The sequence below is a fragment of the Acetobacterium sp. genome, from assembly GCF_041752335.1.
GTDB lineage: Bacteria > Bacillota > Clostridia > Eubacteriales > Eubacteriaceae > Acetobacterium.
On sequence record NZ_JBGSHG010000126.1, the window covers coordinates 1 to 115,343 of the forward strand.

The window sequence follows — 115,343 nt, forward strand, 5'->3', positions numbered from 1 at the left end:
GATTTGTTTATACCCGTTATTAGCTATTTTAGTTGCTATTCTCGGGGAGTTGATCAATAAAGTTTGTTGTGAGATTAGAACGAGCATATTTATTCGTGTTATTGTATAGATTTACAGGTGCCTTCGTTTTTCGGAGGTTTCCCACTCTCTTAACTTTTCAGCTTAACTTATGAGCTGGTCTTATTGAAAAAGAAGATCAGGAAGTGGCACCATTATTTCAAATAACGCTTTAGTTCTTGATAGAAGTTTTCACGTGTTCCGGCCATGATTATGACAACGATATCACCATTTTCTAATTGAGATATGCGGTAGGCGAGTTCATAGTTTGTCCGGTTGTGATACAGATCAAGGCAACAGAGTCCTTTTAAGTCACCGGTTTTGGCTTCTCCAATATCAGGATTCTCGCGGATGCTCATAATCGCTTTTTTGAAAGCATTTTTGAGCGGCTTTTTTTAAAGAATCTTTCTGCGATGGGTGTGTAGATCACTGGAAGCATTTTTAAGACTCCAGTTCATCAGTTCCAAAGATTGCATCAGTTGGATCAACATAGTTAACTGAGCTTGCTTTTGCAAGGGCGTCGGCTTCTTCGATCATTTTTTCTATCGCCGGTCGAATCTGATGTGTTATTTTTTTAAATTCAGAAAGTAATTTTTCACCAGCATAGCCTTGATCAATTAAATCGGCAAGTATTTCTTCCGAGAAGGCTAGTTCATCTTTTTTAACAGGAGTAAGGATAAGCATGCCATTAGAGTAAATGCAATCAAGTTCCTTTGTTAATCCAAGAGCTTCATAGTATTTGGCTGGAATGGTAATTTGCCGCTTAGAAGAAATGTGGATTCGTTTTTTTTCGAATAATGGATTGTTTTGTTTTATTCGGGAGTTTAACATAAATTTAGGTTCCTTTCTTAAAAAGTGCAAAAGCTTGGTTTCCTTACTTTGATTATACGCTCGTTTGATTAAATCGTCAATAGAAAAAGATGTGAGCCTAGTTAAGTTAACGGTGCCACTCTCTTGGTATTGGTACCTGATACCTGACACCAACTTATAAACTTTATTACAGAAGTTCAGGGTAGTGTAATTCGCCATACATAAGTGCAGAGATGACGTTTTCTAATAACTCCTGCCTACACCCATTTTTAATTGCAGCTTTGTAATCTTTTTTAAACCTTGATGTGATTACAAGCTCATATTTTTTCAACGGTTTAACTCCTTAAAAAGCTCTTCGGTACTCGTGAAGTGTTTCGTCTTTGGATCATTTAATAATTCTTCTGCTTCTTGAATTGCAGAAATCGTATCCTGATTGGATACTTCAAGTCTAATTTCAAAAGGAATTCGATGCTCTCTGATCGATTGTCTTAAAAAGAGATTCACTGCCGTTGTCATATCCAATCCAAATTCTGCAAACAACTTTTTTGCCTCGTGTTTAATTTCACTATCCATTCGGATGTTCATACTTGTCTTAGGCATGATTAGCCCTCCTTATTTCATTTTATCATTGCACGTCAATCATATCACTTAATGTGCCTATTAGCAACACAAAGGTAAAGGTAAATCTTCTGGTAGCGGTGCCACTGGGGTAGCGGGGGTAGCGGTGCCACTCTCTTAACTTGTCAATAGTAGTAATCAGGTAGCGGTCGGGTGGTCTTTAACATACATAGGTAGCGGTACTAGTAGTAACGGTGCTACTCTCTGCGCATTTTTGAAGGTTCGGATCGGGTTGAAAACAAGGAGAAAAGTACCACCCCAATCAAAACGGTCACCGCTAAAAAAATGACTAAAAAAACATTGGATGAACTACTAAAAGAAATTACCCAGGATGATGAAATCTATGATGCAATAAAATCAGGATCAAGAAAAAGAGCATTAAGCAGTTATAAAAAAGAGTTCATTCAACTGGCATTAAAAGAAAACTATACCATGCGGGCAATCGGAGAAAGCATCTCTGTGAGCGAAGTTGCCATCTAAAGAAGTAGTGGTGCCTGCCACTAATTTATGAACTTATGATAGAAGCGGCACCACACTCTGAGGGCAAGACAGGTTAGCAGATGTGTAAGGCTATATTAGATTCCGTTTAAAAATGAATATTTAAAAAAATAATAGACAAACTTGGGGGCCTGGCTATTAAACATTTCCCGGGTCACCTTGCTGTCAAAAAGCTGCTCTGGTTGGTAGCTGGAGTTGTCTGAATAACTGACGTAAATGGGTTTATCTTTAAATGTATGTTGAAAAGCCAGCAGCCCTCTTCTGGATTGGGGCGGGGAAAAAACAACCAGCATCGATTGCACCTGATGGTCGCTAACATAGGCTTCCTGACAGGTTGCGTTTTCAATGGTGGACGTGGCCTGATCGTCAATGGTATAGGTCGTATCAGCAAGGCCGGCGGCGGCCATGGCTTCATGAATCATTTTGTTATTTTGATTGTATCCGGAAAAGATAATAAAATTGCTATAACCTTCTTTAAATAATCGGATGCCTTCAGCGATGCGCAGCGCGTCTTCTTCGCCGCTGGTCACGACGATCACATCGGCGGGCTGGATGTTTTTCTCAACCACCAGATACCGGGCAAACCCTTGGACGACTCGGTCGGTGTCGGCAAAAAGGTAAATGCCCAGACAAACGGCGCTAAAAAAAATCAGCAGCTGAGTAAAGTAAAGCCCTTTAACGATTATCTTCAAAATAATTTTAACCTTGGTCATCTGGCGTTCCTTTCGGGGGTTTCTTTTTTTTGTGCGGGATTGAATATTAAATTAGTGAGAAACCGCGGCCCAGGATGGCTGACCAGTTGCTCTTCTGAAACAAAAAACGCACAACGGTAACCCGATGTGTTTCTTCTGATAAAATGTAAAAAGCAAGGTAACCGTTTACCATGACAAAATGGATTCCCCAGGAAGCTAAAACCGGATCATCCACCAGCTTAAATTTATTAGGAAAGTCAGCAAGGGCGTTAATCAGTGCTTCAGCTTCGTCTAGCAGGTCATCGGCAGCTTTGGGATTTTTGAGAACGAATTCGATATGGTCTGAGGCTCTTAAAAGATCTCGTTCAGCGGCAGCTGTGATGTATACTTCATAGATCATTTGTTGCGTTTGCCCCGGATGGAAGAGATTGCCTCAGAGAAGGGCCGGGTATTGCTATTTGCAATATCATCCATTCCGTCTTTTATTAGTCCATATAATTCAAAGCGGCTGTTCATTTCCTCATAGGCTTCAATGCTCATTACGGCAAGATCGCCTTTTCCGTTTTTGGTAATGAAAACGGGTTCCGAATAATTATGACAGAATTTTGAGATTTCATTGTAATTGTTTCGTAGTTCAGCACTGGATTTGATTATGGGCATGATAAACACCTCCTTATATAACAAAATTATACACGTATTTTGTTATATGGTCAAGTAAGTCCTCGAATAGCGGTGCCACTCTCTTATTCAACTAACTTATTGAGAGGTGGAGTGTAAAAGTGACAGTGGATATTTCAGCGAACTGGTCTTTAAATACTCTGTTTTTAAGTAAGGTCACCAACTTTTGCTTTGTTGAGATTGACTTTTCATTAAACGTACGCTATAATGTACGCAAACAAGAGGAAGTAAGTGAGCGGAGGTGGTAAAGATGATAAATATTAATGCTACGAATTTACGAAAGAGTTTGTTTGAGTATTTAAATTCAGCCGTTGAGTATAATGATGTAATCAATGTCAATACTAAAAAAGGAAATGCTGTAATTATTAGTGAAGCTGATTATAACAGTATGCAAGAAACACTCTATTTGATGGGTATTCCGGGCATGAAAGAACGTTTAGATGAGGGTCTTAGTCTGTCTGCAGAAGATTATGAGGATTTTGAGTGGTGAGTAAGTATCGAATAGTATTATTAAAGACAGCACAGAAAGATAAGGTTAAGGTTAAAGAGAAACCAGCTTTAAAGAATAATGTAGATCGTTTGATTACCCTACTAAAAGAAAACCCTTATCAAAATCCACCATCATATGAGAAGTTAAGCGGACAGTATAAAGATTTTTATTCGCGACGAATTAATCAACAACACCGTTTAGTTTACAAGGTTGATGAAGATCAGATGGTTGTGATTATTTTAAGTATGTGGTCACATTACGAATTTTAGGTAGCGGTGCCACTTTGATCACAAGAATCAATTTCAACAAAATAAAACGAGGAATAGTCATTTTATTTTAGTGATCTTAACGAAATTGCCACAGATTTATTGCCATGCTGGTATGCTCGTGAATATAAGCCAAAGCCGAGCGACTCTTTAATTCATCCAACGCTTTATCCGCCTGTACCAGACCATAGCCGTATGCTGGCCCGGTTTCACTAAAACTCAGTGCGGTTTCTTTTAATAATGACTCAAGCTCATCCGCCGTTAATGAAGGATCCTGGGCCAGTAAATTCGCACAAATACCGGATACAATTGCCGCTGAAAAAGATGTGCCATCCTCCCAACCATAACTGTCGCCAGGGCGCAGCACCATCAAGCTTTCGCCCGGTGCATAAAAATCGACCGCATCATTAAACTGCGAAAAAGCCGCAATCTCGCCGTTTAAACCCATCGAACCGACCGAGATAACGCCTGAATAAGAGGCTGGATAATAATAAGGATCAACCCCGGCGACCTCTTCGCCATGATTTCCTGCCGCCGCAATAATTATCTTGCCCTTGCTGATTGCATAAGTAATGGCCTCTGCATGACTTGCATTATACTCATACGAACCAATACTTAAATTGATAATCTGAACCTCTTGCCGGTTTGCAGCATCAATAATCGCAGCATAGATTGCGTTGTTATCAAGGGTCGCATCGCCAATCCGATAGGGGGCAATCTTGACATTTGCCAGACCGGCCGATCCGGCAATCCCGATTCCATTATTGGCCACGGCCGCGATACTACTACTCACCATCGTGCCATGTCCTTGCGTATCAATCATATCGGAAGTATTTCTTAGAAAATCATATCCATCCGTGATCCGGCCCTCTAAATCAGTCAGATTGACATCTAAACCGGTATCCAAAACCGCCACCACGATTTCATTCTCGGCATCAATGGCATTCCAGGTATCATCAATCCCGATCTTGGCATACTGCCAGGAAGTACCTAAATAAGGATCATTAGGATAATTTTCGTTATTGGCGGCAGACACTAAACCAGTTGGTAGATAACTCATAATAAAAACTACACCGACCAATACACTTCTTAATTTCCTGATACTTTTCATTTTCTTGTTCTCCTTCCAAATTAAAAAAGCAACGTTTTGCCGCGTTGCTTTTAAAGTCTTGTAAAAGAGACTGTTTTGCAACTGGCTGCCATATAAAACTACTTAGGCCCTTTAGTTTTGCGTCCTCACTTTTCAATGAGTTTGCCAAATATTAAGTTTTTCTATCAAAATAAAAAATGTGCAACGTATAGGAACGTTGCACATAGTTATCTCACTGTATGTATGCAACTGGCTGGCTTTCCATTTGGTTAAGCCCCTATAGCTTTGCGTCATTATCTTTCGATAATTTTGCCGAAACCTTATTCAATTATTGCCACAAGGATTATTAATATATTAATATATTAATAATTAATATATTACAATGTGATTATTTTCCAAATTATAATCGATCTATTGTAGACAGTCAAGCAAGTAGGTAACCATTAAGCAAAAATTAATTTTTTTCGTCAGTGGTGCCACTCTCTTTACCTTGCTGCAATGATAGAATTGTTATTTAATGATAGCAGAATAATTAATCAAAGATGAGGAAAGATTGATCACATTTTTTGTTTTTAATTTCAAATCGTGTATAATAAGAATTAGAATGACTGGTGCTTAGAAAAAAAGTTTTAGTCAGTCAGTGCCCGCCAAAAAAGGAGTGAATTTTTTATCACTATGAAATTTTATTTTGAAAAAATAGTCAATCTGATTGCCGAAGCGGATGATCGGGAGAAAATTAAAGTAAACGAAACGATTTTGATGTTGTCGATGCTGGGACCAATGCTGCTGATGGCAGCAGTGATCAGTGGGATCATTGGTACTTACTGGCAGGAGCGCCTGATTATGGTGGTGATCGCCACCAGCAGCCTGTTTTTCTGCGGCCTTTTTATGATGATACTGATTCGCCTGGAACAGGATACCCGGCTGAAAACGCACTTTATGAGTATCGCCCTGCTGCTGGGTTTATTGGTGACCTTTGTGGCTTATTATGAACGGATTACCATCATTTTCTGGATGATTATCCTGATCATGATCATCATGTCCAACACGATGATCCAACGAACCTTGTTTTACTACATGATCGTTGGCGGAGTGGTTTTCTTTCCGGTCAGTTTGTTGTATTATCCAATCGCATCGATTCAAATTGATGATGCCTTTAACCTGACCCTCGTGGCGGTGCTTTTGTGCATTATTGTGGCCAGTGTTGTGACCAACCGGATCTATCAACAGATCCTGGTGAAAAAATCAGCCATTTATGCTGACACCGTCAGTCAGAAGGAAGACATCAACCAACTCTATGAGGACGTCTTTGCCCATCATCAGCAGCTCAAAGCGCAAAATGACTTGTTGCTTTTCTATAATACCGAATTTGAAGCCAACCAGGAACGGTTGGAATTTTTGGCGTATACCGATACTCTCACCGGAATGCCCAATCGGAAGATGATCCTGGAGCAGATTGACCTGATGATTGATCTGAATAAGGAGAACCCGCATCACTTTGCCCTGGTCTTCATCGATCTCGATAATTTCAAAAAAATCAACGATTCGATGGGGCATGGGGCCGGGGATTTGCTGCTGCAACAGCTCACCACCCGGTTAAGAAATGCCATGGACGATAAGGATCTGCTGGGCCGTTTAGGTGGCGATGAACTGGCGATTCTGATTCGCCGCCAGATTTCTAACGAAAAGATCTTTGTGGATACCCAAAAACTTCAGAACCTGCTGGGAAATCCCTTCCGGCTGGATGACAAATCGGTGATTATTACGGCCAGTTTTGGCATTGCTATTTGGCCGGTGGATGCCAGCACCAGCAGCGATCTGCTAAAAGCTGCCGATACGGCGATGTACAAGGCCAAGGCGACGGGAAAAAACTGCATTCAGTTCTACCGCAAAGAAATGAGGAGCGAAGTGCTCTATAAGATGGAACTGGAAAACCAGATGATTGAAGCCTTTGAAAAAGAAATGTTTTTTGTCGAATATCAGCCCATTGTCGATGTGGCGGATCAAAAAAAAGCGAGCTTTGAAGCGCTTCTACGCTGGGAAGCGCCGGGCCGGGGGCTGGTTTCACCCGCCGAGTTTATTCCCATGGCCGAAGAAATCGGTTTCATTGGTGAGCTGGGGGAATGGGTGTTGCGACAGGCCTGCGCAAAAATCAAGGAAGTCCGGGAACGGTATGACATCGACATCCACATTGCGGTTAATATTTCGGCTGTGCAAATGAAGCGCCCGGATTTTCTGGCCGGCGTTAAGGCCGTGTTCCGGGAAACCGGCACACCACCGGAAAGACTGACCTTTGAGATTACGGAGTCGGTGTTTATCGGCAATATGGAACAGGCGATTGACACTATTCGTGACTTGAAGAAATTTGGCGTGATGATCTCCCTGGACGATTTTGGAACCGGTTACTCCTCGCTGAGCTATCTGCTGCAGTTGCCCATTGACGTACTTAAAATTGATCGCTCCTTTATCGCGTTGCTTCAAAAGGAAGATAAAAACAATCGGATTGTCGGCAGTATCATCGAGATGGTTCATGGTCTTGGCATTCAGGTGGTGGCCGAAGGGGTGGAGGAAATTCTCCAGCTTGATTTTCTCAAAGATAAACATTGCGACTGGATTCAGGGCTACCTGATGAGTCGGCCGCTGGGCGATGCGGCTTTGGCTGAATATTTATTGCAGCACGAGGATGAAAAATAGCAGAAAAATCGGCAGCTGGTGGATAGGAAAATTGCCCAGCAGGGTCAAGACACGCTTTATTATCGATGTGTCAACCCGTGTCCCCTAAAAGCCATCACTGTGTTTCTGCAGACAAAAGTGAAAAAGCAATACCGCGGCATCACAAGCTGGCCGCAGTGATTAAAGTAGTGAACTGCGTTATCAGGTGTTCGTCAGAACCCGGATCGAAAGGAAACCATGGAAAACGGATTTATTTATCAAACCCTATTGGGTAAAATTGTGATAACGGAAAATGGACACGCCATCACTGCCGTGATGTTTGGCGAGTCATTGCCGGGGGAAGTCAATGACAGCGAGACCCCCTTGCTTAAACAGGCCAGCAGTCAGCTGCAGGAGTATTTTGCCGGAAAACGAAAAAAATTTGACCTGCCGCTTCAGCCTAAAGGCACCGACTTTCAGCAGAAGGTCTGGAAAGCGCTCCAGGATATTCCCTACGGAGCGGTCGTAAGCTACCAGGACATTGCCCGGGCGATTGGCAATGCCAAAGCCTGCCGGGCCGTGGGTGGGGCCAATAACCGGAATCCCATTGCTATTGTTATTCCCTGTCACCGGGTGATTGGTAGCGATGGCAGCCTGGTGGGTTATGGCGGGGGACTTGAAATAAAAAGACAGCTGCTGGAATTGGAGCAGCAATAAGCTTGAAGATAAAAAGACAACGATGGGGTTGTTTTTTTTTGATTTATTGCAGCTTAACTTATTAGCTGGTCTTATTGGAAAAAAGATCAGAAAGTAGCACCAAAGATTACATCGGTGCCACTCTTTAACACACCATGAAAAGGTAGCCCGGCCTGGTAAACGTCGGCATAGGTGCCATCTTCAATGCCCTTCAGATCGACGGGATTGATCACCAGGTTTTCCCCGGCCTCCAGGCCGTTGGTGATGTAAAAAATCCCTCCGGCACCGACTAGTACCAGGACACCGAGAATAAGGAGCTGTCGGGGCCTGCCGCCAGGGTATCAGGTCATTAATAAAATAAAACCAGAATAATATATTTTATTTTGACAGAACAAAATAAAATAACAAAAAGTGCGTATAGTGCGTATAATTTGTTAGGAATCGATGCCTACTACCAGGTTATAAACATATGGGTGCTACTTTCTTTTTACCGCAGTTACTATTGTTATAAAAACAGATATAATAATTTAAAAAGTAGAAAGCAGGTAATTCTTTATGTGTACAAGCCTTACTGTGATGACCACAAACCAGATTAATACGTTGGCCAGAACCATGGATTTTGCTTTTTCATTAGATCCCGAGCTGATCTTTGTGCCAAGGAAGTTTCCATTAGTGTCGGAGGTGGATCAAACGACCAGGCCGGTTTAATATGCGATGATGGGAATCGGCCGGAATCTGGGTACCTATCTTTTTGCCGATGGCCTGAATGAAGCAGGACTGGCCTGTGCCAGTTTATATTTTCCGGGTTATGCGGCGTATAGCGATGGGATCGTTCCCGATCGCATTAATCTGGCTCCCCACGAAATGGTCGGCTGGCTGTTGACTAACTTCTCAACCCTTGAAGAAGTGAAGGCGGCGATCCCACAATTAAATATTGTCAGTACACCGCTTAAGATGATGAACGTGATTACGCCGCTACACTGGATTATTACCGATAAAACCGGGAAGACCCTGGTGATTGAACCGATGAAAGACGGCATGGTTATTTATGATAACCCCCTGGGGGTGATGACCAACAGTCCGGACTTCAATTGGCATTTAACCAATCAGAGAGATTGACAACCAAACCCGTATCCAAAACTGCTACCACGATTTCATGCTCAGAATCAATAGCATCCCAGGTATTATCAATCCCGACCTTGGCATACTGCCAGGAAGTGCCTAAATATGGATCATTCGGATAATGTTCGGGATTGGCGGCAGACACCAAACCGGTCGAAAGATAACTTAGCATAAAAACGGCACTGGGTAATACACTTATTAATTTCTTGACAGTTTTCATTTTCGATCTTTCCCTTCAAATAAAAAGAGCAACGCTTCGCCAGTTTCAACATGGTTTTTTAAAAAGAATATATTGAAAATGGTTGTCATATAAAATTTTCTTAGGCCCTTTCCTTTTGCGGCCTCACTTTTCAGTGAGTTTGCCAAATATTAAGTTTTCCGGCTAAAATAAAAATGTGCAACGCTTCAGTACGTTGCACATAGTAATTACTACGGTATTTATGCAACTAGGCTGGCTTTCCGTTTGGTTAGGCCCCTATAGCTTTGCGATGATAACTTTCGTTTAGCAGCGCTACGATCTTAACTTGCGTGACTGGAATCATTGAAAAAGGAAAACAGGAAGTGGCACCTTTATTTCAAATATCAAAATGACAATGATGTAGGTCGATTATTATGTGCGAAGTTTGAGCGTTTAACTCATTATAAGGGGCGTTGAAATAATCAATCTTATCACAGACAAAAGAATTATAAGCTTCAAAAAAGGGCATCCATTATGGATAGTCCTTTTTCTTTGTGCGCTGCTGAAAATCAGGTCAACACGGATGGTGCTGTGTTCAAAATTAATAGTAAACAATCAGGGACGATTCTTCTTGTGATAAACGAATAAACATTCAAGGATAAAAAACCGTCTCTTTGTGCGTCTTCCTGTGCGCCTTCTCCTATGCGCTATAGTGCGGTTTTGGTTCCCATTGTGCGTGTCCCATTGCAAGCTACCATTAGGCGTTGGAGTAAAATAATTACGCATGAGCATAATTATTGAACAAAAAGTACTGATGAAAGATATTTTATGAAAAATTTAAAAGTTTGACATTTGCTAAATAATCGGTTAATTGTAGATAAAATCAATTTCAAAAAAATGATAAAAAACATGGCACACAAGTTGCCACACGTTGATTTATTAATTTTTTCATGATAAAATCCTATAGATTTGAAGAAACGAATAAAAAATACGAGTTTAAGTAAAAAAAATGCATTAAATGCGTATTACAATTGAATTTTAAGCAATGAAAAAAATCTTATAAGGAATGAATTAAATTAAGTAAAAAAAGAAAAGATGATTGTTATGGTTAATGAAATCTTTAAAGGCAATAGTTGATTAGAAAGATTTAAAATATATAGTTGACTAAATTTCAATTCAAAAGAATAGATATTTTTTACAAGGCAACTGCAATGAAAAAAATTCCGAAAAACTACATTGATATTATTATGGAATCTATGATTGACACAGTTGTATTTTCGTTTTTGTGGATTTTTTAGCAGAAATATGAAGCTGGTAGAATCTTCTACGATCTGGCTAAGTATGCCAAATTGATCGGTTTTTGGATGGCAGGACCGCTGTTGAGGAAGCGTGAACGGTTGGAGGTAGTTTTGAAAGGAGACTGAAAATTATAGTATTTTTTAAAGTTGGAAAATAATATAACCAAGGAGGAAGAAAATGGAAAAAAGGAAGTTTTCACAGAAAATTTTAATATTCTTGTCAATGGTCAGTATGATTTGGGGATTTGGTCCGTTTGCGATTGTAAATGCCGAACCCATTTATCAGGTCTCGATGAATAATGCAGTAGCAGCAGTCGGAACGACAGTAACGATGGATGTGTCCATCGATCCGGGATCAGATTTTAGTGCAGCACAGCTTGTTTTTAATTTTGATCCGGCTAAACTGCGTTATGTGGCACCGGTAAAAGCAAGTGACACTAAAGGTCAGGATTTGAAAGCTTTTGAACTGGATAATGGGGCAGGTTCATTGGTGACCAATACCAATGATGCCTTGGCGGGACAGGTGACCATCGGCTATATAAATATGGCTCCGTACACCGCCGGAGGAAATATTTTTAAATTGTCATTTGAGGTATTGCCTGGTGCCGTTGGAACGCCGCCAATTGATATTGGTATCGTTGTCAAAGAAATGGTTAATGATGTGGGCATTCCCATTGAGACAACCGTAAAGTCAGGCGCTGTTTCGATTGAGGTTCCATTAACCGGGATCGCTTTGAATAAGACAACCGGGACAATTGTTAAAGGCGGAACCGAGCAGCTTGCAGTCAGTTACGACCCAGCCAATACGACGGATGATAAAACCATTACCTGGAGTTCTTCAAATGGACAAGTCGCAACAGTCAATGATACCGGACTGGTCACAGCAATTGGCGGCGGTGCCTGTGATATAACCGCTACGGTCGGAAACTTTACCGCAATCTATTCAGCGACGGTTACGGTACCACTCACAAACATTGCATTGAATAAAATATCGGCATCGATGGTTAAAGGTGCAAGCGATCAATTAAGTGTGACCTATAATCCGGTGGATACAACCGATGCTAAAACCGTGACCTGGATGTCCTCCAATACAAATGTGGCCACGGTGGATACCAATGGCCTGATAAATGCGATTGGCGGGGGAACCGCGACCATCCGGGCAACTGTTGGATCTAAAATTGCAGAGTGCGCGGTAACAGTCAAGATCCCCCTGACACAGATCAGTTTAAATAAAACAGCGTCGGTTTTAAAAATCAATGGGACGGATAATTTAGCGGTCACTTATAACCCGGTAGATACTACCGATGATAAAACCGTGACCTGGACCACATCGGACAGTTCTGTCGCAACGGTTAACAATAACGGTATAGTAACAGCTGTGAAAGCTGGAACAGCGACAATCGCAGCGAAGGTTGGAAGTTTAACTTCAACCTGCAGCATTAAAATTGGTCCACTGGCACCGGCCAACTTCAGAAATACAGAGCGGACCAATAACAGTGCCACCCTGGCCTGGGATGTGGCCCAGGGGGCAGAATCTTACAATGTTTACAAAGACGGCATGATTGTCAACACAGCACCGATTACGGAGCCACAGTGCAAGGTGGAAGGCTTAACTCCAAAAACCCAGTATGCATTTATCGTTCGATCAGTTGGCAACGGCCAGGAATCTGAAAGTAGTTCACCTGTTAGCGTTAAGACAATGGGAAATCCGGTAAATCTGTCAGTTGGAACGGCTACCGGAGCAGCAGGAAAAAATGTCATTTTGAAAGTTGATATTTCCGGAAATTCGACCATTAGTGCCAGTCAGCTGATCGCAGGGTTTGACAGTCAAAAATTGGAATACGTGACTGCCCGTGCCGGCAGCATCGCAGAGGAAGGCACGATCGTTTCAAACCTGGTGGGTAATGAAGTGACCATCGGTTATATGAACCTGACACCGCTAGTGGAACAAGGCACATTTATCGAACTCGAGTTTAAAATTAAAGAGGGTGTAGAGGATCAAAATCTGCCCATAACTCTGAGTTCCAAGGAATTAGTCGATGAAAATGGCTTTGATTTAATCCCGATGATTACAAACGGAGAAATTCAAGTTAAGAACATAAAATTGGGGGATGTCAATGGTGATGGTGAAATCAGAGCGTTTGATGCGTTAACGGCGTTACAGATCGCAACCCAAAAAATAATACCAACAGCTAACCAGAAATATGCTGCCGATATCGATGGCAACGGTTCCGTCACCGCTTTTGAGGCGCTTCGGATTCTTCAGGTGGCAACCGGTAAGATTGCTGGTTTTTAATCAGCGCTTTTCCATCTGAAAAACGATGGGCTTGAAATAAATACACGATTTATCCGAAAGAGAAGTAATTTGATAAAATGGAGGAGTTTAAATTGAGAAAGAAGACACTGCCACAAAGAGCAACAGCGTTGCTATTGGTTATTTGCCTGATCCTGAGCTACGGATCATTTGGGGTTGTTAATGCAGCAGCACCACCAATCCCTGTTTCTATGAATTCGGCGACGATAAATGTCGGGGAGACAACTACATTGGATGTCTCGATCGGGGCCGATTCAAACGTTGCGGCATTGCAGCTGGTTTTTAAGTTTGATCCGACAAAGGTTAAGTACAAAGCACCGGCAAAACCTGGTGATACGAAAGGGGCAGAATTAAAAGCATTTGAATTAGATAATGATGCCGGTAGTCTAGTAGTAAATGAAAATGCTGCTGCTGCGGGTCAGATTACAATTGGCTATATGAATTTAACGCCGCTAACCTTTGAAGGGAGTCTATTCAGACTCTCATTTGAGGGTCTGCAAGGGGTTACCAATACTCCGGTTGATATAACCGTCAAGGAGATTACTACCGACGACGGTAGTGATATCAATACTGAAGTAACGAAAAATGGTGCCATTACCGTAAATACCCCAAGTACACCGCTTACCGGCATCACTTTAAGCAAGGATGCAACGACGATTTCAGTCGGTAAGAGTGAACAATTAAGCGTTACCTATGATCCTGCGACGACCACCGATGATAAAACCGTGACCTGGCAATCATTGAACCCAAATATTGCCACCGTTGATAATCAAGGGAACGTCACGGCAATTGCACCGGGAACAGCAACCATTACCGCAACGGTCGGTAGTTTTACAAAAACCTGTGTTGTGACCGTGCCGAAAGAATTAACAGGGATCTCAATCAATGAAACGCTGTCTCTTAAAAAAGGCGAAACAAAAACCCTGGACGTGACATATCAACCGGCGGATGCAATAGATAAAGGCGATCTAATTTGGTCTTCCTCTGATTATGATACGGCAACCGTGGAACCTTCTACCGGGGAAATCATCGCACTAAAGGCCGGGACAGCGACCATAACGGCAACGGTAACAGTTGGTGAAAAAGAATATACTGATACTTGTTTAGTCACGGTAACCGTGCCATTAACTGGCATCAGTCTTGATGTCACGGCAAGTGACCTGACTATCGGAGGTACGAGCACCCAGCAATTAACAGTGATTTACGATCCAGTGGACACAACCGATGCAAAGGACGTGTCCTGGACGACCTCAAATGACAAGGTTGCCACCGTCAGCAAAACCGGTCTGGTAACGGCAGTGGGAGCTGGAAATGCAACCATTACTGCGACGGTCGGAAATAAAACAGCAACCTATGTGGCAACGGTTAAAGTTCCATTGAAGGGAATATCTCTTAATAAAACGACAAGTGCATTAAATAAAAATGCCAGTGAAATACTGACAGTCAGCTATGATCCGGCAGGAACAACCGATGTTAAAACCGTAACCTGGACCAGTTCAGATACCAGCGTTGCAACGGTCGATCAAGACGGCAAGGTAACCGGGATAAAAGCTGGAACAGCCACGATTACGGCCACCGTGGGAGAAAAAAATGCGACCTGTGCGTACACAATTTCGGAGATTCACATTAGTGAAATTACATTAGGAAAAACTGCAACTGAAATTAAAAGTGGAAAAACCGAAACCTTAGCGGCCACCATTCTGCCAGTCGATACTACCGATGATAAAACCATTAGCTGGTCATCGTCAAATCAAGAGGTGGCAACCGTTGCTGGTGGGGTGGTAACCGCGAAAAATTCGGGAACAGCCACCATTACAGCCACAGTCGGCGGTAAAACGGCAACCTGTGTGGTGACCGTGCCGAAAGAATTGACAGGAATCCTGATCAAAACGCAAACAACTCTGGAAAAAGGGGCCAATGAAAGCCTGGTAGTGACCTACCAGCCAGCAGATGCAGACAATAAGGGGGCACTAAGCTGGACTTCTTCAGATAGTTCAGTAGCTGCGGTGGATGCCAATGGAAAAGTTACGGCGTTAAAAACCGGTCAAGCCACCATTACGGCAACGACAAAAGGAGACAGCTTTGAGTTTAAATCTACCTGCGACGTAAACGTAATAAGTAGCTTAACAAAAATTGAGTTAGATAAAGAAGCCGGTGAATTGATCATTGGCGTCAAAAAAACAGAACAACTAAAGGTAAGTTATACACCAAGTGATACAACGGATTCAAAAGTCGTAACCTGGACCAGTTCAGATGACAAAGTAGCAACTGTTAATAGTTCGGGGCTCGTAACAGCAGTTGGCCCGGGCACCGCGACGATTACGGCAACCGTGGGAAATCTTAAAGATACTTATGCAGTCACTGTCAAGCAGCCGTTGACGGGCATTGGTCTGAACAAAAAAGCCGGTGAATTAACAGTTGGGGTAACGGATACGCAGCAATTAGAAGTTACATATACTCCTGAAAACACCACCGATGTAAAAGATGTAATCTGGGCAAGCTCTGATGACAAAGTAGCAACTGTCAGCGATACCGGGCTTGTCACGGCTAAAGGTGCAGGAACAGCCACGATTACAGCAAAAGTAGGTAAGTTTACAGCAACATATCTAGTGACTGTTAAGGTTCCACTCGTAAATATATCTTTAAATACTAATAAAACTGGCATTAAAAGAGGTGAAACAGAAAGTCTGACAGTGATTTACAATCCAACAGATACAACGGATGTTAGAACAGTAACCTGGGAATCCTCTAAAAAAGATGTAGCAACCGTTGTTGATGGAGTGGTTACCGGAGTTAATGTGGGAGAAGCCACCATTACGGCAACGGTGGGTGGTAAAACGGCAACCTGTGAAGTTGAAATATTACCAAACCCGCTTAAAGCAATTAGTATTATGAAAGAGATGACTTTAATTCAAGGTGATACCAGTCATCCAGTAAAAGTAACATATGATCCGATAGCGACCACTGATGTCAAAACTGTTACCTGGACAAGTTCAGACACAGAAATCGCAACGGTCGATCATGACGGAAAAGTGAAAGCAGAAAAAGAAGGAACCGCGACAATAACCGCCAAATCAGTAGTTGAGGGCATAGAAGCGGTTAGTTGTACAGTAACGGTTAAACCATCCGGTAAGACAGTATCCCTGACCAGTCAGCTTTTGGACGCAGACGGAAAACCAATGCCTTACACGAAGGTTGGGATTCATTCAGATTATATTGAAACAACTACTGATGCAAATGGTTACTTCACGTTTAGTAACGTGCCATTAGGTGAACATAAGTTGATTGTGAAAAATGGTGAGGATGAAATTGAACGTCTAATTAATATTGTCAACGGAAATGATGATATAGTCGATGAGGAAAACGGGCAAATTTTAGTCCAAGAAGGGGTCAGCGCAGTTACGATTACCATAAGTTTATCAAATGACACAGTTAAGATAGAAAAAATTGTTGAAGGAAATCAAACCCCTCGTCCATCAACACCATCGAGACCACTTGTCTCAATCGAAGTTTCAAAAAGCAATCTCACTTTAAACGAGGGCAGTAAAGATAACTTAACCGTATCCTACAATCCGGTTGACACAACAAGCAGTAAAGCCGTGACCTGGACAAGCTCGGATGACAGCATTGCAAAAGTAAATGCAACAACCGGTGAAGTGACGGCGGTCAAGGCAGGCAAAGCAACCATCACAGCCAAAGTCGGTGATAAGACAGCAAGCTGTGAGGTAACTGTTAAATCAGCTCAGGATGATCCGGTAGTATTAAAGATGCCCAATTGTAGTTATCAAACCCACGTCCAGAATGTCGGCTGGCAGGGATGGAAATCAGTTGGAGAAAGTAGTGGTACCAGCGGACAAAGTTTGCGTTTAGAAGGTATCCAGGTAAAAGTTGACAGTGAAGATTATGACATTGGTGTTGAATACCAGACCCACGTGCAAAATATTGGCTGGCAGGGCTTTAAAAGCAATGGCGAAACCAGTGGGACATATGGTCAATCGTTGCGGCTGGAAGGGATTCAATTAAAACTAACCGGCGCAGATGCAGATAAGTTTGATATTTACTATCAAGTTCATGCACAAAACTTTGGTTGGCTTGATTGGGCAAAAAATGGTGAAAGTGCAGGGACTGAAGGTTTCGGCTTGCGATTAGAAGCCATAAAAATTCAGATCGTTCCCAAAGGGGACTCCGCACCAGGCTTAACAGACCATGCTTTTGAAAAAAATCAGTAAAAGATGACAGAAAGATAATCATTTAAAATGCTATTGAAATGGTGAGAATGGACAAAGAGGCAGGAATTTTCCTGCCTCTTCAATAAAAAAATAAGAAGTGTTGTATTTAACTGGACTATTAATTGCGAATACTGTTTTACACGAAAAACAGTATTCGCAATTAATAAAAAAATAATGGGGGTAATAATGAAAAAATTAAAAAATATCTTGGCCATCGGCTGCCTATCGGTTTTATTTGGGTTTTTTTTAGGCGTTAGCTCAGTTAGTGCAGCTGAAATTAGTGTTAATGAGATTTCAGGTAACGCCGGGGAGTCCGCAGTGGCTAGCATAGCAGTGACCCCTGATTCTGGATTTGGAGCGGGTCAATTTGTAGCCAGTTTTGATCCGACAAAACTGGAGTATAACGGTTATAGTATCGGAAATGCCCTTGCGGATCATGAAAAATCCAGCGGGGGATTATTAGATGTAAACAGCAATAATGCCGGGGAGGGAAAAATTGTATTTGTTTATATTTCGACTGAAGATGTTCAAGAAGGCGGCGCTCTATTAAACTTGAATTTTAAGGTCAAGGAAGCAGGGGCAACACAAGTAAATGTTGAAGTACCGGAGTTTGTCAATAATCTGGGCTCGCCGATTGGTGTAACCGTAGCTCAAGTGGCGGCAATCACTGGTGAAAATGGTATCTCCCAACAGGGAGAAGATACAGGTTCAGCTAGCACAGATAATTCAGAAAGTAACAATATGACCGGAACACCTGCGAGTGAAATCAAGAAGGGCGAAACAGTAGCGTTGCTTCATTATGATGAGTTTAAAGTATTGGATGCAACTCAGCCGATTACCTGGATCACTTCAGATTCAAAAATTGCAGAAGTGGATGCCACCGGAACCATAAAGGCCACCGGCAATGGCAAGGTGACGGTTACTGCGACTCAGGGCGATAAAACTATTTCCTACGAAATGGATATTGTTGGGGAGTCGGAAAAATCAGCAGCGGAAAATACAAATACAATAATAACTGCGATCCTAATAATCATCATCTTTCTGGTAATTATTGGATTGGGGGTCTTGGCATTTTTGAAAATCAGGAAAAACAAAAAAAGTATTTCCAATTGAATTGAAACATAAAAAATAAAGCGCTATCGATATGATAAGTTTTACGACAATTAAAAAAGATAACATTTGTGAGAAGTTATGCTCATCATTCTAACGTTGCATAATAAATAAATTTCTTAGCTTAAACCTCTGCAAAACTAATTGGATTAATCATAAAGAAACTTATGTAATTTTGAAGATGAGGAGAAAATAATATGATGATAGTTAGAATAAGTAAAATAACCACATTTTTAATTCGTTTGATGATGGTGGTTATTTTTTTGTGCTTTAGTACTCCGATACATGTTGAAGAATAAGTCGCGTTTCTTGTTTATCGCTGGTTTAATGGCTAAGTGAAGGTCGATGGCTGGGAATTCTCCAGTATGCGACTGGCAAGATTACGATATTCTAAGAAAAATGGTATTGGATAATTTGAATTAAGTACTACAAAAACAATTAAAATGGAGGAAAGAAATTATGAAAAAGATAATAAAAAGTTTAATGGTTTTGGCGTTATTGTTTGTAATGGTGTTGCCGACGATCTTATTTGCTGAAGAAAAAATCGATGGAGTAACTCCGTTAAATGAGGCAATCAATGCAAATGATACAAATAATCTAATTGAGGGTGAAATTAACTTCCCGGATCCCAATTTATTCAAGGCACTGCTGGAAAATGAGGTCGATCAAAATGGTGACGGTGTCATCACACAGGAAGAAATGAAAATCAGGACCTGGTTAGATTTAGTTAACCAGAACATCACAAATCTTGAGGGTCTGAATTATGCCACTGAATTAAGTAGTCTCAATTTATACGGGAACACTGAGATCACCAATATTGAGTCAATTAAAGGATTAACGAATTTAAAAACATTGGATCTGGGAAACACCGGTGTTTCAGATGCCGATAGAATGAGTTTTCTCCGTTTATCAGACCAGAACTGTAGTCTCGGATTTACGACATTTCAAGAACTTAAACCAACTGGTTTAAGTGATGCATATACCATTAGTTCGTCGGATGAATCGATTGTAGTGGCTTCTATTGATAATTCGAATTGGTGGGATACAAAAATTAAACTGGAGTCGAAAAAAATAGGGGTCGCCCAGGTAAGTATAAGCATTGGTAGCGAAACCAAAGCATTTACAGTAACGGTGAATCCTCCACCGGCAGGAACCATCCAGTTTCAGGATGAAAATTTATATCATGTCTTGATAAACAATGGGGTTGACACCAATTTTGATGGCATGATTAACCAGGAGGAAATGAAAGTTATAACTTTTCTGGATTTGCAAAACCAGCAGATCACCAATCTGTCTGGACTGGAATATGCAACTGGATTAACACATCTGGTACTTGGTAATAATCCAGAGCTTAGCAATGTTGATTCCATTAAAGGTTTGTCAAATTTAAATTATTTATTTTTACATAACACTAGTGTTTCAGATGCCGATAAAATGAGTTTTATCAGTTTATCGGATCAAAATCTGACGATCGGCATGAGTGCTTCTCAATATATCGAACCGGAGGGTATCAGTGATGCGTTTACCATTGTGTCATCGGATGAATCTGTTGTCGGAACAGTGATTGATAATACCAATTTTCAAGGGCAAATAAAACTGGAAGGAAAGAAAGTTGGATCGGCTCAGATTAGTTTAGCGCTTGGTGCCGTAACAAAAGAATTTACAGTAACAGTAAATCCCCAACCAGAAGGAACCATCAATTTTGAAGATCCTAATTTATCAAGTGCTTTGTTATATAGGGGCATCGATCGAAATGGTGACGGCGCCATCACACAGCAAGAAATCAAGGGATTTGGCGGAATATCGTTAAACAATTGTGATATTACAAGTCTAACTGGATTGGAATATGCCACAGAACTGACTCAGTTGGATCTGAGTGGAAATCCCAGTCTTGTCAATGTGGAACCGATCAAGGGTTTAACAAAGTTGGAAGAACTTAATTTAAGAAATACCGGCGTTTCGGATGCCGATAAAATGAGTTTTGTCCGTTTATCTGATCAAAACTGCGCACTGGGGTTTAAGACGTTTCAGGTTGTTAAACCAAGGGGTTTAACTGATAGTTATTCAGTCAGTTCATCGGACGAATCGATCGTGGTTGCTTCCATTGATAACTTTAATAATGAAACAAAAATTAATCTTGATTCTAAAAATATCGGCACAGCCCAAATCAGTGTCAATATTGGGTCAGAATCCAAATCTTTTACAGTGACGGTGGGTACCCCGCCGGAAGGGACGATTCAGTTTGAGGATGTTAATTTATTAAGTGCTCTGATCAATCAAGGGGTTGATCAAAATAATGATGGCGCTATCACTCAGGATGAAATGAAAGATCAATCCTGGCTAAATTTAGGCGGTTGGAATCTTACCAGTCTATCGGGTCTGGAATATGCCACGGCGTTAGATTATCTTTATCTATATGATAATACTAATCTGAGTAATATTGAAGCGATTAAAGGTCTGACGAATTTACAAACCTTGGATTTAAGTAATACCAGTGTTTCGGATGTTGATCGAATGAGTTTTGTGCGTTTATCAAATCAAAATTGCGTTTTAGGATGTACGATATTCCAAATTATTAACCCACAGGGGTTAAGTAATACATTTACCGTTAACTCATCGGACGAGACGGTTGTGACAGCCTCCATTGATCAATCAGATTGGTGGCAGACGAAAATCAAATTGGAGGGTAAAAAGACCGGAACAGCAGAAATCAATGTCAAAATTGGAAACGAATCCAAATCATTTATCGTAACGGTAAATGCCTCACCGGCAGGAACCATAAATTTTGAAGATCCTAATTTATTAAATGCATTGTTAAATAGGGGAGTCGATGAGAATAATGACGGGGTAATAACCGAGGAAGAAATACATCGTTTTTCTGGTATTTCGTTAAGCTATCAGAATATCACAAATCTATCAGGGTTAGAATATGCCACCGAGTTGGATTGGCTCGATTTGAGTGGCAATCCCGACCTTGTCAACGTTGATCCAATCAAAGGCTTAACGAAGTTAACAACATTAAATTTAGAAGACACTGGTGTTTCGGATACTGATAAAATGAGTTTTGTCCATTTATCCGATCAAAACTGTGTTTTAGGATTTGCGACATTTCAGGTCATTAAACCAACAGGTTTAAGTGATAGCTATACCGTCAGTTCGTCAGATGCATCAATAGCTTCGGCATCCATTGATCATTCAAATAGCTGGGAAACTAGGATTAAAATGGAAGCCAAAAAAATAGGGTCAGCCCAAATCACCGTCAATATTGGCACCGTGACCAAAACCTTTACGGTGACGGTTAATAATCCGCCGGCAGGAACCATTCAGTTTGCGGATGTTAATTTATTAAATGCTCTGATCAATCAAGGGGTTGACGAAAACAGTGATGGTGCCATTACCCAGGTAGAATTAAAGAAAAGAAGCTGGTTTAGTTTAGCTGACCAGAATATTACCAACCTTTCCGGATTAGAATACGCCACCGTGATAAATGGAATCGAATTAAATGGCAATACCGAACTCAGTAACATTGATCCGATCAAAGGTTTTACACAATTGTATCACGTCGATTTGCGGGGTACAAAGGTTTCCGATGCAGACCGAATGAGTTTTATGCGTTTATCCGATCAGACTTGCGCCGAAGGTTTTAGCACGTTTCAAGTCATCAAACCCTATGGATTAAGCGATGATTACGTGGTCAGCTCGTCGGATGAAGCAGTTGCAAGTTCAACCATTGATAATTCAACCGGTGAAGGCAAGATTAAACTGACCGCTAAAAAAACGGGGACAGCTGTAATAACGGTATTGATTGGAACAGAAGAAAAATCTTTCACAGTAACGGTGAACGCCCAGCCGGAAGGAACCATCCAGTTTCCGGATGCAAATCTCTATAATGGCCTGATTAATCGCGGTTTCGATCAAAATAGCGATGGCGCCATCACTCAGGAAGAAATGAAAAATCAAAGCTGGCTGGATTTAAATAACCAGAATATTACCAACCTGGCGGGCCTTGAATATGCCACATCATTAAATGATATCGATCTAAGTGGGAATACTATCCTCAATAATATCGATCCCCTGAAAGGACTAACACAATTATATAGACTAGATTTGATGGGAACAAAAGTTTCAGATGCAGATCGGATCAGTTTTCTTCGATTATCTGATCGTAACGGTATTAGCGGGATGGATTATATTCAGTATCTCTACCCATACGGTTTAACTGACAGCTACACTGTTACTTCATCGGATGAAACCATCGTGGCTGCAACGATTAATAACGGGACTTCATCAAACCAGTCATATATAAAACTGGAGACTAAAAAACCAGGAACCGTTCAGATTAATGTTGGTATTGGTTCCGAAATAAAGTCGTTTACGATGACGGTCAATGCTCAGCCGGAAGGAACCATATCGTTTAATGATGCGAATTTATTCAATGCTTTGTTAAACAGCGGCGTTGATATCAATAATGATGGTGCCATTACCCAAGAAGAAATGAAAACCCAGGAATACCTCTATTTGTATTACTATCAAATTACTGATCTGACAGGTTTAGAATACGCCACCGAATTAAGAGAGCTTGTTCTTTGTGGGAACTCAGGTCTCAAAAACATTGATCCAATCAAAGGGCTAACACAATTGGAGTACTTGGATTTAAGGGAAACAATGGTTTCAAATGCAGATAAAATGAGTTTCGTTAGATTGGAAGATCAAAGCTGTGTTCTTGGATCAAACCCGTACATGGTTATTAAGCCGCAATATCTGAGTGATGATTATACGATCAGCTCATCGGATGACGACATTGTCTCGGCATCCATTGATTATTCGAATGGTAGTGGTCAAATAAAGCTTGTGCCGCAAAAGATCGGAACGGCAAAAATTACAGTGGGGTTGGGTCTGGAAAAGAAAGAATTCACGGTAACTGTGAAGGCAGCCCCAGAAGGAACAATTCAATTCGAAGATGTTAATTTGTTCAATGCATTAATCAGCAATGGGGTTGATGAAAATAGCGACGGTGCGATTACTCAAAATGAGATGAAAAACGTCAATTATTTATATTTCAATTTTAATGGCAATCAGAATGGAAGTATTACAACTCTTGAGGGGATGGAGTTTGCAACAGAGTTAGAATCACTTGTGATTAATTACCACTATCAACTCAGTGACATTACGCCATTATTGGGTCTGTCAAAGCTTGAATATGTATCGTTGAATGGTACCGCTGTAACGGATGCGGATAAAGCGAAGCTGTTAAAGTTAGCAGATATTACCGGTTTTGAAGGGTACGGTTCAATCACCACCATTTATCCAAGAGGCTTAGCTTCTGACTATACCATCACTTCCTCAAATTCGGATATCGTGGAGGCTTCAATCATACCTTCATTAGAACCGCAGATGAGACTTATTTATAAAAAACAAGGAACAGCGACCATCACTGTTACGATGACAGAAGGTGGTAGTCAATCTTTCCAGGTCACAGTTGGTGCATTGCCTGGTGATGCGGTCAGATTTGAAGATCCCAATCTTTCAGCGGCGTTGATCAGAGAGGGTGTTGATGCCAATAATGATGGTGTGATTACTGGTCAGGAATTGACTGTCGTGGAAGAATTGAATCTTGACTATTGTGGCATTGTCAATTTAAGCGGATTGGAAGGTGCGACCGCATTAAAATACCTTTCATTATCGGACAATCCAGAATTGGTTGATATAGAACCAGTCCGTTTGCTAGCTAATCAGTTAACTCATCTCTATTTGTATAATACCGGGGTTTCACCAGAAAAGCGGATGTCGTTACTCCGCCTGGATGATCTTACCTTGAATCAAGCAGAACGGATTACCTGGAAAGCTCAACCCATTGGAGTGCTGGAAGTGCCGCAAACTGCTATTACTTTAGCCAATCCTGATATTGCAGAAACTTATGATTATTATTATGAAGATATCTACATTACCGGAAAAAATGCTGGAACAACACTGGCAACAGTGAATTACGAGGGTGCGACAAGGACGTTTAGTTTGACAGTAATGCCGACAATGACTGAACGGATACTCGGTGATGTGGATGGGAACGGAAAAGTTACGGCTTTTGATGCCCTTATGGCATTACAAATTGCCACCGGTAAAAAAGATGGAACAGCAGAGGAGATAAAGGCTGGTGATGTTGGCAATTCTGGAAAAGTTGAAGCCTTTGATGCGTTACGGATTTTACAGTTTGCTACAGGAAAAATTACAAAGTTCTAATCAGGTTATTGATGGAAATGTAATTAATCATAATTTGGTTATAATAAAAATAGAAATAGAAACAGTAATAGTGAAAAATTTTCTAGTCAAATGTTTTATTGGGAGGAGTAACGAGCATGAAAAAAGTTTTAGTGAAATTAATGGTATTGGTGTTGGTGTTGGGAATGGTGTTGCCGACAAATTTGTATGCCGAAGAAAATAATGATGCGGATGCAAACGGGCTGGCTGCGGCTGTTGCTGAGCAACCCTTTTCCGCACAAACACAGCAGGGGCCGATAGTAAATAATCTGGCCGTAGCAGTCAATGAAGAAATAAACACCAGTGAAGCTGTTGAAGGGGAAATAAACTTTCCTGATGCAAATTTGTTTAATGCACTGATCAATCAGGGGATTGATCAGAACGGCGATGGCGTCATTACCCAGGATGAAATAAAAAGTTTGACATGGCTGTATTTAGATTATAAGAACATCACCAACCTCACTGGCCTGGAATATGCCACGGAACTGTATGATCTTAACTTGTGTGACAATCCGGACCTTGTCAATATTGATCCGATCAAAGGTTTAATGAAGTTGGAGTTGCTTTATTTATACAATACCGGCGTTTCCGATGCCGATAAACTGAGTTTGGTTCGGTTATCTGACCAAAGTTGTGCTGTAGGGTTTACCAGCTTTAAAGTTATAACCCCCCGAGGTTTAAGTAATGCTTTCACTGTTAGTTCATCGGATGAAACGATTGCCATTGCTTCGATTGATAATTTGTATGATCCAAGCATCAAAGTGATGGCTAAAAAAACTGGCACTGCCCAGATCAATCTTAGTTTAGGAACCGCAACCAGATCTTTTGCGGTAACCGTCAATGCTCCGCCAGATGGTGCCATTGTGTTTCCTGATGAAAACCTATTAAAAGCTCTGATCAATCAGGGCGTTGATCAGAATGGGGATGGTGTGATTACTCAGGAAGAAATGAAGAATCCAACATACTTGTTTCTTGGCAGTCAGGATATCACTGATCTGACAGGGCTCGAATATGCCAGTAATCTCACCTCTCTTGAATTATGTTGGAATCAAAGCCTCAGCAACATTGAACCGCTTAGATGTTTGACGGGATTGAAAACCCTGAACTTAAGTGGGACCAGCGTTTCTGATGCCGATAAAATCAGTTTTATCCATTTTAAAAATAAAAGCTGCGCTATCGGTGCGACAACTTTCCATGTCATCGAACCGATCGGTTTAAGCGATGTTTATACTGTCAGTTCATCGGATGAAGCAGTAGTGGTGGCGTCGATTGATATAACTGAGCCATGGGCACCGAAGATAAAAGTGGAAGGGAAAAAAGCCGGTATTGCCGAGATTAACTTTAGCATTGGAACTGAGACCAAGTCTTTTATGGTAACCGTCAATGCCCCTCCGGATGGCGTCATTACATTTCCTGATGAAAATCTTTATAAAGCGTTGATTAATCGCAGTGTGGACAAGAATGGTGATGGCGTGATTACCCAGGAAGAAATGAGAAATCAGCCATACTTGTTTCTTGGTTATGAGAATATCACTAACCTGACAGGTCTGGAATATGCCACGGAGCTGACTAACCTTTATCTGGATGGAAATGCAACGCTTAGCAATATTGAGCCGCTAAGAAACCTGACCAAACTGGAAACTTTAAATTTAGCGAATACAGCGGTATCTGATGGTGATCGCATGAGTTTTATTCACTTGGCGAATCAGACCTGTGCGATCGGGTTTACGGCTTATAAAGTGATTAAACCAATTGGTGTAAGCAATGCCTATAGCGTCAGCTCATCTGACGAAACGGTAGTCGTTGCGTCGATTGACACATCAGATCAATGGGAACCGAAGATTAAGCTGGAGGCAAAAAAAGCCGGTACTGCCCAGATTAGCTTTAGGCTCGGCACTGTAACCAAATCTTTTACGGTAACGGTCAATGCTCCGCCGGAGGGAATTATTTCGTTTCCCGATGCAAATTTATTTAAAGCACTGATCAATCTGGGAGTAGATAAAAATGGTGACGGAGCCATTACCCAGGAAGAAATGCAGCAGCGAGGAAAGCAAGGGGGATTATATTTAGGCAACCAAAATATTACCAACTTGTCAGGCCTGGAATATGGCACGGAGCTGTCTTACCTAAATCTGGATGGAAATGCAAATCTCAGCAATATTGAACCGATTAAATCTTTAAATAAGCTAGGAACCCTAGGTTTAAATGGTACCAGTGTGTCCGATGCCGATAAGTTAAGTTTTGTTCGTATGGCCGATCAAACCTGTGCGGTCGGGTTTACGGCGTTTCAGTTTATCAAACCAGGGGGGTTAAGCGAGGCCTATAGCGTCAGCTCATCGGATGAAACGGTGGTCGTTGCATCGATTGATCTATCAAAGGTGTGGGAACCGAAGATTAAGTTAGTGGGTAAAAAAGCCGGCAACGCCCAAGTCAGTTTCGGAATTGGAAATGAAACCAAAACATTCACGGTAACGGTGAACCCCGCACCGGAAGAGGCGATTCAGTTTAAAGATGATAACCTGGTCAGTGCCTTGTTTAGCCAGGGCGTTGATCAAAACAAGGATGGTGCCATCACCCAACAGGAAATGAAGGGGTGTAACGGATTGTCCTTAGGGTATCAGAATATCACGGATCTCACCGGCTTGGAATATGGAACCGAGCTGAATTGGCTTTATTTGGATGGAAACAATAATCTCAGTAACATTGAACCACTTAAAGGCTTAACCAAACTGTATACATTGAATTTAAATGAAACAGCTGTATCCGATGCCGATATAATGAGTTTTGTTAACTTATCGGATCAGAATTGTGTGATCGGATTTACGACCTTTCAGATCATCGAACCCAAGGGGCTAAGCGAGGAATTTTATGTCAGCTCATCGGATGATACCGTCGTGTCAGCAACGATTATAAATTTACAGGATGGGGGAGCAAGTATCAAACTGGAAGGTAAAAAAGCCGGTACCGCCCAAATCAGTCTTCATCTTGGTTCGGAAACCAAAATATTTACAGTGACAGTGAACGCCCCGCCGGCGGGTGCGATTCAGTTTAAAGATGATCGCCTGGTTGGAGCGTTGATCAGTCAAGGTGTTGATCAAAATGGTGATGGTTCCATTACTCAGGAGGAAATGAAACGATACGGGGGGATGTCTCTAGGTTATTGGGACATTACCGATCTCTCGGGTCTGGAATATGCTACCAATCTAAAGTACCTCTATCTGTATGGGAATACAAGACTGAGTAATATTGAACCCTTAAAGAGCCTGAGCGAATTGGAAACATTGGAGCTAAGGGATACGGTGGTATCCGATGCTGATAAAATGAGTTTTGTCCGGTTAGAGGATCAAAACTGTGCCGTCGGCTTTAGCGCGTTTAAGGTGATTAAGCCAATGGGATTAAGCGAAGAATTTACCGTTACTTCATCGGATCAATCGGTAGTGATTGCGACCATTGATAATTCACAATGGAGTGAACCAAGCATCAAACTGGCAGGGAAAAAAGCCGGTACGGCTCAAATCACACTCAGTTTGGGTCAAAGCGCCAAATCTTTCACCGTCAGGGTGAATGCTCCACCAGCAGATGGAATCACATTTGAAGACCCCAATCTTTCGGCAGCTTTATTCCGTGTTGGTGTTGATGCTAATAAAGATGGCGTTATTTCAGCAGCTGAACTGGCAGCAGTAGAGGAATTGGACCTAGAGAACTATAACATTACCAGTATAAAAGGCCTGGAAGGGGGTACGTCCCTGAAAGTTTTAGACCTTAGCTACAACACGGCATTATCGGATATTGAACCGATCAGAAGTCTGGCGAAACAATTAACGGAGTTTGATTTGTGGAATACGGCTGTTTCCGCCACAGATCGGATGTCATTGCTGCAGGTTGAAGACCTCACAGTGAATCAGGGAGAACCGATTACATGGACGGCTAAACCGCTTGGCGTCTTGGACATGCCGGCAACCACGATGACTCTAGCCAATCCGGAATTGGCAACAGTTACCCATGATGGCCAGAATATCATCATCTCAGGAAAAACATCCGGGACAACGGTAGCAACTATCAATTATTGTGGCGTCACAAAGACCTTTAATTTGACCATTTCTTCCGTTCCAACAGAACGCCTACTTGGCGATGTCGATGGAAACGGAAGCGTTTCGGCCTTTGATGCCCTGATGGCCCTGCAGATTGCGACCGGCAAAAAAGCTGGAACGGCAGCAGAAATCAAGGCTGCCGATGTTGGGAAGTCTGGTAGCGTTGAAGCCTTTGATGCATTGCGAATTTTGCAATTTGCTACCGGGAAAATATCGACATTTTAACGCGAATGGATACTGATGTGAACTGATGAAAATTCCGGCAGTTTAATTTCGGTTTGGACTGCCGTGGAATTGACCAAAGCAGGTGATCGGATCAAGTGTTTCAAAGAATGGAGAAGAATATGAAAAAGGGTTTTAAACAGGGTTTGAGTGGATTGTTAATGTTGCTGCTGATAACCGGATTGGTACCGGTTGGAGTCATGGCAGAACAGACGAGTGAGAGCAATGTTGCGCCGGTCAAGCAGGAAGTCGCGGTTCCAGATAATAATGGCGCCGTGGCAGTATCCGGTGCGAATGAGAATGATGTTTCGGAAAACCAGCCGATATTGGCGACTCGGGACGAAGTGTCCGATGCAGCGACAAACGGAGATATCAAGGAAACGATCGCTCCACAGGAGCTTCAGACCAGTGCGACCGATCCCAATTATACCTATTACGATACTACCGGCGGGGTATATATTTACAGATATACCGGAACCGGCGGAGATGTGACAATTCCGGCGACGTTAGGCGGAAAAAAGGTCGTGGGAATTGCTGGGTATAGTTTTCAAGTTTTAACCATAACCAGTGTCGTTATTCCTGAAGGGGTGACATACATTGATGCCCACGGTTTTGATGACTGTTCAAGTCTTAAAACCATCACCATTCCCGAAAGCATGAAAACCATCGGGGACTATGCGTTTGAAAATTGCGAGTCATTAACGGCCATAAAAATCCCCAAAGATCTGATCAATCTGGGAAATCATGTTTTTGAAGGCTGCTTAAGTCTGGTCAGAATCGAAGTTGCAGCTGAGAATTTAAAATTTTCAAGCATTGAAGGCTTGTTGTATAACAAGGGAGGGGATAAACTGCTTGCCTGTCCTGGAGGGGTTGCTACGGTCACTACGCCATCTAGTGTCACTACAATTGCGCCCTATGCCTTTGCCGCCTGTACCAATCTGGCCAACGTGGTCCTTAATGATGGAGTGATCACCATTGATGATTATGCATTTAGCGACTGCACCAATTTGATGAAAATTAACATCCCGGAAGGGGTCACAAGAATTGGAACTTACGCCTTTAATAACTGCAATAACCTGATGGTAATTATCACCCCTAAAAGTGCCACAAATATCGGCACTTATGCCTTTGCCGGTTGCGATAATCTGATTAATCTGACGTTTGGAGAAGGGATCACCAGAATTCCCGAATATGCTTTTCAAAACTGCAGCAGTTTGTCAACGGTGAAGCTGCCGGAAAGCCTAACCGGGATTGGTGGATACGCTTTTCAAGATTGCACAAATTTGTCGGCCATTGCTATTCCAAACAATGTCCTGAATATCGGCTCGATGGCTTTTGCCAATTGTGGTTTGGTAACCATTACGATTCCACAAAATGTCGTCACAATCGGAAGTTCGGCCTTTTCTGGCTGTACTAGCCTGACAACGGTAAACCTGGTCGAGGGCTTAACGACAATTGATAATAGCGCATTTTATAACTGTAATAATCTCCGGTCGATCAGTATTCCCAAGACCGTCATCCGGATTGGCGGCAATGCCTTTTACGGTTGTGCCAGTATTGCGACAATGAGCATTCCTGATGGGGTTGCGGTTATTGATGACAATGCCTTTGGAAATTGTGCCAGTTTAACCGGGATCAGTATCCCCCAAAGTGTCCAGAGCATTGGAAGTGGTGTCTTTGACGGTTGCCTCAGTCTTAAGAGCATTACGGTTTCTGCCGACAATCCGATGTATTCCAGTGTCAACGGCATGCTTTTTAACAGCAACGGTGCAAACCTGGTCCGGTGTCCTGAAGGGGCCACCAGTTTTGTTATTCCGGCGGGGGTGACGAGCATTGGCGATGCTGCCTTTTATCAGTGTGCAAACCTGGCCAGCATCAATATTCCGGAAGGGGTCACCAGTATTGGTTATTTGGCGTTCGGCGACTGTACGCATCTGGTTAAGGTGATTATACCGGAAACGGTAACAGCGATGGGCTCCTATGTATTCAGATATTCGGGAAACCTTACTATTTATGGAGCGGCAGGTTCCTATGCACAAACGTATGCTAACAATTATGGATACCTGTTTGTGAGTTCCGGCTATTTTAAGGTCAGCAGTTTTACCGCGGATAAAACCTCCGGACAATATGTCGATACCGATATTAATCTGATTGCCGTCGGAGTTGGCGGAACAGCGCCCTATCAATATAAATTCTATTATCGACTGGGCACTGAGGAAAAGGTAATCCGGGACTATTTAGCCGCTGAAACGGCGATATTCAAACCGGCAGCACCCGGCACCTATACCCTTTTTGTTGACATCAAAGATAAGAATGGCAACATTGTCTCCCGGAATATTTCAGATTACGCCATCTTTTCAAATCCTTATGTAAGCAGCTTTACCACCGATAAAGCGTCAGGGCAGGGTACCAATACCGACATTAAGCTGACCGCAATCGGAGCTGGGGGAGTAGCCCCTTATCAGTATAAATTCTATTACCGGTTAGGAACGACAAATAATTTTATCAGCGATTTTACAGTAGGTAACACGGCGATATTTAAACCTCAGGCGGTGGGCACCTATACCCTCTATGTCGAAATGAAGGATGCCAATGAAAAAGCGGTGACCAGCAGTATTGGCAATTATGTCATTGTCAAGCCGGTAGCGCCGGTCAATTTGAAAACCTCTGAGATTAGCAATAATTCGGCAACGCTCGCTTGGGATGCCGTTGTGGGGGCCTCGTCCTATAATGTTTATAAAAATGGCGTGAAGGTCAATGCCGATCCGATTACCGGAACCAGCTTTAAGGTGGAAGGCCTGACGGCTAAAAGCGAGTATACCTTTACCGTTAAATCTCTTGTCAACGCCATTGAATCCGAAGCCAGTACCGGGACTAAAATAAAAACCATGGGAGAAGTGGTTAATTTAAGCGTTGGAACGGTGACTGGTGCACCAGGAAAAAATGTCATTGTAAAAGTGGATGTTTCCAATAATTCGACAATTAGTGCGGCCCGCTTTATTGTCGGTTTTGACAATGCAAAATTAGAATATTTAGGGACAAACGCTGGAACGATGGCTCAGGGTGGAACCATCGTTACTAATTTGGCTGGTAATCAGGTGACCATTGGTTATATCAATCAAAAAATGCTCACAGAAGCAGGTGCTTTTCTTGAACTTGAATTTAAAATAAAAGAGGGTATGGCGGATCAGAGTTTACCAATTACTCTGACTTCATTAGAATTAACCGACTTGACGGGGTTTGAACTGATACCAGTCGTCAGCAATGGCGCAATTAAAATTTCAGGGATTATCATGGGTGATATTAATGGTGATGGGATGATCAGTGCCTATGATGCCCTAATGGCTTTGCAAATAGCGACGGGAAAGATCGTGCCAACGGCGACTCAAAAAACGGCGGCTGACATTGATGGAAACGGGATGGCTTCAGCCTTTGAAAGCCTTCGAATACTCCAATTTGCCACCGGGAAAACAACAGTATTATAGCAAATATTCGACAAATGATTCATGACAGAAATAAAGGAGTAAAAAATGCAGAGAAAAAAATTCCCGAAAATATTTATAACGGGACTGTTGGTTGTTTGTATATTTATGGCGTTTTCGCCGACAGGTTTAGTTAATGCCCAGGACGCACCGGTAAAAATATCGGTGAATCATGGTGTCACTGGGATTGATGAAAATACAACACTTGATGTATCGATGGACCCCGGGTCAAATGTTAGTGCATTGCAGTTTGTGTTCAGTTTTGATCCGACAAAAATCAAATATGTGCAGCCGGAGAAAGACAATTTAGCAAAAGGTGATGACCTGAAAACTTTTGAAATTGAGAATGGGGCGGGATCGATCGTCATCAATGCTAACGATGCAGCAGCCGGAAAGGTGACCATTGGTTATATCAATGCCTCGTCACCGCTTACTTTTGGCGGAAGTTTATTCGAACTGACATTTGAAGGGGTGGATGACACCATCGGAACGCCAGTAAAGGTTGAAGTGAAAGAATTTGTATCAGGAACTGGTGAGGCGGTTTCCACGGCGATCACAAATGGTTCTATCACGGTGACAAAACCAATGGACGAGCAAGAAATCCGTTTAAATAAAACCGGAATGGTTATTTCTGTAGGAGAAAACCAGGAATTGAAAGTAATTTTTAGTAATGCTAATGAGGATCTGGATAATCCCGTGAACTGGGAATCTTCCGACAGTAATGTGGCGTCAGTAAAAGATGGAATCGTGACCGGGAACAAGGCAGGCACGACTATGATTACGGCGAAGGTTGGCGATAAGACGGCAACCTGCAAGGTTACCGTTCAAACGAACGAGGTTCCCAAAGAAAATCCTGCCTGCACCTATCGAACGCATGTGCAGAATGAGGGCTGGCAAGAATGGAAGACAGATGGCGATCCGAGCGGTACCAGCGGAAAGTCTCTACGCTTAGAGGGAATCGAAATTAAAGCTGACAGCCAGGACTATGATCTGGGGATTGAATACCAGACCCATGTTGAAAATATTGGGTGGCAGGGATTCAAAAGCAACGGTATCATGAGTGGAACCTCAGGGCAATCTTTGCGACTGGAAGCCATTCAGCTAAAGCTTACGGGAAATGATGCGGACAAATTTGATATATATTATCAAGTTCATGCACAAAACTTTGGATGGCTGGATTGGGCCAAAAATGGTAAAAGTGCTGGAACAGCAGGTTTTGGTTATCGCTTGGAAGCGATCAAGATATTAATGGTTCCCACAGGGGACCCGGCACCCGGGGCAACTGATCATGCGTTTGAAGAAAAATAAAAGAAATTTAGTATCAGAAAAAGGTAGTGTCGCAGATGACACTACCTTTTTCCAAAAGGGAGCTGAAATGAAAAATAAAATGATCAAAACCGCTTTGCTGTTAGCCTTAGGGTTCGTGCTGATTTTGCTGTTTTCGGGCAGTATCTCAGCACAAGAAAATGATAACATCCCAGTTCTGCGTGAAGCCATCCCAAATCCGGAATTCGTCCAATATATGGTCGAGCATGAGCAGGAGAAGATGTATACTTTGAGTGAAGAAAACCACAATCAGGGATATATTCCGCCACCATTAAAACGTTACGAAGGATCAGAAATGACGGCAATGATCCAGACCATGGATCTGCCGGCAACTTTTGACCTGCGTACCACTGATCGTGTGACACCGATACGAAATCAAAGTCCTTATGGAACCTGTTGGTCTTTTGCGAGCATGGCTTCGTTAGAGTCTCATATTAATAATGGTGATACAATCGATCTTTCTGAAAATAATTTAATCTGGAATCATGGGTTTAATTGGGGTCCTTATGATGGCGGGAATGAAGCGATGGCTACCGCCTATTTTGCCCGATGGAGCGGGCCGGTTAACGAGAGTGACGATCCTTATGGGTCGGTACAAAAAATTGACCTAAGTCCTGCTTACCATGTCCAGGATGTCGAAAATATTTCAAAGAATCCCTCTGAAATCAAAGAGGCGCTGATGGCAGGCGGGGCCCTGATGACTGGTATGTATGCAGGTTCTTTTGATAGTGCGACGTATTATAATAGTGACTTGGCGACCCTTTTTTATGATGGGAATGAAGGCATCAATCACAACGTAGCGATTGTCGGTTGGGATGACAACTTTGACCGCAATCAATTTAATAAAGTGCCGCCGGGTAATGGAGCCTGGATTATTCGCAACAGTTGGGGAACGAATTGGGGCGATGGCGGATATTTTTATATGTCTTATTATGATACCTATGCCGGAAGCGAAGTGACGGCTTTTCACAGCGCGGAATCAACCAGTAACTACAGCCGAGTTTATCAGTATGATCCCTTTGGCAGTACCAGTGCCATGGGTTATGATAACAATGGTAATGCTGCCTGGGGCGCAAACATTTTTCGGGCCGTTGCCAGTGAAAATCTGACTGCAATCAGCACCTATGCGTTAAGCCCGGGGACGACGCTTGAGATTAGTATCTATACAAATGTAAACACCACTGAACCAACAAGTGGAACATTGCAGTCAACCAAAACTGTTTTAATGTCACGAGACGGTTATCATACAATCGCACTGGATCGTCCGGTTCAGATTGAAGAAGGACAGTTGTATTCGGTCGTGATTAAATATTTAACGCCAAACAATGACAGGCCGATACCGATCGAAAAACCTATTACCAACTATTGCACTGCGGCCAATGCCAATCCAAATGAAAGTTTTATCAGTTTTAATGGGGTCAATTATTGGTATGATATTTCGACCGAGAGGGATTCGAATCTCTGTATCAAAGCCTTTACTGAAGGGATTCAACCGGCGAGGCTGGAAAACATTGTCATCACAAATCCAGCTTCGAAACTGATATATAATACGGGTGAAGCTTTAGATATCAGTGGCTTGCAAGTGAGCGGAACCTATAGTGATGGCAGTACAAAAGTCGAAACCATAACAACAGAAAACATCACCGGTTTTAGCAGTGAATCACCAGCATCAAACCAGGTGCTCAGTGTGACGGTTAATGGTAAGACGGTGACCTATACCGTACAGATAATCGCCAGCGTTGTGCTGGGTGATGTTGATGTGAATGGCTTGGTACAAGCATATGATGCACTGCTGGCATTAAGGATTGCAACAGGCAATAAAACTGGAACGCCAGCAGAAATCCAGGCGGCAGATGTCGGGAAATCCGGAACTGTGGAGGCGTTTGATGCGCTGCGGATATTGCAGTATGCCACCGGAAAGATCAAGGAGTTTTAAAAAAACTGGTCAGAGTTGGTACAAAGCAAGGGTTACTATTCGTATTGCCGATACCACAAGGTCGGTTATTACGTAAATTATTCGAAGATGTGGACGGTGTCGACAAAAAGTAGTGGAAAAAATATCAAAATAGTTAAAATAGAAAGGTGCGAATTAATATGGAAATCGCTAAGCAAACGAGAGCGGGGAAGTTCATCAAAAGAAATAGAAACTGATTGGAAGAATTATGTAGATAAATTCAGTGAGATTTCAAGTAGAATCGGGTTTGTATTGGCAGTGGGGGCGTTTTTCACCTGTATTCTGGTTGGTCATGTGCTGGAAACAAAGAGCATCACCGACGAGGTCAAACGCTCTTCGCCTTTTAAACGGGAGAAACTATTTATCATCATGATCAAATACCTTGCCCCGCTTTGTATTATTGGGATTCAGATCAGTTCGATTTTAGAGGCGCTGGGCGTGATTAAATATTGATCATTGCAGATGGGATGCCGGACACACCAGCTGTCTGATTTTATCCGGGCGGGCTTGGCATCACTCAGCAGGCCAGATAGGGGTGTTTTTCCGCTTTGTTTTATCGGAAGGAGTGAATGAAAATGTTAGTAGCAGGTAGTTCAGGGAACGGATTTATTTATCAAACCCCATTGGGTAAAATGGTGATTACGGAAAATGGACACGCCATCACCGCCGTGATGTTTGGCGAGTCATTGCCGGAGAAAGTCAATGCCCGGGAGACCCCCTTGCTCACACAGGCCAACGATCAGCTGCAGGAGTATTTTATCGGCCAGCGAAAAAGCTTTGATTTGCCGCTGGCACCCCAAGGTACCGCCTTTCAGCAACTGGTCTGGAAAGCTTTACAGGATATTCCTTATGGTGCGGTTGTCAGCTATCAGGACATGGCCCGGGCGATTGGCAATGCCAAAGCCTGTCGGGCCGTGGGTGGGGCCAATAACCGGAATCCCATTGCTATTGTTATTCCCTGTCACCGGGTGATTGGTAGCGGTGGCAGCCTGGTGGGTTATGGCGGGGGACTTGAAATAAAAAGACAGCTGCTGGAATTGGAGCAGCAATAAGCTAAAAAAAAACAACGATCGGGTTGTTTTTTTTGTGGTTTGAATTGTTTCTGTCGCCAATAAAAATTTAATTCAAAAAAATATTAGTGAAAAAAAATAATAAAACGGTTAAAATGATAGCAGTGTGAATAAATTTAAGAATCAATTGTAAAACGAAGAAAGGGAAAACTTGTGAAAAAAATCATCACTCTGTATTTAAAGCCTTTTTACGGCCGGATGGCTTTTGGGGTTTTCTTTAAATTTACCGGTTCGATCATGGATTTGATTATTCCCTCAATACTGGCCACGATTATTGATCAGGTGATCCCGTTAAATGAACGGCTGCCAATTTTTTATTGGGGCGGTGTGATGGTGGTCTGTGCCATCATCGGGATGGTCTTTAACATTATTGCCAATCGGATGGCAGCCAGGGTGGCCAGTGATGCCACCGAGGTGATCCGCCATGATCTTTTTGCCAGGGTGATGTATTTTTCCAATCACCAGATGGATACCCTGACCAAACCGTCAGTAATTTCCAGGTTAACATCCGATACCTACATCATTCATCAGATGATCATCCGGATCCAAAGGCTGGGGGTGCGGGCGCCGATTATGCTGGTTGGCGGAATCATTATTACGATGACCCTCGACCCGGTGCTGGCAATGGTACTGATTGGGATTATGCCCATTATGGTGGTGCTGATTACCCTGGTTTCGAGAAAAAGCATGCCGCTTTTTGCCGGTCTGCAACAGACTTTTGACAGTTTCGTCCGGCTCGTCAGAGAGGATATCAACGGGATCCGGGTCATTAAGTCCCTATCTAAAACAGACTATGAGAAAAAACGGTTTGAGGTGATTAATACCGATGTCGTAAACCGCGAGAAAAAAGCCCGGATGACGGTGGCGGTGATTTCGCCGGCCATGAATATCTGTCTGAATCTGGGTTTGGTCGGGGTAGTGGTGGTTGGCGCCTATGGTGTCAATAACGGTACCTCAGAAGTGGGAATCATCCTCGCCTTTATGACGTATTTCACCATTATTCTGCATGCCGTTTTAGCCATTTCCAGAATGTTTGAGATGTGGCCAAAGGCGACGGCTTCGGCCGATCGGATCGTCCAGGCACTCGAAAGTGTCGATGCATTGGCAGTTCTGGAAGTGGACGAACTAACTGAAGCTGCTAAAAAGGGCGCCTTTGTAGAATTTCAGAATGTCACCTTTTCGTATAATAAAGAAGAACCCAATCTGACCAATATTTCTTTAGCACTGGCAAAAGGGGAAACTTTGGGAATCATCGGTGAAACCGGCGCCGGGAAAACGACCCTGCTAAACTTGCTGATGCGGCTTTATGATGTCGACGAGGGGAGCATCACCATTGATGGCCATGATGTCCGGTCGATGGATCCCCGGGAATTGCATAAGAAGTTCGGGGTGGTCTTTCAGAATGATATGATTTTTGAAGCCACCATTGAGGAAAACATCGATCTGGGCAGAAATTTGTCTAAAGAGGCCATTACCGCGGCCATTGACGGTGCCGGGGCCACAGAATTTGTGGATGAAAAATCCGCTAAATCCGAAGAACAGCTGACCATCAAAGGGGCCAACCTCAGCGGTGGTCAAAAACAGCGGATCCTGATTGCCCGGGCGCTGGCTTCCCGGCCGGAAATACTGGTGTTAGATGATTCATCCAGCGCCCTGGATTATCAAACCGATGCCGCCTTCCGCAAGGCCATCAAAGAAAAATTTGACGACACCACCATTATTATCGTGGCTCAGCGGGTCAGTTCAATCCGCCATGCCGATGTCATTCTGGTGCTTGAAAATGGTGCGGTCATCGGCCTGGGCAAGCATCAGCAGCTGATCAGGAGCTGTGACGTTTATCGGGAAATCAGCTATTCCCAGATGGGGGTATCCTGAGATGAGACGATCACAAAAATTTGAGAAACCGCAAAACCGCAAAGGTACCCTGATCCAGTTGGGTGGCTACCTGATGCGTTACAAGTGGCGGTTGTTTGCCGCCATTGCCTTAACCATCGGGAGCAACCTGCTGGCGCTGGTGGGGCCATTGCTTTCCGGCTACGCCATTGATGCCATCGAATTGGGAATCGGCAAGGTCAATTTCAGTCAGGTGTTTTATTATGCCTTCTGGATGGTGGTCTTTTATATCGGCTCAGCCGGACTGACCTATATCCTGGAAGTACTGATGATCCGGGTCAGCCGTCAAGTTACCTATGCGATGCGCAAGGATGTCTTCAATAAGCTGCTGGATTTGCCCGTCGGTTATTTTGATGTACACCAGACCGGCGATGTCATCAGCCGGATTACCTATGACATTGATACCGTCAACAGTTCGATTTCCAGTGACCTGATTCAGGTAGCTTCAGCGGTCATCACCGTCCTGGGATCGTTTTTTATGATGTTGGCGATCTCGCCCAAACTGGTGATTATTTTTGCTTTTACGGTACCGGCGTCGATCTTTATGTCACGCTATCTGGTTAAAAAGACCCGCCCTCTTTTTAGTCGGCGATCCCAAAAATTAGGAGAGCTCAATGGTTTTGTGGAAGAAATGGTGTCGGGCCAAAAGACCTTAAAAATCTATGACCAGGAAGAGCATACGATTGAGAAATTCAATGTTAGGAATAAAGAAGCCGTGGAGGCCTATTATAATGCCGAATACTATGGCAGTATGATTTTTCCCACCATTAATTTTATTAATAACCTGTCTTTGGCCTGCATCAGTGTCTTTGGGGCGCTATTATATCTGGCCGGAGCGATGTCGATTGGGCAGATTTCGTCCTTTGTGCTGTACTCCCGCAAGTTTTCCGGGCCGATTAATGAAATGGCCAATATCATGAACGATCTGCAATCGTCGCTGGCAGCCGCTGAGCGGGTATTCGCCCTACTAAATGAATTGTCTGAGGCCAAGGATACAAAAAAAATGACGGAGCTGACCAATGTAAATGGCGATATCGTTCTTAAAAACGTTCGCTTTAGCTATGATGCCAATCAGGTGATAATCAAAAACTTAAGTCTAAAGGCTGAGGCGGGTAAGCTGATTGCCATCGTCGGCCCGACTGGTGCCGGAAAAACCACCATCATCAATCTGCTGATGCGCTTTTATGATACCGACGCCGGGAATATCTATGTGGATGGCAATGAGGTCCAGGAGCTGACCCGGGACAGCTTGAGAAAATCATTCGCCATGGTGCTTCAGGATACCTGGATTTTTCATGGCAGTGTTTATGAGAACCTGACCTACGGCAGAGAAAATGTTACCAGGGAAGAGGTGGTGCAGGCAGCTAAAGCAGCGCGAATTCATTCATTTATTGAGCATCTTCCTCATGGCTATGAAACTGTCTTAAAAGGCGAGGACACGAATATTTCCAAGGGGCAGAAGCAGCTCTTAACGATCGCCCGGGCAATGCTGTTAGATGCCAAAATGTTGATCCTCGATGAGGCCACCTCCAACGTCGATACCCGCACCGAGAAAAAGATCCAGGCGGCCATGCGCCAGCTGATGAAAGATAAAACCTGTTTTGTCATCGCTCATCGGCTATCAACGATCCAGAATGCTGATCTGATTCTAGTGGTGGAGCAGGGAAATGTGGTAGAACAAGGAACCCATCAGGAACTGATGGAGAAGGGCGGCAGTTATTGGCAGATGTATCAGGCTCAGTTTGAATAAGGTGCTTGACAGTGAGCGGAGGGCCATTCTTGGTTAATGATACCGTAGCTGATGCTAACTTTTATGGGAAAAATATACCAAACAATTGCTAAAAGAATCATTGAGTGACCTGGTTTAACAGTAAATAATTGCGAATGTGCAGTGAATAAAATATTGAATAGCTTAGAAAGGTATAAAAAATGGAAGAAATATTAAAATTAAGAGAAGCATCGTATTGGGAAACGGTTTGGGACAAGGCCATGCTTTACGGCAAAAACCCCGGCAGTGAAGGACCAGCCCATAGTGTTGAGCTGTGGGAAAAACGGGCGGAAAAGTTTAAAACCAACGTTAAAGGTGAGCGGGGGAAAAAAAGAACCGGTGATGTGATTAAATGGTTTGAAAATCAGGGGCTGTCCCTGGAAGGGATGACCATTCTCGACATTGGTGCCGGGCCTGGTGCTTTTTCTTTTGCCTTCGCCGAAAAAAAAGCACAGGTAACCGCCCTGGAACCAACCCTGGGGATGTCGTCGACGATACGAGAACGCATTGAAACGGAAGCGATTAGCGGTCTGGAAGTTGTTCAAATGCCCTGGGAAGCGGTGGACGTGGAGCAGATGGGCTGGCAGGGTGCCTTTGATCTGGTCTTCATTTCCATGTGTCCCGGGGTTCATAATGCCGAGCTGTTTAAGAAAGCGATGTCCTGTGCTAAAAAGTATGTTTATTTCAGTGGCTGGGCCGGAAGACGGGACAGCGATGCCTTCAATGAACTCTGGAATGAACTTTATGACGAGGAAATGCCCATCTGGCGCAGCGATATTATCTATAATCTTAACTGGCTTTATGCCCAGGAGTATAGTCTTGCTTTTGAAGTGCAGCAGGATGTGCATCCGGAAGAGTCATCGATCGAGGATGCCGTGGAAGAGCTGATCTCCCGCTTGAATTTCCACGGGAAGGATACCACCGGATTACAAGAAAAGGTAGTCGCCTTTGTCAGTGAACGGGCTGAAGCAGGGGTTTTCACAACAAATGCCGTATCACGGCGGGGAAAAATTCTAGTCAAGCTATAACGTTTGATCGACCAGCGGACACCGAAGCGGAAATGTTTATTTTCAATTCGGTGTCTTTTTGGTTGCGCGGTTCATTAGCTTAAAGGGATTCAAAATAATGATTGACAGATGTTTGATATATCTTATAATTATAGTATAAATAACATATGTCATTAATGCAAGGAGGTGCCAAAATGCCAGGAAGAGATCGAACCGGCCCCCATGGACGGGGTTCTGGTAGCGGAAAAGGATTGGGACGTTGCTCAGGAATAAATGCTTATGGATTCGGAAAAGGTTGTGGCTGTGGAAGAAGCAATAAAAAAACGGTAAAGAAAATAGCGACGAGTCAAACGGATGAAGCGGTGACAGCCTCAGATCGTGTCGAAGCAACGGAAACAAATCAATAAAAGGTTTGGAGTGGTAACATGAAAATTATAACATTGGTTGAAAACAAATCGATTTCAGAAGCATTTAAAAATGAACATGGATTGAGTTTATACATTGAAACAGAAACCCATAAATTGCTGTTTGATGTGGGCGCCAGCAGTTTATTTGCCGAAAATGCCAATAAACTGGGGGTTGATCTTTCCCAGGTGGATGCCCTGGTCATCAGTCACGGTCATTATGATCATGGTGGCGGGTTAAAAAAATTTCTGGAGATCAATGACCAGGCTGTGATTTATATCAATGGTAAAGCCTTTGAAAATCATTTTTCTAAACGCGCCAATGGTGAGGCTTATATTGGTTTGGATCAGGAATTGTATGCCAACCCGCGTTTTGTCTTTTTGGAGGATGATTTTGTGATTGATGATGAATTATGTATCTTTGCAAATGTTCAGGGAGAACGCTGTCGCTCCACGGCCAACGCTGACCTGCTGATGGAAAAAGATGGGCAGCGGATGGTCGATGATTTTTGTCATGAACAGAACCTGATCATCCGCGAAAAAAACCAGCTGGTGCTGGTGGCGGGCTGTGCCCATCGGGGGATTGTCAATATTCTCGATCATATGGCGTTAAATTATGATCTGCTGCCCACCGTTGTCATTGGCGGGTTTCATCTTTACAACCGCTCCCGAAAAAAACCGGAAGCAACAGCATTGATCGAAGAAATTGGCAACGAACTCAAAAAGACTGCGGCCATCTATTATACCGGTCATTGTACCGGCGATGAGCCTTATCAAATGCTCAAAACCATGCTGGGAGATCAGGTTAACTACCTGGCCACCGGCAGTCAGGTTAATATTTAAAAATAAAAAAAAGGAGAAAATGATGTACAAAGTAAGAGGAAATATGAAGTCGTGTTTGAATCCAGTCGCTAAGGTGCTGGTATCCTGTCGGGGATTAAATGGCGAAAACAATGCCCTGGCGGTGGGCTACTGCGGAAATTGCAGTTATGATCCACCAATGGTCATGGTAGGGATTGTTCCCTCCCGGTATTCCTATCATCTGATTAAAGAATCCGGCTGTTTTGTGGTGAATCTGGTGGATCAAGCCTATGAAGAAACCTTTAAATATCTGGGCAGCCACAGTAAACGGGACGAGGATAAGCTGGCCGTGATGAAGGTTAATCTGGAAGAAGCTAAATTCGTCAATGCCCCGATTCTTTCCGATTGCCCGGTTAATATTGAATGCACCATTGTGGATTCTATCGTCACCGGTTCTCATGAAATGTTTGTCGGAAAAATTGAATATGTCCACGCCGATTCAAAAATGGTCAGCGATGACGGCTGCATTGATTTTTCACAAATAAAGTTTTTATAAACCGATCAGTGCAGATGCAAGTATAGAATTTTGTGATGGGCCCCATTCATCAAGTTAAAATACTTGATGAATGGGGCCATCGTGTTATAATAACACCATAAGATAAAAACACAGTTCTGGTTGGTAGTCCAGACGCAGGATCATCCTGTCAGTAACCTGCCTCCTAAGGTTGTCCGTTCTTTGTCACTATTTCTAGGAGGAATTGAATATGGACAAAGTAACAGTTAAATTAACGGTTTTTTTTGACGACCCCTTTTGGGTTGGCGTCTTTGAAAGCTTGGATGGCAACATGCTGAAAGTGGCCAAGGTAACCTTCGGCTCGGAACCCAAGGATGGGGAAATCTACGATTTTCTGCTTAAAAATTATAACCGACTCCAATTCAGCCAGCCGATTACGGATGAAAAAGCGCCGGAAAAGCGGATTAACCCCAAGCGGATGCAACGGGATATCCATCGACAGGTGGCCGCGAAAAGCATTGGCACCAAGGCTCAACAGGCCTTAAAGGAAGAACAGGAAAACAAAAAGATAACCCGGAAAGCGTTTAACCGGGAGAAAACGGAAGCAGAAAAACAGCAGCAATTTGAACTACGGCAGGAAAAGAAAAAGCAGAAACATCGCGGGCATTAAGATGCGTAGTGTTTAAAAAAGTAGTGAGGTTAAATCAAAGGCTGATGACTTAGATTCAGTGGTTGAATGTTCGAAAAATTGAGTAGCAGAGAAAAGAGTAGCAGTGAAGTCGGCTGCTCTTTGATTTTTTTGTGTGGTTTTGCGGGTAAGTCGTTTACTCAGCCTAAACATGATTCTTTAATTGAACCTTTTTAATCACTTCAAAAAGACTCCCTGACGCTAACTGATAAATATAGGATGGAAGTGATACCCTTATTTCACGCGATGAGTTTTATTAATAGAACAATTTTCTTTATTTTCAAAGGATAACGTGATAAAATTAAAAAATGAGGTTTGTTTTTTTAATGCGGATTAAGTGAATAATAATTTTAAAAATGGAGTGATATTCTTTAATTATAAAGACAATCCTGCCGAAAGTAAAAAGAGGTGAGATCTGTGGGTGTGTTTACTGAATTGGCGAAGTATCCGGTGTTTACAATCGTTGATGTAAAGAGACTTGTCGGTAATGAGAAGACGGCCTATTCGCAAATTGAACGTTTTATGAAAAAGGGTCTGGTCAAAAAGATACGGAAAAATATCTATTCTGTGGTCAATCCAACAACAGATCAACTGGTAGCAACGCGTTACCAAATCGCTTGCGCGATAACTGATACGGCTTATATCTCACATCATAGTGCTTTTGAATATTATGGGCTGGCAAATCAGGTATTTTATGAAGTTTATGTTTCTTCAGAAAAGAAGTTTAATCACTTTCAATATGATCGGATGACATACAAATATGTTGCTTCACGAACAAAAGAAGGTGTAGTAGCAGCTAAGAACACTATCGGTGTTAGAATCACCGACTTAGAAAGAACCGTCATCGACAGTATTCGTGACTACAACAAGATAGGTGGCTTTGAGGAAATTTTTAATTGCCTTGAAGGAATCTATTATTTAGATGAAACGAAGTTGAAACGTTACCTTGATATCTACGATACACAGGGTCTTTATCAACGGGTAGGTTATCTCCTCGAACATTATCGGGATGAGATGCAGCTTTCAAAGGAATTTATCGAGTATTGTAAAGATAAAATCGGAAAAAGCAGAAGGTACCTGATACTTGAAGCTAAGTCGGAAAGTTCTTACAACAGTGAGTGGGAACTGATGGTACCGGAAGGGTTATTTGAAATAAGCGATGAGGGAGATGAAATACTTGCCTAATTACGACATCATATATTTAGGGAAGAAAGCTGAAGAACTGGGATTTGTAAGAGATACCTTAGAAAAGGTAACAAGGCTTGCGGATATTTTGGAGTATTTGAATAAAAACCCAGTTCTTAAAGATAGTCTTGCTTTGAAAGGTGGGACGGCAATTAACCTTACGATTTTTAACTTGCCGCGACTTTCTGTAGATATTGACATGGATTATTTGATCACGAACAGCAGGGAAGAAATGCTTGAAAGACGGGAAATTATTAATCGTACAATTGATCGCTACATGTTGTCCCAGGGCTATGCAATGAATCCCAAGACGAAGAATCCGCATAGCCTAGATTCTTGGGTCTATGACTACATGGGAGCCAGCGGGAATAGAGATAACATTAAAATTGAAATCAATTATTCATTACGTGCCCATATACTTGAAGTAGAAGAAAGATCAATCATTACAGAACATTTTTCCGGCGCGTATAAAGTGAGAACGTTGGCACCACTTGAGATTTATGGAAGCAAGTTTAATGCACTACTGAATAGAGCAGCAGCCAGGGATTTATATGATATAAAAAATATGATTCGTCATAGTATTTTTGATCATTCGGAAAAAGAGATACTGAAAAAATGCATTATCTTTTATGCAGCCATATCAGCAAAGGAAATTAACAAGATCTTTGATACGAAAGGGATTGATTCGATTACAAAAAGAAAAATCAAAACAGATCTCTTACCAGTTATTAAAACCAAAGATGATTTTGACTTGGAGACAGCTAAGAAAATTGTTAAAGCGTATATTTCTGATTTGATGATCCTGACAAAGGAAGAGAAGGAATTTCTAGATAGATTTGAAAGTGGGGAATATATGCCAGAGCTACTCTTTGAAGATGAGAAGATTCTAGGGCGGGTCAAAAACCACCCAATGGCTATTTGGAAAACTAGATAGGCAATATGTTTTAGTTGGCTTCGTTTTCAAGAGGTTTCCCTGAAACTAATTTATAAAATTATTGAAAAGTATGTTAAACGGGTTGCTGTCCACAGAAAAAGAAGAAATATCGGGGGCATTAAAAATTTAATAAAATCGGCAATTTTGTGACCAGGTTACGGTTTGAAAAGCAGAAATGGCTATAATAAAGGTATAACACAATAACGATTAAGGAGATTAAAGATATGAGCGCAGTAACAATCACCAAAGATAATTTTCAACAGGAAGTAATCAATTCAGATAAACCGGTATTATTGGATTTTTGGGCATCCTGGTGTGGCCCTTGTAAAATGGTTTCACCGATCATTGACGAAATCGCCGATGAGGTTTTCACCATCAAGGTTGGCAAAATTAACGTCGACGAACAACAGCAACTGGCCGCAGAATTTAAAGTCATGAGCATCCCAACCCTAGCCGTTATCAAGGGCGGAGTGGTGGTAAAAAAAGCCGTGGGAGCAAAATCAAAGGCAGATATTTTAGAGATGTTAGCTGAATAACTAATAAAAAAAGAGCAATAGTATAAGCTGTTGCTCTTTTAAATTTTTTGGATGAGATTTGATGTTACACAGTTGATTCGTCTAAATAATTTCCTTCAATTGAACCTTATCAATCACTTCAATTTTTCCCCGGGACAGGTTGACGTAACCTTCGTTTTCAAAATATTTCAGCATCCGGGAGACCACTTCCCGGGCCGAACCGATATATTTGGCAATTTGCTCGTGGGTCATCACAATGGTATTGGAACCGGTGCGGGCAACCTCATCCAGCAGGAAGACGGTCAGGCGTTTATCAAAACTCATAAAGAGAATCTGTTGCATCGCCCACATGACGTCAGAAAACCGATCAATGGCAGCCTTATATGAAAAATTTTCAGCATAAACATTTTCGCTGGCGATCTGTTGAAAGATTGAAGAATTGATCAGAACGATCTCGCAGTCTTTTTCAGCGTCAATATGGACATCAAAGGTAATGTTTTGTAAAATACAGGAAGCGGATAAGATACAGATATCTTCAGGGCCCAGGCGGTAAAGGGTAATATCCCTTCCATCTTCCGACAAAATATAGGTGCGCAATTCACCGCTTTTTATCAAGAGTACCCCCACACAGTCATTATCGCCCCGATGGATGTTTTCCCCACGGTGGTATTTCACCGGATTGGCATTTTCTAAGAGCATCGACTGTTGACGCGGATTTAAATGATCCCAAAAGGTCAGGATTGATTGGATAAATTGAATCTCGTGTTCGTTTAGCATATTAATACCTCGCTTAATCGGTTATTTTTTAGTATACCATAAATGGAGATTGATTTTACTTTAATCATTGGGGTATAAAATGATACAGATAGGTAAAAAACAAGGAGAGTTCTATGAATAAAGAGATAAGAAAAGATCTGGAACTAAGGCGGTTGGAAGCCAAAGATTTAACGCAGTTTAATGACATTCTCAGGTATGCCTTTCAGGTGACGGATGAACAGCTGTTAAAAGTGGGTTGGAAACATGATGAAATCAAGCGGTCGAAGTTTCCGATTCTCGAAAAAGCGGAGGTTATCGGCTGGTTTGAGGACGATCGATTGGCGGCACAGATCGCCGTTTATCCGCTGCAAGTCAATATCAGCGGCAGTATTTATGAGATGGGGTATATTACCGGGGTGGCCACCTATCCCGAATACATGGGGCTGGGCCTGATGTCCGGGTTGATGAAAAAAAGCCTGGAAACGATGTACGGACGTAATCAGTGCATTTCCTTTTTATTCCCCTATTCACACCCGCTCTATCGTCATAAGGGCTGGGAGGTGGTTTCGGATAAGATGACCTTTCATATCCGGGATAATCAGCTGCCCCGGGATATTGATGTGCCGGGACGGGTGAAACGGGTCAAGGAAAACAGTCCCGATCTCATCGCCCTTCACGAGGCCTTTGCCAGACAAACCCATGGTTGTCTGGTACGCAATGAACTGGTCTGGGAGGAATACTGGCGCTGGGATGTGGAAGATGTGACGGTGGCTGTTTATTATGGGGTAGATGACCGGCCGCGGGGCTATCTGGTTTATCTGATCGAAAACGATGTATTTCATGTCAAAGAGATGGTGTATCTCAACCAGGAAGCCAGAAAAGGGCTCTGGGGCTATATTGCTGCCCATGAATCGATGATCAATGAGGTAGTCGGCAATAATTATAATAACCATACGGTATCGTTTTTATTCGGTGACAGTGATATGAAAGAAACCATCCGTCCCTATATTATGGCCCGAATTGTGGATTTTGAAGGATTTTTCAAGCAATATCACTTTTCCAACACCGAAATTAATGAATCGGTGACCTTTGACATTATCGACACCGTGCTGGAGTGGAATAATCGCAGCTTCACCGTCAAGTTCAGGCCCGGTGAGCCCCCGGTTTTAGTTGATGAACCCTCGGAAAACAGGGTCAAACTGGAAATTGGCATTTTGACCTGCATGCTGCTGGGCTATAAGCGGCCCACCTATCTCCAGCAGATTGAACGGCTGGAGGCCAGCAAAAAAACGGTTGCCCTTCTGGAGAGTATCATCGCCAATGAGAAGATTTACTTCTCGGATTATATTTAAATAAAAAAAAACGGTTGATAATCAATCGTTTTTTCTTTTGGTTTAAAATGAAGAACTGATCATAAAACCGAGAATGGCTCCGTAAATGGCAGTTCGATGGGGTTTAGCGGTAATCGGGCAGCTGCCGTTGGGGCAGCCCACCAGTTTGTAATAGAGGAGGCCCAAAGCGCCACCCACAAGGGTTCCGATAATTAGTTTAAGATACATAGTTGGCTCCTAATTTTTTATTGAATCAATGCCGGCAAGCAGGGTGGCTTCATCAATGGCACCACGATAGCCGTTGACAATTTTACCGTCGGGGTTAATAAACAGGGTGGTGGGAAGGGAAGAGATGCCATAGGTAATGCTGGCCTCCAGTTCGGTATCAAAATAAACGGGGAAGGCAAAGCCCTGATCGGTGACGTATTGAAGTCCCTTTGCCTTTGTTTCCCGCTGCCCGTCAGTCTGATTGACCATCAGAAAGACCACTTCATCTTTTTGATTTTGATAGACGGTATTGAAATGGGGCATTTCGCTTTTGCAGGGCGGGCACCAGGAGGCCCAGAAGTTGAGAACCACCGGTTTTCCGGCAAAATCAGACAGTTTTACCGGATTCCCATCCTGATCGAAGACCGTGAAATCCGGGGCTGTCTGGAGCGCATCGGTCTGAGTTGTGTCGTTACTGTTTGATGACGGATTTTGAGGAGTATAGGTTTGGGACAAAGCCGAATATCCCCAATAAGCCAGGGCCAGAAAGGCGGCAAAAATACTGATGCCGATAATTGTTTTAGTTTGTTTCGTCATAACATGCTCCTTAAAAAGTTAAAAGTGACAGAAAATATCCCAGTAGCCCGGTAGCCATCAGCAGGCCGATGACAACCAGCAGTCCGCCGGAAATCCGATTGATGATCTGATAATGCCGTTTAATAAAATCAAAGGTGGATTTCATCCGATCAATCAAAATGGCCGAGACCACAAAAGGAATACCGAGGCCGAGGGAAAATGATAAGAGCATCAGAATGCCCTTTAATGTATCACCGCTGGAGGCGGCCATCATCAGCGCTGAGCCCAGAAAGGCGCCCACACAGGGGGTCCAGCCGATGGAAAAGACGATCCCAAAAAGCATCGCGGCAAAGAAACCGGTCCGGGAATGATCCAGGTTCATCTGGCGGTTGGTATTCAGAAACGGGATGTTCAGCACATCCATAAAATTTAAGCCAAAAATGATGATAATGATGCCGCCGACCACATTGACAATGGAGCTATACTCAATCAAAACACTGCCGATTTTTCCGGCAAAAGCGCCCAGCAAAACGAAAACCACCGTAAAACCGAGAACAAAGCCTAAAGCATTAATGATGGCAGCATACTTATTATCCTGATGGGTTTGACCGGCAAAATAGGAGATGTAAATTGGCAGCATCGGCAAGAGACAAGGGGATATAAAGGTGATAATCCCTTCCAGAAATGCGATCAGATAATCCATATGGCCTCCTTTATAAAATTAACGAATTAATCAGTTAAAGTTTTTTTATTGTATCAAAAGCTTCTTTTTTAATCTGTGATCAAATCACATAATATATATTATGACAATTGAATCTTAAGAATAAAAGAAAGTTTAGATTAAAAAGGGCGAATTATTTATTCAGAACATTGATTTTGTAAATAGATAATGGAGTTGCATCGGAAATTTTGAAAAAAAACGGGGACATTTTTTCTTTAATTAACCTGGTGAAACTTTGCGGGTAAAAATTCGTTAAGATTCAGTTTTAAGACGCGACTGAGATTGTTAATTGTTAATTATTATACTATCTCAGAAAAAAGCCAAAAAAATTAACATGAAAAAAATGGGTTCGATTTCTAGCATTAAGTAAACGTTTTAATATATTTTCGTAAAGTGCGAAGAAATGGCGAATTATTACTCTGGAATACCGGTGATAAGTGGTGGAAGACAACCTCGGATAAATTCCATATTTCCTCTTGTAATTCAATTTTTTAAATGTATAATTAAGTTCGATTTGAGGCCCCGAAAAATGCAAAATAAGAACGTCTTATTTAATAAGAAGAAAGTTGACAAAAAAGGCAGATATATTAACCGGAACAAGAATATGATATTTAAATAAATTGCCATTTAAAAGAAATAAATACAATGAACTGGCGGGGATACATAATAAATCGAGTAGAATGTTGGAGAGAAACGAAATGCGCAGAGAAGAGACCGGAATTGTCATCCAAACCAGCGAAAAAAAGGGAAAAGTTAAGGCCAGCCGTCATGGCGATTGCGAAAACTGCGGGGTCTGTCCAGGCGATAACGCCATGGTTGTAGATGTTCAAAACCCCATTGGCGCCAAAGTTGGCCAACGGGTGGCTTTTGAAATACAGGAAGCGAACATGCTGATGGCAGCTTTTGTGGTTTACATCCTACCGCTGCTGGCGCTTATGGTGGGAGCCATCAGCGGCGGAATCCTTGCTAATAAGTTGGGACAAAATGTCTTGGCCTGTCAAATTGGCGGTGGAATATTGTTCTTTGCCATCGCAGTGGTCTATATGAAACACTACGATCGGGCGGTGAAGAAAAATGATCAGCTGCTACCGGTGATCACAAAAATCCTGAATTAGTCGAGCTGGGCCAAATAAATCAAAATAGCTTAATTGAAATAGATCAAGTAAATTAACAAAGGAAAAAAGAGGTATACAAATGATTAAATCATTCCGCGGCGGGGTTCATCCCAAAGACAGCAAATCCTATACTTCGGGAAAACCGATCGAAACGGCCCCGTTGCCGGAGGTTGCGGTGATTCCCATGAGACAGCATATTGGTGCAGCCAGTATACCGATCGTGAAAAAGGGAGATCTGGTCAAAAAAGGTCAGGTGATTGGCGAAGCGGATGGCTTTGTCTCCAGCAATGTCCATGCTTCCATATCCGGACAGGTTATCGATGTGGGTAGTCATCCCCATCCCATCTTTGGTAAATGTGAGGCGGTTGTCATTAGCAGTGATGGCAAAGATGAATGGCTGGAAGGGCTCCCGCTGACGCGTAATTGGGAAGAACTGGATTCTGCTCAATTACTGAAAATAATCAGTGATGCCGGGATCGTCGGGATGGGGGGAGCCACGTTTCCAACCCATGTTAAATCAACCGTACAAAAGGACAAGCATGTCGATCTCTTAGTTATGAATGCCGCCGAATGTGAACCCTATTTAACCGCCGATCATCGGATGATGCTAGAAGAAGGTTCCCGGATTGTTACCGGGGTAAGAATAGCCATGAAAGTTTTGGGTGTAGAAAAGTGTCTGATAGGAATTGAGGATAATAAAAAAGATTCGATTGGAAAGATGACTGCCGCTTTTGCCGGTTTGCCGGTGGAAGTCGTCGAATTGCCTACAAAATATCCCCAGGGGGCTGAAAAAATGCTGATTAATGCCGTTTCAGGAAGAATTATTCCTTCCGGCGGACTGCCCATGGATGTGGGCGTGGTGGTTCAGAATGTCGGTACCGTGGCGGCCATCTGTGATGCCGTAACCCAGGGAATTCCGCTGATCGAGAGGGTAACGACGGTCAGCGGCGGCAGTATCAAATCGCCGAAAAATATCAGGGTACGAATCGGCACACCTTTTCGCGAGGCCATTGAGTTCTGTGACGGATTTTCAACCCGTCCGGAAAAAATAATCATGGGTGGTCCGATGATGGGGATGGCCGAACCGAGTATTGATATTCCCATTATTAAGGGCGTGTCCGGCATTCTGGCGATTGCCAAAGGGGAAGCCAATACGGGCAAAGAGGCATCATGCATTCGCTGCGGCCGCTGTGTAAATGCCTGTCCGATGGGTTTAAATCCCAGTATGCTCAGCATTTTAAGTGAGCGGGGGCTTTATGAAGAGGCCCGGGAAGATTATGGGCTTTTTGACTGCGCTGAATGTGGCAGCTGTGTTTTTGCCTGTCCGGCTAAACGCAATATTGTCCAATATGTTAAATTTAGCAAAGCCCAGAATGCGGCTGCAAAATTGAAAGAGAATCGAGGTTAAGCATCATGGTTGATACAACAACGAATGACAAAATATTTAATGTATCGATGTCACCCCATATTCGTGATAACGAATCCATTTCGAAAATAATGTGGACGGTGATGATCGCCCTGACGCCGGCCGCCCTATTTGGTGCCTTTAATTTTGGCTACCGGGTTCTGATTGTGATTTTAATTGGGATGGGTTCGGCGGTTCTATTTGAATACCTGACTCAGAAAATCAGAAAAAAAACCATCACCATTGGTGACGGAAGTGCTTGTTTAACCGGATTGCTGCTGGCCATGTGTCTGCCACCGACGATTCCTTATTATATGCCGGCTGTGGGTTCATTTATTGCTATTGTCATCGCCAAACACGCCATGGGCGGCTTGGGCTTTAATATCTTTAATCCGGCCCATATCGGGCGGGCGGCATTAATGATTTCCTGGCCAGTGGCGATGACAACGTGGAGTAAAATGACCACCGGGGTGGATGTGGTGTCAACGGCGACGCCCCTTAATATTTTAAAGCAGCAGGGCTATCAAAAGCTGATCGAGACCTTTGGTTCCGCCCCGGATATGTATCAGGCCTTATTCCTGGGCACCAGAAACGGGAGCATCGGCGAAACATCGACGGTATTGCTGCTGCTGGGCGGGTGTTTTTTAATCTATAAAAAATACATTAACTGGCAGGTACCAGTGGTAATGGTTGGCACGGTGGGGATTTTGACCTGGGTCTTTGGCCCGGCCGGACTCTTTACCGGGGATCCGCTTTTTCACATGATGGCCGGGGGATTGATCATCGGCGCCTTTTTTATGGCCACCGATATGGTCACCATCCCGATTACCATTAAAGGTCAGGTCATTTTTGCGCTGGGTGCGGGAATCATCACCGTTCTGATTCGCTTAAAGGGCGGCTATCCGGAAGGGGTTTGCTATTCGATTTTACTGATGAACAGTATCACACCGCTGATTGACCGATTTGTTCAGCCAGTCCGATTTGGCCTGAGGGGGGAAGTAAAATGACAGAAGAACATGGAACTAGACACTATTCCATTTTTCAGATTGCCATCAATCTGGCTATTGCCTGTTTTATTTCAGGGGCGATCATTGCCGTGACCTATTTTTTCACAGCCCCGATCACCCGGCAAAATACCGAAAATACCAAAACTGAAATGATGCAGGAGCTAGTGGCCGATTCGGATAAATTTGTCCCGGTGGAAGGAAAAACTGACTGGTTTATTGCCAATAAAAACGGTGCAGCGATTGCCTATGTTATTCCCGAGGATACCAAGGGCTATGGCGGCACCATCAAAATGCTGGTGGCGATTTCGCCGGAGGGTAAGGAAATTGACTATCAGATCTTGTCGGCCAACGAAACCCCGGGACTTGGCGACAGCGTGGCCAAAGATGAATTTAAAAAGCAATTCCGTGGCAAAACGGCGGCGGCCATGGTTGTGACCAAGGATCCGACCAATCAGGAGAATATCCAGGCCATCACGGGGGCTACGATTTCGTCAAGAGCCGTTACAGCCGGAGTGAAGGCAGCCGAGACAGAGGTCATGGAATATTTGGAGGCACAGAACTGAGATGAAAAATTTATGGGATATTTTTAAAAAAGGTGTGATTGTGGAAAACCCTATTTTTGTGCTGGCACTCAGTCTGTGTCCGGCGCTGGCGGTAACTGCCTCGGCGCTGACCGCATTGACGATGGGGCTTTCGGTGATGTTTGTTATTACCGCCAATAACGTGGTGGTGTCGTTGACCCGAAAACTGGTCAACCCCAAGGTACGGGTGCCGGTTTATATTACCTCCATTGCCACCATCGTAACCTTGGTTCAGCTGCTGCTTCAGGCATTTGCGCCGGAGCTTTACAAAGCCCTGGGAATCTATCTGGCGTTAATTGTGGTGTTTGCCATCATTCTGGCCCGGGCTGAGGTATTTGCATCTAAGAACTCAGTGATACCTTCATTTTTCGATGGCCTGGGAATGGGGACTGGCTTTACTCTGGCCTTGCTGCTGATTGGCTGTATTCGGGAACTGCTGGGAGCCGGGTTGATTTTTGGGATCCCGGTGATTGGTGATTGGTATGATCCGGCGTTAATTATGATCTTGCCAGCCGGTGGTTTTATTTTAATCGGCTATCTGGTTGGTGGTTTTAAAATCCTGACCGAATTTATGGAAAAAGTAGCAGCTAAAAAAGGTGATGCATAATGGAATATTTTACTTTATTTATCAGTGCGGTGATTGTTAATAATTTTGTTTTAACCAAATTCCTGGGTTTGTGTATCTTCTTTGGGGTGTCAAAAAACCTGAATGCCTCGATTGGCATGGGGATGGCGGTCACTTCGGTAATGACCCTGAGTTCAATGCTGGCCTGGGTGGTTTACAATTTTGTGCTGGTACCCCTGAATCTGACCTTTATGACAACGGCGGTATTTGTTTTGCTGATTGCCAGTTTTGTCCAGCTGCTGGAAATGATTATCAAAAAACAGGCGCCGGCACTTTATAACATGTGGGGAATTTATCTGTTGTTGATTGCCACCAACTGTGTTGTTCTGGCAGTGCCGCTGTTAAATGCGGAATCCAGCTTTTCTTTCCTAAAAAGTGTGGTTTATGCGGTAGGCTCCGGGCTGGGTTTTGCCTTAGCGATTGTTTTAATGGCCAGCCTGAGAGAAAAACTGCGACTGGCCGATGTCCCTAAACCGTTGGAAGGACTGGGCATCGCCTTTATCTTAGCAGGGATGCTGGCTCTGGCGTTCACCGGTTTTTCTGGCATGATAACATTGTAGAGGAGTGACAGAGATGGAAACAGCAATAATGGTTGTCATTGTGATGACCGTAATCGGGTTGGTATTTGGGTTGATTCTGGCATTTGCTGACAAAAAATTCTCAATTGAAGTGAATCCGCTGATTCACATTGTCGATGATATTCTGCCCAAAGGTCAGTGTGGTAGTTGCGGTTATGCCGGTTGTATTGCCTATGCTGAGGCGGTGGTCTTGAATCCGGAGGTGGCTCCTAATTTATGTATTCCCGGGAAAAAACCGGTGGCTGATCTGGTAGCCGAATTAACCGGAAAATCGGCTCCGGAAATTGAACCGCGGATTGCCCAGGTGCGGTGTAAAAATACCATTACCCATGCCATTAAAAAATATAATTACGCCGGCGTGGAAGATTGCATTGCCGCCAGCCTGATTCAGGGCGGGCCCAAGGGTTGTGAATATGGCTGCGTTGGTTTTGGTACCTGTGTGCATAGCTGTCCCTTTGGGGCGATGACCATGGGTGAAGATCATCTGCCGTTGGTCGATCAAAAAAAATGTACCGGCTGTGGCAAGTGTGCCACCGTTTGTCCCAAGGCGATTATTCATATGACCGCCATTGGTGCGCCAGTGGCGGTGCTCTGTAATTCCCGGGATAAGGGTGTGATCGCTCGTAAGCTGTGTTCAGTGGACTGTCTGGGCTGTGGACTTTGCGCAAAAAGCTGTTTGTTTGACGCCATCACGGTGGAAGATAATCTGGCGGTGGTTGATCCGAAAATTTGCATCGAAAAATGCACGAATCCAACCTGTCTGGAAAAATGTCCCACCGGAGCGATTTACGATTTAAGAAAAGCGTGAAAGCAGTTGAATATTTAATGCGAACATAAAAAAAACAGCCGGTCCGAATGACCGCGCTGTTTTTTTATATTAGGAATGAAAAGAAAAAGAGGAGATGTTTATCTCTTGTATTTATCTTAGGCCCTGAACCTTTAGCCAAACTTTGAAAGAGGTTAAGTTTAAGTTAAATTAAGATTGTACAGGAGCCAATTCAGATCTAAATCCCGTTGACAAAAATCGACCGGTATGATAACCTTTATCACAATTAAAGAGTTGGGGAGCTTATGCATTTAGGCTGAGAGGAAGTAAAACGCTGCTTCGACCCATACACCTGATACGGATAATGCCGGCGTAGGGAAAACATGTCAATCTACTGTGCATTCGTGCACAGTTTTTTTTGTTTAAATCAGGAGCGGCAGGATAAGTAATCAGTATTTGACTAATGGAAAGAGGTAAGCTTATGTTTGAAAAAATTATGGAAAATGTCAGCAAGCAGTCGCCCCTGGTGCACTCGATCACTAACTATGTGACGGTGAACGACTGTGCCAATATGGTGTTAGCCTGCGGCGGGGCGCCGATTATGGCCGACGATATCAATGAGGTGGAAGAGATTATGGCCATTTGTAATGCCCTGGTCATTAATATCGGAACCCTTAATGAACGGACGGTGGCAGCAATGATTAAGGCCGGGAAAAAAGCCAATGCCTTGGGTCGGCCGGTGATTCTGGATCCGGTCGGTGCCGGTGCCTCGACCCTGCGGACCAACACGGTTTTTGAGCTGTTAAAAAAAGTGCAGTTCAGTGTGATCCGGGGCAATGTCTCGGAAATAAAAACTATCGCTTCGGGCAGCGGCACCACCAAAGGAGTGGATGCTGATGTCAGTGATGCCATCAGTGCAGAGACATTGGATCAGATGATCGTTTTTGCCAAAGCCCTCAGCGAAAAAACCGGCGCCGTCATTGCCATCACTGGTGCCATCGATATTGTTGCCGACAGCCAGCAGGCGCTGGTGATTCGCAACGGCCATCCGATGATGTCCCGGATTACCGGCACCGGCTGTATGCTCACCGCGGTCATCGGCAGTTATTGCGGGGCGAATCCCGATGAATTGCTGCTGGCCACCGCCGCCGCAGTGAGTTGTATCGGTTTGTGCGGGGAGCTGGCCTTTGCCAAGGTGCAGGCCCAAAACGCGGGAACGGCATCCTTTCGCGGCTACCTCATCGATGCCATGAGTTTGATGAATGCCGAAACATTAGCAGGAGGGATGAAGATTGAGACTCGATAAAAATACCATGCTGCTTTATGCGGTGACTGATCGAAGCTGGCTGGGTGACCGAACCCTGACCGATCAGGTTGAAGAAACCTTAAAAGGGGGTGCCACCTTTATCCAGCTCCGGGAAAAGGATCTGGATTTTGATGCGTTTGTGAAGGAAGCCCGGGCCATCAAGAAATTAACCGATGCCTATCAGATTCCTTTTGTTATTAACGATGCCGTCGAGGTGGCCCTGGCCGTCGATGCTGATGGGGTTCATGTGGGACAGGATGATATGGATGCCGGAGAGCTGAGAAAGCAAATCGGCGATAAAATCATTGGCGTCTCAGCGGATACGGTGGAACTGGCTATCAAAGCCGAAGCCGACGGTGCTGATTATATCGGGGTGGGGGCTATCTATTCCACCGCCACAAAAACCGAGGCCGAGGTGGTGGCGTTTGAAACGATTGCCGCGATCTGTGAGGCAGTGACCATTCCGGTGGTTGCCATTGGGGGGCTCAACGAAACCAATATCCATACCTTAAAAGGAACCGGGGTGGATGGGGTGGCTCTGGTATCCGCCATTTTTTCAAAGGCCGATATTAGTAAGGCCACCAAAGAACTGCGACAATTATCCGAGGCGATGACAAGGCCATGAAAAAAATAATGATGAATATCCAGGGAATGATCTTTGATCTGGACGGGACACTAATTGATTCGATGCCGGCCTGGCAAAGTATCGGTAGTGAATTTTTGAAAAAACACGGGATTACTCCCCCTGATGATTTAAATGAGATCATTAAAACCATGAGTTTTGCCGAATCGGCCCGTTATTTTATCGATTTTTACGGGGTTGATTTAACGGAAGAACAGGTCGGGGATGCAATCAACGGCATGATCCGGGAAAATTATGCCAAACATATTCCGCTAAAACCCTTTGTTAAGGAAACTCTGGATCAATATTTAAACCAGGGCATTAAAATGGGAATATTAACCGCCACCCATAAGTCTCTGACCGAATTGGTGCTCGGTCGCTTTGGTCTGCTCGATCATTTTGAATTCATTCTCACCTCCGGGATGACTGGCTTGCCCAAAAGTCAGTCGGAGATTTATCACCAGGCGGTGGCACAACTGGAGTTGCCAAAACAGCACATCGCTATTTTTGAAGATGCCTTATACTGCATCCGGGCAGCTAGAGAGTCCGGATGCCATATTGTGGGTGTCTTTGATGAAGCCTCCCAAAATGACTGGGAAGAGATTAAGAACAGCTCAGACTGTGCGATTATGAGTTTTAAGGAGTTGCTAGGATGAAAAAAGTCTTGTCGATCGCCGGGTCGGATTGCAGCGGCGGAGCCGGCATTCAGGCTGATATCAAAACCATCATCGCCCATGGCAGCTACGCCATGACGGTGATTACCGTCTTAACCGCCCAAAATACCACCGGGGTTTATGGGATCGCGGAGGTGGCCAATAGCTTTGTGGAAAACCAGCTGGAGTGCGTCTTTGCCGATATTTTTCCCGATGCGGTTAAAATCGGCATGGTTTACAACGCTGCGATTATCAAAAGCATTGCCAGAAAATTAAAACAGCATCAGGCCCACAACATTGTTCTCGATCCGGTGATGGTGGCCACCAGCGGTGGCCGGCTGTTAAGCGACGACAGCATTGAAAGTTTAAAAACCGCGCTGATGCCCTTGGCTGATCTGATTACCCCCAATATTCCTGAGGCTGAATGTCTGTGCGGATTTGCTATTCATTCCCGGGCGGATATGGTCAGAGCCGCTAAAGAAATTGCCAAGACCTATGAGGGGAGTATTCTGATTAAGGGCGGCCACCTGTTTGAAAGTGCTGATGATTTTCTGCTGATTCAAAAAGTGGGATATGGTGAAGAAATCTGGTTTCCGGGAATAAAAATTGATAATCCCAATACCCATGGCACTGGCTGCACCCTTTCCTCGGCCATTGCCTGTAATCTCGCTGCTGGCGATGAGATTGCAGCGGCGGTAAAAAAGGCCAAAGACTATGTTTCCGGGGCGCTGCTTGCCCATCTGGATCTGGGGAATGGCAGTGGGCCCCTGGATCATGGATTTCAAATGACCCGGGGTTGAGTAAAACAGAGCAATAAAAAAAGACGTGGCCCATGCCAATCAAAAATTGATAGCAAAAAAGCCAATTGATTCCCTAACGATGGCAACACCTAGTTGGGAACAATTGGCTTTATTATCGTTCGGGCCATTCTTTTCGCAGTACTTTTTCAACAAAGAGTTTGGCCAGATTTTTGTCAAATTGAAAACCGGAGCATTTTTTAATTTCGGTAATCGCTTCTTCATCGGTAAATGCGCGGCAATAGGAACGCTCGGTGGTCATGGTGCAATAAGCGTCAGCAATGGCAATAATCCGGCCTTGCAAGGATATTTCATCGGCTTTCAGACCTTTAGGATAGCCCCGCCCATCCCAGCGTTCATGGTGTTCGAGAACAAATTTTGCAATCTCGGTCATTTCATTGACCGAGCGGAGAATATGGTAGCCAATTTCAGGATGGCGTTTGATTTCCGCCCATTCCACTTCGGTTAGTTTTTCAGACTTGTTTAAAATTGCTTCATCAATGGCGATTTCGCCAATATCATGGCGCAAACCGGCCAAGCCAAGCTGGTTAATGGCTTCAGTTTCAAATCCCAGTTCTCGGGCGAGAGCCTGGCAGTATTCGCTGACTGATTGGGAATGAATTATTTCCTGGTGATTTCTTTCGTAAATGGAATTGACAATTAAATCAATGGTGGCTCTTTTAATACTGGGACTGATGGTAAGTTTATGCTGATACATAGCATCTTCGGCACGTTTGAAAACATCGTTCAGGTCGTCCCGGGGATTTTCTTTTAAGGCAAACCCCATCGAAACAGATAAAATCGTGTGTTCAATGCGAACATTGGCGATGGCGGCATTGAGCCGCTTAACAATACTTTTAACACTTTCCTGATCCGTTTGGGAAAACAAAATGACAAACTCATCGCCACCAACCCGTGAGGTAATTTCATCATGACGGCATTCGTTTTTCAAAATCTTAGCAAATTCTTTTAAGACCTTGTCGCCCATCTGATGGCCGTAGGCATCATTGATCAGCTTGAGTCCATTAACATCAGCCATGATCAGGGCAATGGGAAGGTTTCGCGGGGTATCGAGACGAAGTAATTCTTCTTCATAAAAACGACGGTTGTAAAGTCCAGTTAATTGATCATGATAACTTAGATAAAGGACTGTTTCTTCGGCCTGTTTTCTTTTGTCAATGTTGCGACTTACCCCAACGATTTCAATCTCGCCACTGACGTGGTAGCGGTATTTTGTCGAAACTTCAACCCAGATGAGCCGTCCGTTTTTACAAGGTTGCTGTATTTCAATCAGATAGGTATTGGCGGCTTCCGGGGTGGCAATAAAGGTTTTGACATTTCTTTGCATTTCCGCTCTAACCCGGAGAAGGGATTCGGTGGTCATCGAGTCGGTCAGATTTTCGGCCATGGCTTCTTCCGGGGAGAGGCCTCTTAACTGAAAAATTGATGGACTCATATAGGTAAACTTATTTTGAGTAAGGTTAAAAAGCCAAATCACATCAGAGGCGAATTCAGTGAGAAACCGATATTTTTCTTCGCTTTTGATGAGCGCAGACTCGGCGTTCTTCCGGTCCGTGATGTCGTCAATAATACTGATGATATGAGGGGTATTGTTCATTAAAATAATTTTTGCAGAAACGGAACAAATTCGGATGTCCTTATTTTTATTTCTGAATTTCAATTCAAAATCGTCAACCAACTGGTGGGAATTGATCTCATTCAGAAGTTTTTCCCGATCGGCAGGATTTTCATAAAGATTTAGTTCTGGCAGACTTTTGTTTTGGACTTCTTCCCGGCTGAATCCGGTAAAATTTAAGAAGCCGAGGTTAAAATTCACAATTTTGCCATCAGGATGGGTCGTGATCAGGCTGGCATCGGGGCTGAGATTAAAGATCTGTTCAAACTGTTCTTTGGCGGCCAGAATCTCGGCCCGGGAGCGTTCATTAATCATCACAATAAAGGTAAAGGTCACAATGATGTTGATAATAAAGGCCCCGGTAAAAGAAAGCACCTGAAAAAGCGTCGGCACGAGAGCATTGGCAATGGGAGGGGAAAACAAGGCGTAAAATGCTCTCAAAACAGAAAAGCAGCCGATTGAAAGAAATATCAAAAAAAACAGCGGAGTTTGTCGCGGCAGGAGAGCATTCCGCTGTTGATGGAGGGTGTGGGCGAGCAGAAAGGCAATCAAGCCAAGTGAAAGATAAACAAAAAAAGTGCGATAGGAGCTGGCGTCAAAAACATACTGAAAATAGATCAGTGCCAAGAGGCACAATCCGAAAACAAGCGGTGGAAACCACTTGTTTTCCGGCAAATCTAAAAAGCGGACCAGGCCCATATACTGGAAAATCAGGGCCAGCAGCAGCAGCGTATTCCCGAGCACAACGGTGATCAGGTCACTGGCATTGCTGCCCTGAAGCATAATAAAAAGAAATCCCAGGGCAAAAAAGGAGCAACTGGCTCCAAAGTGTTCAACACCGGGATATTTGGATGACAGCAGAAGTATAAAAATGGCTTCAAAAATACTGGAAATAACTAAAATAAGGGCAATGGTAGCAAGATCGATGTTCATGGCGGCCTCTCATGGGGTGACACCAAATGGCATGCATAAAAATTGGTGCCGGCATTATGATAATGACAGTCTATGGTTATTATATCCCGATTTAAGAAAAAGAAACACGAATTATAAAAAGACTGATGAGAATAATAAAATATGTTAAAATAAGGAAAACAACAGCAAAACGCAGAAGCGGAGGTTTTGAAATTCATGAAGAATAATGCTGCGGTGGTGTATGCGATCTTGGCAGCACTGCTTTTTGGAATCAATGCGCCCTTCTCAAAGATCCTGCTGGAAGAAATCAACCCCTTGTTTCTGGCGGCGCTTTTATATCTGGGTGCGGGGCTGGGGATGACCGGGCTGACGGTTTTAAACAAAACCCGGCGAACTGCGTCCAAAGAAGCTAAACTTACTAAAAAAGAAATGCCCGCAATTACACTGATGATTTTACTGGATATCGCAGCGCCGATTTTTTTATTGATGGGAATCAACCTGACCAACTCCAGTACGGCAGCCTTGTTAGGCAATTTTGAGATTGCCGCAACTGCAGTGATAGCCATGATTTTTTTTAAAGAAGCGATTGGTAAACGGATGTGGATTGCCATTGCCTTTATTTCCCTGGCCAGTATCTTGCTGACTATCGACACCGCGGCGCTTAATTTATCGATTGGGGCGATTTTTGTAATGCTGTCCTGTGTTTGCTGGGGATTTGAGAACAACTGTACCCGGAATCTGTCGATCAAAGATCCGGTTCAGGTGGTCATTCTTAAAGGATTTGGTTCAGGACTGGGGGCCTTGTTGATTGCCTTTGTCTGGGGAGACCTGTCCGGCTCACTGCTTTATATTATTCTGGCCATGACCTTAGGCTTTGTGGCCTACGGCTTGAGTATTTTTTTCTATGTCAAAGCGCAGCGAGGCTTGGGCGCTGCCCGAACCAGTGCCTATTATGCGGCGGCCCCCTTTATGGGCGTCCTGATATCCTGGCTGGTGCTTAAGGAATCGATTACCGGTTCATTTTTGATTGCGCTGGCCATTATGATAGTGGGAACCTGGCTGGCCTTATCGGAAGATCACGAACACGCCCATACGCATCAGAAAGAAACCCATGATCACAGTCACAGCCACGATGATGGACACCACTTGCATGATGATCATCCACCGGTTACCGGAGCCCATTGTCATGAACATACGCATCAAAATAAGGTTCATAGCCATTGCCATCTGCCGGATATTCACCATCGGCATATGCATTAGCGGTAGCAAGGAAGCATCGATAGAGAACGAAAAAAAAACAGGAAGAAGCCGGGGCTGATGTCATCGACGTTTGTGCTTCTGTAGACGATGACATTGAACTGGAAACCATGAAATGGTTAATCGCTATTGTTCAGGATGCCGTGGACACACCGATAGCAGTAGACAGCCCCAATGTCTATACCTGTATTGAGTCGATGAAATACTGCAATAAACCAGTGAAGTTATTGACGAAATGACCAAGGATCTGTTCTAAATTTAAAACACAATGATCAACCCTGTATCGTGGCAATCAATACGATACAGGGTTTTTGACTTTTCAATCTTTCGCTCTGGCCTGGTGTAAATCCGGTTCTATTGCAAAATAGACATAATAATGAACAAAAGAAAGGGTGAGTTGAATGCCACAAATCAAACCGATCACAGATCGTAGAAATACGAACGAAATTTCTGAACTGTGTCATAAAAAAAACGAACCAATATTCATTACTAAAAATGGTTATGGTGATTTGGTCGTGATGAGTATGGAAAATTACGAAGCCATGCTCGACGAAAATGAAATTGACCGGGAAATTGCCCAAGCAGAAGCGGAAGACTGTGCTGATGGCAATTTGATCGATGCAGGGAAAATAAACACCCTCAAGTAAGACCCTCTTTAATCATTTTTTTGATTGATAAAAAGAGCGCCAGCTCCCGCAACAGCTTGCCGACAACGGTGCGATTATTCATTTAAGCACCTCGGTTTGATTTTTAGTTCTTCAGTGTGGTTTGCTTTATTGTAATACAGTTCTGATATCGTTAAAAGTATCAATAAATATAAGAATGATAGGATCAAAATGAAAATGCGGAAAATTGATTGGCAAGACAGTATCGTGGGTATACTGAAATAGAAAGAAGATTTCTTTGCACAAATTGCGGAAGAAAATAATAAAAAGAGGGTGATTGATGATGCAGCAGGCAGATTATGAAGCGCTGGGAATAGGCTTAGAAAAACCCATCGAAAACTTATCCGTTGCTGATGTTTACATCGAGCTGAAAACAAGTGAGCAAGGCCTGAAATCTGAGGAGGCGGCAGCACGATTGGCGCATTTTGGTGAGAACAGTATTCAAAAAAAGAAGGGTAAGCCGCTGATCTGGAAATTCCTGGCCAATTTTACCCACCTGATGGCCATTCTTTTATGGATTGGTGGCGTGGTTGCCCTGATTGCCCAGCTGCCCCAATTGGCCATTGCCATTTGGTTGGTTAATGTCATTAATGGATTATTCAGTTTCTGGCAGGAGTTTCAGGCCGAAAAAGCGATTGAAGCCCTGGGACAGCTGCTGCCGACCTATGCCCGGGTGATCCGGGATGGACAGGAAGTCAAAATTCTGGCTGAAGAGCTGGTGCCCGGAGATCTGATTATTTTAGCCGAGGGCGACCGGATTTCGGCTGACAGCCGCCTGGTTGAGGACAATGATTTTAGAGCCGATCAGTCCATCCTGACCGGGGAATCCCATCCGGCGCACAAAACAAAGGATGTTGGTCAGCGTACCGATCTGGGCCGTTCGGAACAGCCCAATCTGATTTTTGCCGGAACCAATGCGGCTTCGGGAGCCTGTAAGGCGGTGGTATTTGCCACCGGCATGAATACCGAATTCGGAAAAATTGCCGATCTGACTCAGAACATGGTGGAAGCGCCCAGCCCGCTGCAGCTTGAGATGGGACGAATTACCCGGCTGGTTTCAGCCATGGCGATCAGCATGGGGGTACTCTTTTTTGTGCTGGCGGTACTGCTGGCCCATGTTAATATTACTGAAAGTTTTATTTTTGCGATGGGGATGATTGTGGCCTTTATTCCCGAGGGGTTATTGCCAACGGTGACCTTATCCCTGGCCATGGGGGTCAAGCGGATGGCCAAACGAAACGCCTTAATCAAACGTTTGTCGGCGGTTGAAACGCTGGGCTGTACCACGGTTATCTGTACCGATAAAACCGGAACCCTGACCCAGAATGAAATGACCGTCAGCGACTGCTGGATGGTCAATCAGCAGATTAGGGTAACCGGTGTTGGTTATGCCCCGGAAGGGGAACTGACCTTGAACGATAAACCTGTTTCGCTGGCAGAAAACAGTGATATGAAAAAATTATTGCTGGCTGCCAGCCTGTGCAATAATTCCCGGTTGTTGCCGCCATCCCCGGAAATAAACCATTGGAATATTCTCGGGGATCCCACCGAGGCTGCTCTGGTGGTGGCTGCCCGGAAGGGAAAAATTGATCTGGATAAGGAATTGAAACTCAGCCCCCGGCTGCGGGAACTGCCCTTTGAGTCCCATCGCAAGCGCATGAGTACGATTCATCAGGTGTCCCGTGACAGCTCGGATCTGGAAAAGCTGGCCTATATCAAGGGGGCGCCTAAAGAGGTGCTGGATTTATGCACCCATTATCTCAAAGACGGTGAAGACATGGCGCTGGATGAGGATACCCGGAAAAAGGTGATGGCCGCCAATGACGACTATGCCCGCAAAGGGCTGCGAGTTTTGGCAGTAGCGATGCGGATTCTCACCAAAGACATGGGTCTGCCGGAACGCCTCAGCGATTATACTTCAGATCATATTGAAAACAACATGACCTTTTTAGGTCTCACGGTGATGGCTGATCCACCCCGGGTGGAAGTGGCCGCGGCGGTTGAAAAATGCCATCAGGCCGGGATAAAAATTATTATGATCACCGGTGATTATGGTTTAACGGCCGAAAGCATTGCCCGGCGGATCGGCATTATTCATAGCCCTCAGCCCCGAATTGTCACCGGCGTTGAGCTGGACGAAATCAATGACGTGGATCTTAAAAAAGCGCTATCCGAGGAGATTGTTTTTGCCCGGGTGGCACCAGAACAAAAACTGCGGGTGGTAACAGCCCTTCAGGACATGGGCAATGTGGTGGCGGTCACCGGTGATGGCGTCAATGATTCACCGGCGCTTAAAAAAGCCGATATCGGCATTGCCATGGGGATTTCCGGTACTGATGTGGCCAAGGAAGCCGCCGATATGATTCTCACTGACGACAATTTTGCCTCGATTGTCAATGCGGTGGAAGAAGGCCGGGGGGTATATAACAATATCCGTAAATTTGCTACCTATATTTTAAACAGTAATGTCCCCGAGGCGGTGCCTTTTATTGTGTTTTTATTCGCCAAAGGCCAGATTCCCTTGCCGTTGACGGTGATGCAGATTCTGGCGGTGGATCTGGGTACCGATATGATCCCGGCCATTGCGTTGGGGGTTGAACTGCCGGAGGAAGGGGTGATGCAGCGCCCACCAAGATCGCAGCAGGAACATTTGCTCAACCGGCCACTGCTAATTCGTGCTTTTCTGTTCTACGGGATCATGGAATCGGCCATTGCGATGTCAGCCTTTTTCTTTCTTTACTGGCAGAATGGCTGGCCGGGGGTACCGATGGTAGACTCAGGCGTGATTTACCGGATGGCAACGACCATGACGTTGGGGGCGATTGTCGTTACTCAAATCGGGATTGTTTTCAATTGTCGAACCGAACGGGCCTCGGTGTTTAAGGTGGGACTGTTCAGCAACCATATGATCTTAATCGGGATTGTCTGTGAACTAACGGTCTTCAGTATCCTGATCTACACCCCATTTTTGCACGAGATTTTCAATACCGCCCCAATCGGGCTGATTGAATGGGCCTATCTGTTTATGTGGGTACCGGTGGTGATTTTCATCGATGAACTGCGGAAGGCCTTCCTGCGAAACTGGGATAAACGACGTTTGAACAAAAAACAGAAATTTGAAAGGGGATAGCTAAATGAAAACCATCATAGTAGGCTGTGGGCGAATCGGATCGGGTTTAGCCCTTAAGCTGAATCAAAGCGGCCACGACATCACCGTTATTGATCAGGATCCACTGACCTTTAAGCATTTGGGAGCCAGCTTTAAAGGGAAAATCATCACCGGGGTGGGGTTTGACCGGGATGTCCTGATTTCTGCCGGAATTGAGCGGGCAGATGCGTTGGCAGCGGTGACCTCCAACGACGAGGCCAATGCTCTGACCGCCCGGATTGCCAGTCAGATTTTCGGGGTTCCCCGGGTGGTGTCAGCCCTGCATGAACCCCGTAAAGCCGAAATTTATCGGCGACTGGGACTCCAGGTCTTTGATCCGATGTCCTGGGGCGTAAATCGGGTGGCGGATCTGCTGAGTTTTTCACCGGTCAATGTGGCCATGAGTATTGGGAATGGTGACGTTGATATTATGGAAATTGAGATACCGGCCTTGTTGGTGGGACGACGGGTTGGGGAACTGATGATTCCTGGAGAAGTCAGTGTGATATCGATCAGCCGGGGAAACCGCTCGCTTATTCCGGTGCTTAATACCGTGTTTGAAAATCGTGATCTGGTCCATCTGGCGGTTGCTACGGCATCCGGAGATCGTCTTAAATCGCTGTTGGGATTAGTATAGAAAGGGGATGTCAGACCATGAATGTAATAATCGTAGGCGGCGGTAAGGTGGGATGCTATCTGACTTCGCTGCTGCAAAGTGGCGGCCATCAGGTCAAGCTTATTGAAAGCAGAACCCATCAATTGGAACGGCTGGCATGTGATCTGCCCAAAGAGGTGCTGGTATCGGGGAGTGGCACCGATCCCAGTGTTCTGGAAGCGGCCGGGATCCGTTCGGCCGATGTCCTGGCGGTGGTCACTGGGGCTGATGAAATCAATCTGGTGGCAGCCACCATTGCCCGCCTGGAATATCAGGTGCCGCGGATTCTGGCGCGGATTAAAAATCCCAAGAATGCCTGGTTGTTTACCCCGGAAATGGGGGTGGATGTAGCATTGAACCAGGCCGAGCTGATGGCGACGCTGGTTGCTGAAGAAATGTCAGTGGGGGATATGATGACCCTGCTTAAGCTGAATCAGGGCCAGTTTTCACTGGTGGAAGAAAAGGTTCATCCATCATCCGGTGCAGTGGGTAAGATGGTCAGAGAGCTGGGGCTGCCGACGGAATGTGTTTTAGTGGCAATAATCAGAAACGGTCAGCTGCTCATTCCTCATGGTCATACCGGGTTATTGCCGGAAGATGAGGTTCTGGCAATTGTTCATGCTGCTGACCTTCAGCATCTGGCCAAGATACTGGGGCCAGCTCGCTGAATACTTAATTGTTTCTGAGCAGGTCTTTCAGGTTTGGTTCGGGTTGCCCTTTTTTTGTTTATCCAGGCAGATTGATTAGAAAATCATGTTTTATTCCATAAAGAAGGGGTAGAAACTAACGATAACTCGTTAGTTAATTTTAGACTTAATTTAATTTTAATACTTACGGAGAGGGAAGCATGAAAAAGCATGAAATATCGATTGTAGATGACGAACCCATCAATTTGATGATCTTAAAAAAATTATTGAGTCCCTCTTTTCTTATTCGGGCCTATAAATCTGGAGCGGAATTGCTTCAGGCTGTTGAAAAGGGAATCAAGCCGGATCTGATTCTGATGGATATTGTGATGCCGGGAATGGATGGTTATGATACCTTATCGGAATTGCGGAAAAATTCTGATAATCAGGGGATACCGGTCATCTATATTTCGGCTTTGGATAGCCTGATTGATGAAGAAAAGGGGTTTAGGTTGGGAGCGGTTGATTATATCATTAAACCCTTTCGGCCGGGGATTGTGCTGGCCAGAGTTAATGCTCATCTGGAATTGAAACAAGCCCGGGACCGGCTTAAAAATCAGAATGAATGGTTGGAAGCGGAGGTCAAACGGCGGATGGTGGAGAACCAGCTGATCCAGGATACAACCTTGAATGTTTTTGCAGAATTGGTTGAAACCCGGGATAACGATACCGCCAACCATGTTATGCGAACCCAGAATTATGTGCGGATTATCTCGGAGCGATTGCAAAAAAATGAAAAATTCAAAAGCCGTCTAGGTGATGATACCATTGAACGGATTGTTAAAGCAGCACCTCTGCATGACATTGGCAAGATCGGGATTCCCGATGCCATTTTATTAAAGCCGGGAAAGCTTGACGTTGAGGAATATGAGGTGATGAAAACCCATTGTAAAATCGGCGGAAATGCCATTCGCCTGGCTATAAATAAAACCTTATCCGTCAATAAAACGGATAACGAACAGGGTGAAATCACAGCCCTGTACTTTCTGGAAGAGGCCGAAAAAATCATGAATTATCATCATGAACGATGGGATGGGAAAGGGTATCCCGAAGAACTGTACGGCGATGAAATTCCCATATCGGCACGGATTATGGCATTAGCTGATGTATTTGATGCCCTTACTACCGTTCGTCCCTATAAAAAAGCCTGGAGTATGGATGCGGTAGTGGACTATATTTTAGAACAGAAAGGTTTGCAGTTTGATCCTGATGTCGTGGATGCTTTCGAAACAGAAATTAAGGCTTTCAGACAGGTCTTGTGTCAGGATCAGACAGTGGAGAACAAAGATTAAAAAAACCAGGAAGCAAAGGGTGGTGAGTTATAAAATGGATCAGGACAATTCTTGGTTGGTACAGCAGAATAAGTTATTGGAATTGGGATCCCGATTGACAAAGGTCGGTAGTTGGCAAATTGATATAACCACCATGACAAGCCAATGGAGCCAGGGGATGTTTCATATTTTCGATTTGGAGCCGGGGGAAATTCCGTCGGTGCTGGAGCCAAACCATTTTTTTCTGAGTCGGGATATCGACCGATACCGGGAAGTTTTGAGAATCGCAATTGAAAAAGCAGAATCTTTTGAAATGGAGTTGGAGATAACCACAGAAAAGAAAACAAATAAATGGGTTCGTATCATTGGCATTCCGATTTCAGAAAACGGTCAGATTATAGAAATTCAAGGTGTGGTTCAAGATGTAACGGAATTGCATTTGAGCGAAGTACAGGCCTTGAAGATTGATCGAATCCTGGAAGCTTATTTTAAGGTTGTGCCTGATATTCTGTTTTTAACGGATGCTCAGGGAATTATTTTGGAATACCGGGCAAAAAAAACATCGGATCTTTACATTCCGCCGGAAGCTTTTTTATACAAAAAAATCAACAGCGTATTGCCGCCGGACATCAATAATGCATTTACTGATGCCATGGCAATGGCCAGAACGACGGGTCAAATGCAAACCTTTGAGTATGATTTGCTCTATGCGGATGGAAATCATCATTTTGAATGCCGGATGAGCTGGCTGGCCGAAAGTGAAAATTTCGTAGAGGTAATCCGCGATATTTCTGAGCGCTATCAGATGGAACAGGATCTCAAAAATGCCCGAAAAATGTTGGAAGAACGTTTTCAGCAACGAGAGGTCGAGCAAAGATTCATTATGGACCAACTCTACCTCCATACCGAGCTGATTCGCGTAATCAGCCAGATGGAGTCTGGGATCGATGGTGATATTGAGCGATTTACAGAAGAAATAACAGAGCTGCTAGGTAATCGACTGGAAACAGACCGGGTTTCTGTCTGGCAATATAATGATGAAATGACGATGATGGAATGCCTGGATCTTTATGTGAAAAAAGAGCAAACCCATACCAAAAAAATTTCCATGAACAGAGCTGATCAGCCGCTGACCTTTGAGTATCTGATTAAAAACAGGTATATGATCATTGACGAAAAGTCGGTTGAAACGCAGGAAAAAGACTACTGGCAGGCTTATATGAAACCATTGGGTGGAACGACCCTACTGGTTTGCAGTGTCTTATGTAATGGGAAGGCGATTGGTTCGATTGGCTTTATGCATGTAAACAAAAACCACAAATGGGGAAGTGACGAAATTACTTTTGGCTGTTATATTGCTGACCAGATCGGAACGGCCTTTTTAAATCGCGAACGAATGGAGATAACCCAGGCATTACGACAAAATGAAGCGTTTTTAAATCGGGCTCAGGAGGTTTCAAAAACGGGCCACTGGTATTTTGATATTAAAGAAAACCGACTGATCTGGTCCAATGAAACCTATCGTATCTTTGGCGCGAAAATCGGAATGCCGCAAACCTTCGAATCTTATATGAGTTTTGTTTATCCGGATGACCGCGAAAAATTCATCGCGAATTGGATGGAAAAATCGGCGGAAGGTCAGTCATTTACAGTTCTTCACCGTATTTTTTCAGGCGATGATGTCCGCTGGGTGGAAGAACGATCGGAATTCGAGCAGGATCAGGACGGTAATCCGGTCGCCAGCTGGGGAACGGTTCAGGACGTAACCGAAAAGATGAATTATCTGGAAGAACTGGAGACCTATCAAAAGCATCTTGAGGAAATGGTTTTTTCCCGCACCACCGAATTGGAGATGGCAAAGCTTGAGGCAGAAGCAGCCAATCAGGCAAAAAGCTCCTTTTTATCAAATATGAGTCATGAAATCAGGACGCCCATGAATGCTATCATCGGTCTCGCGCATCTGATTAAACGGGATCCCCTGACCATGCGTCAGGAAGAACAGATTAATAAGCTGACGGAGGCAGCCAATCACTTGCTGCAGATCATTAATGATGTGCTGGATCTTTCGAAAATTGAAGCCGGAAAAATGCAAATGGATACCCATGATTTTGAACCGACCCGGGAAATCGACAGGGTGTGCAATATTTTGGGCGATGAAGCGGCCAAAAAAAATCTCGATTTATTGGTGGATGTGGATCATATTCCCACGGTTTTGCGGGGGGATTCGGTTCGTTTTGGCCAGATTTTGCTTAATTTAATGAGCAATGCGGTGAAGTTTACCGAAACAGGGAGCATCAAAATCATTGCCCGAATCATTAAGCAGGATCAAAAACAGATCCGTCTGCGATTTGAAGTTTGGGATACCGGGATCGGTATGTCGCAAGAGCAGATGAAAAACCTGTTCCAGGATTTTGTCCAGGTCGACGAATCGATGACCCGTCTTTATGGTGGAACCGGTCTGGGGTTGGCGATCAGCTCACGTCTGGCAAATTTCTTAGGCGGCGAAATTGGGGTTGAAAGCGAGTTGGGTCAGGGAAGTCGATTCTGGTTTGAACTGCCCTTTGAAATATCAACGGTGATTCCCAAAAATAGAATCAGTATTAAGTTCTCCAAGGAAGTGCGGGTTTTAGTGATCGATGATATGCAAGAAGCCCGGGAACTGATGGTCAGTATGCTGGCTGATTTTGGAATTCCGTGTGAGGCGGTCAGTTCGGGAAAGGAAGGACTGGCGGCAGTGACCCAAGCCGATCAGCTGATGAACCCCTATCGGCTGATTTTTATGGATCTGAAAATGCCGGCGATGGACGGCATTGACACAGCGCTGATGCTTCAATCACTGGAACTGAAAACCATGCCGACGGTTTATCTGATAACCGGATATGGGAATCAGATATCCTATAAAGAAGCCCAGCGAGCGGGAATCAGCCGCATTCTGGTTAAACCGATGACACCGTCAACCCTAAATGACGCATTAATGGAACTGCTGGAAAATGACATGGAATCAAAAATACCGTCAACCCTGAAAGCGCTGGAGGATCGGTTAAAGGAATATGGACAGATGCAAATACTGATTGTTGAAGATAATCAGATTAATCAGGAAATCGTCGGGCAGCTGCTGGAGCCCTTTAAGTTTAAGATAACGGTGGCCGAAAATGGTCAGGAAGCCATCAACAAAATCACAGCGGCCAACTTTGACTTGATCTTAATGGATGTCCAGATGCCGATAATGGATGGGTTGGCGGCAACCGCACTGATCAGAGGCTTGCCGGGTTGGGAAGCGACTCCCATTTTAGCGATGACCGCCAATGCCTTTGAAGAAGATCGGCGTAAATGCATTGAAGCCGGGATGAATGATCATCTTGTGAAGCCGGTGGAACCGGAGATTTTATATAAATGCTTAATCAAGTGGCTGCCGGTTAGAAGAAAGGAACCAGAGAACAACGGAACGCCTAAAAGTGATGGACAAAATGATCAGATCAGGCATACAGCTGCGGTACCGGAAGAACAGAACTGGTTAAAAGCGCTACGGCAGGTGGAGGGATTGAATGTGGATACCGGACTAAGAATGCTGGGTGGCGATATCTCTGTTTATTTGAGACTGATCCGGCAGTTTGGCCAAAAATGTGAAACAGAGGCGATTCATATTTTAGAACGGACCGCAGCCGAAAACTATCAGAGTATCATGCAAATGGTCCATTCAATCAAGGGCGTGGCGGGTAATCTGGGTGCTATAAAAATACAGGAGCTGGCGGCTGAATTGGAACAGGCGGTCAGGATCAGATTGGGAAAAGGGCAATTTGAAGAACAGATAAACAGTTTTGTTGCTGAACTAAGAGGTTTTGCGGAGGCCTTATCGAAAGATTGGATTCCCCCTGGTAGCCAACAAAAGGATGATATTGACAGGGTTGAAGTCGAGACGATCCTGAACCAACTGGCAGTTTTGCTTGACAATAATGACACCGATGCCTACGACTTGTTTGAGGAGCACAAAGACCTACTCATACTTGCTATGGGAGATTCAGGATTTGATCTGGAAAGACAGATTCATGAATTTGATTACCGGGACGCCCTGAATACTTTGAGATCAACTTTTTCAAAAGTGTCTGGCGATTTCTGAAAAGCCCTTAAATGGTATAAGGATTATGTTAGAAACCGGTTAAATTTGCAAATATTTCTTGATTTTCACAATCTTTTATAGTACAATTCGAAACGAATGATAGAAATAGATTTATGTCTATTTGGCGTGTTTATAAGCAATGTTTATGAATGCAGCAAAGAATTCTTTTGACCATTTCTTTATCAGATTTAACTCGGTGATAAAGAAATTGAATGCCATACGGACAGCTAGGTCAAATGCCGATTGGCAACTTTCGTTGCTTTATTGATTGAGCATCAGCTCAAATTTTATAAGTTGGTTACTTAAAACCGTGTGCGTTTTTGCACATCACACTTGTGAAACAATCAATAAGAGTAGTAAAAGTAAGTTCTTGCTATATAGACTCTAATTTCTGCGTTTTGGATCATTAGATAGACGGTGCGGTCATGCGTTCGTTTAATACAAATCAGTAGAAATAAACTCAAGTGGATGAACAGCAGATGCTGAAGGCTCACTTGGGTTTTTTATTTTATTAAGTTAGTACAGCACAATGACAATGCGAAAAAATGGAAACGGGGTGGATTATGGATAATAAATTAAAGTTGAATGGTTTTAACAATTTGACAAAATCGTTGAGTTTTAACATTTATGATGTATGCTATGCAAAAAGTGAACGGGAACAGCGGGATTATATTGCCTATATTGATGAGCAGTATAACTCGGATCGCTTAACCAATATTTTATATCACGTCACGGAGATGATTGGCGCCCGGGTATTAAATGTATCCAAGCAGGATTATGATCCCCAGGGGGCCAGTGTCACCTTTTTAATTGCCGAAGAAACATTTTTACGGGAATACCGGGAAGAAAATGTTGAGAAGACTGATCTGCAGGGCGATACGGTGGTAGCCCATCTGGATAAAAGCCATGTAACGGTCCATACCTATCCGGAATATCATCCGGATACCTCCATTGCCACCTTTCGGGTGGATATTGATGTCGCCACCTGCGGCGAAATTACGCCGCTCAGTACCCTTGACTTCCTGATTGGCAGCTTTGATTCGGATATTATTACGATGGATTATCGGGTCCGGGGGTTTACCCGGGACGTCAGTGGCAAGAAACTGTTTATGGATCATAAGATCACCTCGATTCAGGATTATATCGATGACAAGACCTTAAAGGAATATGATGCCATTGATATGAATGTTTATCAGTCCAATCTCTTTCACACCAAGATGATGTTAAAGGAAATCATCCTCCAGAATTATCTGTTCAATACCGATGCTTATGAGCTGCCGCCACGAACGCGGCTGCAGATTACTGAAAACCTGCGCCGCGAAATGATCGAAATTTTCAGCGGCAGTAATGTCTATTAATAACGTATATTAATTGGGAAGGAATAAAAACGTGCCAAAATTAAATCAGGAACGGATGCCGATATTGGCGGCACTTAATGAGTTTAAGCGGAATCGGCTGGTGCCCTTTGATGTGCCCGGCCATAAACGGGGTAAGGGGAATCCGGAATTAACCGAATTTTTAGGGGAACGCTGTATGACCCTGGATGTCAATTCGATGAAGCCGCTGGATAATCTTTGCCATCCGGTTTCGGTGATCAAAGAAGCCGAGGAACTGGCGGCGGATGCCTTTGGCGCCAAACAGGCGTTTTTTATGGTCAACGGCACGACTTCCGCAGTCCAGACGATGGTGCTGTCAGCCTGTAAAAAAGGGGAGAAGATTATTCTGCCCCGAAATGTCCACCGCAGTGTTATCAATGCGATGATTCTGGGCGGTGCCATCCCGGTTTATGTAAATCCTGAAACCAACCATGAAATCGGTATTTCACTGGGGATGACCCTCGTAGCGGTAGCTAAAGCGATTCAGGAAAACCCCGATGCCAAAGCGATCTTAGTTAACAATCCCACCTATTACGGGGTTTGTTCCAACCTGAAGGCGATCGCCAAACTGGCTCACGCAGCGGGGATGCTGGTGCTGGCGGATGAGGCTCATGGCACCCATTTCTATTTTGGCGAAAACATGCCCATCAGCGGCATGGCGGCGGGAGCCGATATGGCCTCGGTCAGCATGCATAAATCCGGTGGATCGTTGACCCAAAGTTCTTTTTTACTAGTAGGTGAGGGTATGAACGCTGGTTATGTGCGCCAGATTATTAATTTGACGCAAACCACCAGCGGTTCTTATCTGTTGCTCTCCAGTTTGGATATTTCCCGGAAAAATCTGGCGGTGAACGGCAAGGAAATCTTTGCCAAGGTAACCGCGATGGCCCAATACGCCCGGGATGAAATTAATCAGATCGGGGACTATTACGCTTATTCAAAAGAATTGATTAACGGCGATACTGTTTACGATTTCGATGCGACCAAGCTGTCCATTAATACCCTGAACGTCGGACTGGCAGGAATTGAAGTGTATAGTATTCTCCGGGATGAGTACGATATTCAGGTTGAATTTGGTGATGTCGGCAATATTCTGGCCTATATTTCGGTGGGCGACAGCCAAGGCAATCTGGAGCGACTGGTTGCGGCGCTGGCGGAAATTCGCCGGATCTATAAAAAAGACAAGGCCGGCATGCTGCAATACGAATATATCAACCCTGAGGTGGCAGTGGCCCCTCAGGAAGCCTTTTATGCTGATAAGGAAGCCCTGCCGCTGGAAAAAAGCGGCGGCCGGATCTGTAGTGAATTTGTGATGGCATATCCGCCCGGGATTCCCATTCTGGCCCCCGGGGAAAGGATTACCGAAGAAATTCTTGATTCCATTGAATACCTAAAAGATAAGGGCTGCTTTTTAACCGGCCCCGAAGACATGGAAATAGAATATCTCAATGTGCTGAAGGAGGATTAGATGGAATTATGGTTTTCAGAAAAACATACCCCCAGCGTTAAATTTTCCATTCAGGTGGATCGTCAGCTTTACTGCGGACAAAGCGAATTTCAGCGGATCGATATTTTTGATTCCAAAGAATTTGGCCGTTTTTTAACCCTGGACGGGTTTATGATGCTGACTGAAAAAGACGAATTTATTTATCATGAGATGATGGTGCACATTCCCATGGCTGTTCATCCGGCCGCCAAAAAGGTGTTGATTATCGGCGGTGGCGATGGCGGCGCCATCCGCGAGCTGGTGCGCTACCCGCTAGTGGAACACATTGACCTGGTCGAAATTGACGAGCTGGTGGTGGAAGTCTGCAAAAAGCATCTGCCCCAAACCGCCTGCTGTTTTAATGATGAGCGGGTGACCATTTTTTATCAGGATGGCTTGAAGTTTATTCGCCGCTGCGAAAATGAATATGATCTGATCATCGTCGATTCCACCGATCCCTTTGGTCCCGGCGAAGGCCTGTTTACCAAAGAGTTTTATGGCAATTGCTATAAGGCCTTAAAAGAAGATGGAATCATGGTCAATCAGCACGAAAGTGCTTTTTACCTGGATGATGCCGTAGCGATGCAGCGGGCCCATAAGCGAATTGTCGAGTCCTTCCCGATCAGCCGGGTCTATCAGGCCCATATTCCCACCTATCCCTCGGGACACTGGCTGTTTGGCTTTGCCTCAAAAAAATATCATCCGATTGAGGATTTAAAAGCTGTGAAATGGAATGCTCTGGGTTTTAAAACCCGTTACTATAATACCAAATTGCATGTTGGCGCCTTTGCGCTGCCAAATTATGTGGAGGAACTGTTAAAAGATGTTGAATAAAAATATTGAGACCTTTTTAGGTTGTGACAACGACTATGGGGAATCGGGTATTGTCGTTTTTGGAGCGCCCTTTGACTCCACCACCTCCTTTCGTCCCGGCACCCGCTTTGCCAGCCGCACGATGCGGGGAGAATCCTACGGACTGGAAACCTACAGCCCCTATCAGGATAAGGACCTGGAGGATCTGGCCATTTTTGACGGCGGTGATCTGGAACTCTGTTTTGGCGATACCGAAAAGGCGCTGGCAGCGATTGAAAGCTATACTACCCGGGTATTAAGAGATAATAAGCTGCCAGTGATGATCGGTGGTGAACATCTGGTGACTCTCGGAGCGGTTCGGGCGGTGGCCCGGAAATATCCGGATCTCCATGTGGTGCATTTTGATGCTCATGCCGATTTGCGCGATGACTATCTGGGGGTTACCCTGTCCCATGCCACGGTGCTGCACCGGGTTTGGGATTTAATTGGCGATCACCGGATCTATCAATTCGGGATTCGCTCCGGCGAACGCATTGAGTTCCACTGGGGTAAAGATCACGTCACCACCCAGAAATTTAATTTTAAGGGACTGGCTGAAGTGATCGAAAAACTCCAGGGCCAGCCGGTTTATTTCACTCTGGATCTGGATATCCTGGACCCCTCCGTCTTCCCCGGCACCGGCACCCCGGAACCCGGCGGCGTCAGCTTTTTAGAGCTGCTTGAAGCGATCCAACACGTCAGCCAGCTGAATCTGGTCGGCTGCGATATCAACGAGCTTTCGCCAATCTATGACCAGAGCGGTGCTTCCACCGCCGTGGCCTGCAAGGTGTTGCGGGAGCTCTTATTGGCAATTGGCTAAATCGTTGCGGATGATTACCGAAGACAAAAGGACAAACGCTCTCTTCGCCATTAGGATAGCGTAATGGTAGAGTAGTTGGGCGAGCATTGCTCACCCGAACTTTGATAGTAATAATAGTTAGATAACAGGAGGAAAAAATTATGGGAAAAGCATTAATTATCGGTTGTGGCGGGGTTGCCAGTGTGGCGATTCAAAAATGCTGTCAAAACAGCGACGTGTTTACCGAAATCTGTATTGCCAGCCGGACCAAAAGCAAGTGCGATGCGCTAAAAGCTAAATTGGATGGCGGGGCGACAATAATCACCACCGCTCAGGTCAATGCCGATCACGTCGATGAGCTGATTGCGCTGATTGAGGATGTCAATCCGGACGTGGTCCTAAACCTGGCTTTGCCTTATCAGGATCTGACCATTATGGACGCCTGTCTGGCCACCAAAACCCATTACGTCGATACCGCCAATTACGAGCCGGAAGATACCGCCAAATTTGAGTATAAATGGCAGTGGGAATACCGGGAACGGTTTGAAAAAGCCGGAATTACGGCGCTGCTGGGTAGCGGCTTTGACCCCGGCGTCACCGGCGTTTTCTCGGCTTATGCGATGAAGCATCAGTTTGATGAGATTAATTACATCGATATTCTTGATGCCAACGCCGGCGATCACGGCTATCCCTTTGCCACCAACTTCAATCCGGAAATTAATATTCGCGAAGTCACCGCTAACGGCAGCTACTGGGAAGACGGTCAGTGGATTGAAACTGAGCCGATGGAAATCAAGCGGGTTTACAATTTTCCCGAAATTGGCCCGAAAGATATGTATCTGCTCCACCACGAAGAACTGGAATCGCTGGGACAAAATATCAAGGGGATCAAACGGATTCGCTTCTTTATGACCTTTGGCGAAAGCTATCTGACCCACCTGAAATGTCTGGAGAACGTCGGCATGACCTCGATTGAACCGATCGAATATGACGGCAAGATGATTGTACCACTGCAGTTTCTGGCCGCCGTATTACCAGATCCGTCAACCTTGGGCCCCCGCACCAAAGGAAAAACCAATATCGGCTGTATCTTCCAGGGCAAAAAAGACGGCCAGGACAAAACCTACTACCTCTACAACGTTTGCGATCACGAAGAATGCTACAAAGAAGTCGGTTCCCAGGCGATCTCCTATACCACCGGGGTGCCGGCGATGATCGGTGCGATGCTGGTGATGACCGGCCAGTGGCAAAAACCCGGGGTTTACAATATCGAAGAGTTCGATCCCGATCCATTTATGGAAGCGTTAAACAAATGGGGCCTGCCCTGGCAGGAAAGTTTTGAACCGGAGCTGGTTGATTAAGCATGGTTGAAGACTTATGGAATTAAAAGATGTCTTCAAGGAGCTGCCGACGCCCTGTTATCTTGTTGACGAAAGCCTGCTGATTAAAAATCTGGAAATTTTGGATGGGGTCCAAAAAGCGACGGGTTGTCAGATTTTGCTGGCCCAAAAGGCTTTTTCGATGTTTTCGCTGTACCCCCTGATCGGCCGCTATCTGGCCGGCACCACGGCCAGCGGTTTGTTTGAAGCCCGGCTGGGCTGTGAGGAAATGGGTGGCGAAACCCATGTGTTTGCTACTGCCTATCGTGACGATGAGTTTGACGAAATCGTCGGGCTCTGCGACCATATTGTTTTTAACTCTTTCAATCAGTGGCAGAAATTTAAGGACAAAGCGCTTAGCGCCGGACGGGAATGCGGGATTCGGATTAATCCGGAATGCTCCACCCAGGATCACGCCATCTATGATCCCTGTTCACCAGGGTCAAGGATGGGGGTCACCCGCCGTCAGTTTGTTCCGGAGCTACCAGAAGGCATCAGTGGTCTGCATTTTCATACCCTCTGCGAACAGAATGCCGATGCTTTGGAGGAAACCTTGAAAGCCGTGGAAGACCGGTTCGGCGAATTTCTGCCGCAGCTGAAATGGCTCAATTTCGGGGGTGGCCACCATATCACCCGGGATGATTATGATGTCGAAAAACTGATTGTCGAAATCACTCGGATTCAGGAAAGCTATGGGCTAAAGGTCTATCTTGAGCCGGGGGAAGCGGTAGCCCTGAACACCGGTTTTCTGGTAGCAACGGTGCTGGATCTTATCGATAATGGTGTTCACAATGCCATCCTCGATACATCGGCCGCCTGTCATATGCCGGATGTGCTGGAAATGCCCTACCGACCCAATATTATCGGCGCAGCATTGCCAGATGAAAAACCCTTTACCTATCGGCTGGGCGGACCGACCTGCCTGGCCGGGGATATTATCGGCGACTACGCCTTTGAGCAACCGCTAAAAATTGGCGATCGCCTGGTGTTCTGCGACATGGCCATTTATTCGATGGTCAAAACCAACACCTTTAATGGCATGAATTTGCCAGCTATTGCCATCTTCACTAAGGAAAAAACGATCCGAATGGTGAAACAATTCGGCTATACTGATTTTAAAAACCGATTGTCCTAAAAGACAGTCGGTTTTTTCAGGGAATTTAGCTATTATCCCGGTGAGTCTTTATGGTATAATGGCTTAGATTAGAATTATTCCAGGAAGATTAGATCGCGAACAGGAGAAATATATGGTACATAAATTTAACCCCAAAAGTATAAAAAAGCTGGATGATGAGTGGCGTCGGGAAAACCTGCCGCCGATTGAAACATTAAAAAAATTAGGGCTTGAAGCAACGGATAGTGTGGCGGACATCGGTTGTGGAATCGGCTATTTTACCATTTCGGCGGCAAGTCTGATTGGGAACAACAACGCCTTTGCCCTGGATACCTCGCCGGAAATGCTGGCAGAGGTTGAACTTCGCAGCAAAGCGGCGGGCATAAAAAATATCGAGACAGTAAAAACCGAAGAACTGGATCTGATGATTCCCGATGAGTCTGTCAGTTTTGGATTGATGGTTAATGTGATCCATGAAATTGTTGATAAGAATCAATTTCTGGAAGAAAGCAGCCGGATTATCAAACCCGGGGGCAGGCTGGCCATTATTGACTGGGAAAAAGGGGAAACAGCAATGGGACCACCTGTCGACCATCGGATTGGCAGAGAAGAGCTAACCGCGATGTTAAGGGAAATTAATTTTGAATCTCAGGAAACGATGAACTTTACTGAAAATTTCTATGGACTCGTTTTCTCAAAAAAATAATTAACACCACCGGAAAGGCAGATGAAATGAATAAAGAAATGATTAAAACAGTAAAAAATGATCAGTTTGCCAAATTACTTGGCTTGGAGTTGATAACGGTTGAGATTGGCTATGCGGAAGTTAGAATGGCGATTAAAGAAGAACATTTTAATGGAATAGGCATCGTGCAAGGCGGTGCGATTTTTACCCTGGCGGACTTTGCCTTTGCGGCAGCAGCGAATGCCGGCGGGAAGGTTAGTGTCGGCATCAATGCCAATATCACCTACTTCAAACCGGCCAAGGGGAGATATCTGCTGGCCAAAGCCACCGAAACCGCGTCAAGTCGAAGTCTCTGCAACTATAGCGTGGATGTTTTTGATGAGGACAATGAGCTGCTGGTTGCCAAGTTTAATGCCACCGGTTTTATTAAAAATTAAATTGAAACCTCGCAGTTAATGGATCAAATCTAGACCGGCTGCGGGGTTTCTGAATTTTTTGAATCACTAAGGATGCTTATAAAAACCTATTAGCAGCACGTAGATTGTGATACTTGACAGGTTCTGTGCAGTGCGCAAAAATCACATGGATTTAAAGCACTGGTTTCATTTTGATTGATGACTCCCATGATTCCAGAGATGGATTTAATGGGAGTCATTTTCATGCTTGGTGAAAGATGAACCCCAATATCTTCAGGATTCAGTAGTTTAAAAATAGATCGCTGATTATTCAGCTCGAATTGATGCTGACCGGGATTCCAGACGTGGGTTCGCTTTAAATTTAAAGCGCTTAATCCATTTGAAACATAATCCTTTAACCAGGCCTCAGCATTTTCAATAAAGGCTGAACCCCAACAATCAAAAAAATAGTTCTCCATTGAATCTGTCAGCATTTTAGATTTGCAATCAAAGTCTTTGACAGTTGAGACAAAGCATAATACTTTTTCGGAATTTTCAAGAATTCGACCGGGCATTTTTCCCGAAAACTGTTCTCCGTTTTTTAGAATTACCCGATCTTCAAGGATTGCTGACACATCAAAACTTTGGATTACAGCATCGATCTCAAGGTCTTCAACTAAAAAATTATAGGCATTTATCACAGCTGCGCCATACTTTTTTGGGACGTTCAGATAGTCAATATTGGTGTGTTTTTTAAAATAAGCATGAACCTGAGTCAGGTCAGCTTTGGGAATAGTAAGGACAAGTTTTTTCGTTAACATTATCAAAAATATCTCCCTTCTAAATTGAATCAAGGATAAACATATTGAGGGATTTAATGGTTTTAATTTCATCAGGGGTCAGTGCTAATCGCTCCATTGTAAGCTCCTCATTTTTTAATGGCGAAGAGGACATCAGAAATTTTAAGGTGAATGGGGCAATCGGTCGATATGAGATACCAAACATCAAACCCCAGGTAACGGATTGATAGTATAGCGAATTGAGAATACAAAAACTCATTTTTTCCATGGGATTTGCCTGATTGACAAGATGGACGTAGGTCACCAGGTCATAGGATTCCACGGAGCCAAGATAGTAAAATGAACATTTTTCATAGTTTTCAAAAGAGGGAATGTCCATATAGAAACTGCAGCAATAGTCATTGGTATTGGTGCTGGGATTAATTGTCAGAAAAGATTTGACGATCCGCCGCTTTCGACCATCATAAAAATAGATATGCATGTGACGATGGCCACTAAAGGGGCTGTTGGTATTAGTTGGAAGAGGTTGAATTTCAGTTTGATAGTCGATTAACTGGTGAATGCCAATGTTCAGGGCTTGGGCAATTTCATAAAGAGTCTGCAGATCGATGGAGATCTGACCGTTCTCATATTTAGATACAGTGGATTTGCTCTTGCTGATTAATTCTGAAAACTGGGCGATGGACAAGTGCATTTGCTTACGATAAAATTTTATTTTTTTGCCGACGTAAACTGAGATAGATTCCATGATACTTTTCCCTTTCCTGATAGTGGTTCTTGATAAAAATTATGGCTGAAGCGAGAGTGGCAATGATAAAATCAGTATTCAAAGATTAGTCCCGATTTCGTTATGTGGTATTGTATACAGAATACCGAATCCTGTCAACGCTTTAATCGTTCATTTCCTTTTAAAATTGAAGGAAGGGTCTTGATTGATTGTGAGGGCAAAAATATAAAAAAGTTTTCTTTTAAATATAATTATGGATTAATAAAAGGATAATTCTGGTATAAAGCCTTTGGAGAATTACAGAAAAGAATAAAAAACATCATATTAAGAAACTATGACATACAATAGTTTCTCAACAAGAAACGACGATAAATTGACATATGTTAAATTTTAAGTTAGTATTAAAAAAAATGAAAAACTCAAATACAGATAATTTAATAATAATTGACAAGGAAGTCACTCTAATTCAATGGATTAGGTGATTTTTTTGTTTGGAGATATTATTTTATCAGTAAACGGAATCTTAATTTTTAGTTTAGTCTAAAAGCGGGTAATGCGAATATTGTTACCAAAAAATAAGTTTGATGAATGGATACTGATTTAGGTAATCAGAGAAGTGGATTAGCCCCCTAATTAATATTGTCTTGATCGTTGAGATGAAACAAACACTTCTCTGAACGTCCTTACAAATAATATCGTATGATCCCAGACAAAGAGGTCTATCAATTAATTTTATTAATTGATGGATCTTATTTTTTGGTTGTGAGGAATTATTACAAAAGGTTAATAGAATGATCAATCATTAGTCTGTTTAATTTTAGCCAAAAGCATGATCAATAAAGCAATTAAATAAACACAAGTTAAAGGAGAAAAACCATGTCAAAAATCACAGAATTAGCCGTAGTAGTAGAAGAGGGCAGAATCGACGATGTTATTGCAGCAGTAGAAGCTGCCCTGGAAGAAGGAAATGCACCGATGGATATTTTAAATGCCGGACTCATCGATCCCATTAACATTTTGGGGGAAAAGTTCAGACTGGGTGAAGTTTACGTACCGGAACTGCTGATCTCATCAAAAGCCATGAAAATGGGCGTCGACCGGATCAAACCGCTATTGGCAGTGGGGGATGTAACAACCCTGGGAAAAGCGATATTTTGCACTGTCGAAGGGGACATGCATGATATTGGCAAAAACCTGGTGGTGTTGCTGCTTGAAAGTGCCGGGTTTGAAGTCATCGATCTGGGTATGGATGTGGAACCGGATGATATTGTCGAAGCGGTGCAGGAAAATGACGATGTTCAGATTGTCGGGATGTCGGCGATGTTAACCACTACCATGTATGCCATGAAAGAAACCATTGAAGCGTTAGAAGAAGCCGGCCTTCGGGATCGGGTCAAGGTGTTGATTGGCGGTGCTCCGGTTAACCAGATCTTTGCCGATCAGATTGGGGCCGACGGTTACACCACCAATGCACCATCGGCAGTGGAATTATGCAAGAAATTAGTTGTTGCTTAATCGCAATAACGGGAAAATGGGGAAGGGTAAATGATGAAAGAATTTAACACGCGATTTATGGGCGCAAGAGGTGTTTCTTTTCTGACACGGGAAGAAATGGAAAAAATACACAGTTGCACACTGGAGTTGCTCCAGGAAGTTGGCGTCGAAGTACAGCATAAGGGTGCCATCGAATTATTAAAAAAAGCGGGCTGTGTCGTGAATAAAAAAAGAGTATCAATGCCACCAGCGTTGGTGGAGTGGGCAATTAAGCAAGCCCCATCACGTATTTTGCTTTATGACCGCGGTGGCGAATTTGCCATGGATGTCAGCGGAAAAAACTCCTACTATGGCGTGGGTTCGGCCTGTCCGAACATTGTCGACAGCTTTACTGGCGAAATCAGACTCTGCAATGAAGAAGATAACAAAAATTGTGTCAAAGTTGCCGACGCCATGCCCTACATTGATTATATGATGTCAATGGCGCAGGTTTACGGTCATCAGAAAAGTTCCTACGAACACGAATATGCAGCGATGATCCGTTATAGTTCCAAACCACAGGTCGTGATTACGGCTGATCTGGAATCGACAAAAAATGTTGTTGAGATGGCTGCGGTTGTCAGAGGGGGAATGGATGAGCTGGTGAAAAAACCGATGTTCATTCTTTATTGTGAACCAACCTCGCCGCTTGTCTGTACCAAAGAATCGGTTGAGAAGGTTATGTACATGGCTGAAAGCAATTTGCCGGTTCTTTATGCGCCAATTCCCATGAATGGGGCTACCGGGCCGATGACCTGTGCTGGCTCCTTGATTCAGGCAAATGCCGAATGTCTGGCAGGACTGGTTATTGCTCAGATTACCAGACCGGGTGCGCCCTTTCTGTATGGGGCAATCATTACCAATATGGATATGAAGAGCCTGCAGCCAACCTATGCGTCACCGGAAACGATGATGGAATCACTGGCGATGTCAGAAATGGGTTGTGACTTTTATCAGTTGCCAACCTGGGGCACCGCCGGCTGTACCAGTTCAAAATTGCCTGATGAACAGGCCGTTTTAGAAGGCACCCAATATATTACGCTGGCCGGTTTATCGGGTGCCAATGTCATTCACGATGTCGGTTACACCGCATTTGGGCTGGCTTTCTCACTGGATTTAGTGGTGATGATGAACGATGTTATCGGTCGGGTGCGACGTTTATTTGACGGCATTAATATGACAACCGAATATCTGTGTATGAAGGATCTCAAAGAGGTGGGCCCAAAAGGCCACTATCTTGGACAGACTTCGACCAGAAAGTTTAACAGCGAAATGTGGGAATCTAAAATTGAAGATCGCAATGAATATGAACGCTGGCGGGATCTGGGATCAAAAACCATGGGACAACGGGCCAATGAAATGGTTAAAAATATTATTGAAAATGGCGAATTGAACATGCTGCCCAAAGAGCTGGACGATAAAGTCGTGGCAATTCTGGACGCAGCGGATGCAAGAGAACGAGAACTGGAACAACAATAGACAAATTGATAGCGGAGCAATTACAGTATTGCTGCGAAAACAACATCCCGGCAATTAAACCAATCCGGCTGTTTGAACGAATAAAAAAGCGGGTTGCCTGCATTTTGGAAACGCATCAGTCCCAACTACTGGAATCGGAGATTGTCGGGAGAATTAAAACCATTTATTATATTTCTGTTGAAGGTGTCAGCAAAACTAAGAAAAAATAAAATCGAAATAATGCTCAGAACAGATAACACACATTATCTTATACAACTTTTTAAGGAGGGTATTATGAATTCGCAAGGAACAGTAAAAAAGAAAACAAATATGGTGTTAATTATTTCACTTTTGATCACACTCACTATTGTTGCCTGGGGCGTGTTTGCACCGGAGAATTTTGAAGCAGTTGGAAACCTCGCCTTCGGTATCTTGACGGGACAGTTCGGCTGGTTTTATACGGCGTCAGTAGCAGCATTTTTATTATTCAGTCTTTGGATCGGATTTTCCAAATATGGCAATATTCGTTTGGGGGCTGATGATTCAAGGCCGGAGTACAGCACGATGTCCTGGTTTTCGATGTTGTTTTCAGCAGGTATGGGGATCGGTTTGATCTTCTGGGGGGTAGCCGAGCCACTGAACCATTACCTCAGCCCCTTATATGTTGATCCCGGTACTGGGGCAGCAGCCGAGTTTGCCATAGAAAAATCATTCCTACACTGGGCATTGCATCCCTGGGCTTGCTTTGCGGTAATGGCATTGGCGCTGGCATTTATGCAGTTCAGAAAAAATAAAAAAGGTCAGATCAGCAGTATCTTCATACCTCTTGTTGGGGAAGAAAAAGTTAATGGATGGTTTGGTAAAACCATTGATGTACTGGCTATTTTTGCCACTGTTGCCGGGGTTGCCACTTCGCTGGGCCTGGGTACCATGCAGATTAACAGTGGTCTAAATTATCTGTTTGGAGTGCCAGAATCAAAAACCGTTCAGATTGCTATTATTGTGATTGTCACCTGTTTGTTTATTTTATCAGCGGTCTCAGGTATTGGTAGAGGGATTAAGATTCTCTCAAATGCTAACATGGTTCTGGCAGGGATTATTGTCATTATTGCCTTCCTGGTTGGACCAAAGGTTATGGCATTGGGTTTTTTCACTGAGGGAATTGGTAACTATTTCCAGAATATCATTGGTCAAACCTTTGCCATTGGAGCCTTTGGGGAATCTGAATGGTATGGTGGCTGGACGGTGTTCTATTGGGCATGGTGGATTGCCTGGGCTCCATTTGTGGGTTCGTTTATTGCCAGAATTTCCAAAGGACGAACCATTCGGGAATTTATTGCAGGAGTACTATTGGTGCCATCGCTGCTGACTTTTATCTGGTTTTCAGTCTTTGGCAGCATGGGTATTAATCTGGGACCAGAAATTGCCGCAGAAGCCATTAGCACTACCTCTACCGCCTGCTTTGTGGTATTCAGCCATTATCCGCTGGGAATCCTGCTGTCATTGATCACCCTGGTACTGGTTTGCACCTTCTTTATCACTTCAGCTGATTCAGCAACCTTTGTGCTGGGGGTATTCAGTTCTGACGGAAATCTGGACCCTTCCAACAAAATTAAAGTAATCTGGGGACTGCTTGAATCAGCACTAGCACTAGTGTTATTAGTTGGAACGGATAATGGTTTATCGATGCTGCAGAGTATTTCGATTGTCGGCGCCTTTCCCTTTGCCTTTGTTATGATTGGAGCCATATTTTCGTTAGTAAAATTAGTTAGAACGGATCCAGGTTATGAAGCTGCAGTAGAAAGTCAAAGAACTACAGATTTTAAAGATCCGGGTCTCCCTGAACTGGAAAGTGAGCTGACAAAACTTAATAAAATTATTATAACAGAAGAATAAAGCATTAAATAGAGTATTATTTCGATTTGCAAAAGTCCAGGAATCCTGGGCTTTTGTGGCGTTGAAAAATTGAACCGCAGCGTTTCAAAAAGTTTCGTTTAAATGTAATTCTATTTTGAAATTTCATAATCTATAGCATATCTAGGATAACATCTTGGAGCGTATCCCAAAAATGAACATTTAAAAGAAACAAGAGTTATAAGATGTTTCGCGATAAGAAACCGACTCGATTTGACGATGCGTTTATAAACATGTAAAATAATACCAACTTAATAAATTGTTCCAAGCAATTGGAAAAGACAAGGAAGTCTGAATTTCAACGATACGTTGGTTCGACTTCTTTTTTATTGATCACATGCTTTAAAATTAAAAAGAGAATTTAAAGGAGAAAGCCATGTCAAAAATCACAGAATTAGCCGTAGTAGTAGAAGAGGGCAGAATCGACGATGTCATTGCCGCCGTTGATGCCGCACTAGAAGAAGGAAACGCTCCGATGGATATTTTGAATGCCGGACTCATCGATCCCATTAACATTTTGGGGGAAAAGTTCAGACTGGGTGAAGTCTACGTACCGGAACTGCTGATCTCATCAAAAGCCATGAAAATGGGTGTTGACCGGATCAAACCGCGACTGGCAGTGGGGGATGTAACAACCCTGGGTAAAGCGATATTTTGCACCGTCGAAGGGGACATGCATGATATTGGTAAAAACCTGGTGGTGTTGCTGCTTGAAAGTGCCGGGTTTGAAGTCATCGATCTGGGTATGGATGTGGAACCGGATGATATTGTGGAAGCGGTGCAGGAAAATGACGATGTTCAGATTGTCGGGATGTCAGCGATGTTAACTACTACCATGTATGCCATGAAAGAAACCATCGAAGCGTTAGAAGAAGCCGGCCTACGGGATCGGGTCAAGGTGTTGATTGGCGGCGCTCCGGTTAACCAGATCTTTGCCGATCAGATTGGGGCCGACGGTTACACCACCAATGCCCCATCGGCAGTGGAATTATGTAAAAAATTAGTTGTTGCCTAATCGCAATAACGGGAAAATGGAGAAGGATAAATATGGATCGATCGAATTACAATAATGTATTAAAATGTGGATCACCACTGCGGTTTTTAAATGAGGAGGAGATGAAAGAAATTCACACCTCCACACTGGAGATATTACAGGAAGTCGGCAGTGTTATTCAGCATGAAGGTGCGCGTGAGATGCTTAAAAAAGCGGGCTGTACGGTTAAAGGAAAAACCGTCTATTTCCCTCATGGTCTAATTGAATGGGCGATCAAACAGGCGCCCTCGCACATTCATGTGTATGACCGGGATGGCGATGTGGCCATGGATCTGGGCGGCCGAAAAGCATATTTCGGCACCGGATCAGATTGTCCGACGCTGCTTGATGTCTATACTGGTGAGCATCGTAACTTTACGACTAAAGACATGGAAGACGGCGCCAAAATTATCGATGCCCTGCCGCAGATGGATTTTTTAATGTGCTGTGGCCTGATGTATGATTATCCGGTGACCTCTTATGAACATGAATATTCAATCATGGTTCGTAATTCGACGAAACCACAGGTGGTTACTGCTGCGGATCGTGAATCGATCAGCAATATCACTAAAATGGCGGTGGCGATCCGGGGAAGCATGGAAGAATTGGCCAGAAAACCCTTGTTCTTAATGTACAACGAACCAAACTCACCACTGATTCACACCTTTGAAGCGGTGGATAAGCTGATCTATTGTTCAGAAAATCAGATCCCCACCAATTACTCACCCTGCATGATGCCGGGAGCCACTGGCCCAATTACCAATGCTGGTGCTTTAATCCAGGGTAACGCGGAATGTCTGGCGGGATTAGTTATTCATCAGCTGGCCCACCCAGGCTCGCCAATTGTATTCGGCGGTGGGATGTATAATATGGATTTAAAATGCATGCAGCCAACCTATTGCTCGCCGGAAGCGATTGTCAATAACATTACTCTGGCGCAACTGGCCCGAGAAATGTATGAACTGCCAACCTGGGGCTTCACTGGTTGTTCAGGAAGTAAAGTGTTTGATGCTCAGGCGACAATGGAAGCATCTGAATTTATTTTCTCAATTGGCTATGCTGGTGTTAACCTAAACCATGATGTCGGATACTTAAACTATGGTTTAACCTTCTCCTATGAATTACTGGTATCCTGCAACGAAACCATCAGTCAGATGCGACGTGTTTTTGACGGGGTTCAATTCAGCAAGGATCATATGGCCATGGATGTGATTAAAGCTGTCGGTCCTAAGGGACACTATTTAAGTGAACCGCATACCTTAAAATACAATAAAGAAATGTGGAAACCGGACCTGACTGACCGGGCTGATTATGAAGGCTGGAAAAATGCCGGCGCAACCTCGTATGAACAACGGGTAAAAGCCCGAACCATCGATATTATTGAAAATTATGTGCCAAAACCATTAACCCCAGAACAGGATGCCGCCATTGATGCCATTCTCAAAGAAGTGGATAGTGCCGCGGAACAAAAAACAAAATCAAAATAAGCATGAATTTAAAAAAACCGGTACAAAGGCGTGCCTCCACACCGTACCGGTTTTTTTGTGCATCATAAAGAAAAGGACAGCGAAATGAAAATAGGAATTGGAATTGATACCGGCGGCACCTGCACCGATGTCGTCGCATATAATTTTGAAGACGAAACGATCATCGCCTATGGAAAAACCTTAACCACCAAAGAAGACTTATCCATCGGGATTGGTAAGGCGCTGGATAAATTACCCCGGGAATGTGTGGAGCAGGCCGAAGTGATTGCCTTATCGACAACCCTGGCAACGAACGCCTGTGTTGAAAATAAGGGCGGTCGGGCAAAGCTGGTTTTATTCGGAATCGAACGCGAAACGGTTTTTAAAGTCGGCAGTAATTATGGCTTAACCATGGATGACAGTCTCTGCTTTATTGACAGCAAAACCAAACCCACCGGGAAGATCGTGGCGGCGCCGGATTGGGTGCATTTTGAGGAAAAATTAAGGGATCATTTTGAATCCTGTGATGCTGTCGGTCTTGTGGAAATGTACGCCAAAAAAACCGGAGCTCAATTTGAGAAAAAGGCTCATGCGATGATTAAGGAGCAGCTGCGTATTCCGGCGGTTTGCGGCTATGAACTTTTTTCAGAAAATAACATTGTCAAACGGGGGGCCAGTGCGCTGCTCAATGCCCGGTTAATTCCGGTCATCGAAGAATTTTTGAGGTCGGTTGAAAAGGCGTTAGCAGAGCGGCAGATCACAGCCCCCTTTGTGATTGTCCGTAGTGATGGCAGCCTGATGACCGAGAAATTTACGGCCACCAGACCGGTGGAAACCCTCTTATGTGGACCAGTGGCCAGCGTCATGGGGGCCGTTGCACTATCCCGGGAAGAAAATTCGATGATTGTCGATATGGGTGGCACAACAACCGATATCGCCTTTGTCAAAGCGGGCGTGCCCCAGCGGGTGAAAACTGGAGTCCGGATCGGTAAATGGGACACCTTTGTCAAAGGACTGTTTGTTGACACCTTTGCCCTTGGCGGTGACAGCGGCGTCATTATTGATGATGGTAAGCTGGTACTGGAAAATGAAAAGGTCATGCCGCTGTGCATTGCGGCCAGAAAATTTCCGACACTGGTAAACTATCTCAAAAAAGAAGATGACAGTCGGGCCCTTTATCGTAATCAGCAAAAAGAAATTTATCTGGGCTTAAAAAACATCGCTGATCGGCCAGCCTATTCAAGTAAGGAAAAGACCATTGCCGGGAATCTTTATAAAAATCCCATGAGTCTGGAAGCTTTAGGGAAAAAACTTGAAACAGTCGTCCTGAATTCTCAAATTGAGCGAATGGTCAGAGAAGGAATTCTGATTCGCTGTGGGGTGACCCCCACTGACGTCATGCATATCAAAGGCGATTTTGACAAGTATAATCGTGAAGCCTCAGAGTATGGGGTAAATATTATGGCCCGCTCGCTGGGTGTTCAGCCCGAGGAGCTGGGTGAGCAGATTTATGATGAGGTAAAGCGAAAGCTTTATTTTAACATTGTCCGTATTATGATTGAAGATGCTTTCCCGGATATCCGGGCAGCTGGCCTGGGAACACAACTGGAAAGCATCATTAATGATAATTTTAGACGGGCTAAAACAGAAACCGGCAGCACTGAATTTTTTGGCTGCCAGCTCTCCACCCCTTCAGCGCTGATTGGGGTGGGTGCTCCAACCCATATTTTTTTAAAGGATGTGGCCAGAATGCTCGGCACTCAGGCGTATTCGTCGGAGTATTCAAAGGTGGCCAATGCCTTAGGGGCAGTTATCGGCAAGGTCAGTGCTACGGTGACCATTGATGTGTCCTACAATCAGGAGATGGATGATTATGTGGTTTATGGTCGCGGCGAACGGCAGTCCTTTAAGGAACTGGAAAAAGCCAAGCTGGTAGCGCAGGCACTGGCGCAAGAAAAGGTTAAAGAAGAAGCCATTAATCGCGGCGCGGATGACAATCTGACCCTCACTTACAGGGATGAAGAAATGGTCGTCGACACCGAATTTGGCTCTTTGTATATGGGCTATAAGGTCATTGCAACGGCCAGCGGCAATTTAAAATTAAATTAAAAAAATTAAACTGAAAAATCAAACTAAAAATAAGCGATAAGCAAAATGGAGGACTAAAATGGGAAAAGAAACGGTTTTAAAAACGCTCAGACATGAAAAAGTTGATGAGGTGGCATGGGTTCCATTTTCAGGTGTTCACGCCGCCTATATGAAAGGTTATACCGCAACCGAAATACTGACCGATGGGGATAAGCTTTTTGATGCCTTGATGAACGTCCATAAGCTCTATACCCCAGACGGGATGCCGATCGTCTTTGACCTTCAAATCGAAGCTGAAATTCTGGGCTGCAAGCTGATGTGGGCCGATGAAAATCCGCCATCAGTGGTAAAGCACCCCCTGCGTAAAGAAAAAACCATTCCCTGCAAATGCAAGATTCCCCAGAAAACCGATGGCCGGTTACCAATGGTAATTGAAGTCATGGAGCGGATGAAAAAAGAAGTAGGTGATGATACCGCCCTGTACGGATTATTATGTGGGCCGGTTACCCTGGCATCCCATTTGCGCGGGACTGATTTCTTTATGGATATTATTTCTGATCCCAGCTATGCCGAAGAACTGGCAGCTTTTTGTGCCGAAGTCAACATCGCCCTGGCTAAATACTACGTTGACGCCGGGATGGACGTTATTGCGGTGGTGGACCCGATCATCAGTCAGATTTCACCAAAAGCCATTGAAAAGCATTTTCTGTCTTCTTTCCAGGCGATTTTTGATGAGATCAGAAACATGGGTGTCTTAAGCTGTCTGTTTGTCTGCGGTGATGCTACCAATCAAATGGATGTGATGGCGCGCTCCCGGGCTGATGGGATCTCCATTGATGAAAATGTGGATATTGTGGCAGCGAAAAAAATCACCGATCAATACAATGTCACCATCTGCGGAAATATTCCATTAACCACGGTGATGCTGTTTGGAAGTCAGCTGGATAATATGAAATATGTAGTAGATATGATGGATGGCATTGACCATCACAATCTGGTCATCAGTCCGGGTTGTGATATGCCCTTTAAAATTCCGGTCGACAATACCATTGCCTGCGTTCAAGCCATTAAACATACTGACGATTCCCGGGAAATGGTCAAAAATCACGAAGCAGCAGGAACCTTAATGGATATCGAGTTGCCGGATTACGATGCCCTGACCAAGCCCTTTGTCGAATTATTTACCCTGGATGCCGATACCTGTGCCGCCTGCACCTATATGGTCAATGCGGTAAAAGAGGTGAAGGATATTATGGGCGATGATTTTGACATGGCCGAGTATAAATACAATCGCAAAGAAGACATTGCCAGAACCCAAAAAATGGGCGTTTTGCATTTACCTTCCATTTATATTAATGGACAGGTGCGCTGGTCTTCAATTATTCCGCCACGGGAAGAGCTGATTGCAGCAATCAAGGAATTAATGTCATAAAAAACAAATAAAATGAATGGATACACAAAGCTAAACTAGTTCGGTTGAAGAATTTGAGAGAGACTGGAAACAGCGCCGAAGGTGAAATGCGAAAACTCTCAGGCAAAAGGATCAAATTTGGACGAAACTCTGGAGAACAATGGTGTACCGAAGAAGCAACCAGAAACTATGGGAATCTTTCAGGTAAAAGGACAGAGGCAAAGAGTGATGGCGGTCAATTCATAAAAATAATGGAGGAACAAAAATGGAACGTAAAACCCCTTTATATGATAAGCACATACAGCATCAAGGAAATATGGTTCCTTTTGCCGGCTACCTTTTACCTGAACAATATGAACAAGGCGTCATTGAAGAACATATAGCCGTCCGTACCAAGGCCGGACTGTTTGATGTATCCCACATGGGCGAAGTAACCTGTCAAGGAAAAGATGCGCTCAAGAATCTGAATCAGATCATGACCAATGATTTTACCGACATGGTTGTGGGACAGGCCCGCTATACCCCGATGTGTCATGAAAATGGCGGTATGGTGGATGATTTGATTGTTTATAAACGCGGCGAAGATGATTATTACATTGTTGTTAATGCGGCAAATAAAGACAAGGATTTTAATTGGCTGGTAGCCCATCAATTTGGCGCCGTTGAATTTAAAGATATTTCCGAAGCAGTTGCCCAGCTGGCGATCCAGGGACCCATGGCGCCGGCGATCGTTGCTAAAATAACGGAAGCTCAATACATCCCGCAAAAATACTATCACGCAGTCTTTGATTGCCTGGTAGCTGGCATCCCCTGTATTGTATCATGGACTGGCTACACCGGGGAAAATGGCTATGAAATTTTTACGGCAGCAGCGGATGGCCCTAAAATGTGGGATGCGTTACTGAAAGCCGGGCAAGCAGAGGGATTGATTCCCTGTGGTCTGGCAGCCAGAGATACCCTGCGGCTGGAAGCGGCCATGCCCCTTTATGGCCATGAAATGGATGATACAGTTGATCCCTTGGAAGCCAGTCTCAGCTTTGCGGTAAAAATGACGAAAGAAGATTTTATCGGCAAAAAGGCCATAACGGCAAAAGGTACCCCGGCGATTAAGCGCGTTGGACTGAAAGTAATTGGACGAGGGATTGTCCGGGAGCAGCAACGGGTTTTACTCAATGGGGTCGAAGTGGGCCATACTACCTCCGGCACCCATTGTCCCTACTTAGGTTATCCCATTGCAATGGCTTTGTTAGATAGTTGCTGTACTCAGATTGGCACAAAAGTTGAAGTAGAAGTGCGCCAGAAAAAAGTGGCGGCAGAAATTGTAGCCCTGCCTTTTTATAAAAAGGGTCAGCAGTAAGTAAATAGGAGGAAAGAAAATGAATATACAAAATGATCGGCTTTATGCAAAATCCCATGAGTGGATTAAATTTGAAGATGATGGCACTGCAACCATTGGCATTTCTGATTTTGCCCAACATGCAATGGGCGGGATAGTCTTTGTGGAACTTCCGGAAATTGGAGACACTCTGGAAATTGGAAAGGGCTTTGCAGAAGTGGAATCGGTAAAATCGGTTGCCGATATTTATGCTCCAGTTGACGGCGTGGTTCTGGAGGTCAACGAAGAGCTGCTGGATTCACCAGGACTGATCAATGAAGACCCCTACGGAGTGTGGCTGGTTAAACTGGAAAAGATTACAGAAAAAGGTGAATTGCTGGAATCTGCAGTTTACGAACAAGTCATCGAAACAGTCAAACACTAAGCAACTGATCAAGGAGGAAGATTAATGGGGAACTACATACCAGTTACTGAGAACGAAAAAAAGGAAATGCTGCTGGCTATTGGCATTGATTCAATCGATGCCCTATTTGGTCAGATACCGGAAGAAATGATCATCAAAGGTGGTCTTGATTTACCGGAAGGTCTGTCTGAGACGCTGATTCATAAGAAAATGACAGCCATGGCCGAAAAAAACAGGGTTTTTAAATCCCTGTTTCGGGGAGCCGGAGCCTATCAACATTATATTCCTGCTATTGTTAAGTCAATTACTGGCAAAGAAGCATTTTTGACGGCCTATACTCCCTATCAGGCCGAGGTCAGTCAGGGCATTCTACAGACCATCTTTGAATATCAGACGATGATGTGCGAATTAACCGGTCTGGACGATTCCAATGCCTCGGTATATGATGGGGCAACGGCCGCCGCAGAAGCGATTGCCATGTGCAAAGCACGAAAAAAAAATAAGGCGTTGGTGTCGGCCACCGCTAATCCGGGTGTCATTGAAACCATTAAAACCTATTGTCACGGAAATGGCATGGAAGTGGTGGTGATTCCGGAAAAAAATGGGGAAACCAATATCGAGTTGTTGAAAAGACAATTGGATGATGGGGTGGCCTGCCTGTATCTCCAACAACCCAATTATTTTGGGATCATAGAAGCGGCTGAGGAAATTAGTCAGCTGATTCACACGGTTAATGGAAAATTGATTATGGGGGTTAACCCCATTGCCATGGCAGTTCTGAAAACACCGGCAGAATGCCAGGCAGACATAGCCGTAGGCGAAGGTCAGCCACTGGGGATGCCATTGGGTTTTGGCGGTCCGTATCTGGGTTTTATGACCTGTAAAGCCGAGATGACCCGAAAATTACCGGGCAGAATTGTGGGAGAAACCACTGACCTGGAAGGAAAACAGGCCTTTGTGCTAACGTTGCAGGCCAGAGAACAGCACATCCGCCGGGAAAAGGCAGCCAGTAATATCTGTTCCAATCAGGCATTATGTGCGATGACAGCCGCAGTTTATCTGACAGCGGTAGGGCCCCGGGGACTAAAGGAAGCGGCAATTCAAAGTATGTCAAAGGCTGCTTATCTCAAAGAGCAACTGGCAGAAATCGGATATGCGGCGGTTTTTGACAAACCGTTCTTTAATGAATTTGTTACGGAGGCAAAAGGAGAACCGGAGAAAATCATGGCATCGCTGGCAGATAATGGTATTCTGGGCGGTTTACCGTTGACGGGAGAGCATATGGGACACATTCTCTGGTGCTGTACCGAGATGAATAGCAAAGATGAGATCGATACACTGATCCAGATTCTCAAGGAGGTATAAAGTTGAGTTTGATATTTGAAAAAAGCATCACGGGACGGGGACTGACCCTCTTTGAAGCATGTGACGTGCCGGTTGTAAAACTACCAGAGGATCAAAGCCGCAAAATAGCCTTGCATCTTCCCGAGCTTTCCGAAAATGATATGAGTCGGCACTACACCGAACTGGAGAAAAAAACCCATGGCGTCAATGACGGTTTTTATCCGTTGGGATCATGCACGATGAAGTATAATCCCCGGATTAATGAAGAAATTGCGGGGTTGCCTGGATTTACATCCGTTCATCCCTTGCAGCCGGAAGTCTCGATTCAAGGTTGTCTGGAAGTGCTGAAAACGACCGAAAATTGTTTGTGTGAAATTACCGGAATGAATGCCTTTTCGCTGCAGCCGGCAGCCGGTGCTCATGGCGAGTTTGCCGGGTTAATGCTGATTAAGGCCTACCATGAAGATCGGGGTGACTTAAAGCGAACAAAAATAATCGTACCTGATTCAGCCCACGGTACCAATCCTGCCAGCGCCACCATGGCCGGATTTGAAGTGATCAGCATTGCCTCGATGGCAGATGGTTGTGTTGATCTGGAAAAATTGAAAGTGGCGGTGGGTGAAGATACCGCCGGGCTGATGCTCACTAATCCCAACACGGTGGGGTTATTTGATAAAAATATCCTTGAAATTACGAAAATTATACATCAGGCCGGCGGGCTGAACTATTACGATGGGGCGAACCTCAATGCGATTATGGGAATCGTCAGGCCGGGAGATATGGGGTTTGACGTGATCCATGTTAATTTGCATAAAACCTTTTCGACCCCTCATGGCGGTGGGGGACCAGGTTCCGGACCAGTGGGCTGCAAAAGCTTATTGGAAGAATTTTTACCGGGACTGATGGTTACCGGTAAAGAATATTTTCAGTTTTGCAAGCCGGAAAAATCGATTGGCAATACCAAAAGTTTTTACGGGAACTTCCTGGTTGTGGTAAAAGCGTTAACCTACATGCTGACGCTGGGTAAGGAAGGAATTCCGGAGGCTAGCCGGCATGCAGTTTTAAATGCCAACTACATGATGGCAGAACTAGCTGACTGCTATGATATGGCTTATAAGGAAACCTGCATGCATGAGTTTGTGATGAGTCTGGCACAATTAAAAAAAGAAACCGGCATTTCTGCCATGGATATTGCAAAAGGCTTACTGGATAATGATATCCACCCGCCAACCATGTATTTTCCGTTGATTGTTGAGGAGGCGTTGATGGTTGAACCCACTGAAACCGAGTCTAAGGAGGTTTTGGATCATGCCGTCAGCATCCTAAAATGCTTGCATACACAGGCGCATGAAAATGCCGAAGCATTGCAACAGGCCCCCATCAAAAAAGCAGTCCGACGCTTGGATGAATTGAATGCCGCCAGAAACCCAAAACTGAGATATTCATTTTAAAGATGACAAAATACCGGAGAACCTTCTTTTGGAATAACTGTTAAAAGCGGTTCTTTTGTTTTAATACAGGAGATATTATGATGAGAATACTGTTCCAACCTGGGGAAAAATCAGTCGATGTACCTCCAAATACTACCTTGCTGGAGGCAGCGGCGGCAGCCGGCATGCTTATTGATGGCAACTGCAATGGATTAGGAAGCTGTGGAAAATGCAAGGTGCGGATTGTTGAAGGAAAACCGGATGAATTGGATCCTGCTGAGAAAAAAATTTTGACCGTTGAAGAAGTAGAGGGTGGTTTTCGACTGGCCTGCAAAACTATGGCAAAAGCTGATATGGTTGTTGAAGTGCCGTTAATGCATGGCGGAACAGCTGGTCGCAAAAAAGATTTAGCCCCATTGCCCGCCGGATTTAAACCCGATATTCGGCTATTTAAACGCCATGTCAAGGTTAGAAAAGCCACCATGAAGTATCAAAAAAATGATCTGAAACGGTTGGAAGAATCCCTTGAAGTTGAAAAGCTGACCATTGACTCACGACTGTTGCCGCAGTTGCATTCCATGCTGCAGGAAAAAAAGGGAGAAGTGACAGCGGTGCTGAGAAACAATCAGCTGATTGCGCTGGAGGCTGGCAACACGGAAGAGAGTCATTATGGGCTTGCCTTTGATATTGGAACCACAACGGTGGTTGCCTTGCTCTGGAATCTCAATACCGGTGAACTGATCGATATTGAGGCGAGGACGAATCCGCAGAGCAATTTTGGAGCAGATGTAATAACGCGGATTCAGTTTACGAAAGAAGGGGAAGGAAATATTCTATTTATGCAGAAAAAGATCATCCAATGTTTTAATGAGATGATTCAGACCTTCACCATAAAAATTGACATTGAGGCGGAACATATCTATGATGTGACCGTAGTAGGAAACACGACCATGAGCCATCTCTTCCAGGGCGTTGATCCTGAATCCCTGGCTCGGACGCCATTTGCGCCAGTTTACTGTCAAGGCGTCAATGGGGTGGCAAAAGAGCTGGGCTTGGGTATTAATCCTCTGGCCAATGTTTATGTGCTGCCAAATATTGCGGGACATGTGGGATCGGATATTGTCGCCGGGATGTTGGCCACGGATATCAATAAGCTAAAAGGGATTACTCTGGCCATTGATATTGGAACAAATGGCGAAGTCTCTTTTGTCCATGATGGTAAAATACTCGTTTGTTCAACGGCTGCAGGGCCGGCCTTTGAAGGCGCAAGCATTCATCACGGCATACGGGCAGCAGAAGGTGCCATTGAAAGTGTAAAAATTAAAGAAGGTAAGGTTATCTTAAAAATCATCGACGCGGATAAACCCGTCGGAATTTGCGGATCAGGGCTGATCGATGCAGTTGCAGAATTGTTGAATGTGGGGATAATTACCAAAAATGGCCGGATGATTACCAAAGAAGAAGCCATTGAAGCAGGAGTTGAAAAAGACTTGTGTGCAAGACTGATCAAATCGGACCAGGGAATGGCATTTGTGATTTATCAGAACAATGGCCGGACTATTCTGATTAATCAGAGCGATATTCGTGAAGTCCAGTTGGCAAAAGCGGCGATGTTGGCAGGAATGTGTACGCTGGTTAAACACAACGGCTTTTCAATGGATGATGTTGATCGGATTCTGATTGCCGGCGCCTTTGGTAACTATATTGATAAGCAGAGCGCCCTGAGAATTGGTTTGCTTCCAGATATTGGAATTGATAAAATATACAGCGTCGGTAATGCCGCCGGTTCCGGGGCCAGTATGGCGTTGCTATCGATGAAGTCCCGCAATGAGGCTGAAATGCTGGCCAGTTCGGCCACCCATATCGAATTGTCAATGAGTCCCGATTTTCAGGATGAATATATGATGGCCATGCGGTTTTAGCAGGTAAGCATTAAAGTACCATGCGCTTTGTGAGCAATTTCGCAATGGCCTATATAGTTGTTGAATAGAAAGGAAAAATCAATGAGTGAGAATGCCCAAAAAGTTTTTGAAGTTCTGGACCAACTGGAAATAGACTATCAGGTTATCAATCATCCGCCGGTTTATACCTGTGAGGAGCTTGAACAATATATTGAGGGACTGGAAGGTGCCCACTGTAAGAATCTGCTGTTAAGAAATAAAAAAGGAAACCGCCATTTTCTGGTGGTGCTGGAAGAATCAAAAAAAGTGGATATTAAGAATTTCGGCAAAAGCATTGCTGTCAGCAACTTGAGTTTTGCCTCTGAAGAGCGCCTTCAAAAGCATCTGGGGGTTTCAACTGGAGCTGTTTCGGTTTTTGGTGTGATTAATAATGAAGCAAATGATGTGGAGGTTTTTATTGATGAAGCTATGATGAAACACGCCATGATCAACTGCCACCCCAATGATAATACAGCCACCATCAATTTTGCGACCAACGGGTTGAAAAAGTTCTTGGAGCAGTGCGGCAATCCTGTGAAGTTTGTTAAGATATAGCCCAATGAAAGCATTTTTTGATTTCGAAACAAACATTGATCGGCAGCAAATATTCAGGAGTCTGAATCTGTATGAAGGTTCAGCCCATTATGATTATTATCTGGATGTTTATGAAGAATTACTGCTGGAGTTTGGACAGCTGGTAAAACCGGAGGGATACTATCAGTTAAAAACCAACGCCTTAGGTAAGGATTTTCATCTGGATTTGGAATCTCCGACCCATGTGGTTTTTTGTCTGATCACGCTGGGTGACGCTATCAGCAAAAGAAGTACGGAAATGTTTAAGGATAATGATTCATTTAAAGGGCTGCTGCTGGATGCCATGGCCAATCAGCTGCTATTTGATTCAAGTGAACTGTTTTATCACTGCATTCGGGAAGATATCCACCTGAAGATGGGCTTTGGCCTGACCCGACGCTATTCCCCAGGAGATGAAGGAATCTGCCTCACCTATCAGAAAGAAATTCTGGATAGTTTAAATGATGTTATGGTGCAAAAGATCGAAGTTACCAAAAAGTATATGTATAAACCATCCAAAACCCTGGGATATGTGTACGGGGCGGGCCAAGGTCTGGAATGCAGTTTAAACGATCACGACTGTAGCCGGTGTCAGCAGACGTCCTGCAACTTTCAAAAAAGCACCAATTAAGAGGTGAAAAATGTGTCCATTAAATAATTTGCCAGGCAATAATCAGCAAAAGGGGATGAAGCTTATTCTCCTGACCGGATTTTTAGGTTCAGGAAAAACTACCCTGCTGAAAAGACTGCTCAAAGAATATGATGATACTAGGATCGGCGTACTTATGAATGAATTCGGGGAAAACAGTATTGACGGGAAACTCATTCAAACTGAAGATTTTGACCTCATTGAGTTGACCAATGGTTCCATTTTTTGCGCCTGTTTAAAAGAAAACTTTATCAAGGGTCTGGCTGAGTTCTTAAACCGGGATCTGGAAATTGTTTTTGTGGAATCATCGGGAGTTGCCGATCCTTCGAATATGGGCGTGATTCTGAAAACCGTCACGAAAATTTCCGGGGCTGCCTATCATTATATGGGATCCATTTGTATTGTTGATGGCTTTTATTTTCTGAAGCAGTTTGAGGTCATACCAGCGCTTGAAAAGCAGTTGTATTATGCCAATACGGTGATCATTAATAAGGCAGATCTGCAAACACCGAAAACACTGGTGGAAATCGAAGCAAAAATCAGAAAAACGAACCCGGATGCCACTATCCGTCAAACATCTTTTTGCATGGTACCCATCCGGGAAATGGTTGTGGGTATGAATGGCCTGCAAATGGCAATCCGGCCTTCAAAAAATACCTGGGAGTCGCGGCCGAAGACCAGTGTTTTAAAAACGAAAGTGATACTTGATTTTGAAAAATTCAGAGATTTTCTTCAGGAAATCAAGTTTTCGACCCATCGCATCAAGGGTTTTGTCCAGACCACACAAGGGGTATTTGAAATAAGCTGTGTCAATGACTATGCAGTGATAAACCCCTGGCATCAGCCTATTGAAGAAACAGAATTGGTGTTTATATCTTCGGTGGGAATTAAAATGACCAGCGATCTCTTGCGGTCGTGGAAATATTTTTTCGGCGAAATAGCCATTGAGATATAGGCAAATAAAATAAAAGGAATGGTTTAAAAATGAAAATTACCATTATCGGTGCTGGCCCGGGGGGGTATGAGGCGGCCATTATGGCGGCAAAATTAGGTGCAGAAGTGACGGTTGTAGAGAAAAATGTGGTTGGTGGAACATGCCTAAATATTGGTTGTGTTCCGACCAAGGCGTTATTGGCTTCAGCAGATGTTTTGGTGACGTCATTGGAAGCCGCGAAGTTTGGCGTCCTTAATGATCATACGACCGCTGAGCTAAAGCAAATTATTGAACGAAAAGACAAGCTGGTAGCTGGTTTAGTTAAGGGAATTGAATTTCTTTTTGAATCGAATGGGGTTAATCTGGTTCGCGGTAGCGGCAAACTGATTGATTCTAAAACGGTTGAAGTACAACAGAGTGATGGCGGGGTTGAAAAGCTAGTGAGTGATAAAATATTATTAGCGACTGGTTCAGTCCCCATTTGTCCGGAAATGTTTGGTTATGACGGTAAAAAAGTGATTACCAGCACCGAGGCACTGGCGTTAACAACGCCACCAAAATCCATGATTGTTGTGGGAGGTGGGGTCATCGGCTGTGAACTGGGGCAGTTTTTTAGTCGTCTGGGGACGCGGATAACGATTGTGGAAATGGCCGACCAGATTTTAAGTACCGAGGACAAGAGTGTAGCGAAACAACTGCTTCGGCAGTTAAAACGGGAAAAAATAAAAGTGCTTACTGCAATTGGCGTTGCGGAGGTGAATGTTCAGGACTCCGGGGTGGTGGTAACATTAACAAATGGTGAAATTTTAGACGCCGAAATGATGCTGCTTTCGATGGGACGATCCAGCTATTCAAAGGGACTCAACCTGGAAGGAGTGGGAATTAAGGCTGATCATAAGGGTCATATCGTAGTTGATCAGTCACTGGAAACCAGCGTAAAAGGAATTTATGCCGTAGGGGATCTGATTAACACCCCATTTTTGGCCCATGTCGCCGCGAAAGAAGGTATTATTGCCGCAGAAAATATGTTGGGAAAAAATAAAGCCGGAGTTCATAAAGCGATACCCAGATGTGTGTATACCGATCCGCAGGTTGCCGCGGTAGGGATAACAGAAAAAGAAGCACAGCAACGCGGAATCATTTACAAAACGGGCAGTTTTGATTTTAGAGCACTGAGAAAAGCTCAAATCATCGGAAAAATTCAGGGACAGATTAAAATTCTTGTGGATGAAAACGATGTAGTTATCGGAGCTTCAATAGTTGGGCCTGAGGCGACCGATTTACTTGCAGAGTTAACCATGGCAGTTCATCTTGGGTTAACGGCTGAAATACTGGGGGATGTGATCCACCCGCACCCAACTTTGTCCGAAGCCATTATGGAGGCCCTTCATGACGTTTGCGGAAAATCTATCAATAAGGTTGAAGGAACCTTATAAAATTTTGTAAAAAAAATAACATCTTCGCATGAAAGACGAATTGTATCCAGCTAAAATCATAGCTGATAGCAGGATCTGCTTATCTTGAATTGTTCACAAGCTCAGATAGTTCGTGAAAGGGCATGGGAAAATAGTAAATTAAAAAGTGATGACTTAGCCATCACTTTTTTTTATGAACTTAAAATAGATAAGGCCAAAAACCAAAGCCAGAAATACCAGCACAATGCCGATGATGATTTTTTGAGATGACACGACTGCGACAGTGGCATAACCGGGCGTCACCACCGCGATGGAATCGCTGTGAATATCGACATCGCCGCCATGTTGAGCACAGGCCTGGTTAAACACGCCGGTGACCTGTAGCTGGTCACCGATATGTTTATAGTTGCCAAAGACCTTAATGCTCTGGGCATCGTCAAGAGGCATCCAGATGCCCATGGCATTGGTACCGTCATTGATATTGACCCAGGCGTGATTGCCCCGTTCCATCGCTTCACCAATCGCTTCACCGGTGACGGTAACGGTTTGACCGTCCATTGCTTCGGCATTTTCCACCAGCTGATTTAACTCGATCATCTCGGCGGCCAATACATTTCCATTGAAGCAGAAAAGCAGGCTCACCGTAAGAATCAGTGCTTTCATTATTTTATCCAACATTTTTTTATGCCTCCGATGACGAAGCCGATGAGGGCGAAAACAGAAAGGAATTCCAGTCGACCCAGATACAGGGCAATAATATAATAGACTTTCATAATCGCCGGCATGTCCGGGGCGGTGATGCCAATGGACAAGCCCACATTGCCGGTAATCGAGGCAGCTTCAAAGGCCGCGCTGGCCAACGGGTAGCCGCAAAAGGTGCCAATTAAGGTTCCGAGGGCAAAGGTGATCAGATAACAGATGATGATCAAGGCCGATGCCTTGACCAGATCATCTTCCAGAATCTGATCCTTAATGTGATGGAAGCGAAAGACCTTGACTTTACGTTCCGAAGCCAACAAGCGTTTCACATCGGCGAGGATGCTTTTAAAAATGATGCCAACCCGCAGTCCTTTAAAACCGCCGGCGGTGGAACAGGCCGAGCCGCCAATCAGCATCACAATGACGAGAATCAGGATGCCGAAGTCACCCCACTCCAACGCGAATTGTCGGGCATAAACCGAACCGAACCCGGTGGTGGTATGGGCGGATAAGACATTGTACACAACCCGTCGAAACATGGCGATAGCATCATTATAAACACCAGTCCGGGCCAGCCACAAGACGGCCAGCACGCTGGCCAGAAACGAGGTGATAAAAAAGCTCTGGGTTTCGATATTTTTGATCAATTCTTTTTTATTACCGGAAAGAATCGCATAATGCAGGCCAAAATTCAGTGAACCCAGAATAAAAAAGATGATCGTCAGGCTCTCATAAGAAAAGCTGTGGTAATACATCATATTCTGGGTATAGGGAGCAAAACCGCCGGTGCTCCAGGATGATGCAAAAATAAACAGACCGTTAAAAAAAGCCGCCAGCGGAGCAAGACCAATAGACATTCCGATAAGCCAAAAGGCGGCAGTTCCGATGAACAGATAAGCCATACTGATTTTCCAGATGATCCGGGCCGTGCCTTTGACATTGGGGACCAGGTCGATATCCTTGGCTTCCCCGACATAAAAGATATAGGCACCGCCGGTATCTTTAAGTAAAAAAGTCAGCGCCAGTACAATCATTCCCTGACCGCCAATAAAGGTGAGCATATGACGCCACATGTTTAAACTGAGCGAGATATGATCAAGATCCTGGGTCAACACCATGCCGGTAGTGGTAAAACCGCTCATGACATCAAAACAGGCATCCAGAATCGAATTGACATGACCGCTGAGCAAATAGGGAATGGCACACAAAAACATCAAAATGATCCAGGAAAGTGATGCCACCACAAAACCGTGTTTCCACTGGACAAAACTTTTATTGAGGCGGGTCTCTTTTCCGATCAAAATAAGGAGAAGACCCAGAATAACAGAAACGGCCATGGTAATGACAAAGTCCCAAAAGGGATTCCATTCCTGCAGTAGCAGGGCTGTTAAAATGGGGAGAACCATGAGCAGGGCGATGCCCAGAATAACATAACCGGTATAGTAACTGATGATAAAGATACTGTAAAAACGTCCTTTAAAAGCATTCATGGCAAGTCTAGATCAACACCAGGGTCAGAATAAAAAACAGCAGAATATAGCCTGATATCGACAACAGTTCTATCATCAGTCCCATCAGTTCGGTTTTTTTTGATTCCATTCTATTTTCCTCCCCGGTATAGATATTTTTTTAGTTTTGTTAAAGCAAGCATATTGGTAATGACCAGCACCTTGTCATTTTCTAAGAACTGAGTATCACCTCGGGGGTAAATGACTTTTTCATCCCTGAGGATGGAGGTGATGACGCATTCGGCAGGCAAATCCATGTCCTGGATAAATTGATTGGACCACCGGTCATCGGTATGAATGATGATTTCCACAAGAATCATGGCGCCACGTTCGAAGGTATGGATCAGTTTAAAATTATCCTTGTCAAATTCATATTCGATAAGATTGGCAATCACTTCGGTGCTGCAAACGGTCTTATCCACCCCCAGCGCTTTGAACATCGAAATGTTCTTGGGATTATTGATCCGCGCGATTGTTTTGTTGATATTAAAACTGACCTTGGCAATTTCGCAGATCACCAGATTTTCTTCATCAGTTCCGGTGACGGCAGCAATGATCTCAGCCTCCTGAATGCCGGCGTCTTTTAAAACTTCCAGATCAGTACCGTCGCCGCAAATTATTTCAGCGTCGATGTCTTCGGCGATTTTCTGGCAAATCGCACTGTTTCTTTCAATTAAGACGACATGATAGCCTCTTTTTTTTAGGGTCTTGACCAGATAGTAGCCGACCTTCCCGCCGCCGATAATGATTGTTTTCATCTTGTCATCTCCTTTGCCAGTGATGCAATAAGTTTATCCTTGTCCTTTTTCAAAACGGTGCAGATAATTTTTGCGCCTTCGGGAACAAGTTCATCTTTTTCAGGAAAAGCAAAGGTATCTGCCACTATTAAGCCGGACAGAATACAGTGGTATTTTTCTTCGATGCTTTTTACCGTACAAGGCTTGTGCTTTTTGACCGTCAATTCAATAATCTCAGTGTGCTGTTGGATGACAGCGAGCACTTCGACATTTTTTTCGGAGATCTTCCGTTTAAGAATCTCCACCCCCAACTGGGTGGGACAAATGGTTTCAATGCCCAGCATGTCATAAATATGTCTTCGGCTGGGATCACCGATGCGGGCGATAATTCGGGGCACATGGTAGATTTTTTTGGCGATCAGTGACACCGTGATATTAATATTGTCATCAGCGGTTACCGCCAAAACAAAATTGGCCCGTTTGATTCCAGCTTCAAGCAAACGATCGCTATCGTATTCAATGCCTTTAAATTTGGAGCCGTTAAAACTGCTCCCCAGAACATTCAATTTTTCGCTGTCATGGTCGATGACGGAAATGTCGTATCCAGTGATGGATAACTCTTTGGCTAATGTACTGCCTAGCTTGCCGCAGCCAATAATAATGATATACATGATTTTCTCCTAAATATGAAGCTGAGATATAGGATGATATATTATTTATCCTACAAAAAAATTATCACAGTTCCTATAAAGTTTGTATAAAGATGTTGATGTCATATATAAATTTAATATTAATGGATAAGCGTTGAAAAGTTAACAATCCTTCGTTATAATGAGGCAGACAGGCGTTAGTTTAAGAGAGGGATGGGATAGAAAATGAAGATAACAGTAATCAATGGAACCATGCGCCATGGTAGCACCTGGCATTGTAAGGACTTGCTTTTGGAAAAGATTGCGCAATTGGAAAAAACCCAGGTCAGGGAATTTTATCTGCCTAAAGACATGTCCAATTTTTGTAGCGGTTGTTTTTCCTGCTTTCTAAAGGGAGAAGACAGCTGTCCTCATGCAGACCAGATCCAGCCCATTGTCGCTGCTTTGGAAGAGGCAGACCTGGTGATTTTAACCTCATCGGTTTATGCACTGGATGTTACCGGTCAGTTAAAAGCCTTGCTGGATCATCTGTGTTTTATGTGGCTCAGCCACCGGCCTAATCCGAAGATGTTTAATAAGGTGGGGATCAGTTTTGCCACCACTGCCGGAGCAGGCCTTAGCCACACCACCAAAACCATGCAGAACAGTCTGAAATTCTGGGGTGTGAAAAAACTGTTTTCCAGTAAGCAGGCCGTGGCGGCCATGAAATGGAGTGACATATCCGACAAAAAGCGCGGTCAAATTGAAAAAGACATGGCCCAGTTGGCCAAAAAAGCCACCGTAGCGGTGGCGAATATTGACCAGAGCTCCGGACCTCTGTTTAGAAAAATTGTTTTTAAGGCAATGCGGAATATGATGAAAAAAAATGATTGGAATCCCACCGATCGTAATCACTGGGAAGCCCATGGCTGGTTAAAGGGAACGAAGCCCTTTTAACATCAGACCACTTCGATGGCTGTTGTCATGCTCAGAATCTTGGCCAGCCGATCCCGGGGCAGTGTGCGCATATAAGCATCCAGATTTTGTTGCATCCGGATCTCGGAAGCTGAAAAATCAATGGCGTCAATGGCCGGATGGAGGGGATGACGTTTGGTCAGAACCGCCAGCTCAATGTCCTCCAGCAGCTCAAAGATCATCGCCGCTTCGGCGGACTCCAGTTCGCCGGCGATGAGCAGGTCTTCCATATCGGCCAGAGTTTTAATATGTTCTTTGATGATAGCCAGTTTATCGTCGAAAAAGCGGCAGCTCAAAAATTCGGTAATAATTTCCCGATAAGCCTTGTCATCCATTTTAATGCCCATATTGTAGTGGACAAGGGGCTTGATATTGGGATTATAACGGGGCACAAAAACCATATTAAGAGAGTGGCTGGCCAGTCCCTTGTAAACCGTGGTGGTGATCTTCGGGAGACTGGCGATGAGGTATTTTTTCAATGATGGATTGGTTAGTTCCAGATCGGTGATCAGCTCCTGGGCTGCAGTTTTTAATTGCCTTTGGAGCTCGGCCTGGTGGTGGTTTTTTAGTTTTTTATCCAGCGCGTTGAGATCGGCCGGGCTAAAATCCAGGGGGGCCAGTGGAGCACTTAGTATTTGGCAACCCAGGGCGTTTTGAAGAACCTGCGCACAGATATTATCGAGCAGATTTTTGTAGGATTCATCATAACCGCTCATCACTTCATGGATGATATCGGCATTAAAATATGAACAAAACAAGTTTTCATAATACAGGTTTTCCAGATATTTGATGACGAACTCAACTCCGGCCAGATCTGTAACCGGATGGATCAGCTGATAGTCGATGTCGCTGGGGATTTCATGGGCATGAAAATTGATTTCATAGCTTTCAAAAAAGGGCTTAAAACCCTGGTCAATGGTGATGTTATAGGCATGATTGGCGGTTTTGAGTTTGCTTTTACAAACCCGGTTAAAAAAATAATGGGCCACGTTTATTTTTCGCTTCAGCACCTGATAGCCATATTCATAGAGCTTTTCAATCGGTTCATTTTCAATATGAAAGAGGGCGGCGTCCACATCGGGCAGCGATTTAAGGTAGATGCCGATGGTAAAAAGGTTGGAAGCCATGATTCCCTGGGCGATTTCAACCCGAACCGAGCTGCTTTTTCCCCTGGTAAACCGCTCGGTACAGTCAGCCAGCAGCTTGAGACATTCCAGCTGAACCCGCTCGGATTCTTTGGCGCTCAGGGCGCCCTTGACGTAGGCCTCCTGGAGCAGCGACTGAAAATAAAATTCGCCACTCAGTTTGTCGACATCAATTTTGGTCTGTTTTTTGATACTATTCATCGTCATCCTCTGCTTCCATCAATTTTTCGGTATCATAAAGATCGTTATAATCAGGATCCAGTCCCAGTCGAACGTTTTTAGCCATCCGCTCCAGTTCCCGAAATTTAAGCTGATCCAGAGATCCCTGGCAGACCCCGTCAAAATATTTTTTCATATAGCTGATGAGATCATCATCGCTCATTAAATCCAGGGTTTCATTTTTAAAATAATAAAATATCTCAACCAGTTCATTCAAGAACTCGGCATAGTGGTATTGAGAGATGTAGGGGGTATCGGCAAAGGTCAGGATTACTTTTTCAATGATTCCGCCGCCGAACTCGACCCGGCCAAAATTTTTCAGCGAATAGGAGCGGGTTTCAACCAGTTCCAGCGCCTGTTCTTCGGACAACACCAGCGCATAGTCGACCGTAATGTTATTGCATAATAACACTTCCGAAACGGCCTGTTTTTCGATCAGAAAATTGTCAAACAGCATTAGTTCAAATGACATATGGTTACCTCCCGGGGATACACAAAAAAATAAACTATATTGACAAAGCAGGCAATATGTGATATCATTTATTTGTAAAATAATAAAATGGGTAAATTGCGTGTATGTTATTAATAATATCACGAAAAACTGAATAAATCAATGATTTTTAGTATAAAACAGGTGTTGTTTAAGAAACGGCACCTGTTTTTTTTTGTTAAAGTGTAGCAAGTGACTTTGACGAGAAAGCTCGCTTTCGCAGGCAAAGACATTTGCTGTACAATCAGACGAGCCTAAAGAAACGAGCGCGTTCTGATTAGCTATAACCGCCGGCAAAAAAATCCCGTAAGGCGTTATCGGCACCCAATTCTGATCGACAGGGCAACTTCTTAATGAAATCTTTATTCTCTGACGGTGATTCAATATGCCAAATTAATTGCAAAATAAATATAATTAAACTACCAAGAAATACATAAATTCAGGAGGAAAAGATGATGAATAAAATGAATGCCTTTGAAGAGTATGTCGCTTCAGCTAAACAGGCTTTAAAAGTGGGGGACTATATTCTGGCCGAAGAAAAAATTAAAAAAGCCATGAACGAAAATCCCCATTCCCCAGCGGTGCATAACCTGTATGGTATTCTGGAAGAATTATTGAAGGAAGATAATCTAGCCCATAAACACTATCGGGCTGCCAACGCTCTGGATCCCGCCTACACACCGGCGATGCGGAATCTGGAAAGAATCTCCACCTTTGCCGAGCGGGCTAAAAAAGCACATATTGATTTTGGGGATGAACTGGAACAGTCAGAGGAAGATTTATATATTATTGAATATGACCGAAATCATGTCGGGCATCTGCGAAAAAAAGACAGGAAGTGATGAAGATGACCGCGGTCTTAGTAATTTCAGGGCTGATTGCATTGATGTTACTGATCTATCTCATAGTTGTGTTATTTAAGGGGGAAGAATTATGAGTATCATTGCCGACAGCCTGTATCTGGTAATGCTGGTCGCTCTTTCAATTCCCCTGGGCAACTATATTTTTAAGGTGATGACCGGCAAGCGGGTATTCTTGTCACCGATGATTTTACCGATTGAAAGTTATATCTACCGATTAATGGGCATCCGGGAGGAAGATGAGATGAGTCCCGGGCACTATGCTCTGGCGGTGATGGTGTTTAGCGGTTTGGGACTGTTCTTTATATTTGCACTGCAAATGTTCCAGGCCAGTCTGCCCTTTAATCCGGAAGATCTGGGCGCGCCGTCCTGGGATCTGGCCTTTAATACCGCTGCCAGCTTTGTGTCAAACACCAACTGGCAGGCTTATTCCGGGGAGTCAAGCCTCTCCTATTTGACCCAGGCATTGGGTTTGGGGGTATGGAATTTTTTATCGGCGGCAACCGGAATCGCGGTACTGTTTGTCCTGATCAGAGGTTTTAGCAACACTAAAAAAACAACAATCGGGAGTTTCTGGAAAGATCTGATCAGAGTCAGCTTTTATGTACTTATTCCCCTTTCGCTGGTGCTTTCACTGGTGCTGGTTTCCCAGGGGGTTGTTCAGACAATCAGTTCCGATCACGAAATTGTGGCACTGGAAACCGGTATCACCCAAAGCATTCCCCTGGGACCGGCAGCCAGTCAAATTGCGATCAAACAGTTGGGCACCAATGGCGGCGGCTTTTTTGGGATGAACTCCGCTTTTCCCCTGGAAAATCCCACCGCCTTAACCAACTTTCTACAGCTGTTATCCATTCTGCTGATTCCAGCATCGCTTTGTGTAGCCTTTGGAAAAGCAGTGGGAGACGTGAAACAGGGCCGCGCCATCTATCTGGTTATGCTGATCCTGTTTGTCGGCGCACTGGCGGCCGTGACCATCAGCGAAACCATTGGTGCTCCGCTGGTTCAGGGCGTGCTGGTTTCCGGTAATCTGGAGGGCAAAGAAATCATTCACGGGGTTGGAACCTCGGCGTTGTGGGGAACCGCAACCACGGCGGCATCCAATGGCTCGGTGAATGCCATGCATGACAGTTTTACCCCGCTGGCTGGTTTGGTCCTGATGTTTTTAATGCAGATCGGCGAGGTTGTTTTTGGCGGCGTCGGCAGCGGTCTGTATGGCATGATTGGCTTTGTGATCCTGACCGTTTTTATTGCCGGACTGATGGTCGGACGGACACCCGAATATCTGGGCAAAAAAGTCGAACCCTTTGATATGAAAATGGTCTGTTTAATTGTCCTGGTTCCGCCGGTTTTCACCCTGCTGGGAACCGCACTGGCGGTGGTAATGCCCCAGGCCCGTGACTGGCTGACAAACTCGGGCCCTCATGGGTTTTCAGAAATACTGTATGCCTTTAGCTCAATGGGCAATAATAATGGCAGCGCCTTTGGCGGGTTTGCGGCCAACACCGTGTTTACCAATGTGGTTGGTGGTTTGATCATGCTGATCGTCCGCTTTGTGCCATTGGTGGCGGTGGTTTTCCTGGCCGGAAATTTATCGAATAAGAAGATGGTTGCCAAAACCGAAGGAACTCTTTCGACGAGCAATGCCCTGTTTATCGGTTTGCTGATTGCCATTGTGCTGTTAATCGGGGCGCTGAGCTTTTTGCCGGCATTGGCCTTAGGGCCGATTGCAGATTATTTTACAGCCGTAATATGAAGCTGATTGGAGTTGATAATAGTGGAAAATAATGAGTTGAATAAAAATATTCTAATTGATGCAATCAGGCAATCCTTTACTAAATTGTCACCCCGGGTACAGTTGAAAAATCCGGTGATGTTTGTGGTTTTTGTCGGCGCCATCATGACTACCGCTCTTTATTTCCTGAGCTTTGCCCAGATTAACGACGAAGGGGCCGGTTATACCCTGGCGATTGCCGTAATCCTGTGGTTTACGGTTTTATTTGCAAATTTTGCTGAAGCGATTGCCGAAGGCCGCGGCCGGGCTCAGGCCGACAGTTTGCGCAGTGCCCGCAAAGATGTCAAAGCGCGCAAGCTGAAATCATCAGTCGACCTGGAGGTTTATACTGAAGTCTCATCAAGTAGCCTGAAAAAGGGTGATATCGTTTATGTGAAGTCCGGCGAGCAGATTCCGATGGATGGGGATGTCATTGAAGGGGCGGCGTCAGTGGATGAAAGTGCCATCACCGGAGAATCCGCACCGGTGATCCGCGAATCAGGAGGGGATCGCAGTGCCGTCACCGGGGGCACCACCCTGCTATCGGACTGGCTGGTGATTCAGGTGACAGCAGCGGCCGGCGAAAGCTTTCTTGATAAAATGATTGCCATGGTTGAGGGCGCATCGCGAAAGAAAACCCCCAATGAAATCGCTTTGCAGATTCTACTGGTCGCACTGACGATAATTTTTCTGGTGGTTAGCGCCACCTTGCTGCCCTTTTCTTATTTTGCCAGTAAACAGGCCGGCGCCGGCGCCGGGATTTCGATCACCAATGTCATTGCGCTGCTGGTTTGTCTGGCACCGACAACCATTGGGGCCCTGCTTTCATCCATTGGTATTGCCGGTATGAGTCGGCTGAATCAGGCCAATGTGCTGGCCATGAGCGGTAGAGCCATTGAGGCGGCCGGCGATGTGGATGTCTTATTGCTGGATAAAACCGGAACCATTACCCTGGGAAATCGTCAGGCCAGTGTTTTTATCCCGATTACCGGGGTCACCGAAAAAGCCCTTGCCGACGCGGCGCAATTGTCTTCACTGGCTGATGAAACGGCGGAAGGGCGGAGTATTGTGGTGCTGGCAAAGGAACGGTTTGATCTGCGGGGCCGGGACATTAAAGCCCTGGGAGCCAGCTTTGTGCCATTTACAGCTAAAACCAGAATGAGCGGGATTGATTTTCAGGGTCAGCAGATTCGCAAAGGGGCCGCCGAAGCGGTGAAAGCCTTCGTTTTGGCTAACGGCGGCGACTATCCCGAGGAATGCCATGAGATTGTCAAAAAGGTCGCGAATGACGGGGGAACCCCACTGGTGGTGGCCAGAAACAATCAGGTCCTGGGCGTGATCTACCTTAAGGATGTTGTCAAAAATGGCGTTAAGGAACGCTTTGAAGATTTGCGAAAAATGGGAATCAAAACGATTATGATTACCGGCGACAATCCGATGACGGCGGCGGCCATTGCCGCCGAGGCG

General features: G+C 44.3%; 96 protein-coding genes, 2 pseudogenes and 5 riboswitches (1 of these 103 running past the window's edge). Of the genes and pseudogenes, 75 read left to right on the forward strand and 23 right to left on the reverse strand.

Annotation, left to right across the window (positions count from 1 at the left end; all coding sequences use genetic code 11):
* Positions 1-212: 212 nt before the first annotated feature.
* The 4 genes from ACEW8F_RS15330 to ACEW8F_RS15345 all read right to left on the reverse strand — a co-directional run bounded on the left by ACEW8F_RS15330 (position 213) and on the right by ACEW8F_RS15345 (position 1,467).
* A complete protein-coding gene (locus ACEW8F_RS15330) occupies positions 213-416 on the reverse strand; it encodes a type II toxin-antitoxin system RelE/ParE family toxin (protein ID WP_373484336.1) in 204 nt (67 codons plus the stop codon).
* 82 nt (positions 417-498) lie between these two features.
* Positions 499-888 (reverse strand): AbrB/MazE/SpoVT family DNA-binding domain-containing protein, encoded by a 390-nt coding sequence (locus tag ACEW8F_RS15335; RefSeq protein WP_373484337.1) that lies wholly within the window; start codon positions 886-888, stop codon positions 499-501.
* Between the two features lie 166 nt (positions 889-1,054).
* Positions 1,055-1,198: a hypothetical protein gene (locus ACEW8F_RS15340; RefSeq protein ID WP_373484338.1), complete on the reverse strand. Its 144-nt coding sequence runs from the start codon at positions 1,196-1,198 to the stop codon at positions 1,055-1,057.
* A complete protein-coding gene (locus tag ACEW8F_RS15345) occupies positions 1,195-1,467 on the reverse strand; it encodes a type II toxin-antitoxin system RelB/DinJ family antitoxin (RefSeq protein ID WP_373484339.1) in 273 nt (90 codons plus the stop codon). Before ACEW8F_RS15345 ends, ACEW8F_RS15340 begins: the two co-directional genes overlap by 4 nt.
* Positions 1,468-1,770: 303 nt before the next feature.
* Here ACEW8F_RS15345 and ACEW8F_RS15350 point away from each other — a divergent pair, with 303 nt between their 5' ends.
* Complete coding sequence (locus ACEW8F_RS15350) at positions 1,771-1,965, forward strand: hypothetical protein (protein WP_373484340.1); 195 nt, start codon at positions 1,771-1,773, stop codon at positions 1,963-1,965.
* Between the two features lie 95 nt (positions 1,966-2,060).
* On the opposite strand, the gene ACEW8F_RS15355 is transcribed toward ACEW8F_RS15350, so the two are convergent.
* The 3 genes from ACEW8F_RS15355 to ACEW8F_RS15365 are packed head-to-tail and all read right to left on the reverse strand — an operon-like array spanning position 2,061 to position 3,335.
* A complete protein-coding gene (locus tag ACEW8F_RS15355; RefSeq protein WP_373484341.1) occupies positions 2,061-2,696 on the reverse strand; it encodes a YdcF family protein in 636 nt (211 codons plus the stop codon).
* 46 nt (positions 2,697-2,742) lie between these two features.
* Positions 2,743-3,075: a type II toxin-antitoxin system RelE/ParE family toxin gene (locus ACEW8F_RS15360; protein ID WP_373484342.1), complete on the reverse strand. Its 333-nt coding sequence runs from the start codon at positions 3,073-3,075 to the stop codon at positions 2,743-2,745.
* The gene (locus ACEW8F_RS15365; protein ID WP_373484343.1) at positions 3,072-3,335 is read right to left on the reverse strand and encodes a type II toxin-antitoxin system Phd/YefM family antitoxin; all 264 of its coding nucleotides are present in this window, start codon (positions 3,333-3,335) and stop codon (positions 3,072-3,074) included. Before ACEW8F_RS15365 ends, ACEW8F_RS15360 begins: the two co-directional genes overlap by 4 nt.
* A gap of 268 nt (positions 3,336-3,603) precedes the next feature.
* Here ACEW8F_RS15365 and ACEW8F_RS15370 point away from each other — a divergent pair, with 268 nt between their 5' ends.
* Both ACEW8F_RS15370 and ACEW8F_RS15375 read left to right on the forward strand, forming a co-directional pair.
* Positions 3,604-3,843, forward strand: a complete 240-nt coding sequence (locus ACEW8F_RS15370) for a type II toxin-antitoxin system Phd/YefM family antitoxin (protein WP_373484344.1) — start codon at positions 3,604-3,606, stop codon at positions 3,841-3,843.
* Positions 3,840-4,112, forward strand: coding sequence for a Txe/YoeB family addiction module toxin (locus ACEW8F_RS15375; protein ID WP_373484345.1), 273 nt, complete (start codon positions 3,840-3,842; stop codon positions 4,110-4,112). Before ACEW8F_RS15370 ends, ACEW8F_RS15375 begins: the two co-directional genes overlap by 4 nt.
* A gap of 76 nt (positions 4,113-4,188) precedes the next feature.
* On the opposite strand, the gene ACEW8F_RS15380 is transcribed toward ACEW8F_RS15375, so the two are convergent.
* Complete coding sequence (locus ACEW8F_RS15380) at positions 4,189-5,220, reverse strand: S8 family serine peptidase (protein ID WP_373484346.1); 1,032 nt, start codon at positions 5,218-5,220, stop codon at positions 4,189-4,191.
* A gap of 73 nt (positions 5,221-5,293) precedes the next feature.
* Positions 5,294-5,376, reverse strand: a riboswitch (cyclic di-GMP riboswitch).
* A 64-nt stretch (positions 5,377-5,440) separates the two neighbouring features.
* Positions 5,441-5,523, reverse strand: a riboswitch (cyclic di-GMP riboswitch).
* Positions 5,524-5,874: 351 nt separating this feature from the next.
* Here ACEW8F_RS15380 and ACEW8F_RS15385 point away from each other — a divergent pair.
* Together ACEW8F_RS15385 and ACEW8F_RS15390 are read left to right on the forward strand one after the other, a co-directional pair.
* Entirely contained in the window at positions 5,875-7,893 is a 2,019-nt protein-coding gene (locus tag ACEW8F_RS15385) for a putative bifunctional diguanylate cyclase/phosphodiesterase (RefSeq protein WP_373484347.1), read from the forward strand.
* A 216-nt stretch (positions 7,894-8,109) separates the two neighbouring features.
* The gene (locus tag ACEW8F_RS15390) at positions 8,110-8,568 is read left to right on the forward strand and encodes a methylated-DNA--[protein]-cysteine S-methyltransferase (protein ID WP_373484348.1); all 459 of its coding nucleotides are present in this window, start codon (positions 8,110-8,112) and stop codon (positions 8,566-8,568) included.
* Positions 8,569-8,654: 86 nt separating this feature from the next.
* Here ACEW8F_RS15390 and ACEW8F_RS15395 read toward each other — a convergent pair whose 3' ends face one another.
* Positions 8,655-8,780, reverse strand: coding sequence for a hypothetical protein (locus ACEW8F_RS15395; RefSeq protein ID WP_373484349.1), 126 nt, complete (start codon positions 8,778-8,780; stop codon positions 8,655-8,657).
* A 379-nt stretch (positions 8,781-9,159) separates the two neighbouring features.
* On the opposite strand from ACEW8F_RS15395, the pseudogene ACEW8F_RS15400 reads away from it, so the two are divergent.
* Positions 9,160-9,666 (forward strand): annotated as a pseudogene (locus tag ACEW8F_RS15400) (linear amide C-N hydrolase).
* Here ACEW8F_RS15400 and ACEW8F_RS15405 read toward each other — a convergent pair.
* Positions 9,635-9,889: a hypothetical protein gene (locus tag ACEW8F_RS15405; protein ID WP_373484350.1), complete on the reverse strand. Its 255-nt coding sequence runs from the start codon at positions 9,887-9,889 to the stop codon at positions 9,635-9,637. The pseudogene ACEW8F_RS15400 and the gene ACEW8F_RS15405 overlap by 32 nt on opposite strands.
* 70 nt (positions 9,890-9,959) lie before the next feature.
* A riboswitch (cyclic di-GMP riboswitch) is annotated at positions 9,960-10,043 on the reverse strand.
* Between the two features lie 1,280 nt (positions 10,044-11,323).
* Here ACEW8F_RS15405 and ACEW8F_RS15410 point away from each other — a divergent pair.
* The 20 genes from ACEW8F_RS15410 (at position 11,324) to trxA (ending at position 46,928) form a co-directional block, all read left to right on the forward strand.
* Complete coding sequence (locus ACEW8F_RS15410) at positions 11,324-13,441, forward strand: Ig-like domain-containing protein (RefSeq protein ID WP_373484351.1); 2,118 nt, start codon at positions 11,324-11,326, stop codon at positions 13,439-13,441.
* 92 nt (positions 13,442-13,533) lie between these two features.
* Positions 13,534-17,688: an Ig-like domain-containing protein gene (locus tag ACEW8F_RS15415; protein ID WP_373484352.1), complete on the forward strand. Its 4,155-nt coding sequence runs from the start codon at positions 13,534-13,536 to the stop codon at positions 17,686-17,688.
* A 186-nt stretch (positions 17,689-17,874) separates the two neighbouring features.
* Positions 17,875-18,801 carry a cohesin domain-containing protein gene (locus ACEW8F_RS15420; protein WP_373484353.1) on the forward strand — a complete coding sequence of 309 codons (927 nt, stop codon included), beginning with the start codon at positions 17,875-17,877 and terminating at the stop codon, positions 18,799-18,801.
* A gap of 456 nt (positions 18,802-19,257) precedes the next feature.
* The gene (locus tag ACEW8F_RS15425; RefSeq protein ID WP_373484354.1) at positions 19,258-25,035 is read left to right on the forward strand and encodes a dockerin type I domain-containing protein; all 5,778 of its coding nucleotides are present in this window, start codon (positions 19,258-19,260) and stop codon (positions 25,033-25,035) included.
* A 116-nt stretch (positions 25,036-25,151) separates the two neighbouring features.
* Positions 25,152-29,369: a dockerin type I domain-containing protein gene (locus ACEW8F_RS15430; protein ID WP_373484355.1), complete on the forward strand. Its 4,218-nt coding sequence runs from the start codon at positions 25,152-25,154 to the stop codon at positions 29,367-29,369.
* Positions 29,370-29,488: 119 nt separating this feature from the next.
* Entirely contained in the window at positions 29,489-32,851 is a 3,363-nt protein-coding gene (locus ACEW8F_RS15435; protein WP_373484356.1) for a leucine-rich repeat protein, read from the forward strand.
* Positions 32,852-32,896: 45 nt separating this feature from the next.
* The gene (locus ACEW8F_RS15440; RefSeq protein ID WP_373484357.1) at positions 32,897-34,156 is read left to right on the forward strand and encodes an Ig-like domain-containing protein; all 1,260 of its coding nucleotides are present in this window, start codon (positions 32,897-32,899) and stop codon (positions 34,154-34,156) included.
* A gap of 67 nt (positions 34,157-34,223) precedes the next feature.
* Entirely contained in the window at positions 34,224-36,110 is a 1,887-nt protein-coding gene (locus ACEW8F_RS15445) for a lectin like domain-containing protein (RefSeq protein WP_373484358.1), read from the forward strand.
* Between the two features lie 96 nt (positions 36,111-36,206).
* The gene (locus ACEW8F_RS15450) at positions 36,207-36,581 is read left to right on the forward strand and encodes a hypothetical protein (protein WP_373484359.1); all 375 of its coding nucleotides are present in this window, start codon (positions 36,207-36,209) and stop codon (positions 36,579-36,581) included.
* 116 nt (positions 36,582-36,697) lie between these two features.
* The gene (locus tag ACEW8F_RS15455; RefSeq protein ID WP_373484360.1) at positions 36,698-37,180 is read left to right on the forward strand and encodes a methylated-DNA--[protein]-cysteine S-methyltransferase; all 483 of its coding nucleotides are present in this window, start codon (positions 36,698-36,700) and stop codon (positions 37,178-37,180) included.
* A 171-nt stretch (positions 37,181-37,351) separates the two neighbouring features.
* Positions 37,352-39,073 (forward strand): ABC transporter ATP-binding protein, encoded by a 1,722-nt coding sequence (locus tag ACEW8F_RS15460; RefSeq protein WP_373484361.1) that lies wholly within the window; start codon positions 37,352-37,354, stop codon positions 39,071-39,073.
* Position 39,074: 1 nt separating this feature from the next.
* A complete protein-coding gene (locus tag ACEW8F_RS15465) occupies positions 39,075-40,841 on the forward strand; it encodes an ABC transporter ATP-binding protein (RefSeq protein WP_373484362.1) in 1,767 nt (588 codons plus the stop codon).
* Between the two features lie 179 nt (positions 40,842-41,020).
* Entirely contained in the window at positions 41,021-41,887 is an 867-nt protein-coding gene (locus tag ACEW8F_RS15470; protein WP_373484363.1) for a class I SAM-dependent methyltransferase, read from the forward strand.
* Positions 41,888-42,060: 173 nt separating this feature from the next.
* Entirely contained in the window at positions 42,061-42,273 is a 213-nt protein-coding gene (locus ACEW8F_RS15475) for a DUF5320 domain-containing protein (RefSeq protein ID WP_373484364.1), read from the forward strand.
* Between the two features lie 18 nt (positions 42,274-42,291).
* Positions 42,292-43,113 carry an MBL fold metallo-hydrolase gene (locus tag ACEW8F_RS15480; RefSeq protein ID WP_373484365.1) on the forward strand — a complete coding sequence of 274 codons (822 nt, stop codon included), beginning with the start codon at positions 42,292-42,294 and terminating at the stop codon, positions 43,111-43,113.
* Positions 43,114-43,132: 19 nt separating this feature from the next.
* Entirely contained in the window at positions 43,133-43,627 is a 495-nt protein-coding gene (locus ACEW8F_RS15485) for a flavin reductase family protein (protein ID WP_373484366.1), read from the forward strand.
* A gap of 208 nt (positions 43,628-43,835) precedes the next feature.
* Positions 43,836-44,255: a YjdF family protein gene (locus ACEW8F_RS15490; protein ID WP_373484367.1), complete on the forward strand. Its 420-nt coding sequence runs from the start codon at positions 43,836-43,838 to the stop codon at positions 44,253-44,255.
* A gap of 435 nt (positions 44,256-44,690) precedes the next feature.
* A complete protein-coding gene (locus tag ACEW8F_RS15495; protein WP_373484368.1) occupies positions 44,691-45,458 on the forward strand; it encodes a hypothetical protein in 768 nt (255 codons plus the stop codon).
* Positions 45,451-46,392, forward strand: coding sequence for a nucleotidyl transferase AbiEii/AbiGii toxin family protein (locus ACEW8F_RS15500; protein ID WP_373484369.1), 942 nt, complete (start codon positions 45,451-45,453; stop codon positions 46,390-46,392). Before ACEW8F_RS15495 ends, ACEW8F_RS15500 begins: the two co-directional genes overlap by 8 nt.
* A 224-nt stretch (positions 46,393-46,616) precedes the next feature.
* Complete coding sequence (gene trxA / locus ACEW8F_RS15505) at positions 46,617-46,928, forward strand: thioredoxin (RefSeq protein ID WP_373484370.1); 312 nt, start codon at positions 46,617-46,619, stop codon at positions 46,926-46,928.
* An 81-nt stretch (positions 46,929-47,009) separates the two neighbouring features.
* Here the strand turns inward: trxA and ACEW8F_RS15510 are convergent, their stop codons facing one another.
* Positions 47,010-47,684, reverse strand: coding sequence for a Crp/Fnr family transcriptional regulator (locus ACEW8F_RS15510; RefSeq protein WP_373484371.1), 675 nt, complete (start codon positions 47,682-47,684; stop codon positions 47,010-47,012).
* A gap of 113 nt (positions 47,685-47,797) precedes the next feature.
* On the opposite strand from ACEW8F_RS15510, the gene eis reads away from it, so the two are divergent.
* Entirely contained in the window at positions 47,798-49,015 is a 1,218-nt protein-coding gene (eis, locus tag ACEW8F_RS15515) for an enhanced intracellular survival protein Eis (RefSeq protein WP_373484372.1), read from the forward strand.
* Between the two features lie 42 nt (positions 49,016-49,057).
* On the opposite strand, the gene ACEW8F_RS15520 is transcribed toward eis, so the two are convergent.
* The 3 genes from ACEW8F_RS15520 to ACEW8F_RS15530 are packed head-to-tail and all read right to left on the reverse strand — an operon-like array spanning position 49,058 to position 50,480.
* Complete coding sequence (locus tag ACEW8F_RS15520; RefSeq protein ID WP_373484373.1) at positions 49,058-49,222, reverse strand: DUF6132 family protein; 165 nt, start codon at positions 49,220-49,222, stop codon at positions 49,058-49,060.
* Positions 49,223-49,231: 9 nt separating this feature from the next.
* Entirely contained in the window at positions 49,232-49,798 is a 567-nt protein-coding gene (locus tag ACEW8F_RS15525) for a TlpA family protein disulfide reductase (RefSeq protein ID WP_373484374.1), read from the reverse strand.
* A 10-nt stretch (positions 49,799-49,808) separates the two neighbouring features.
* A complete protein-coding gene (locus ACEW8F_RS15530) occupies positions 49,809-50,480 on the reverse strand; it encodes a cytochrome c biogenesis CcdA family protein (RefSeq protein ID WP_373484375.1) in 672 nt (223 codons plus the stop codon).
* A 716-nt stretch (positions 50,481-51,196) separates the two neighbouring features.
* On the opposite strand from ACEW8F_RS15530, the gene ACEW8F_RS15535 reads away from it, so the two are divergent.
* The 11 genes from ACEW8F_RS15535 to thiD all read left to right on the forward strand — a co-directional run bounded on the left by ACEW8F_RS15535 (position 51,197) and on the right by thiD (position 59,956).
* Positions 51,197-51,613 carry a SoxR reducing system RseC family protein gene (locus ACEW8F_RS15535; protein ID WP_373484376.1) on the forward strand — a complete coding sequence of 139 codons (417 nt, stop codon included), beginning with the start codon at positions 51,197-51,199 and terminating at the stop codon, positions 51,611-51,613.
* Positions 51,614-51,692: 79 nt separating this feature from the next.
* Entirely contained in the window at positions 51,693-53,021 is a 1,329-nt protein-coding gene (gene rsxC, locus ACEW8F_RS15540; RefSeq protein ID WP_373484377.1) for an electron transport complex subunit RsxC, read from the forward strand.
* A gap of 5 nt (positions 53,022-53,026) precedes the next feature.
* A complete protein-coding gene (locus ACEW8F_RS15545) occupies positions 53,027-54,025 on the forward strand; it encodes an RnfABCDGE type electron transport complex subunit D (protein ID WP_373484378.1) in 999 nt (332 codons plus the stop codon).
* Positions 54,022-54,588, forward strand: coding sequence for an FMN-binding protein (locus ACEW8F_RS15550; protein WP_373484379.1), 567 nt, complete (start codon positions 54,022-54,024; stop codon positions 54,586-54,588). Before ACEW8F_RS15545 ends, ACEW8F_RS15550 begins: the two co-directional genes overlap by 4 nt.
* A gap of 1 nt (position 54,589) precedes the next feature.
* Positions 54,590-55,213: an electron transport complex subunit RsxE gene (gene rsxE / locus ACEW8F_RS15555; protein WP_373484380.1), complete on the forward strand. Its 624-nt coding sequence runs from the start codon at positions 54,590-54,592 to the stop codon at positions 55,211-55,213.
* Positions 55,213-55,791: an electron transport complex protein RnfA gene (locus tag ACEW8F_RS15560; protein WP_373484381.1), complete on the forward strand. Its 579-nt coding sequence runs from the start codon at positions 55,213-55,215 to the stop codon at positions 55,789-55,791. The genes rsxE and ACEW8F_RS15560 overlap by 1 nt, the downstream gene beginning before the upstream one ends.
* 13 nt (positions 55,792-55,804) lie before the next feature.
* Complete coding sequence (rnfB, locus tag ACEW8F_RS15565) at positions 55,805-56,617, forward strand: RnfABCDGE type electron transport complex subunit B (RefSeq protein WP_373484382.1); 813 nt, start codon at positions 55,805-55,807, stop codon at positions 56,615-56,617.
* Between the two features lie 243 nt (positions 56,618-56,860).
* Positions 56,861-56,971, forward strand: a riboswitch (TPP riboswitch).
* Between the two features lie 85 nt (positions 56,972-57,056).
* Complete coding sequence (gene thiM / locus ACEW8F_RS15570) at positions 57,057-57,881, forward strand: hydroxyethylthiazole kinase (RefSeq protein ID WP_373484383.1); 825 nt, start codon at positions 57,057-57,059, stop codon at positions 57,879-57,881.
* Positions 57,868-58,506 carry a thiamine phosphate synthase gene (gene thiE, locus ACEW8F_RS15575; RefSeq protein ID WP_373484384.1) on the forward strand — a complete coding sequence of 213 codons (639 nt, stop codon included), beginning with the start codon at positions 57,868-57,870 and terminating at the stop codon, positions 58,504-58,506. The genes thiM and thiE overlap by 14 nt, the downstream gene beginning before the upstream one ends.
* Positions 58,503-59,159: an HAD family hydrolase gene (locus tag ACEW8F_RS15580; protein WP_373484385.1), complete on the forward strand. Its 657-nt coding sequence runs from the start codon at positions 58,503-58,505 to the stop codon at positions 59,157-59,159. Before thiE ends, ACEW8F_RS15580 begins: the two co-directional genes overlap by 4 nt.
* Complete coding sequence (gene thiD / locus ACEW8F_RS15585) at positions 59,156-59,956, forward strand: bifunctional hydroxymethylpyrimidine kinase/phosphomethylpyrimidine kinase (RefSeq protein ID WP_373484386.1); 801 nt, start codon at positions 59,156-59,158, stop codon at positions 59,954-59,956. Before ACEW8F_RS15580 ends, thiD begins: the two co-directional genes overlap by 4 nt.
* A 112-nt stretch (positions 59,957-60,068) precedes the next feature.
* On the opposite strand, the gene ACEW8F_RS15590 is transcribed toward thiD, so the two are convergent.
* Entirely contained in the window at positions 60,069-62,522 is a 2,454-nt protein-coding gene (locus tag ACEW8F_RS15590) for a diguanylate cyclase (protein ID WP_373484387.1), read from the reverse strand.
* 195 nt (positions 62,523-62,717) lie between these two features.
* Between ACEW8F_RS15590 and ACEW8F_RS15595 the strand changes: the two genes are divergently transcribed.
* The 16 genes and pseudogenes from ACEW8F_RS15595 to ACEW8F_RS15670 all read left to right on the forward strand — a co-directional run bounded on the left by ACEW8F_RS15595 (position 62,718) and on the right by ACEW8F_RS15670 (position 82,428).
* Positions 62,718-63,761, forward strand: coding sequence for a DMT family transporter (locus ACEW8F_RS15595; protein ID WP_373484388.1), 1,044 nt, complete (start codon positions 62,718-62,720; stop codon positions 63,759-63,761).
* A gap of 32 nt (positions 63,762-63,793) precedes the next feature.
* Positions 63,794-63,976: pseudogene (locus tag ACEW8F_RS15600) on the forward strand (methyltetrahydrofolate cobalamin methyltransferase); the annotation flags it as partial.
* 183 nt (positions 63,977-64,159) lie between these two features.
* A complete protein-coding gene (locus ACEW8F_RS15605) occupies positions 64,160-64,405 on the forward strand; it encodes a type II toxin-antitoxin system Phd/YefM family antitoxin (RefSeq protein WP_373484389.1) in 246 nt (81 codons plus the stop codon).
* A gap of 298 nt (positions 64,406-64,703) precedes the next feature.
* A complete protein-coding gene (locus tag ACEW8F_RS15610) occupies positions 64,704-67,553 on the forward strand; it encodes a cation-translocating P-type ATPase (protein WP_373484390.1) in 2,850 nt (949 codons plus the stop codon).
* A 4-nt stretch (positions 67,554-67,557) separates the two neighbouring features.
* The gene (locus ACEW8F_RS15615) at positions 67,558-68,208 is read left to right on the forward strand and encodes a TrkA family potassium uptake protein (RefSeq protein WP_373484391.1); all 651 of its coding nucleotides are present in this window, start codon (positions 67,558-67,560) and stop codon (positions 68,206-68,208) included.
* 17 nt (positions 68,209-68,225) lie between these two features.
* A complete protein-coding gene (locus tag ACEW8F_RS15620; protein WP_373484392.1) occupies positions 68,226-68,894 on the forward strand; it encodes a TrkA family potassium uptake protein in 669 nt (222 codons plus the stop codon).
* A gap of 179 nt (positions 68,895-69,073) precedes the next feature.
* Positions 69,074-70,204: an HD-GYP domain-containing protein gene (locus ACEW8F_RS15625; RefSeq protein ID WP_373484393.1), complete on the forward strand. Its 1,131-nt coding sequence runs from the start codon at positions 69,074-69,076 to the stop codon at positions 70,202-70,204.
* Positions 70,205-70,226: 22 nt separating this feature from the next.
* Complete coding sequence (locus tag ACEW8F_RS15630) at positions 70,227-74,300, forward strand: response regulator (protein WP_373484394.1); 4,074 nt, start codon at positions 70,227-70,229, stop codon at positions 74,298-74,300.
* Positions 74,301-74,863: 563 nt separating this feature from the next.
* Entirely contained in the window at positions 74,864-75,658 is a 795-nt protein-coding gene (gene speD, locus ACEW8F_RS15635; RefSeq protein ID WP_373484395.1) for an adenosylmethionine decarboxylase, read from the forward strand.
* Between the two features lie 55 nt (positions 75,659-75,713).
* Positions 75,714-77,144: an aminotransferase class I/II-fold pyridoxal phosphate-dependent enzyme gene (locus tag ACEW8F_RS15640; RefSeq protein ID WP_373484436.1), complete on the forward strand. Its 1,431-nt coding sequence runs from the start codon at positions 75,714-75,716 to the stop codon at positions 77,142-77,144.
* Positions 77,145-77,996 carry a polyamine aminopropyltransferase gene (gene speE, locus ACEW8F_RS15645; RefSeq protein ID WP_373484396.1) on the forward strand — a complete coding sequence of 284 codons (852 nt, stop codon included), beginning with the start codon at positions 77,145-77,147 and terminating at the stop codon, positions 77,994-77,996.
* The gene (gene speB / locus ACEW8F_RS15650) at positions 77,986-78,834 is read left to right on the forward strand and encodes an agmatinase (RefSeq protein WP_373484397.1); all 849 of its coding nucleotides are present in this window, start codon (positions 77,986-77,988) and stop codon (positions 78,832-78,834) included. The genes speE and speB overlap by 11 nt, the downstream gene beginning before the upstream one ends.
* Before the next feature lie 140 nt (positions 78,835-78,974).
* The gene (locus tag ACEW8F_RS15655; RefSeq protein WP_373484398.1) at positions 78,975-80,174 is read left to right on the forward strand and encodes a saccharopine dehydrogenase family protein; all 1,200 of its coding nucleotides are present in this window, start codon (positions 78,975-78,977) and stop codon (positions 80,172-80,174) included.
* Between the two features lie 16 nt (positions 80,175-80,190).
* Positions 80,191-81,327 (forward strand): carboxynorspermidine decarboxylase, encoded by a 1,137-nt coding sequence (nspC, locus tag ACEW8F_RS15660; protein ID WP_373484399.1) that lies wholly within the window; start codon positions 80,191-80,193, stop codon positions 81,325-81,327.
* 112 nt (positions 81,328-81,439) lie between these two features.
* The gene (locus ACEW8F_RS15665) at positions 81,440-82,012 is read left to right on the forward strand and encodes a class I SAM-dependent methyltransferase (RefSeq protein WP_373484400.1); all 573 of its coding nucleotides are present in this window, start codon (positions 81,440-81,442) and stop codon (positions 82,010-82,012) included.
* Positions 82,013-82,038: 26 nt separating this feature from the next.
* Positions 82,039-82,428: a PaaI family thioesterase gene (locus ACEW8F_RS15670; RefSeq protein WP_373484401.1), complete on the forward strand. Its 390-nt coding sequence runs from the start codon at positions 82,039-82,041 to the stop codon at positions 82,426-82,428.
* 89 nt (positions 82,429-82,517) lie between these two features.
* Here the strand turns inward: ACEW8F_RS15670 and ACEW8F_RS15675 are convergent, their stop codons facing one another.
* Together ACEW8F_RS15675 and ACEW8F_RS15680 are read right to left on the reverse strand one after the other, a co-directional pair.
* A complete protein-coding gene (locus tag ACEW8F_RS15675) occupies positions 82,518-83,207 on the reverse strand; it encodes a hypothetical protein (protein ID WP_373484402.1) in 690 nt (229 codons plus the stop codon).
* 19 nt (positions 83,208-83,226) lie between these two features.
* Positions 83,227-83,934, reverse strand: coding sequence for a helix-turn-helix domain-containing protein (locus ACEW8F_RS15680; RefSeq protein WP_373484403.1), 708 nt, complete (start codon positions 83,932-83,934; stop codon positions 83,227-83,229).
* 855 nt (positions 83,935-84,789) lie between these two features.
* Here ACEW8F_RS15680 and ACEW8F_RS15685 point away from each other — a divergent pair.
* The 16 genes from ACEW8F_RS15685 to lpdA all read left to right on the forward strand — a co-directional run bounded on the left by ACEW8F_RS15685 (position 84,790) and on the right by lpdA (position 104,861).
* Entirely contained in the window at positions 84,790-85,428 is a 639-nt protein-coding gene (locus tag ACEW8F_RS15685; protein WP_373484404.1) for a B12-binding domain-containing protein, read from the forward strand.
* Between the two features lie 30 nt (positions 85,429-85,458).
* The gene (locus tag ACEW8F_RS15690; RefSeq protein WP_373484405.1) at positions 85,459-86,925 is read left to right on the forward strand and encodes a trimethylamine methyltransferase family protein; all 1,467 of its coding nucleotides are present in this window, start codon (positions 85,459-85,461) and stop codon (positions 86,923-86,925) included.
* A 273-nt stretch (positions 86,926-87,198) separates the two neighbouring features.
* Positions 87,199-88,800 (forward strand): BCCT family transporter, encoded by a 1,602-nt coding sequence (locus tag ACEW8F_RS15695; RefSeq protein ID WP_373484406.1) that lies wholly within the window; start codon positions 87,199-87,201, stop codon positions 88,798-88,800.
* A 394-nt stretch (positions 88,801-89,194) separates the two neighbouring features.
* Positions 89,195-89,833, forward strand: a complete 639-nt coding sequence (locus ACEW8F_RS15700) for a B12-binding domain-containing protein (protein ID WP_373484407.1) — start codon at positions 89,195-89,197, stop codon at positions 89,831-89,833.
* 32 nt (positions 89,834-89,865) lie between these two features.
* Positions 89,866-91,338 (forward strand): trimethylamine methyltransferase family protein, encoded by a 1,473-nt coding sequence (locus ACEW8F_RS15705; RefSeq protein WP_373484408.1) that lies wholly within the window; start codon positions 89,866-89,868, stop codon positions 91,336-91,338.
* An 84-nt stretch (positions 91,339-91,422) separates the two neighbouring features.
* Positions 91,423-93,426: a hydantoinase/oxoprolinase family protein gene (locus ACEW8F_RS15710; RefSeq protein WP_373484409.1), complete on the forward strand. Its 2,004-nt coding sequence runs from the start codon at positions 91,423-91,425 to the stop codon at positions 93,424-93,426.
* 58 nt (positions 93,427-93,484) lie between these two features.
* On the forward strand, positions 93,485-94,837 hold the full coding sequence (locus tag ACEW8F_RS15715; RefSeq protein WP_373484410.1) for a uroporphyrinogen decarboxylase family protein: 1,353 nt from the start codon (positions 93,485-93,487) through the stop codon (positions 94,835-94,837).
* A 44-nt stretch (positions 94,838-94,881) separates the two neighbouring features.
* Positions 94,882-94,961, forward strand: a riboswitch (glycine riboswitch).
* A 120-nt stretch (positions 94,962-95,081) separates the two neighbouring features.
* Positions 95,082-96,173 carry a glycine cleavage system aminomethyltransferase GcvT gene (gcvT, locus tag ACEW8F_RS15720; RefSeq protein WP_373484411.1) on the forward strand — a complete coding sequence of 364 codons (1,092 nt, stop codon included), beginning with the start codon at positions 95,082-95,084 and terminating at the stop codon, positions 96,171-96,173.
* A gap of 19 nt (positions 96,174-96,192) precedes the next feature.
* Positions 96,193-96,576, forward strand: a complete 384-nt coding sequence (gene gcvH, locus ACEW8F_RS15725) for a glycine cleavage system protein GcvH (RefSeq protein ID WP_373484412.1) — start codon at positions 96,193-96,195, stop codon at positions 96,574-96,576.
* A gap of 24 nt (positions 96,577-96,600) precedes the next feature.
* A complete protein-coding gene (gene gcvPA, locus ACEW8F_RS15730) occupies positions 96,601-97,920 on the forward strand; it encodes an aminomethyl-transferring glycine dehydrogenase subunit GcvPA (RefSeq protein ID WP_373484413.1) in 1,320 nt (439 codons plus the stop codon).
* 2 nt (positions 97,921-97,922) lie between these two features.
* On the forward strand, positions 97,923-99,350 hold the full coding sequence (gcvPB, locus tag ACEW8F_RS15735; RefSeq protein ID WP_373484414.1) for an aminomethyl-transferring glycine dehydrogenase subunit GcvPB: 1,428 nt from the start codon (positions 97,923-97,925) through the stop codon (positions 99,348-99,350).
* 77 nt (positions 99,351-99,427) lie between these two features.
* The gene (locus ACEW8F_RS15740) at positions 99,428-101,251 is read left to right on the forward strand and encodes an ASKHA domain-containing protein (RefSeq protein WP_373484415.1); all 1,824 of its coding nucleotides are present in this window, start codon (positions 99,428-99,430) and stop codon (positions 101,249-101,251) included.
* An 81-nt stretch (positions 101,252-101,332) separates the two neighbouring features.
* Positions 101,333-101,824: a prolyl-tRNA synthetase associated domain-containing protein gene (locus ACEW8F_RS15745; RefSeq protein WP_373484416.1), complete on the forward strand. Its 492-nt coding sequence runs from the start codon at positions 101,333-101,335 to the stop codon at positions 101,822-101,824.
* Between the two features lie 4 nt (positions 101,825-101,828).
* Positions 101,829-102,473 carry a hypothetical protein gene (locus ACEW8F_RS15750; protein WP_373484417.1) on the forward strand — a complete coding sequence of 215 codons (645 nt, stop codon included), beginning with the start codon at positions 101,829-101,831 and terminating at the stop codon, positions 102,471-102,473.
* A 10-nt stretch (positions 102,474-102,483) separates the two neighbouring features.
* Positions 102,484-103,446, forward strand: a complete 963-nt coding sequence (locus tag ACEW8F_RS15755; RefSeq protein WP_373484418.1) for a GTP-binding protein — start codon at positions 102,484-102,486, stop codon at positions 103,444-103,446.
* Positions 103,447-103,475: 29 nt separating this feature from the next.
* Entirely contained in the window at positions 103,476-104,861 is a 1,386-nt protein-coding gene (gene lpdA / locus ACEW8F_RS15760) for a dihydrolipoyl dehydrogenase (RefSeq protein ID WP_373484419.1), read from the forward strand.
* Between the two features lie 153 nt (positions 104,862-105,014).
* Here the strand turns inward: lpdA and ACEW8F_RS15765 are convergent, their stop codons facing one another.
* From ACEW8F_RS15765 to ACEW8F_RS15780, 4 genes are all read right to left on the reverse strand, one after another.
* On the reverse strand, positions 105,015-105,518 hold the full coding sequence (locus ACEW8F_RS15765) for a hypothetical protein (protein ID WP_373484420.1): 504 nt from the start codon (positions 105,516-105,518) through the stop codon (positions 105,015-105,017).
* A complete protein-coding gene (locus ACEW8F_RS15770) occupies positions 105,503-107,029 on the reverse strand; it encodes a TrkH family potassium uptake protein (protein ID WP_373484421.1) in 1,527 nt (508 codons plus the stop codon). Before ACEW8F_RS15770 ends, ACEW8F_RS15765 begins: the two co-directional genes overlap by 16 nt.
* Before the next feature lie 110 nt (positions 107,030-107,139).
* On the reverse strand, positions 107,140-107,805 hold the full coding sequence (locus ACEW8F_RS15775; RefSeq protein WP_373484422.1) for a TrkA family potassium uptake protein: 666 nt from the start codon (positions 107,803-107,805) through the stop codon (positions 107,140-107,142).
* Positions 107,802-108,455, reverse strand: coding sequence for a TrkA family potassium uptake protein (locus ACEW8F_RS15780; protein ID WP_373484423.1), 654 nt, complete (start codon positions 108,453-108,455; stop codon positions 107,802-107,804). The genes ACEW8F_RS15775 and ACEW8F_RS15780 overlap by 4 nt, the downstream gene beginning before the upstream one ends.
* A 204-nt stretch (positions 108,456-108,659) precedes the next feature.
* Here ACEW8F_RS15780 and ACEW8F_RS15785 point away from each other — a divergent pair, with 204 nt between their 5' ends.
* Entirely contained in the window at positions 108,660-109,370 is a 711-nt protein-coding gene (locus ACEW8F_RS15785) for a flavodoxin family protein (protein WP_373484424.1), read from the forward strand.
* Positions 109,371-109,372: 2 nt separating this feature from the next.
* Here the strand turns inward: ACEW8F_RS15785 and ACEW8F_RS15790 are convergent, their stop codons facing one another.
* Positions 109,373-110,734 (reverse strand): DUF6179 domain-containing protein, encoded by a 1,362-nt coding sequence (locus ACEW8F_RS15790; RefSeq protein WP_373484425.1) that lies wholly within the window; start codon positions 110,732-110,734, stop codon positions 109,373-109,375.
* Positions 110,727-111,224, reverse strand: coding sequence for a DUF6323 family protein (locus ACEW8F_RS15795; protein WP_373484426.1), 498 nt, complete (start codon positions 111,222-111,224; stop codon positions 110,727-110,729). Before ACEW8F_RS15795 ends, ACEW8F_RS15790 begins: the two co-directional genes overlap by 8 nt.
* A gap of 470 nt (positions 111,225-111,694) precedes the next feature.
* On the opposite strand from ACEW8F_RS15795, the gene ACEW8F_RS15800 reads away from it, so the two are divergent.
* The 4 genes in view from ACEW8F_RS15800 to kdpB are tightly spaced (at most 21 nt apart) and all read left to right on the forward strand, a layout consistent with a single transcriptional unit that may run on beyond the window.
* Positions 111,695-112,084 carry a hypothetical protein gene (locus ACEW8F_RS15800; RefSeq protein ID WP_373484427.1) on the forward strand — a complete coding sequence of 130 codons (390 nt, stop codon included), beginning with the start codon at positions 111,695-111,697 and terminating at the stop codon, positions 112,082-112,084.
* A gap of 5 nt (positions 112,085-112,089) precedes the next feature.
* Positions 112,090-112,179 carry a potassium-transporting ATPase subunit F gene (locus tag ACEW8F_RS15805; RefSeq protein WP_373484428.1) on the forward strand — a complete coding sequence of 30 codons (90 nt, stop codon included), beginning with the start codon at positions 112,090-112,092 and terminating at the stop codon, positions 112,177-112,179.
* Positions 112,176-113,858, forward strand: coding sequence for a potassium-transporting ATPase subunit KdpA (gene kdpA, locus ACEW8F_RS15810; RefSeq protein ID WP_373484429.1), 1,683 nt, complete (start codon positions 112,176-112,178; stop codon positions 113,856-113,858). Before ACEW8F_RS15805 ends, kdpA begins: the two co-directional genes overlap by 4 nt.
* A 21-nt stretch (positions 113,859-113,879) precedes the next feature.
* Positions 113,880-115,343 carry the 5' portion of a potassium-transporting ATPase subunit KdpB gene (gene kdpB / locus ACEW8F_RS15815; protein WP_373484430.1) on the forward strand. Its footprint extends 594 nt past the window's final position, so only the first 1,464 of its 2,058 coding nucleotides appear in the window; the start codon lies at positions 113,880-113,882; the stop codon falls past the right edge of the window.

Coding starts and splice junctions, on each gene's coding strand:
- ACEW8F_RS15655 (WP_373484398.1), top strand. CDS start 78,975: ATGGGAAAAGCATTAATTATCGGTTGTGGCGGGGTTGCCAGTGTGGCG.
- rsxC (WP_373484377.1), top strand. CDS start 51,693: ATGATTAAATCATTCCGCGGCGGGGTTCATCCCAAAGACAGCAAATCC.
- ACEW8F_RS15330 (WP_373484336.1), bottom strand. CDS start 416: ATGAGCATCCGCGAGAATCCTGATATTGGAGAAGCCAAAACCGGTGAC.
- ACEW8F_RS15755 (WP_373484418.1), top strand. CDS start 102,484: ATGTGTCCATTAAATAATTTGCCAGGCAATAATCAGCAAAAGGGGATG.
- thiM (WP_373484383.1), top strand. CDS start 57,057: ATGTTTGAAAAAATTATGGAAAATGTCAGCAAGCAGTCGCCCCTGGTG.
- gcvH (WP_373484412.1), top strand. CDS start 96,193: ATGAATATACAAAATGATCGGCTTTATGCAAAATCCCATGAGTGGATT.
- ACEW8F_RS15670 (WP_373484401.1), top strand. CDS start 82,039: ATGAATAAAGAAATGATTAAAACAGTAAAAAATGATCAGTTTGCCAAA.
- ACEW8F_RS15345 (WP_373484339.1), bottom strand. CDS start 1,467: ATGCCTAAGACAAGTATGAACATCCGAATGGATAGTGAAATTAAACAC.
- ACEW8F_RS15805 (WP_373484428.1), top strand. CDS start 112,090: ATGACCGCGGTCTTAGTAATTTCAGGGCTGATTGCATTGATGTTACTG.
- nspC (WP_373484399.1), top strand. CDS start 80,191: ATGGAATTAAAAGATGTCTTCAAGGAGCTGCCGACGCCCTGTTATCTT.
- ACEW8F_RS15695 (WP_373484406.1), top strand. CDS start 87,199: ATGAATTCGCAAGGAACAGTAAAAAAGAAAACAAATATGGTGTTAATT.
- ACEW8F_RS15590 (WP_373484387.1), bottom strand. CDS start 62,522: ATGAACATCGATCTTGCTACCATTGCCCTTATTTTAGTTATTTCCAGT.
- ACEW8F_RS15465 (WP_373484362.1), top strand. CDS start 39,075: ATGAGACGATCACAAAAATTTGAGAAACCGCAAAACCGCAAAGGTACC.
- ACEW8F_RS15680 (WP_373484403.1), bottom strand. CDS start 83,934: ATGGAATCTATCTCAGTTTACGTCGGCAAAAAAATAAAATTTTATCGT.
- ACEW8F_RS15690 (WP_373484405.1), top strand. CDS start 85,459: ATGATGAAAGAATTTAACACGCGATTTATGGGCGCAAGAGGTGTTTCT.
- ACEW8F_RS15665 (WP_373484400.1), top strand. CDS start 81,440: ATGGTACATAAATTTAACCCCAAAAGTATAAAAAAGCTGGATGATGAG.
- ACEW8F_RS15615 (WP_373484391.1), top strand. CDS start 67,558: ATGAAAACCATCATAGTAGGCTGTGGGCGAATCGGATCGGGTTTAGCC.
- ACEW8F_RS15545 (WP_373484378.1), top strand. CDS start 53,027: ATGGTTGATACAACAACGAATGACAAAATATTTAATGTATCGATGTCA.
- ACEW8F_RS15715 (WP_373484410.1), top strand. CDS start 93,485: ATGGGAAAAGAAACGGTTTTAAAAACGCTCAGACATGAAAAAGTTGAT.
- ACEW8F_RS15530 (WP_373484375.1), bottom strand. CDS start 50,480: ATGGATTATCTGATCGCATTTCTGGAAGGGATTATCACCTTTATATCC.
- speE (WP_373484396.1), top strand. CDS start 77,145: ATGGAATTATGGTTTTCAGAAAAACATACCCCCAGCGTTAAATTTTCC.
- ACEW8F_RS15605 (WP_373484389.1), top strand. CDS start 64,160: ATGCCACAAATCAAACCGATCACAGATCGTAGAAATACGAACGAAATT.
- ACEW8F_RS15745 (WP_373484416.1), top strand. CDS start 101,333: ATGAGTGAGAATGCCCAAAAAGTTTTTGAAGTTCTGGACCAACTGGAA.
- rsxE (WP_373484380.1), top strand. CDS start 54,590: ATGAAAAATTTATGGGATATTTTTAAAAAAGGTGTGATTGTGGAAAAC.
- kdpA (WP_373484429.1), top strand. CDS start 112,176: ATGAGTATCATTGCCGACAGCCTGTATCTGGTAATGCTGGTCGCTCTT.
- ACEW8F_RS15355 (WP_373484341.1), bottom strand. CDS start 2,696: ATGACCAAGGTTAAAATTATTTTGAAGATAATCGTTAAAGGGCTTTAC.
- ACEW8F_RS15780 (WP_373484423.1), bottom strand. CDS start 108,455: ATGTATATCATTATTATTGGCTGCGGCAAGCTAGGCAGTACATTAGCC.
- ACEW8F_RS15560 (WP_373484381.1), top strand. CDS start 55,213: ATGGAATATTTTACTTTATTTATCAGTGCGGTGATTGTTAATAATTTT.
- ACEW8F_RS15525 (WP_373484374.1), bottom strand. CDS start 49,798: ATGACGAAACAAACTAAAACAATTATCGGCATCAGTATTTTTGCCGCC.
- ACEW8F_RS15390 (WP_373484348.1), top strand. CDS start 8,110: ATGGAAAACGGATTTATTTATCAAACCCTATTGGGTAAAATTGTGATA.
- ACEW8F_RS15790 (WP_373484425.1), bottom strand. CDS start 110,734: ATGAATAGTATCAAAAAACAGACCAAAATTGATGTCGACAAACTGAGT.
- trxA (WP_373484370.1), top strand. CDS start 46,617: ATGAGCGCAGTAACAATCACCAAAGATAATTTTCAACAGGAAGTAATC.
- ACEW8F_RS15740 (WP_373484415.1), top strand. CDS start 99,428: ATGATGAGAATACTGTTCCAACCTGGGGAAAAATCAGTCGATGTACCT.
- ACEW8F_RS15350 (WP_373484340.1), top strand. CDS start 1,771: ATGACTAAAAAAACATTGGATGAACTACTAAAAGAAATTACCCAGGAT.
- eis (WP_373484372.1), top strand. CDS start 47,798: ATGAATAAAGAGATAAGAAAAGATCTGGAACTAAGGCGGTTGGAAGCC.
- ACEW8F_RS15370 (WP_373484344.1), top strand. CDS start 3,604: ATGATAAATATTAATGCTACGAATTTACGAAAGAGTTTGTTTGAGTAT.
- ACEW8F_RS15520 (WP_373484373.1), bottom strand. CDS start 49,222: ATGTATCTTAAACTAATTATCGGAACCCTTGTGGGTGGCGCTTTGGGC.
- ACEW8F_RS15445 (WP_373484358.1), top strand. CDS start 34,224: ATGAAAAATAAAATGATCAAAACCGCTTTGCTGTTAGCCTTAGGGTTC.
- ACEW8F_RS15685 (WP_373484404.1), top strand. CDS start 84,790: ATGTCAAAAATCACAGAATTAGCCGTAGTAGTAGAAGAGGGCAGAATC.
- ACEW8F_RS15785 (WP_373484424.1), top strand. CDS start 108,660: ATGAAGATAACAGTAATCAATGGAACCATGCGCCATGGTAGCACCTGG.
- ACEW8F_RS15705 (WP_373484408.1), top strand. CDS start 89,866: ATGGATCGATCGAATTACAATAATGTATTAAAATGTGGATCACCACTG.
- ACEW8F_RS15510 (WP_373484371.1), bottom strand. CDS start 47,684: ATGCTAAACGAACACGAGATTCAATTTATCCAATCAATCCTGACCTTT.
- ACEW8F_RS15430 (WP_373484355.1), top strand. CDS start 25,152: ATGAAAAAAGTTTTAGTGAAATTAATGGTATTGGTGTTGGTGTTGGGA.
- ACEW8F_RS15770 (WP_373484421.1), bottom strand. CDS start 107,029: ATGAATGCTTTTAAAGGACGTTTTTACAGTATCTTTATCATCAGTTAC.
- ACEW8F_RS15485 (WP_373484366.1), top strand. CDS start 43,133: ATGATGTACAAAGTAAGAGGAAATATGAAGTCGTGTTTGAATCCAGTC.
- thiD (WP_373484386.1), top strand. CDS start 59,156: ATGAAAAAAGTCTTGTCGATCGCCGGGTCGGATTGCAGCGGCGGAGCC.
- ACEW8F_RS15435 (WP_373484356.1), top strand. CDS start 29,489: ATGAAAAAGGGTTTTAAACAGGGTTTGAGTGGATTGTTAATGTTGCTG.
- ACEW8F_RS15405 (WP_373484350.1), bottom strand. CDS start 9,889: ATGAAAACTGTCAAGAAATTAATAAGTGTATTACCCAGTGCCGTTTTT.
- rnfB (WP_373484382.1), top strand. CDS start 55,805: ATGGAAACAGCAATAATGGTTGTCATTGTGATGACCGTAATCGGGTTG.
- gcvPA (WP_373484413.1), top strand. CDS start 96,601: ATGGGGAACTACATACCAGTTACTGAGAACGAAAAAAAGGAAATGCTG.
- ACEW8F_RS15470 (WP_373484363.1), top strand. CDS start 41,021: ATGGAAGAAATATTAAAATTAAGAGAAGCATCGTATTGGGAAACGGTT.
- ACEW8F_RS15675 (WP_373484402.1), bottom strand. CDS start 83,207: ATGTTAACGAAAAAACTTGTCCTTACTATTCCCAAAGCTGACCTGACT.
- ACEW8F_RS15490 (WP_373484367.1), top strand. CDS start 43,836: ATGGACAAAGTAACAGTTAAATTAACGGTTTTTTTTGACGACCCCTTT.
- gcvT (WP_373484411.1), top strand. CDS start 95,082: ATGGAACGTAAAACCCCTTTATATGATAAGCACATACAGCATCAAGGA.
- ACEW8F_RS15335 (WP_373484337.1), bottom strand. CDS start 888: ATGTTAAACTCCCGAATAAAACAAAACAATCCATTATTCGAAAAAAAA.
- ACEW8F_RS15700 (WP_373484407.1), top strand. CDS start 89,195: ATGTCAAAAATCACAGAATTAGCCGTAGTAGTAGAAGAGGGCAGAATC.
- ACEW8F_RS15480 (WP_373484365.1), top strand. CDS start 42,292: ATGAAAATTATAACATTGGTTGAAAACAAATCGATTTCAGAAGCATTT.
- ACEW8F_RS15610 (WP_373484390.1), top strand. CDS start 64,704: ATGATGCAGCAGGCAGATTATGAAGCGCTGGGAATAGGCTTAGAAAAA.
- ACEW8F_RS15410 (WP_373484351.1), top strand. CDS start 11,324: ATGGAAAAAAGGAAGTTTTCACAGAAAATTTTAATATTCTTGTCAATG.
- ACEW8F_RS15380 (WP_373484346.1), bottom strand. CDS start 5,220: ATGAAAAGTATCAGGAAATTAAGAAGTGTATTGGTCGGTGTAGTTTTT.
- ACEW8F_RS15580 (WP_373484385.1), top strand. CDS start 58,503: ATGAAAAAAATAATGATGAATATCCAGGGAATGATCTTTGATCTGGAC.
- ACEW8F_RS15800 (WP_373484427.1), top strand. CDS start 111,695: ATGATGAATAAAATGAATGCCTTTGAAGAGTATGTCGCTTCAGCTAAA.
- ACEW8F_RS15360 (WP_373484342.1), bottom strand. CDS start 3,075: ATGATCTATGAAGTATACATCACAGCTGCCGCTGAACGAGATCTTTTA.
- ACEW8F_RS15475 (WP_373484364.1), top strand. CDS start 42,061: ATGCCAGGAAGAGATCGAACCGGCCCCCATGGACGGGGTTCTGGTAGC.
- ACEW8F_RS15550 (WP_373484379.1), top strand. CDS start 54,022: ATGACAGAAGAACATGGAACTAGACACTATTCCATTTTTCAGATTGCC.
- ACEW8F_RS15385 (WP_373484347.1), top strand. CDS start 5,875: ATGAAATTTTATTTTGAAAAAATAGTCAATCTGATTGCCGAAGCGGAT.
- ACEW8F_RS15625 (WP_373484393.1), top strand. CDS start 69,074: ATGAAAAAGCATGAAATATCGATTGTAGATGACGAACCCATCAATTTG.
- speD (WP_373484395.1), top strand. CDS start 74,864: ATGGATAATAAATTAAAGTTGAATGGTTTTAACAATTTGACAAAATCG.
- ACEW8F_RS15440 (WP_373484357.1), top strand. CDS start 32,897: ATGCAGAGAAAAAAATTCCCGAAAATATTTATAACGGGACTGTTGGTT.
- ACEW8F_RS15420 (WP_373484353.1), top strand. CDS start 17,875: ATGAAAAAATTAAAAAATATCTTGGCCATCGGCTGCCTATCGGTTTTA.
- ACEW8F_RS15595 (WP_373484388.1), top strand. CDS start 62,718: ATGAAGAATAATGCTGCGGTGGTGTATGCGATCTTGGCAGCACTGCTT.
- ACEW8F_RS15535 (WP_373484376.1), top strand. CDS start 51,197: ATGCGCAGAGAAGAGACCGGAATTGTCATCCAAACCAGCGAAAAAAAG.
- lpdA (WP_373484419.1), top strand. CDS start 103,476: ATGAAAATTACCATTATCGGTGCTGGCCCGGGGGGGTATGAGGCGGCC.
- ACEW8F_RS15365 (WP_373484343.1), bottom strand. CDS start 3,335: ATGCCCATAATCAAATCCAGTGCTGAACTACGAAACAATTACAATGAA.
- ACEW8F_RS15455 (WP_373484360.1), top strand. CDS start 36,698: ATGAAAATGTTAGTAGCAGGTAGTTCAGGGAACGGATTTATTTATCAA.
- ACEW8F_RS15620 (WP_373484392.1), top strand. CDS start 68,226: ATGAATGTAATAATCGTAGGCGGCGGTAAGGTGGGATGCTATCTGACT.
- ACEW8F_RS15765 (WP_373484420.1), bottom strand. CDS start 105,518: ATGTTGGATAAAATAATGAAAGCACTGATTCTTACGGTGAGCCTGCTT.
- ACEW8F_RS15425 (WP_373484354.1), top strand. CDS start 19,258: ATGAAAAAGATAATAAAAAGTTTAATGGTTTTGGCGTTATTGTTTGTA.
- ACEW8F_RS15750 (WP_373484417.1), top strand. CDS start 101,829: ATGAAAGCATTTTTTGATTTCGAAACAAACATTGATCGGCAGCAAATA.
- ACEW8F_RS15775 (WP_373484422.1), bottom strand. CDS start 107,805: ATGAAAACAATCATTATCGGCGGCGGGAAGGTCGGCTACTATCTGGTC.
- ACEW8F_RS15795 (WP_373484426.1), bottom strand. CDS start 111,224: ATGTCATTTGAACTAATGCTGTTTGACAATTTTCTGATCGAAAAACAG.
- ACEW8F_RS15710 (WP_373484409.1), top strand. CDS start 91,423: ATGAAAATAGGAATTGGAATTGATACCGGCGGCACCTGCACCGATGTC.
- ACEW8F_RS15640 (WP_373484436.1), top strand. CDS start 75,714: ATGCCGATATTGGCGGCACTTAATGAGTTTAAGCGGAATCGGCTGGTG.
- speB (WP_373484397.1), top strand. CDS start 77,986: ATGTTGAATAAAAATATTGAGACCTTTTTAGGTTGTGACAACGACTAT.